General features: G+C 39.9%; 90 protein-coding genes, 1 tRNA gene, 2 rRNA genes and 2 pseudogenes (1 of these 95 only partly in view). 65 read left to right on the top strand and 30 right to left on the bottom strand.

Annotated elements, in window-relative coordinates; genetic code table 11:
• The 4 genes from rrf (ACMUMJ_RS08480) to ACMUMJ_RS08465 form a co-directional block, all read left to right on the top strand.
• A 5S ribosomal RNA gene (rrf, locus tag ACMUMJ_RS08480) occupies window positions 1-99 on the top strand; the annotation flags it as partial.
• A gap of 976 nt (window positions 100-1,075) precedes the next feature.
• Window positions 1,076-1,190, top strand: a 5S ribosomal RNA gene (rrf, locus tag ACMUMJ_RS08475).
• A 105-nt stretch (window positions 1,191-1,295) separates the two neighbouring features.
• Window positions 1,296-2,288, top strand: coding sequence for an oxidoreductase family protein (locus tag ACMUMJ_RS08470; RefSeq protein ID WP_414678385.1), 993 nt, complete (start codon window positions 1,296-1,298; stop codon window positions 2,286-2,288).
• Window positions 2,289-2,355: 67 nt separating this feature from the next.
• Entirely contained in the window at window positions 2,356-2,496 is a 141-nt protein-coding gene (locus tag ACMUMJ_RS08465; RefSeq protein WP_414678384.1) for a hypothetical protein, read from the top strand.
• A gap of 578 nt (window positions 2,497-3,074) precedes the next feature.
• Here the strand turns inward: ACMUMJ_RS08465 and ACMUMJ_RS08460 are convergent.
• Entirely contained in the window at window positions 3,075-4,028 is a 954-nt protein-coding gene (locus tag ACMUMJ_RS08460; protein WP_414678383.1) for a LysR family transcriptional regulator, read from the bottom strand.
• Window positions 4,029-4,144: 116 nt separating this feature from the next.
• Here ACMUMJ_RS08460 and ACMUMJ_RS08455 point away from each other — a divergent pair, with 116 nt between their 5' ends.
• Window positions 4,145-5,020, top strand: a complete 876-nt coding sequence (locus ACMUMJ_RS08455) for a DMT family transporter (RefSeq protein WP_414678382.1) — start codon at window positions 4,145-4,147, stop codon at window positions 5,018-5,020.
• 19 nt (window positions 5,021-5,039) lie between these two features.
• On the opposite strand, the gene ACMUMJ_RS08450 is transcribed toward ACMUMJ_RS08455, so the two are convergent.
• Entirely contained in the window at window positions 5,040-5,663 is a 624-nt protein-coding gene (locus ACMUMJ_RS08450; RefSeq protein ID WP_414678381.1) for a TetR/AcrR family transcriptional regulator, read from the bottom strand.
• Window positions 5,664-5,770: 107 nt separating this feature from the next.
• On the opposite strand from ACMUMJ_RS08450, the gene ACMUMJ_RS08445 reads away from it, so the two are divergent.
• Complete coding sequence (locus ACMUMJ_RS08445) at window positions 5,771-7,792, top strand: oxidoreductase (RefSeq protein ID WP_414678380.1); 2,022 nt, start codon at window positions 5,771-5,773, stop codon at window positions 7,790-7,792.
• Window positions 7,793-7,911: 119 nt separating this feature from the next.
• Here ACMUMJ_RS08445 and ACMUMJ_RS08440 read toward each other — a convergent pair whose 3' ends face one another.
• Complete coding sequence (locus tag ACMUMJ_RS08440; protein WP_414678379.1) at window positions 7,912-8,451, bottom strand: hypothetical protein; 540 nt, start codon at window positions 8,449-8,451, stop codon at window positions 7,912-7,914.
• 379 nt (window positions 8,452-8,830) lie between these two features.
• Here ACMUMJ_RS08440 and iscR point away from each other — a divergent pair, with 379 nt between their 5' ends.
• The 18 genes from iscR (at window position 8,831) to der (ending at window position 26,197) form a co-directional block, all read left to right on the top strand.
• On the top strand, window positions 8,831-9,325 hold the full coding sequence (iscR, locus tag ACMUMJ_RS08435) for a Fe-S cluster assembly transcriptional regulator IscR (protein ID WP_414678378.1): 495 nt from the start codon (window positions 8,831-8,833) through the stop codon (window positions 9,323-9,325).
• A gap of 73 nt (window positions 9,326-9,398) precedes the next feature.
• Window positions 9,399-10,835: a Fe-S cluster assembly protein SufB gene (gene sufB, locus ACMUMJ_RS08430; RefSeq protein WP_414678377.1), complete on the top strand. Its 1,437-nt coding sequence runs from the start codon at window positions 9,399-9,401 to the stop codon at window positions 10,833-10,835.
• A gap of 44 nt (window positions 10,836-10,879) precedes the next feature.
• Complete coding sequence (gene sufC, locus ACMUMJ_RS08425; RefSeq protein ID WP_414678392.1) at window positions 10,880-11,653, top strand: Fe-S cluster assembly ATPase SufC; 774 nt, start codon at window positions 10,880-10,882, stop codon at window positions 11,651-11,653.
• Window positions 11,650-12,912, top strand: coding sequence for a Fe-S cluster assembly protein SufD (sufD, locus tag ACMUMJ_RS08420; protein WP_414678376.1), 1,263 nt, complete (start codon window positions 11,650-11,652; stop codon window positions 12,910-12,912). Before sufC ends, sufD begins: the two co-directional genes overlap by 4 nt.
• A gap of 47 nt (window positions 12,913-12,959) precedes the next feature.
• Window positions 12,960-14,177: an aminotransferase class V-fold PLP-dependent enzyme gene (locus tag ACMUMJ_RS08415; protein ID WP_414678375.1), complete on the top strand. Its 1,218-nt coding sequence runs from the start codon at window positions 12,960-12,962 to the stop codon at window positions 14,175-14,177.
• Window positions 14,178-14,186: 9 nt separating this feature from the next.
• Entirely contained in the window at window positions 14,187-14,549 is a 363-nt protein-coding gene (locus tag ACMUMJ_RS08410; RefSeq protein ID WP_414678374.1) for a HesB/IscA family protein, read from the top strand.
• A 6-nt stretch (window positions 14,550-14,555) separates the two neighbouring features.
• Window positions 14,556-15,086 carry a putative Fe-S cluster assembly protein SufT gene (sufT, locus tag ACMUMJ_RS08405; protein WP_414678373.1) on the top strand — a complete coding sequence of 177 codons (531 nt, stop codon included), beginning with the start codon at window positions 14,556-14,558 and terminating at the stop codon, window positions 15,084-15,086.
• 154 nt (window positions 15,087-15,240) lie between these two features.
• Window positions 15,241-15,654, top strand: coding sequence for a SufE family protein (locus tag ACMUMJ_RS08400; RefSeq protein ID WP_414678372.1), 414 nt, complete (start codon window positions 15,241-15,243; stop codon window positions 15,652-15,654).
• Window positions 15,655-15,674: 20 nt separating this feature from the next.
• Window positions 15,675-16,823, top strand: coding sequence for an IscS subfamily cysteine desulfurase (locus tag ACMUMJ_RS08395; RefSeq protein WP_414678371.1), 1,149 nt, complete (start codon window positions 15,675-15,677; stop codon window positions 16,821-16,823).
• Window positions 16,824-17,056: 233 nt separating this feature from the next.
• Entirely contained in the window at window positions 17,057-17,464 is a 408-nt protein-coding gene (ndk, locus tag ACMUMJ_RS08390) for a nucleoside-diphosphate kinase (RefSeq protein ID WP_269127220.1), read from the top strand.
• 145 nt (window positions 17,465-17,609) lie between these two features.
• Entirely contained in the window at window positions 17,610-18,725 is a 1,116-nt protein-coding gene (gene rlmN / locus ACMUMJ_RS08385) for a dual-specificity RNA methyltransferase RlmN (RefSeq protein ID WP_414678370.1), read from the top strand.
• A 57-nt stretch (window positions 18,726-18,782) separates the two neighbouring features.
• Window positions 18,783-19,499 carry a tetratricopeptide repeat protein gene (locus ACMUMJ_RS08380; RefSeq protein WP_414678369.1) on the top strand — a complete coding sequence of 239 codons (717 nt, stop codon included), beginning with the start codon at window positions 18,783-18,785 and terminating at the stop codon, window positions 19,497-19,499.
• On the top strand, window positions 19,499-20,527 hold the full coding sequence (locus ACMUMJ_RS08375) for a RodZ domain-containing protein (RefSeq protein WP_414678368.1): 1,029 nt from the start codon (window positions 19,499-19,501) through the stop codon (window positions 20,525-20,527). Before ACMUMJ_RS08380 ends, ACMUMJ_RS08375 begins: the two co-directional genes overlap by 1 nt.
• 8 nt (window positions 20,528-20,535) lie before the next feature.
• Window positions 20,536-21,648, top strand: coding sequence for a flavodoxin-dependent (E)-4-hydroxy-3-methylbut-2-enyl-diphosphate synthase (gene ispG / locus ACMUMJ_RS08370; RefSeq protein WP_414678367.1), 1,113 nt, complete (start codon window positions 20,536-20,538; stop codon window positions 21,646-21,648).
• 10 nt (window positions 21,649-21,658) lie between these two features.
• Window positions 21,659-22,939, top strand: coding sequence for a histidine--tRNA ligase (hisS, locus tag ACMUMJ_RS08365; RefSeq protein ID WP_414678366.1), 1,281 nt, complete (start codon window positions 21,659-21,661; stop codon window positions 22,937-22,939).
• Window positions 22,940-22,992: 53 nt separating this feature from the next.
• Window positions 22,993-23,634: a YfgM family protein gene (locus ACMUMJ_RS08360; protein WP_414678365.1), complete on the top strand. Its 642-nt coding sequence runs from the start codon at window positions 22,993-22,995 to the stop codon at window positions 23,632-23,634.
• Window positions 23,634-24,770 carry an outer membrane protein assembly factor BamB gene (gene bamB / locus ACMUMJ_RS08355; RefSeq protein ID WP_414678364.1) on the top strand — a complete coding sequence of 379 codons (1,137 nt, stop codon included), beginning with the start codon at window positions 23,634-23,636 and terminating at the stop codon, window positions 24,768-24,770. The genes ACMUMJ_RS08360 and bamB overlap by 1 nt, the downstream gene beginning before the upstream one ends.
• An 86-nt stretch (window positions 24,771-24,856) precedes the next feature.
• Window positions 24,857-26,197 carry a ribosome biogenesis GTPase Der gene (gene der, locus ACMUMJ_RS08350; RefSeq protein ID WP_414678363.1) on the top strand — a complete coding sequence of 447 codons (1,341 nt, stop codon included), beginning with the start codon at window positions 24,857-24,859 and terminating at the stop codon, window positions 26,195-26,197.
• 63 nt (window positions 26,198-26,260) lie between these two features.
• Here the strand turns inward: der and ACMUMJ_RS08345 are convergent, their stop codons facing one another.
• A complete protein-coding gene (locus ACMUMJ_RS08345) occupies window positions 26,261-26,440 on the bottom strand; it encodes a YbaM family protein (RefSeq protein WP_414678361.1) in 180 nt (59 codons plus the stop codon).
• 219 nt (window positions 26,441-26,659) lie between these two features.
• Complete coding sequence (locus ACMUMJ_RS08340) at window positions 26,660-27,805, bottom strand: iron-containing alcohol dehydrogenase (RefSeq protein ID WP_414678360.1); 1,146 nt, start codon at window positions 27,803-27,805, stop codon at window positions 26,660-26,662.
• A gap of 362 nt (window positions 27,806-28,167) precedes the next feature.
• On the opposite strand from ACMUMJ_RS08340, the gene ACMUMJ_RS08335 reads away from it, so the two are divergent.
• Window positions 28,168-30,444: a YgiQ family radical SAM protein gene (locus tag ACMUMJ_RS08335; RefSeq protein WP_414678359.1), complete on the top strand. Its 2,277-nt coding sequence runs from the start codon at window positions 28,168-28,170 to the stop codon at window positions 30,442-30,444.
• A 292-nt stretch (window positions 30,445-30,736) separates the two neighbouring features.
• On the opposite strand, the gene ACMUMJ_RS08330 is transcribed toward ACMUMJ_RS08335, so the two are convergent.
• A complete protein-coding gene (locus ACMUMJ_RS08330; protein ID WP_414678358.1) occupies window positions 30,737-31,567 on the bottom strand; it encodes a phosphotransferase in 831 nt (276 codons plus the stop codon).
• A 700-nt stretch (window positions 31,568-32,267) separates the two neighbouring features.
• Here ACMUMJ_RS08330 and ACMUMJ_RS08325 point away from each other — a divergent pair.
• The 8 genes from ACMUMJ_RS08325 (at window position 32,268) to ACMUMJ_RS08290 (ending at window position 41,722) form a co-directional block, all read left to right on the top strand.
• Window positions 32,268-32,702 carry a toxin-activating lysine-acyltransferase gene (locus ACMUMJ_RS08325; RefSeq protein WP_414678357.1) on the top strand — a complete coding sequence of 145 codons (435 nt, stop codon included), beginning with the start codon at window positions 32,268-32,270 and terminating at the stop codon, window positions 32,700-32,702.
• A 97-nt stretch (window positions 32,703-32,799) separates the two neighbouring features.
• The gene (locus tag ACMUMJ_RS08320; protein WP_414678356.1) at window positions 32,800-33,432 is read left to right on the top strand and encodes a hypothetical protein; all 633 of its coding nucleotides are present in this window, start codon (window positions 32,800-32,802) and stop codon (window positions 33,430-33,432) included.
• A 13-nt stretch (window positions 33,433-33,445) separates the two neighbouring features.
• On the top strand, window positions 33,446-33,952 hold the full coding sequence (locus ACMUMJ_RS08315) for a hypothetical protein (protein WP_414678355.1): 507 nt from the start codon (window positions 33,446-33,448) through the stop codon (window positions 33,950-33,952).
• A 52-nt stretch (window positions 33,953-34,004) separates the two neighbouring features.
• Window positions 34,005-36,290, top strand: coding sequence for a peptidase domain-containing ABC transporter (locus tag ACMUMJ_RS08310; RefSeq protein ID WP_414678354.1), 2,286 nt, complete (start codon window positions 34,005-34,007; stop codon window positions 36,288-36,290).
• Window positions 36,274-37,629, top strand: a complete 1,356-nt coding sequence (locus tag ACMUMJ_RS08305; RefSeq protein WP_414678353.1) for an HlyD family secretion protein — start codon at window positions 36,274-36,276, stop codon at window positions 37,627-37,629. The genes ACMUMJ_RS08310 and ACMUMJ_RS08305 overlap by 17 nt, the downstream gene beginning before the upstream one ends.
• Entirely contained in the window at window positions 37,626-39,014 is a 1,389-nt protein-coding gene (locus ACMUMJ_RS08300; RefSeq protein WP_414678352.1) for a TolC family protein, read from the top strand. The genes ACMUMJ_RS08305 and ACMUMJ_RS08300 overlap by 4 nt, the downstream gene beginning before the upstream one ends.
• Before the next feature lie 27 nt (window positions 39,015-39,041).
• Window positions 39,042-40,220, top strand: coding sequence for a cupin-like domain-containing protein (locus ACMUMJ_RS08295; RefSeq protein WP_414678351.1), 1,179 nt, complete (start codon window positions 39,042-39,044; stop codon window positions 40,218-40,220).
• A 77-nt stretch (window positions 40,221-40,297) separates the two neighbouring features.
• A complete protein-coding gene (locus ACMUMJ_RS08290; protein ID WP_414678350.1) occupies window positions 40,298-41,722 on the top strand; it encodes a gluzincin family metallopeptidase in 1,425 nt (474 codons plus the stop codon).
• A 15-nt stretch (window positions 41,723-41,737) separates the two neighbouring features.
• Here the strand turns inward: ACMUMJ_RS08290 and ACMUMJ_RS08285 are convergent, their stop codons facing one another.
• Entirely contained in the window at window positions 41,738-42,259 is a 522-nt protein-coding gene (locus ACMUMJ_RS08285; RefSeq protein WP_414678349.1) for a GNAT family N-acetyltransferase, read from the bottom strand.
• 287 nt (window positions 42,260-42,546) lie between these two features.
• On the opposite strand from ACMUMJ_RS08285, the gene ACMUMJ_RS08280 reads away from it, so the two are divergent.
• The gene (locus ACMUMJ_RS08280; RefSeq protein WP_414678390.1) at window positions 42,547-42,852 is read left to right on the top strand and encodes an NIPSNAP family protein; all 306 of its coding nucleotides are present in this window, start codon (window positions 42,547-42,549) and stop codon (window positions 42,850-42,852) included.
• A 68-nt stretch (window positions 42,853-42,920) separates the two neighbouring features.
• On the opposite strand, the gene ACMUMJ_RS08275 is transcribed toward ACMUMJ_RS08280, so the two are convergent.
• Window positions 42,921-43,208 (bottom strand): hypothetical protein, encoded by a 288-nt coding sequence (locus tag ACMUMJ_RS08275; protein WP_414678348.1) that lies wholly within the window; start codon window positions 43,206-43,208, stop codon window positions 42,921-42,923.
• A 591-nt stretch (window positions 43,209-43,799) separates the two neighbouring features.
• Here ACMUMJ_RS08275 and ACMUMJ_RS08270 point away from each other — a divergent pair.
• From ACMUMJ_RS08270 to ACMUMJ_RS08225, 10 genes are all read left to right on the top strand, one after another.
• Window positions 43,800-45,698 carry an ATP-binding protein gene (locus ACMUMJ_RS08270; RefSeq protein ID WP_414678347.1) on the top strand — a complete coding sequence of 633 codons (1,899 nt, stop codon included), beginning with the start codon at window positions 43,800-43,802 and terminating at the stop codon, window positions 45,696-45,698.
• Window positions 45,699-45,701: 3 nt separating this feature from the next.
• The gene (locus tag ACMUMJ_RS08265) at window positions 45,702-47,033 is read left to right on the top strand and encodes a cobyrinic acid a,c-diamide synthase CobB (RefSeq protein ID WP_414678346.1); all 1,332 of its coding nucleotides are present in this window, start codon (window positions 45,702-45,704) and stop codon (window positions 47,031-47,033) included.
• Between the two features lie 18 nt (window positions 47,034-47,051).
• A complete protein-coding gene (locus tag ACMUMJ_RS08260; protein ID WP_414678345.1) occupies window positions 47,052-48,191 on the top strand; it encodes a cobalt-precorrin-5B (C(1))-methyltransferase in 1,140 nt (379 codons plus the stop codon).
• A 1-nt stretch (window position 48,192) separates the two neighbouring features.
• Complete coding sequence (locus ACMUMJ_RS08255) at window positions 48,193-48,333, top strand: maltose acetyltransferase domain-containing protein (protein ID WP_414678343.1); 141 nt, start codon at window positions 48,193-48,195, stop codon at window positions 48,331-48,333.
• Window positions 48,334-48,669, top strand: coding sequence for a DapH/DapD/GlmU-related protein (locus ACMUMJ_RS08250; protein ID WP_414678342.1), 336 nt, complete (start codon window positions 48,334-48,336; stop codon window positions 48,667-48,669).
• Entirely contained in the window at window positions 48,666-49,445 is a 780-nt protein-coding gene (locus tag ACMUMJ_RS08245; protein WP_414678341.1) for a precorrin-6A/cobalt-precorrin-6A reductase, read from the top strand. The genes ACMUMJ_RS08250 and ACMUMJ_RS08245 overlap by 4 nt, the downstream gene beginning before the upstream one ends.
• On the top strand, window positions 49,442-50,083 hold the full coding sequence (locus tag ACMUMJ_RS08240) for a precorrin-8X methylmutase (protein ID WP_414678340.1): 642 nt from the start codon (window positions 49,442-49,444) through the stop codon (window positions 50,081-50,083). Before ACMUMJ_RS08245 ends, ACMUMJ_RS08240 begins: the two co-directional genes overlap by 4 nt.
• Window positions 50,083-51,348: a precorrin-6y C5,15-methyltransferase (decarboxylating) subunit CbiE gene (gene cbiE / locus ACMUMJ_RS08235; RefSeq protein WP_414678339.1), complete on the top strand. Its 1,266-nt coding sequence runs from the start codon at window positions 50,083-50,085 to the stop codon at window positions 51,346-51,348. The genes ACMUMJ_RS08240 and cbiE overlap by 1 nt, the downstream gene beginning before the upstream one ends.
• Window positions 51,349-51,471: 123 nt before the next feature.
• Complete coding sequence (gene cobI, locus ACMUMJ_RS08230; protein ID WP_414678389.1) at window positions 51,472-52,227, top strand: precorrin-2 C(20)-methyltransferase; 756 nt, start codon at window positions 51,472-51,474, stop codon at window positions 52,225-52,227.
• A gap of 8 nt (window positions 52,228-52,235) precedes the next feature.
• Window positions 52,236-53,000 carry a cobalt-precorrin 5A hydrolase gene (locus tag ACMUMJ_RS08225; protein ID WP_414678338.1) on the top strand — a complete coding sequence of 255 codons (765 nt, stop codon included), beginning with the start codon at window positions 52,236-52,238 and terminating at the stop codon, window positions 52,998-53,000.
• A gap of 44 nt (window positions 53,001-53,044) precedes the next feature.
• Here ACMUMJ_RS08225 and ACMUMJ_RS08220 read toward each other — a convergent pair whose 3' ends face one another.
• A complete protein-coding gene (locus ACMUMJ_RS08220; RefSeq protein WP_414678337.1) occupies window positions 53,045-53,911 on the bottom strand; it encodes a DMT family transporter in 867 nt (288 codons plus the stop codon).
• A 110-nt stretch (window positions 53,912-54,021) separates the two neighbouring features.
• Window positions 54,022-54,738: an AraC family transcriptional regulator gene (locus tag ACMUMJ_RS08215; RefSeq protein WP_414678336.1), complete on the bottom strand. Its 717-nt coding sequence runs from the start codon at window positions 54,736-54,738 to the stop codon at window positions 54,022-54,024.
• Window positions 54,739-54,865: 127 nt separating this feature from the next.
• On the opposite strand from ACMUMJ_RS08215, the gene ACMUMJ_RS08210 reads away from it, so the two are divergent.
• Window positions 54,866-55,462 carry a hypothetical protein gene (locus ACMUMJ_RS08210; protein ID WP_414678335.1) on the top strand — a complete coding sequence of 199 codons (597 nt, stop codon included), beginning with the start codon at window positions 54,866-54,868 and terminating at the stop codon, window positions 55,460-55,462.
• Here the strand turns inward: ACMUMJ_RS08210 and ACMUMJ_RS08205 are convergent.
• Window positions 55,449-55,667: a hypothetical protein gene (locus ACMUMJ_RS08205; protein ID WP_414678334.1), complete on the bottom strand. Its 219-nt coding sequence runs from the start codon at window positions 55,665-55,667 to the stop codon at window positions 55,449-55,451. The genes ACMUMJ_RS08210 and ACMUMJ_RS08205 overlap by 14 nt on opposite strands.
• Window positions 55,668-55,856: 189 nt before the next feature.
• Between ACMUMJ_RS08205 and ACMUMJ_RS08200 the strand changes: the two genes are divergently transcribed.
• The 3 genes from ACMUMJ_RS08200 to ACMUMJ_RS08190 are packed head-to-tail and all read left to right on the top strand — an operon-like array spanning window position 55,857 to window position 60,038.
• The gene (locus ACMUMJ_RS08200; protein WP_414678332.1) at window positions 55,857-57,710 is read left to right on the top strand and encodes an ABC transporter ATP-binding protein; all 1,854 of its coding nucleotides are present in this window, start codon (window positions 55,857-55,859) and stop codon (window positions 57,708-57,710) included.
• Window positions 57,703-59,550 (top strand): ABC transporter ATP-binding protein, encoded by a 1,848-nt coding sequence (locus tag ACMUMJ_RS08195; protein WP_414678331.1) that lies wholly within the window; start codon window positions 57,703-57,705, stop codon window positions 59,548-59,550. The genes ACMUMJ_RS08200 and ACMUMJ_RS08195 overlap by 8 nt, the downstream gene beginning before the upstream one ends.
• Window positions 59,551-59,558: 8 nt before the next feature.
• A complete protein-coding gene (locus ACMUMJ_RS08190; protein ID WP_414678330.1) occupies window positions 59,559-60,038 on the top strand; it encodes a GNAT family N-acetyltransferase in 480 nt (159 codons plus the stop codon).
• 36 nt (window positions 60,039-60,074) lie between these two features.
• Here the strand turns inward: ACMUMJ_RS08190 and ACMUMJ_RS08185 are convergent, their stop codons facing one another.
• Entirely contained in the window at window positions 60,075-61,070 is a 996-nt protein-coding gene (locus ACMUMJ_RS08185; RefSeq protein WP_414678329.1) for a LysR family transcriptional regulator, read from the bottom strand.
• Between the two features lie 37 nt (window positions 61,071-61,107).
• Here ACMUMJ_RS08185 and ACMUMJ_RS08180 point away from each other — a divergent pair, with 37 nt between their 5' ends.
• From ACMUMJ_RS08180 to ACMUMJ_RS08150, 8 genes and pseudogenes are all read left to right on the top strand, one after another.
• Window positions 61,108-62,025 carry a DMT family transporter gene (locus tag ACMUMJ_RS08180; RefSeq protein ID WP_414678328.1) on the top strand — a complete coding sequence of 306 codons (918 nt, stop codon included), beginning with the start codon at window positions 61,108-61,110 and terminating at the stop codon, window positions 62,023-62,025.
• Between the two features lie 188 nt (window positions 62,026-62,213).
• A pseudogene (locus ACMUMJ_RS08175) lies at window positions 62,214-63,021 on the top strand (IS982 family transposase).
• 612 nt (window positions 63,022-63,633) lie between these two features.
• Complete coding sequence (locus ACMUMJ_RS08170) at window positions 63,634-64,569, top strand: LysR family transcriptional regulator (protein ID WP_414678327.1); 936 nt, start codon at window positions 63,634-63,636, stop codon at window positions 64,567-64,569.
• Between the two features lie 141 nt (window positions 64,570-64,710).
• Window positions 64,711-65,337: a LysE family translocator gene (locus ACMUMJ_RS08165; RefSeq protein WP_414678326.1), complete on the top strand. Its 627-nt coding sequence runs from the start codon at window positions 64,711-64,713 to the stop codon at window positions 65,335-65,337.
• A 47-nt stretch (window positions 65,338-65,384) separates the two neighbouring features.
• Window positions 65,385-65,581 (top strand): annotated as a pseudogene (locus ACMUMJ_RS16875) (IS30 family transposase); the annotation flags it as partial.
• A gap of 200 nt (window positions 65,582-65,781) precedes the next feature.
• Window positions 65,782-66,411: a LysE family translocator gene (locus ACMUMJ_RS08160; RefSeq protein ID WP_414678325.1), complete on the top strand. Its 630-nt coding sequence runs from the start codon at window positions 65,782-65,784 to the stop codon at window positions 66,409-66,411.
• Window positions 66,412-66,473: 62 nt separating this feature from the next.
• A complete protein-coding gene (locus ACMUMJ_RS08155; RefSeq protein ID WP_414678324.1) occupies window positions 66,474-66,584 on the top strand; it encodes a 4a-hydroxytetrahydrobiopterin dehydratase in 111 nt (36 codons plus the stop codon).
• Window positions 66,585-66,956: 372 nt separating this feature from the next.
• Window positions 66,957-67,031, top strand: coding sequence for a hypothetical protein (locus ACMUMJ_RS08150; RefSeq protein ID WP_414678388.1), 75 nt, complete (start codon window positions 66,957-66,959; stop codon window positions 67,029-67,031).
• 170 nt (window positions 67,032-67,201) lie between these two features.
• On the opposite strand, the gene ACMUMJ_RS08145 is transcribed toward ACMUMJ_RS08150, so the two are convergent.
• The 4 genes from ACMUMJ_RS08145 to ACMUMJ_RS08130 all read right to left on the bottom strand — a co-directional run bounded on the left by ACMUMJ_RS08145 (window position 67,202) and on the right by ACMUMJ_RS08130 (window position 71,653).
• Window positions 67,202-68,740 (bottom strand): SulP family inorganic anion transporter, encoded by a 1,539-nt coding sequence (locus tag ACMUMJ_RS08145; protein WP_414678323.1) that lies wholly within the window; start codon window positions 68,738-68,740, stop codon window positions 67,202-67,204.
• Between the two features lie 210 nt (window positions 68,741-68,950).
• On the bottom strand, window positions 68,951-69,481 hold the full coding sequence (locus ACMUMJ_RS08140; protein WP_414678322.1) for a response regulator transcription factor: 531 nt from the start codon (window positions 69,479-69,481) through the stop codon (window positions 68,951-68,953).
• Window positions 69,482-69,499: 18 nt separating this feature from the next.
• A complete protein-coding gene (locus ACMUMJ_RS08135; protein ID WP_414678321.1) occupies window positions 69,500-70,780 on the bottom strand; it encodes an ATP-binding protein in 1,281 nt (426 codons plus the stop codon).
• A gap of 342 nt (window positions 70,781-71,122) precedes the next feature.
• Window positions 71,123-71,653: a redoxin domain-containing protein gene (locus tag ACMUMJ_RS08130; protein WP_414678320.1), complete on the bottom strand. Its 531-nt coding sequence runs from the start codon at window positions 71,651-71,653 to the stop codon at window positions 71,123-71,125.
• Between the two features lie 212 nt (window positions 71,654-71,865).
• On the opposite strand from ACMUMJ_RS08130, the gene ACMUMJ_RS08125 reads away from it, so the two are divergent.
• The 4 genes from ACMUMJ_RS08125 to ACMUMJ_RS08110 all read left to right on the top strand — a co-directional run bounded on the left by ACMUMJ_RS08125 (window position 71,866) and on the right by ACMUMJ_RS08110 (window position 75,141).
• Entirely contained in the window at window positions 71,866-72,810 is a 945-nt protein-coding gene (locus ACMUMJ_RS08125) for a helix-turn-helix transcriptional regulator (protein ID WP_414678319.1), read from the top strand.
• 70 nt (window positions 72,811-72,880) lie between these two features.
• Window positions 72,881-72,957 (top strand) — tRNA-Ile (locus ACMUMJ_RS08120).
• A gap of 297 nt (window positions 72,958-73,254) precedes the next feature.
• Window positions 73,255-74,412, top strand: coding sequence for a DNA alkylation repair protein (locus ACMUMJ_RS08115; RefSeq protein WP_527195818.1), 1,158 nt, complete (start codon window positions 73,255-73,257; stop codon window positions 74,410-74,412).
• A 186-nt stretch (window positions 74,413-74,598) separates the two neighbouring features.
• A complete protein-coding gene (locus ACMUMJ_RS08110) occupies window positions 74,599-75,141 on the top strand; it encodes an RNA methyltransferase (protein WP_414678317.1) in 543 nt (180 codons plus the stop codon).
• Between the two features lie 48 nt (window positions 75,142-75,189).
• Here ACMUMJ_RS08110 and ACMUMJ_RS08105 read toward each other — a convergent pair whose 3' ends face one another.
• The 4 genes from ACMUMJ_RS08105 to ACMUMJ_RS08090 form a co-directional block, all read right to left on the bottom strand.
• Window positions 75,190-76,089 carry a c-type cytochrome gene (locus tag ACMUMJ_RS08105; RefSeq protein WP_414678316.1) on the bottom strand — a complete coding sequence of 300 codons (900 nt, stop codon included), beginning with the start codon at window positions 76,087-76,089 and terminating at the stop codon, window positions 75,190-75,192.
• Window positions 76,090-76,213: 124 nt separating this feature from the next.
• Entirely contained in the window at window positions 76,214-76,678 is a 465-nt protein-coding gene (locus ACMUMJ_RS08100) for a c-type cytochrome (protein WP_414678315.1), read from the bottom strand.
• A 367-nt stretch (window positions 76,679-77,045) separates the two neighbouring features.
• Window positions 77,046-78,035: a TauD/TfdA family dioxygenase gene (locus tag ACMUMJ_RS08095; RefSeq protein ID WP_414678314.1), complete on the bottom strand. Its 990-nt coding sequence runs from the start codon at window positions 78,033-78,035 to the stop codon at window positions 77,046-77,048.
• A gap of 10 nt (window positions 78,036-78,045) precedes the next feature.
• Entirely contained in the window at window positions 78,046-79,002 is a 957-nt protein-coding gene (locus tag ACMUMJ_RS08090; protein ID WP_414678313.1) for an aldo/keto reductase, read from the bottom strand.
• Between the two features lie 217 nt (window positions 79,003-79,219).
• On the opposite strand from ACMUMJ_RS08090, the gene rarD reads away from it, so the two are divergent.
• Window positions 79,220-80,119 (top strand): EamA family transporter RarD, encoded by a 900-nt coding sequence (gene rarD, locus ACMUMJ_RS08085; RefSeq protein ID WP_414678312.1) that lies wholly within the window; start codon window positions 79,220-79,222, stop codon window positions 80,117-80,119.
• A gap of 12 nt (window positions 80,120-80,131) precedes the next feature.
• Here rarD and ACMUMJ_RS08080 read toward each other — a convergent pair whose 3' ends face one another.
• From ACMUMJ_RS08080 to ACMUMJ_RS08055, 6 genes are all read right to left on the bottom strand, one after another.
• A complete protein-coding gene (locus ACMUMJ_RS08080; protein ID WP_414678311.1) occupies window positions 80,132-81,040 on the bottom strand; it encodes a response regulator in 909 nt (302 codons plus the stop codon).
• A complete protein-coding gene (locus ACMUMJ_RS08075) occupies window positions 81,037-84,531 on the bottom strand; it encodes an ATP-binding protein (RefSeq protein WP_414678310.1) in 3,495 nt (1,164 codons plus the stop codon). The genes ACMUMJ_RS08080 and ACMUMJ_RS08075 overlap by 4 nt, the downstream gene beginning before the upstream one ends.
• A gap of 407 nt (window positions 84,532-84,938) precedes the next feature.
• Window positions 84,939-86,057 carry a molybdenum ABC transporter ATP-binding protein gene (modC, locus tag ACMUMJ_RS08070; protein ID WP_414678309.1) on the bottom strand — a complete coding sequence of 373 codons (1,119 nt, stop codon included), beginning with the start codon at window positions 86,055-86,057 and terminating at the stop codon, window positions 84,939-84,941.
• On the bottom strand, window positions 86,058-86,744 hold the full coding sequence (gene modB / locus ACMUMJ_RS08065) for a molybdate ABC transporter permease subunit (protein WP_414678308.1): 687 nt from the start codon (window positions 86,742-86,744) through the stop codon (window positions 86,058-86,060).
• A gap of 184 nt (window positions 86,745-86,928) precedes the next feature.
• Window positions 86,929-87,690, bottom strand: coding sequence for a molybdate ABC transporter substrate-binding protein (gene modA / locus ACMUMJ_RS08060; protein WP_414678307.1), 762 nt, complete (start codon window positions 87,688-87,690; stop codon window positions 86,929-86,931).
• Window positions 87,678-88,040, bottom strand: a complete 363-nt coding sequence (locus ACMUMJ_RS08055) for a Rieske (2Fe-2S) protein (RefSeq protein WP_414678306.1) — start codon at window positions 88,038-88,040, stop codon at window positions 87,678-87,680. The genes modA and ACMUMJ_RS08055 overlap by 13 nt, the downstream gene beginning before the upstream one ends.
• Before the next feature lie 200 nt (window positions 88,041-88,240).
• Here ACMUMJ_RS08055 and ACMUMJ_RS08050 point away from each other — a divergent pair, with 200 nt between their 5' ends.
• Window positions 88,241-90,649, top strand: coding sequence for a transglycosylase domain-containing protein (locus ACMUMJ_RS08050; protein ID WP_414678305.1), 2,409 nt, complete (start codon window positions 88,241-88,243; stop codon window positions 90,647-90,649).
• 52 nt (window positions 90,650-90,701) lie between these two features.
• Here ACMUMJ_RS08050 and ACMUMJ_RS08045 read toward each other — a convergent pair whose 3' ends face one another.
• Window positions 90,702-91,181 (bottom strand): YHS domain-containing (seleno)protein, encoded by a 480-nt coding sequence (locus tag ACMUMJ_RS08045; RefSeq protein ID WP_414678304.1) that lies wholly within the window; start codon window positions 91,179-91,181, stop codon window positions 90,702-90,704.
• Window positions 91,182-91,326: 145 nt separating this feature from the next.
• Between ACMUMJ_RS08045 and ACMUMJ_RS08040 the strand changes: the two genes are divergently transcribed.
• Window positions 91,327-92,145, top strand: coding sequence for a substrate-binding periplasmic protein (locus ACMUMJ_RS08040; RefSeq protein ID WP_414678303.1), 819 nt, complete (start codon window positions 91,327-91,329; stop codon window positions 92,143-92,145).
• Between the two features lie 88 nt (window positions 92,146-92,233).
• Here ACMUMJ_RS08040 and ACMUMJ_RS08035 read toward each other — a convergent pair whose 3' ends face one another.
• Both ACMUMJ_RS08035 and glgA read right to left on the bottom strand, forming a co-directional pair.
• Complete coding sequence (locus ACMUMJ_RS08035) at window positions 92,234-93,061, bottom strand: HDOD domain-containing protein (RefSeq protein WP_414678302.1); 828 nt, start codon at window positions 93,059-93,061, stop codon at window positions 92,234-92,236.
• Window positions 93,062-93,214: 153 nt separating this feature from the next.
• On the bottom strand, window positions 93,215-94,651 hold the full coding sequence (gene glgA, locus ACMUMJ_RS08030; protein WP_414678301.1) for a glycogen synthase GlgA: 1,437 nt from the start codon (window positions 94,649-94,651) through the stop codon (window positions 93,215-93,217).
• A gap of 108 nt (window positions 94,652-94,759) precedes the next feature.
• Here glgA and glgC point away from each other — a divergent pair, with 108 nt between their 5' ends.
• The gene (gene glgC, locus ACMUMJ_RS08025; RefSeq protein ID WP_414678300.1) at window positions 94,760-96,016 is read left to right on the top strand and encodes a glucose-1-phosphate adenylyltransferase; all 1,257 of its coding nucleotides are present in this window, start codon (window positions 94,760-94,762) and stop codon (window positions 96,014-96,016) included.
• Window positions 96,017-96,099: 83 nt separating this feature from the next.
• On the opposite strand, the gene ACMUMJ_RS08020 is transcribed toward glgC, so the two are convergent.
• Window positions 96,100-97,017 (bottom strand): TraB/GumN family protein, encoded by a 918-nt coding sequence (locus ACMUMJ_RS08020; protein ID WP_414678299.1) that lies wholly within the window; start codon window positions 97,015-97,017, stop codon window positions 96,100-96,102.
• A gap of 200 nt (window positions 97,018-97,217) precedes the next feature.
• On the opposite strand from ACMUMJ_RS08020, the gene ACMUMJ_RS08015 reads away from it, so the two are divergent.
• Window positions 97,218-97,535: the 5' end (the start) of a riboflavin synthase subunit alpha gene (locus ACMUMJ_RS08015; RefSeq protein ID WP_414678298.1), read on the top strand. Its footprint extends 321 nt past the window's final position; the window shows 318 of its 639 coding nt (coding positions 1-318); the start codon lies at window positions 97,218-97,220; its stop codon lies off the right edge, out of view.

The following is a 97,535-nucleotide window of genomic DNA, read 5'->3' as shown; positions in this document are numbered from 1 at the left end:
ACGTTGAACCACCTGATCCCATCCCGAACTCAGAAGTGAAAAGCGTCATCGCCGATGGTAGTGTGGCATTCGCCATGTGAGAGTAGGTCGTCGTCAAGTTTCAATTAGAAAGCCCTGATAGGTTACCCTGTCAGGTTTTTTTTTGGTTCAGAGATTGAAGTTCGGTTGAAATTCAAGACGGTACATCAAGGCCTCCCAGAAATATTGATTCAGCCACTGACAAAATGGTCATCGCCGATGGTAGTGTGGCATTCGCCATGTGGCTCTCTATGAAAGGAACGAGGTCGTCGTCAAGTTTCAATTAGAAAGCCCTGATAGGTTACCCTGTCAGGGTTTTTTTGGTTCAGAGATTGAACTTTAATTGAATTTCAAGACAGTGCATCAAGACCTCCTAGAAATAATGTCGCAGCCATTGACAAAATGGTCATCGCCGATGGTAGTGTGGCATTCGCCATGTGGCTCTTTATGAAGGGAACGAGGTCATCGTCAAGTTTCAATTAGAAAGCCCTGATAGGTGACCCTGTCAGGTTTTTTTTGGTTCGGAGATTGAAGTTCGGTTGAAATTCAAGACAGTGCATCAAGGCCTCCTAGAAATAATCATACCGTCCCATAAAGTGTGTCCAAGAGGGATATAAAAGGCGCCCCTCTTTCGTGAAATTCAGTTTTGCATTGTTGGTAACACAACCCACAATCATCGTAGCTGGGAGTTTGAGTTTTGTTTCCTCTATTTCAGAAATGTATATAGAGCGATTTAACCACATGGTTAGATATGATTGATTAAGTTACTATCTGTGCAAAGATATTAATGTTACCAACAATGCAGAACTGGGCCACTTCAACAATTGAAATCTGATCCAGTTGTATAACTATAGAGTCTTTTGAGAGACTCTATGACAACCGAGGTTAGTGCGGCATTCGTACTTGTTGAAGCGGTATGAAATATAAGTTTAATTAGCTGTTTATTTATATAGATTGATTCAATATATGGTGTTATTATTCCGCCACAAGATTACTGTAGATTCAAGTGTATATTCGCGTGTTTTGATATGTTTTCAGAACGAACGCAAGCTGTTTGCTTGACGATCACAGAGACGTTGAACCACCTGATCCCATCCCGAACTCAGAAGTGAAAAGCGTCATCGCCGATGGTAGTGTGGCATTCGCCATGTGAGAGTAGGTCGTCGTTAAGTTTTAATTATAAAGCCCTGATAGGTTACCCTGTCAGGGTTTTTTTGGGTTCAGAAGTTGTGGTTGAATGAACTAAGACCTTCTAGAAATAATTTTGATAGTGAATTATGACACCTGAAATATTTATAAAACGACAGATGAATGCCATATCAGTGAGGAAATTAGAGGTTGTTCAAAGTTTATGGAGTGGATGTGGCGAAATCGTTAGATACTCTGTTTCTGGTGTAAGCAGTATATCATCCGTTATTCTTAAGCAAATTCAAGTCCCTGCAGAAATGTCCCATCCTAGAGGGTGGAGTTCAAATCATGCAGCGGAACGGAAAATACACTCTTATTTAGTTGAACAAAACTGGTATGAGACATGGTCTAGTCAATGCGATGATGAATGTCGTGTTGCACGTTGTTTCGGTGTTTTTTCATATGCAGAAAAAAATCAAGCCTACATTTTACTTGAAGATCTAGATGACTCAGGGTTTCATGTTAGGCGTAATGAGTTAACTGTGTTTGAGGCTGTTCTTTGTCTGCAATGGCTTGCGTCGTTTCACGCTCGTTTTATTACTCGCTCTCCAAATAAAAATTGGCCAAAGGGATTATGGGAACAAGGCACGTATTGGCATTTAAATACTCGTCAAGATGAATGGAATGCAATGCCTGAAGGCTGCTTAAAATCATCCGCTAGATTGCTTTCTGAGGCATTAGAAAACGCGACTTTCCAGACGTTGGTACACGGTGATGCTAAAGTGGCAAATTTTTGTTTCTCTAAGAAAATGGACAAAGTGTCCGCTGTTGACTTTCAATATGTTGGAAAAGGTATTGGTGTACAGGATGTTGCTTATTTTATAGGGAGTTGTTTGAGTGAAAACGAATTAGAGTTACACCTAGATTATTTATTGGATAATTATTTTAGTGAATTATCACGGTGTCTAATTGACCAAGGTGAGTCTCCTAGTTTATCTGAAGAAGTTGCAAAGGAGTGGCATCTTCTTTTTTCGGTTGCTTGGGCTGATTTTCATCGATTTATTGTCGGGTGGTCTCCTAATCATAAGAAAAACACTTCTTTTAGTCAGAAAATAACGTCTATTGGACTGTCTAGATTTTAGTCTTGAATTTAAGAATGTCTAGTTTACTAATAATTACTGAAATGGTAAGGAATGTTTTGAGTTAGAAGTGGATTTTTCATTTGTTAAGTTTTCAAGGAACGAAACTGACTTTGATTTCTCTTCATTGGTTAATGAGAATGCGTTGATTTTTTTTGATGTTAATGGTGATGCTTTACTTATGCGTGCAGATCTTCCTCCAGCGGCATAATCGTTAATTAAGACTTAATAGCCCCATCGTGCATATAAGGCGTGGTAAGGGCAATGTTTCGTAATGTTGCAGTTCTAAAGCGACCTTTATGTTCTTCTTTTTTGTCTGTTCAAATAGGCCTTGGTTGTTAAGAGGGTATAAACCGTCGTCATTTTTATTATAAAGACCTGTGTTATAGAAAAGAGGTGGCTCTTTTAGTGCGGCTATGAAATGGAGTCATGTCGGGCAACTCATACAATTTAGTCGTTCACTTGAAAACAGTTCGACCCCTTTGATTGCTATCTGAAGATAGGGTGTTCTTTCCTTCATAATAGCATTGATTAAAAAGTGATTGATACGAAATATTGAGTTATCTGAAGGGGCAGTTAGAGGAGGAAGCCCGTTAGGTAGCTTCCAAGTGTATTCGCTTGCTAATACCACCTCAGATGGCACCAGTAATATGATGCAGGATATTGAGGTAGTTACTTTGTTCATCCGTTTCAACAAACCACCCTTAATAAAGTGCCCTCCTATATTCATAGTATTTTGTGCAGCTTGATTAAGTATGGCTACCGTATCATTTTTTCTGCACTCTTGTTTTAATTGCTGTCAGGATCAAATTCAAGACTTTTACTTTGGCGTGTTATCCACTGTTTTAGCTGGCTTATTCCATGTTCGTTTCTACGGCTTGTTTTGTAAACAAAATTAAATTGATCTGCTGTTTTTACAAAGTGTGTGGGCAATGCAATTAAGCTGTCTTTAGGCGTTCGATATTTAAACACAAAGTCATTAATTAACGCGATTCCATGATGGTGCTTAGCAGCTTCATATGCCAATAATAGATGGCTAAATTTTTGAAATTTAATTGATTCTGATAGTTTTGTTCCTTGATCTTCAAACCAAAATCGCCAATCCTCCGTGTATTTTTCATAAATGCTACTGTGGGTAATAAGAGGGTACTTTTCCAAAATTCTAGGGTTTTCTAAAATGTGTTCTTTAATTCTGTGGAAATCTTGGGTACCAAGATCTGCTTGTATTTGTGTGAAAAAAGCGGGACTGCACACAGGAAACAAGCGCTCATCATAAAGTAGATCAGCACTGAAACCTCGCTTAACTTTATCTACGGTAATAAAGCAATCAGCTACTCTATCTGAAAGCTCTGGAGTTGAGTGGGTCATTTCTAGGGAGATATCTATCTGAGGGTGTAACCTTTTAAAGTCATTGAGTCGAGGAATTAACCAAGAGACGGCAAAAGAGCTGTAAACAGCAAGGCGAATACTTGTTTTTTCATGGCCTTTAATTTGGTTACTTGCGTGGCTAATGAGCTCTAAAGAAGACGATATACTGCTGAGATAAATTCTCCCTTCGTCCGTCATTCTTAGATTTCTTCCCTGCCTTATAAATAAGCTTTCACCTAAATAGTTTTCTAATAGCTTGATCTGGTGAGATATAGCACTCTGGGTAAGGTGTAGCTCGTCAGCGGCTTTTGAAAAACTGTTTAACCTTGCTACGGCTTCAAAGATAGGTAAGGATTTGAGTGGAGGTAAAAGCATAGTTTCACTATTCAAAAAATTAATACTAACTCAATTTTTATCATTATAACTAATGTTTTTTTCCATCTAAAATACAGCCTACAGTAGATAGAGTTCATTATTCGGTGGAGGTGTGTATGTCAGGTAAAACAGTAAGCAGTGCGATTGTGTTACTGATTTTGGGTAATTTGATGGCAACTCTATGCGATGCATTTATTAAAATGGCAGGAAAAGACATTCCTGTATTTCAATTCACTTTTATGAGGGTGGTTTGCATGATTTTGTGCTTACTGCCTTTTATTCGCCAAGTTAATTGGGCTCAACCGTTTGAGGGGGCCAAGTTACATTTTTTAAGAGGTGGTATCTGGGTAGTGGCGGGGGTGTTATTGGTCTTTGCATTAGGTGATTTACCCCTTGCTACAGCAAATGCTGTGTTTTATACCGCACCATTATTAATTATTTTTTTAGCTTCTTTATTCTATAAAGAGACGTTATCTTGCTCGGTGATGTTTGCTGCCTTGTTTGGGCTGATTGGAATACTCATTATTTTAAGACCAAGTGAACTGAGTTTGGGAATTATTAATGCGTTATTATTTGCTTTGGCTTTAGCGTTTAATAGCTTGTTAATACGTCAGTTGCCGAAAAAGCAGACGTTGGTTCATGGAATGCTGTTAACATACTTTTTTGCCATGCTTATGGTCGGTGGATTGGCTTTTTTCGAAAACGCTCAATGGGATTGGTCGTTGGTTATCTTTGCATTTGCCTCTTCAGTCTGCTCCATCTTTTATAGCTTTACATGTTTGTTGGCTTATCGTTATGTTGCCTCAAGTGAAGTGGCCAGTGCAGAGTATTCTGGCTTAATAAGCGCAATGGTGGTTGGTTGGCTTTGGTTTAATGAGAGCATGGATGTGTTTGTCGTCATTGGTTCTTTGTTTATTATTATGCCACTGGTTTATATTAGCCACAGAGACAATAGAAGGCGTCGTGACTTAATCGGAAAAGCCTCCATATAGCTTATAGATATTGATAAAACTAAGAAGGTTGAGTGTTGTTTGATGTCAAGGTGAGCAATGTTATTGCTTGCTGAGCCATTTCTTTGATATCTTGTCTATCGAGATAAATACCATCCATAAATAAACGACATATTCCATGTAGCGTTGCCCAAGTGGTTTGGCCTACTATTAATGGTGAACCAATTTGGGAAATTACGTTTTCTTTTTGTAATATTTCAATCCATTGAATCCAAAGTTTGAAGCTCTTTTTAGATGTTTCTTTTAATGATTCAGACACACTATCAGATTTCCAAATATCTCTACCATACATTAAATCGTAAGTTTCACTGTTGTCTTCTGCAAATTGAATATAGGCGAATACGTATTGCTCAAATGAAGATTGAAGAGAGAGGTTTCTCTCATTCTGATAGAAAGCCTCGATAATTTCATTTTGTAGTATAAAGCCTTGTTCTGCGATTGAGCATAGAAGTGCGGTTTTGTCTTTAAAGTGATGATATGGGGCGGTTCGAGAAACACCGACTTGGTCTGCAAGTTTTCTCATTGATATACCGTCAACACCGTGCTCTTTAAGTATGTCGGTTGCTGTGAGGATTAAAGATTGACGAAGATCGCCGTGATGATAGGTTTCTTTTGATGTTGTCATGGTGCTAATGTATCAATCCATCTTGACGATGTCAAAATAAAGTGTTATCTTGACGGTGTCAAGACTTGCGTTTCTGTTGAGTCGATGAATAAAAAGAGATTATCATTATGCCTCATGCTTTGTACCCACACCTTTTTGAACCACTGGACCTTGGTTTTACTCAGTTAAAAAATCGTATTTTAATGGGGTCTATGCACCTTGGTTTAGAAGAGATGAAAGGCGGTTTTGACAGAATGGCCGCTTTTTACGCTGAGCGTGCAAAAGGAGGGGTAGGTTTGATTGTCACAGGGGGGATTGGGCCAAATGCTGAAGGTGCAGTTAATCTTTTTGCTGCGTTAATGGTGTCTTCTAGTGATGTAGAAAATCATAAAAAGATCACTCAAGCTGTTCATAATGAAGATGGTAAAATCTGTATGCAAATCTTGCATACGGGTCGTTATGCTTATAATCCTAAAGCGGTAGCACCTTCTCCAATAAAAGCGCCAATTAATCCATTTGTACCGACTGAACTGACGGAAGACTTGATAGAGAAGCAAATTCAAGACTTTGAAAACAGTGCATTATTGGCTCAACAAGCGGGATATGACGGTGTTGAGGTTATGGGGTCGGAAGGCTATTTACTGAATCAATTTATAGTGCAAAGAACCAATCAAAGAGAAGATGATTGGGGTGGTGACTATAAAAAACGCATTCGCTTTCCTGTGGAAGTGATTAGTAGAATACGAGAAAAAGTGGGTAAACACTTTATCATTATTTATCGCCTTTCTATGTTGGATTTGGTTGAAGGTGGTAGCTCTTTTGAGGAGGTTGTTGAACTGGGGAAAGAGATAGAATCGGCTGGAGCAACAATCATTAATACGGGGATTGGGTGGCATGAAGCCCGTATACCTACTATTGCGACCAGTGTTCCTAGGGCAGCTTTTACTTGGGTCACAGCCAAAATGAGGAAAGAGCTGACCGTTCCTTTAATTACCTCGAACCGAATTAATATGCCGAATGTGGCTGAGGAAGTTTTATCACGCGGTGATGCGGACATGGTCTCTATGGCAAGGCCATTCTTGGCAGACCCCGAATTTGTGGTAAAAGCGCAGGAGCAGCGTGCGGACGAAATTAACACCTGTATTGGTTGTAATCAAGCGTGCTTAGACCATGTCTTTGCGAATAAATTGACTTCTTGTTTGGTGAATCCAAGGGCTTGTCATGAAACTAAAATGATCATAGCGCCAGTGGATAAAAAGAAAAAATTAGCCGTGATTGGCGCAGGTCCAGCAGGGCTTTCTTTTGCTACGACAGCCGCAAAGCGTGGTCATGATGTAACATTGTTTGATGCGTCGAATCAGGTTGGAGGGCAGTTTAATATCGCTAAACGCATACCCGGAAAAGAAGAATTTTATGAAACACTGCGCTATTACTTTCGCCAGATTGAGCTGACAGGAGTGAACTTGTTGCTTAATACTAAGGTATCCACAGAAAGTCTGAATCAAAGCGATTTCGATGAAGTTATTATTGCGACAGGTATTATGCCAAAAATTCCAGATATTGACGGCATAGATCATCCAAAGGTATTGAGTTATTTGGATGTGATGAACGGTGTTGAGGTAGGAAAAAATGTTGCTGTTATTGGTGCTGGTGGTATTGGTTTTGACATTAGTGAGGTTCTGTTAGATCAAGGTGAATCAACAAGTCAAAATATAGATGCCTTTATGTCAAAGTGGGGGATAGATAAAACACTTCAAACACGTGGTGGTGTGATGCAAGTAAACCGATCTGAAAAAGTGCCACTTAGAAATGTTTTTTTACTTCAACGAAAAACAACCAAAGTGGGTGCCAAGCTTGGTAAGACGACAGGATGGATTCATCGTATGGATCTTAAAAGAGAAGGCGTTGAAATGTTATCAGGTTGTGATTATCAAAAAATAAACGACGCTGGTTTACACATTTTAGTCGAGGGTGAACCAAGACTACTAGAGGTTGATCAAGTGGTTATCTGTGCAGGGCAGGATTCTAATAACAGCCTAAAAAACAATTTAACTAAGCCTTACCATTTGATTGGCGGTGCGGATGTTGCAAAAGAACTGGATGCCAAAAGAGCCATTAATCAAGGTACTAAGCTCGCTTTAGATATTTAGATGTTGTATTGATTCGTAAAGGTGGTTTTTTAATTCGGTTGCTTACTTGAATTCAACTAGTCAAAAGAACCACCTTCACGAAACTGTTTCTCTGGGCACAGGGGCGTGCAATATCTGATTTATTGCTGTGATACTGGCTCTCCTGTTTTAAGGATGGATAGAAGCTTCTCTCTTCTTTTGCTTTGCTGAATGGCTTGATTGAGTTGTTCGTCGTAATCTTGTTGCCAATCATCAGACTGCCCTACAATTAAAGATAAATCTCTCATGCTGGCTTTTAATACGATTAAGAAAGACTGGATGTTTTTTTCTTGATCCAGCATGATGTTTTTTATTGAGCTGGCGCTGCTGTGTCTGAGATACGTTTTTAATTGCTCTGTGTTGTCTGCTATTTGTATCAGTGTCGAGTCTTGCTGGGTAATTCTATTTTGTAACTCTGTAATGTCTTTTGTTAATTCTGTCATTTGTTCTATTTGTAAATCCGATACATCATCGCTCTGAGTGAGGTACAGAGTTAGGCCCACTGATCCGCCAATAGATGAAAAAAACGTTAATAGCAGAGCAATAATTAGAAAGAGAGTTTTAAAGCGTTTCAACACGCCTTTTTTAGGCTTTATGTTTAATGATTCATCTTGTTCTTCAATGGTTTTTTTGCTTGTCATTTCTTGCTCCTTTATTGTGTCATGTTTTTGCTTGTCATTTCTTACTCCTTTATTGTGTCATGTTTTTGATTGATGATCGTTAACAAGATAGAGGGGATTTTATTTTAGTATAGACGTTGAAATTTAATACAGTAGATTTTCTGTGTTAGGGCTAGGGAAGTTTTTAGAGGTATTTCAATGATGGTTTTTCTTTGGCCTTTATAGCTATTTTACTTATTTTAAGGGGTTTTGTTTTTTCCTATCACCTCGTAGAATACGGATCAAAAATGAAACCTTGCCTTTTAATTGCATACCTTAGTGTTTTAGTAGGGTATATACTTGACTAAAATAGTGGGTTTTGATTGAATAGTCGACCATTAAATTGCTTAGCGGATGAACTATGCGCCTGACAACAAAAGGTCGATATGCAGTAACTGCAATGCTGGATCTTGCATTGCATACGAATAGTGGTCCCGTTTCTTTATCCGATATATCTCAGCGACAAGGTATTTCTCTTTCTTATTTAGAGCAATTGTTTGCTAAGTTGCGTAAGCAAAGCTTAGTAACCAGTGTTCGAGGCCCTGGCGGAGGTTATCAGCTCAGCCGACCGAATAAAGATATTTTTGTTGCGCAAATTGTTGATGCTGTCAATGAATCTATTGATGCAACAGGTTGTAAGGGGCAAAGTGACTGTCAAGCGGGAGCAACATGTTTGACTCATCATTTATGGTGCGACTTAAGCGAGCAAATTCATGACTTTTTAAGCCATATTAGCTTGGAGCAACTGGTTTTAAGACAAGATGTTCGAACGGTTGCAGATCGCCAAGATAACGAGTATCAACGTGGTATTAAAGAAACAGTAAAAGACAAAATTGATGCAGAAATAGTGAGTTAGCACTCTATTAAAGCGGACAGTGAATGTAGGCAGAGCACCTTTTTGACCTATTTTAAAAAGTGAGTTTTATGTTATGACTGAACAAATTGACAAGGCGCTCGAACGGGAATACGAGGCAGGTTTTGTATCTGATATTGAATCAGACACGTTTGAACCTGGATTAAATGAAGACATTATTCATCGTATCTCAAGCATGAAAAATGAACCTGAATGGATGCTAGAGTGGCGCTTAAAAGCGTTTCGTGTGTGGCAAGAAATGGAAGAGCCTAATTGGGCTCACATTAAGTATTCTAAAATCGATTTCCAAGCTATTTCTTATTATTCTGCGCCAAAAAGCATGAAGGATAAGCCTAAATCACTCGATGAAGTGGATCCTGAATTGATTCGTACCTATGAGAAGCTGGGTATCCCCCTCATTGAGCAACAAATGCTTGCTGGTGTTGCTGTCGATGCTGTTTTCGATTCTGTTTCAGTTGTGACAACATTTCGAGAAAAGCTTGAAAAAGCGGGTGTTATTTTTTGCCCGATTTCAGACGCGGTACATCGCTTTCCGGAGTTGGTTAAAAAGTATCTTGGTAGTGTTGTACCAACAAAAGACAATTATTTTGCGGCATTAAATTGTGCTGTGTTTACGGATGGTTCTTTTGTTTATATTCCCAAAGGTACGCGCTGCCCGATGGAATTATCGACGTATTTTCGAATCAATGAACTGAATACGGGACAGTTTGAACGAACATTGATTATTGCGGATGAAGGCAGCCATGTTAGTTATTTAGAAGGCTGCACAGCACCTCAGCGTGATGAAAACCAATTGCATGCGGCGGTTGTTGAGCTTGTTGCAATGGATAATGCTGAAATCAAATATTCAACGGTACAAAATTGGTATCCTGGCGATGAAAATGGCAAAGGTGGTATTTACAACTTTGTAACGAAACGCGGTATTTGCCATGAAAGTGCAAAAATTTCTTGGACTCAAGTTGAAACGGGTTCAGCGGTTACTTGGAAATATCCAAGCTGTATTTTGAAAGGCGACAACAGTGTTGGAGAGTTTTACTCAGTTGCACTTACTCGTGGTGCACAGCAAGCCGATACTGGAACAAAAATGATCCATATTGGTAAAAATACCAAGTCGACGGTTATCTCGAAAGGCATTTCCGCTGGCCGCAGTAACAACAGTTATCGAGGCTTGGTTCGTATGAATCCAGGTGCTCAAGGTGCGCGTAATTTTACTCAATGTGATTCACTGCTAATCGGTGATCAATGTGGCGCACACACCTTCCCATATGTCGAAAGCCGTAACCCTTCCGCAATTGTAGAGCATGAAGCGACCACATCCAAAGTCAGTGACGAACAAATGTTTTTATGTCGTCAACGTGGAATTGAGCCAGAAAAGGCCGTTTCTATGATTGTTAATGGCTTCTGTAAAGAAGTATTCAAAGAACTCCCAATGGAATTTGCCGTCGAAGCTGGCAAATTACTAGAAATCAGCCTTGAAGGCTCAGTAGGTTGAGGAACCCCAATATGTCTAACACCGCATCATCTAAAGAGAAAAGCATGCTTAAAATTACTGATTTACATGCAAGTGTCGAAGAAAAAAACATCTTGAAGGGCCTAAATCTAGATGTTAAGCCTGGCGAAGTTCATGCAATCATGGGCCCAAATGGCGCTGGCAAAAGTACGACGGGTTATGTTCTATCCGGTCGTGATGGTTATACAGTAGAAAAAGGGTCTGCGCTTTTGGATGGTGTTGAAATCCTTGATATGGAAGCAGAAGAAAGAGCGCGTGCGGGCTTGTTCTTGGCGTTCCAGTACCCTGTAGAAATCCCTGGTGTAAGTAATCTTGAGTTTTTAAAAGCATCGGTTGATGCCCAAAGAGAAGCACGTGGTAATGATGCTTATACATCGGCAGAATTTCTTAAAGTTGCGAAAGAAGCATGTAAACAAGTTAACCTACCGTTAGCGTTTTTAAAGCGTGGTGTGAACGAAGGCTTTTCTGGCGGAGAAAAGAAGCGCAACGAATTAATGCAAATGATTCTATTAAAACCAAAACTTTGCATTTTAGATGAAACCGATTCCGGTTTAGATATCGATGCTATGCAGGTCGTAGCGAACGGTGTAAACAGCCAACGTTCTTCTGATCGTAGCTTTATCATTGTGACCCATTATCAGCGCCTTTTAGACTACATCAAACCTGACTTTGTACATGTATTATCTGACGGTAAAGTTGTGAAAAGTGGTGATGCTTCCCTTGCAAAAGAATTGGAAGCTGAAGGTTATTCTTGGATTCATAATGAACCAGCAGATGAGTTGGGAGGTGATTTCCTATGAGTGTATGGTTAGAAAATGCCATAGCTCGTGCTAATTCGACCAGCGATTGGTTATCTCCTATTAGAGAAGCGTCTTTAGCGACTTTGAAAGAAACGCCTTGGCCAACACGCAAAACAGAAGCGTGGAAGTATACTTCTTTAAAGTCTCTTGAGCGTGTAACGCTTTCAGCGGTTGACATTGAATATCAAGATATGCCAGATGAAATTGATGGTTTTGAAAGCCTAAATCTTGTTTTTCGTAACGGTCAATTTGATATCGATGGTTTAAAAGAGGCGCTGCCTAATGGGCTAACCATTACCTATTTACCTTCTGCTGCGGATTCTGTAAAGAAAGCGAGCGTAGAGGAGCTTTCTCAAATTAAACCAGAGCGTCATGTGTTTGGTTTGATCAATGATGTTCTGGCAGAAGATATTATTCGTATTGAAGTTGCGGAAGGCGTCTCTATTTCTCAAGCGATTCGCATTACCTCTTTGGTAGGATTAAATACAGAGTCACATACTCGTGTTTTTGTAAAACTGAATAAAGGCGCTAGCTTAACGGTTTCTGAGCATTATCAAGGTAATCTAGAGAGCGTAAACACAGGTTTTGTTGAATATGACATTTGTGCTGAAGCAAAACTTGAACATTATCGTTTTGCGTTGCAAACGGATAAGTCGATCAGCATTGGTGGTTGTCACTTTAAATTGGGTGAGCGTGCTGATTTAAATAGCACACTTGTTGGTTTTGGTAGCGACCTGAGCCGTGTTGATACTGACATTATTTATGATGGTGAATTTGCTAACGCTAAATTGAATGCTTTTTATCTATTGGATGGAAAAGAGTTGTTTGATTTGCACGCAACGGTAGAGCATGCGGTTCCAAATTGCACAACATTAGAAAATGTACGTGGGATTGTTGCCGATCACGCAAAAGCGGTGTTTAACGGCCGTATACACATTCATCGTGATGCACAAAAAACATTAGCAGAATTAAACAATCGCAACTTATTATTGTCTGATAAAGCTGAAATTAACACTAAGCCCGAGTTAGAAATTTATGCTGATGATGTACGCTGTGCTCATGGCGCAACGGTTGCTGAGATTGATAAACACGCGTTGTATTACCTTGAGTCTCGCGGCATTTCACGCAGTAAAGCGCAGGTCATGTTGAATTTTGGTTTTATTAACGAATTGATCGATCAAATGCCAAACCAAATATTGGCTGAGTGGGTTCGTCCACAAATTCGTAATCGTTTTGCTCAAATGGAAGTCACTCGATAAATTGTGAGTGACACACGTGTTGTTAATTTAGATTTAGTGAGAAAAATATGAGCTTTGATGTCCAAGCTATTCGTAAAGAGTTCCCTATTTTAACAAGAATGGTTAATGGGAAGCCTTTGGTTTATCTTGATAATGCAGCGACTACTCATAAGCCACAATGCGTTATTGATGCTTTAGTAGATTATTACTCTACTTGTAATTCGAATGTGCATCGTGGTGCTCATAAATTGGCTGATGAAGCAACCCGTCGATTTGAAGGTGCAAGAGACATTATTGCCAGTTTCATCAATGCGCCATCGCGCAATTCAGTCATATGGACAAGTGGCACCACTGAATCCATTAATATTGTTGCAAATGGTTTAGCCCAATTGCTGCAAGAAGGCGATGAAGTGATTGTTACGTCGATGGAGCATCATGCAAACTTAGTTACTTGGCAGCAAGCTTGCGCTAAAAAGGGCGCTAAACTAAATATTGTGCCTATCAATGATAAAGGTGAACTCGATATTGCGGAGTATCGAAAACTATTAACAAGCAACACGAAACTGGTTGCGTTTCCTCATGTCTCAAATGCACTTGGTACGGTTAATCCTATTATTGAACTTACTCGACTTGCAAAGACTGTGGACGCTCTGGTTTTAATTGATGGTGCTCAGGGTATTGCTCATGGAAACGTGGATGTGCAGGCTATCGATTGTGATTTCTATGCTTTTTCTGGGCATAAAATGTATGCACCAATGGGTGTTGGTATTTTATGGGGAAAAGAGTCTGTCTTAGAGTCGTGGCCCGTATGGCAAACGGGTGGAGAAATGATCTCTACTGTGAGTTTTACCGAGGCGACTTGGAATACTCTGCCTTTTCGTTTAGAGGCAGGTACGCCCAATGTCGGTGATGCCATTGCTTTTGGTGAAGCGATTCGTTGGTTTTCTGCTCTTGATTTAGAGGGCATTCAAGCGCATGAAAAAGCCTTGATGGATTATGCCACAGAAAAAGCAAAGGAATTTGAAGGGCTGATGATTGTCGGTGATGCCAGTGACAAAGTTGGTGTTTTAAGTTTTGTTCTAGATGAAGGTCATCCTGCAGATATTGGCTTCTTACTCGATAAGCAAGGTATTGCCATTCGAACGGGTGATCATTGTGCTCAGCCACTAATGAATCGTTTTAATGTTCCGGGTACTGCAAGAGCGTCTTTTGCAATTTATAATACCCTAGAAGAAATTGATGTGTTCTTTAATGCATTACGTAAAGTAAAAGCCATGTTGGCTTAGGAGAAAAATATGTCTGCTACGACATTTGATCCATCTGTTGACCTAGCTCAACCTGTCACGTTAACCCAAGCAGCAGAGCAGTATTTTGCGAAGAAATTGTCTTCTCAAACTGGGAAAATAATTCGAGTAAGTACCAAAGAAAGCGGTTGTACTGGGTTTGCTTATGTTCTGGATATGGTTGATCAAGCGGTAGAGAGTGATCATGTACTGAACTTTGGTGATGTTGTTGTTGCGGTTGATATTGGTGCTGTGAGCATGATTAAAGGTACAGAGATTGATCTTGTGCAAGAAGGTATTAACCATGTTATCAAATTTAATAACCCTAACGTTGTAGCTGAATGTGGCTGTGGCGAAAGCTTTAGTGTGAGTTAATACAGCATGCAAAAAATGGTGGTTACTCAAACCGAATGCCCTGCTCGTCGTGTGCCAAGTGGTATTCCAGCGGTTATCCCTGAAGGCCAATTTATTACGATTAATCAGGCGTTAGGTGGTAATTATACGGTCACTTGGCAGGGAAATATGTTTCGTATTGATGGTTTAGATGCGGCAGCAATTGGTCAGGAGCCTGAAGTATTGAGTTTTACCGAATCGGATTCGGATGATATTGCCGATGAGCAAGTTTGGCAGGCATTGCATTCTATTTACGATCCTGAAATTCCAATAAGCTTGGTTTCATTAGGGTTGATTTACTCTGTAGAAATAGAACAGAGCAGCAAATCAGTGGATGTTAACATGACGTTAACCGCTCCAGGCTGTGGAATGGGGCCTGTACTTGTCAGCGATGTGAAATATCGCGTTGCGAAAGTACCTAATGTAGAGCAAGTCAATGTGGAGTTGGTTTTTGATCCTCCTTGGTCTAGAGAAATGATGAGTGAAGAAGCGCAACTCGAAGCGGGTTTATTTTTCTAACACTTTTTTGATATATCATAAATTGAGTTGTGTGTTTAAGCCTCGCTTGTTTTACAATCGAGGCTTTCCTATTTTTATTAATGGCTTTTTGCTATTTGGAGCATTCTGTGAACGCTTTCATCCACAAAGTCATGATTTTATATATTGAGGTGTTATGCCATTACCAACAACAGAAGAAATCATTGAAGACTTAGCGTTTTTTGATGATTGGGAAGATCGATATAAATACATTATCGATCTTGCAAAAGTATTGCCGTCATTTGATGCGAGTTTACGTACCGACGAGCGATTAGTTCGAGGATGTCAAAGCAGTGTTTGGATAGACTTTACTCAGAAAAAAGGAGTGTTGTCTTTTAATGTTGATAGTGATGCCATTATTGTAAAAGGGTTATTGGCATTGGTTATGGCAGCGTTTGATAAAAAGTCACCCGCTGAAATATTAGCTTTTGATATGGATGGTTTCTTTGTCGAATTGGATCTGGCAAGTCACTTAAGCCCGACACGTGGTAACGGACTAAAAGCGATTGTTTCAAAAATTCAATCTATTGCAAAACATTCTAACGTATAGATATTCGCTCGGAGAGTTTAATGGGAACGCCCATATATTTAGATTATTCAGCTACGACACCAGTGGACCCTCGTGTTGCTAAAAGCATGTCTGATTGTTTAACACTTGATGGTAATTTTGCTAACCCCGCTTCCAGATCTCATGCATTTGGCTGGAGAGCAGAAGAAGCCGTTGAAGACGCACGTCAGCAAGTCGCTGATTTGATTTGTGCAGATGCCCGTGAAATTGTTTGGACATCAGGGGCAACGGAGGCGAATAATTTAGCGCTAAAGGGCGTTGCGTATGCTTATGCGAAACAGGGTAAGCACATTATTACCTCTCAAATTGAGCATAAAGCGGTGCTGGACCCATGTAAGCAATTAGAAAAAGAAGGTTTTGAAGTCACTTATTTAAAACCGGACTCTATGGGAGTTATTGCTTTAGACGATGTTCAGGCGGCATTGAGAGAAGACACTATTTTGGTTTCATTGATGCATGCAAATAATGAAATTGGTGTGATTACTGATATTGAAAAAATAGGTGCGCTAACGCGTAAAAATGGTACGTTTTTTCACGTAGATGCAGCGCAGTCTACAGGCAAGCATCCTATTGATGTTAATAAGATGAATGTTGACTTAATGTCTCTTACGGCCCATAAAACCTATGGACCAAAAGGTATTGGTGCTTTATATGTTCGTCGTTCACCAAAAGTGAAAATCGAAGCGCAAATTCATGGTGGTGGACATGAGCGTGGTATGCGTTCTGGTACATTAGCAACGCATCAAATTGTGGGAATGGGGGAGTCATTTGCTTACGCTAAGGCAGAGATGGAAACCGATTTTGTGAAAATCTCTGCGTTACGAGAACGTCTTTGGAGTCAGTTACAAACATTGTCCGATGTGCATTTGAATGGTCATCCTACACAAAGAGTTGCCGGTGTTTTAAATGTTGGGTTTGGCGGTGTTGAAGGTGAGTTATTATTGATGTCTCTTGGAGACATTGCTGTGTCTTCGGGGTCAGCTTGTACTTCGGCCAGTTTAGAACCGTCTTACGTATTAAGGGCGATGGGATTGTCGAATGAATTGGCCCACAGCTCATTGCGTATCTCTATTGGTCGTTTTACAACCGAAGACGATGTTGACAGCGCAGCTGAACTTATTATTAAAGCGGTTTCTGGATTACGACAATAGGACGAGACTGATATAGAGGTTCTGCGGAATACTCGATTTGATTGCTTCTTATAAAAAAGATATTCGCTTTCGTAGAAGAATCTCATAAAAAGCATACAATTTTAATAAATAGGTGCGTATAATCCACGCGCTTATCTTTTTTTGGTCTAAGTTCGTTTCTTATCGATATTAGTAAATATTACTATTAAATAGATAAAAAGCGGCTTACTTTATATATTATTTTGGAGTTTTACATGGCGTTGGAACGTACTCTTTCAATCATCAAGCCGGATGCAGTTGCTAAAAATGTTATCGGTGAAATCTACTCTCGTTTCGAGCGTTCAGGTCTTAAAATTGTTGAAGCTAAAATGGTTCAACTAGACGACGAACTTGCTGGTGGTTTTTACGCTGAGCACAAAGAACGTCCTTTCTACAAAGACCTAGTTGCATTCATGACTTCTGGTCCTGTTGTTGTTTCTGTTCTTGAAGGCGAAGGCGCTGTTTTGCGTCACCGCGAATTGATGGGGGCTACTAACCCAGCTGAAGCGGCTGCTGGTACTTTGCGTGCAGATTACGCTGCGTCTATCGATGCTAATGCTGTTCACGGTTCTGATTCTGTTGAATCTGCAACGCGTGAGATTGCTTACTTTTTTGGTAAGTAATTGATCTAAACAGATCTTATTGAGTTCTGTCTATAAGAAGTGGGTTTTTACTCACTTCTTATTAGAAGCTTCTGAAAAGAAATGTCTTTTCAGAAGCTTTTTTCGTTTAAACTTAATGCAATTTTAAGCAAGTGACTAATTTATTATGACAGATGCAACTAAGGTAAACTTACTGGGTTTATCACCTAAAAAAATGGTTGAATTTTTTGAATCCATTGGTGAAAAGAAATTTCGTGCTACTCAAGTGCTTAAATGGATACATCAAAAAGGCGCAGAGAATTTCGATGAAATGACAGACGTAAGTAAAAAGTTACGTGCAAAGTTACAAGACATTTCAGAAATAAGAGCGCCTGAAATAGTAAGCCAAAACATTTCTCAAGATGGAACGAGAAAATGGGTTATACGGACGGAAGGTGGCGGCAATAATTGTGTAGAAACCGTTTTGATTCCTGATGGCGATAGAGCAACTCTGTGTGTGTCTTCTCAAGTGGGCTGTTCTTTGGATTGCAGTTTTTGTTCTACGGGTAAGCAAGGTTTTAACCGTAACTTAACTCCCGCTGAAATTATTGGGCAGGTGTGGATTGCGATCAAATCATTTGGTCTCATGGACCCTAATGGCCCTCGTCGTGTGACAAATGTCGTTATGATGGGAATGGGGGAGCCTTTAATGAACTTTGAGCCAGTTGTTGACTCTATGATTCTAATGATGGATGACCATGCTTATGGGTTGTCTAAACGTCGAGTAACACTGAGTACATCAGGTGTGGTGCCTAAAATTTATGAATTGGCAAAAAGAACTGATGTCTCTTTGGCTATTTCTTTACATGCACCCACCAATCCATTGCGTGATGAATTGGTGCCTATTAATAAAAAATACCCAATTGCTGAATTATTAGAAGCATGCCAACATTATTTAGATAGCTTGCCTGATAAGCGTCATATAACGATTGAGTATACTATGATGGCTGGTGTAAACGATCAGGAGCATCAAGCGTATGAATTAGTTGAGCTGTTGAAAAATCTAGAATGTAAAATTAATCTAATACCGTTTAACCCGTTCCCTAATTCTGGTTATGAGAAACCGTCTAATAACCAAACTCGTCGATTCCAAAAAATCTTAGCGGACAATGGTTATACCGTTACAGTGAGAACAACTCGCGGAGACGATATTGATGCGGCTTGTGGTCAATTAGTTGGCGATTTTCATGATAAAACTCGTCGTAGTCAAAAATACATCGAACTTAAAGAAGTGAACTCTTAGAGGTTCTATAAATATTCTGAGCAATAGTTTCTTATAATTATTAGACAAGGATGTCTTATGAAAATGTTCTGTATCGTGTTAGTCGTTTTTCTATCTGCCTGTTCTTTACAGCCTCTGCAAGAGCAAAAACAAAAGGAGCGTGTGTCGCTCTCTTTGGCTCAGGAGTTCGTGTTAACCAATCAATTTCAGAAAGCGAAGTTTTATCTTGATAAAATGGATGTGTCTTTGAAGGACAAAGTTGAATATATTCGAATCAATTCTTTGTATTTACTCAAAACGAATCAGTTGGAAGACGCACATTCTTACTATCAAAAGAGTATTAAACTGTTCCCTAAAGATGGTTTTTTATTAAACAACTTTGGCATTGTTTTAATGCGTCTAGGGAAGTACGAAGAGGCGTGTATTTGGTTTCGAAAAGCGGTTGAATTCAGTGTTGGGCATTCTCAAAGTGCTTTGATAAACCTCTCTCGATGCTTAATAAGTAAAGATGATGTAAAAAAGGCCAGCATACTGATGGCTCAAGCAAAAGAAATGGGAAAATTGCCCTATATAGGTTTGCTGACTGAGCTCAATCTTGTTTTAATACAGGGTAATAATATTAGGGCGAGTCAAATAAACAAAATTATTCAGGTTAACACTAAATATACTCAGCTTATCGAGTATAAAGAGGAATTCGAATGTCTGTCACGGCATGTTGCAGCGCGTGAGTCTGACCTTACTTCAATTACCTCAATCTCGCCTTCTGCCTGTATAGTACCAAGGTACAAAATATAATGAATACTGATTTTTCTTCTGACGCTCTAACAGATGGTGACGGCGCAGATCTGGATATAGGGCATGAACTGCAAACTAGGCGTTTATATCTTAATTTAACTCAAGGACAGATATCGGATCAACTTAAGATATCCCTGCATCAAGTACAAGCGTTAGAAAATAATCGATTCGATTTATTTCGAAGCCCTGTCTTTGCTAGAGGGTATTTGAAACGTTATATCCATGTTCTCCACTTGGATGAAGCGAATTTATTGTTGTATTACGATACTCTTCAAGAAAGTAAAAAAACCGTACTTCAACCTGTCAATAAGGTTAAGAAGCAAGCGCATTTGATGGATCCGATTGTTGTACTTATCTCTGTTGTCTTGGCTTCAGTATTAGTTTTCCTTGCATTTTGGTGGCCGATGATGGAAACCGCCGAGAGTCTTTCTGAATCAGATGTTGTTGCTGAGCTAAGTGTTGATAAAGAGACAGAAGTGGATACATTAACGTTGAATAGCAGTGATGTAACGGATGTGTCTAAAAGCGATTTTGTCTCTGAAACGGATCAAACAGCAACCGAAATAACGCAAATCAAAAACACGCCTTTAACCAGTTCTATCGATAAGAATGATTCTGACATTGTTACTGGGCTGTCTTCTGAGGCAAAGGCACTATTAACTGAATCTGGAGTGAGTATTGATGCTCTAACTCTGGATACAGAAACATTATCTAAGCAGTCAAAGGCGAAAAACTCAGATCAAAACGTGTTGGACTCAGAGACTCCTGCGCCTGCTGAGGTTACTTTTAGTGATGACATTGTGATGCGCTTTGGTAAAGATTGCTGGACTGAGGTACGTAACAAAGCGGGTAGAATTTTATTCTCTGGAATTAAAAAGGCTGGAGAAACGTTAACTTTATCTGGCTCGTCGTCTTATCGTGTTGTACTTGGTTACGCACCGGGTGTAAAAGAATTAATCTTTAAAGGTAAGGCATTTGATTTCACTTCATTTATTCGTAAAGATTTGGCTCGTTTTGAGCTTAAGTAGGAGCCGTCATGCATTTTGAATCGCCTATTAAACGTCGTGTGTCTCGCCAAATTATGGTTGGCGATGTTGCCGTTGGTGGAAATGCACCAATTAGCATTCAGAGTATGACCAATACAGAAACATGTAATGTGGACGAAACGGTTGCTCAGGTTAGAGCCATTGCGGATGCAGGCGCTGATATTGTTCGTATATCTATCCCATCTATGGATGCTGCAGAAGCATTCAAAAAGATTCGTGAGCAAGTTAGCACTCCATTGGTTGCAGATATTCACTTTGATTATAAAATTGCACTAAAAGTTGCCGAATACGGTGTCGATTGTTTACGGATTAACCCTGGAAATATAGGAAATAAGGATCGGGTTCGTAGTGTAGTTGATTGTGCTCGTGACAAAAATATTCCCATACGTATAGGTATCAATGCAGGGTCATTAGAAAAAGATCTACAGAAAAAATACGGTGAGCCAACACCTGATGCATTAGTTGAATCGGCCTTTAGACAAATTGAATATTTTGATGAGTTAGATTTCCAAGAATTTAAATTAAGTTTGAAAGCATCTGACATCTTTATGACGGTCGATGCTTATCGTAAAATCGCCTCTCAAATTGATAACCCATTGCACTTAGGCATTACCGAAGCCGGAGGGTTTCGTTCTGGCACTGTAAAGTCTTCTATAGGCCTTGGATTGCTTTTGATGGATGGTATTGGTGATACGTTACGTGTTTCATTAGCGGCTGATCCGGTACAAGAAGTGAAAGTGGGTTGGGACATGTTACGCAGCTTAAAACTTCGTAGCCGAGGTATTAATTTCATTGCTTGTCCTAGTTGCTCACGACAAAACTTTGATGTGATAAAAACCATGAATCAATTAGAAGAACGTCTTGATGACATTAAAGTCCCTATGGATGTTGCTGTGATCGGTTGCGTTGTAAATGGTCCTGGAGAAGCCAAAGAAGTCGATTTGGGTCTTGCTGGCGGATCACCAAACAATCTTGTTTATTTAGATGGTAAGCCAGAAGTCAAAGTCAAGAATCCAGAACTTGTAGATCAATTAGAAAAAATGATTCGTGAAAAGGCCGCTAAAAAAGAAGCAGACGCAGCGAATTTAATTTTAAAAGTGTAAGGAAATAATTTTGAGTCGTAAAGTGCAAGCCATTCGAGGAATGAACGACATTCTTCCAGGGCAGTCTTCTATTTGGCAGTATCTTGAGCGTACTGTTGCTGATGTTGTTCAAGGATATGGTTATCAACAAATCCGGTTTCCTATTGTTGAAAGTACGGATTTATTTAAACGCGGTGTTGGGGAGTCTACAGACATCGTTGAAAAAGAAATGTACACCTTTAATGATCGTAATGGTGAATCACTAACCTTACGTCCTGAAGGTACGGCAAGTTGCGTTCGTGCAGCAGATCAAGCTGGCTTGTTGTTCAATCAAGTTCAGCGCTTGTGGTATACAGGCCCTATGTTTCGCTACGAAAGACCACAAAAAGGTCGCTATCGTCAATTTCATCAAATTGGCGTTGAGTCATTTGGCATGGCAACACCGGATATTGATGCGGAATTAATTATCTTAACTGCGCGCCTTTGGAAAAGGCTAGGTTTACTTGATCACGTTGAGCTACAACTCAATACCATAGGTTTGGCTGTATCCCGTGATTTATTTAAAGCGGCATTAGTGGCGTATTTGTCTGAATATAAAGATCAGTTGGATGCGGACAGTCAGCGACGTTTAGACACAAATCCGCTGAGAATTTTAGATTCTAAGGATGAAGCGACGCAGCGAATTTTAGAAAACGCGCCAAATTTAGAAGATTTTATAGATGAAGAGTCACAACTGCATTTTGATCGTCTGAAACAAATTTTAACGGAAAATGATGTTCCCTTTACGATTAATCGTGCTCTAGTACGTGGTTTAGATTATTACGGTAAAACAGTATTTGAATGGGTAACGACCCATCTTGGAGCGCAAGCTACTGTGTGTGCTGGAGGCCGTTACGATGGCTTAGTAGAGCAGTTAGGTGGTAAATCTACGCCTGGCGTTGGTTTTGCTATGGGGGTGGAACGACTCATTCTATTATTGGAAGAGTTAAATTTGGTTCCAGAGTCCGCTCAAGCAAAAGTAGATGTGTTTTTAGTGAGCCTTGGTAATCAAGCCGAACTGGCCTCTTTTAAACTCTCCGAAACGTTAAAGGATACTGACAGCTCATGGACGGTATTGCGTCAATGTGGTGGTGGAAGCTTTAAGAATCAGATGAAAAAGGCAGATAAGTCGGGTGCTCGCTTTACTCTTATATTAGGTGAAGATGAGTTAGCGAAAGGCATTTGCCAAGTGAAAAATATGAGCACTGGAGAACAAAACGAATGTGACTTGAATTCATTGCCGAGTTATCTTTCTCAGAAATTTGAACATTAATTTTGATATTAGATAAACGATAAAAGACGTTTATTTTATAAAAGGGGTTAACCGTGTCAGAGTTAAAAACAGAAGAAGAACAAATAGAAGCGTTTAAAACGTGGTGGAAAAAGAATGGAACCTCTTTGGTTCTGGCTGTTTCAATCGGTGTTGCTGGCTACTTTGGAACGCAGGCGTGGACTCAAAGCCAAGAGAACCATGTAAATGAAGCTTCAGCTTTGTATCAAAATATGATGGATGCCGCTGTTGATTTGAGTGTTGAAAGTAACCAAAAAACAGTGGCTTTTATTGCGAATCAATTAACGGATGATTATTCAGATACAGGATATGCTGCATTCAGCCAACTTATTCTAGCTCGCCTAGAGGTTGAAAAGGGTGAGTTCGACAAAGCGATTGATTCATTAAAGCAAGTGCAAGAAAATACAGAAGATGCTTCATTAAAAGCAATTTCTGGTTTAAGAATTGCTCGATTATTGCTTGAAAAACAAGATTTTGATGCAGCATTGGCTCAAGTTAATGCAGTAACTTCTTCTGAATTCACGGTTCAAAAGCAAGAACTAAAGGGAGACATTCTATTGGCTTCCGGCAAAAAAGACGAAGCGAGAGACGCATACGAATCCGCAAACAATGCTTTAACTGGGTCGACTTCTCACCCACTGTTAAACATTAAACTACAGGACTTGGTGAAGAGCTAATGAAGTTGAAAAAACGAATACTCAGTGTGGCTCTTGTCTCTTTGTTTTTACAAGGATGTGCTTTAACACATCCTCCTCTTCCAGACCCAGATCCAATCGAGAATAAACTGGATTTACGTACAGATTGGCGTCGTGGTGTTGACGGTGGTTTTGGTGAATCAAGTGAACGATTTACTATCGTTCCTAAAGGCGAGCACATTTATTTTACTACTCAAACGGGTGTCGTCTATAAATTACGTAAAAATTCCGGCAGCCGAATAGATTCTTTTGATACTGGTTTCGATGTCAGTGCTGGTATTGCGATGAACGAAGAGACAGTCTATCTAGGAACGTACGATGCAGAATTGGTTTCTGTTTCACTGAAAGATGAAAAAGTATTATGGAAAAAACTGCTCACATCTGAAATTTTATCTGAACCAGCCCAAGCCGCTAACAAACTTGCCGTTCAAACTTCCGATGGTTGGTTAAGTTTATTAAATGCCAACACTGGGGATACTCTTTGGCGGATCAAAGAAGACTTACCTGATTTAACAGTAAGAGGAACTAGCTCCCCAGTGATTCAAGCGGGTAAAGTTATTGTTGGATTTTCAAGTGGAAAAATTAAAGCATTTGGTTTACTTAATGGCCAAGAGCAATGGTCATTTGAAGTTGGGAAGCCAACAGGGCGTTATGAAATTGAGCGCTTAAGTGATGTTGATGGTCGTTTAGTGATTGAAAATGGCATAGTGTATGCGACAGCTTATAACGGTACTGTAACGGCAGTAAATTTATCTAATGGCCGATTGTTGTGGCAACGTAGTATTCCAAGTGCGCTAAGTGTCGCGATACAAGATGATACTCTCGTTGTTGTGGATTTAGAAAGTCGTGTTTTTGGCTTGAATGCACTAAATGGATCTGAGTTATGGAACCAAGATTCATTAAAAGGCCGTGACTTAAGCTCCCCTGTTTTTTTGCGTGATCATGTTGCTGTTATTGATCGAGCAGGCTATGTCAGTTTGTTAAATAAGCAAAGTGGTGACGTTGATGCGAGAGAGCTTGCTGATCTTAATCTACCGCCGGGCAGTCGCATGGTGTCGGATGGTCAACAATTGTTTATACTTACACGTAATGAACAAGTAACCGCACTTACTTACTAAAGAGTAGGTAATAATAACGGTATTTTTAAGTGGCTACTGTTTTGTAATAAAGCAGTAGCCACTTTTTATATTTTATAGGTAAAAGAATGATCCCAGTTATTGCATTGGTTGGTAGACCCAATGTTGGCAAGTCAACACTGTTTAATCAAATGACTCGCTCTCGTGATGCTCTAGTAGCAGATTACCCCGGTTTAACTCGTGACCGTAAATACGGTGATGGGAAAGTAGGCGAACATGAATTTATTGTTATAGATACTGGTGGTATCAGTGGTGATGAAGAGGGCATTGATGAAAAAATGGCTCGACAGTCTTTATTGGCAATCGAAGAGGCGGATTCTGTCTTGTTTCTTGTTGATGGCCGCCATGGTCTCAATCCAGCAGATGAAATGATTGCCAATCATCTACGCCGTTCTAATAAACCAATTTATTTAGTGGTTAATAAAACAGACGGTATAAATGAAGCCATTGCGTTGGCTGACTTCTATTCTATGGGCTTTGGAGATTTGCATCCTATTGCAGCATCTCATGGTAAAGGTGTCCATATATTGGTTGATAAAGTAATCGCGCCTTATGCTGAAAGAATAAAAGAGGCACGAGACCAAATTGACATTGAATCGAAAGGCATTCGTATTGGTGTAGTAGGTCGCCCTAACGTGGGTAAATCCACGTTAGTAAACCGCATGCTTGGTGAAGACCGTGTTGTTGTATATGACATGCCGGGAACAACAAGAGACAGTGTGTATATTCCTTATACTCGTTATGATAAAGAATATACGTTAATTGATACTGCGGGTGTTCGTCGCCGTAAACATATTAAAGAAGCGGTGGAAAAGTTCTCTATAGTCAAAACACTAAAAGCGATTCAAGACGCGAACGTAGTGATTGTTGTTATTGATGCTCAAGAAGATTTGGTTGAGCAAGATTTACACATGATTGGTTACGTTTTGGACGCAGGTCGTGGCGTTGTCATTGCCATTAATAAATGGGATGGCATGAAAAAAGACGATAAAGAGCACATCAAAAAAGAAGTTGAACGCCGTTTAGGGTTTATTCCTTACGCAAAAGTGCACTATATATCAGCACTTCATGGAACAGCGGTAGGTGATCTTTATGATACAATTGAAGACACGTACGAATCTTGTTACGCGAAATGGTCAACGAACCGTTTAACAAGAATTTTAGAAGATGCGGTTTCTGAGCATCAACCTCCAATGGTGAGAGGACGTCGTATTAAACTTCGTTATGCTCACCAAGGTGGGTCTAATCCTCCTCGTATCGTTGTTCATGGGAATCAAACAGGGTCATTACCTGGTAGTTACAAGAAGTTCCTAGAGAATAAATTCCGTCAAGTACTGAATATTATGGGAACACCTATCTCGTTCGAATTTAAGTCGTCGGATAATCCGTTCGCTACCAAAAAGCCATAGTTATATGTTGTAGTGAATATAAATGATGAAAGCCACTTACTCAAATGCTAGTCAGTGGCTTTTTTATTGAGGCTTCTTCTCAGCGCTTGTTTCTAAAGCCTTGGTGGCTTGTCGTTTCTTAAAGTCTCTTAAAACAATTTCCAGTGCTTGAATCGCCGTCTCTGAATCAACCTCGTTTGTTTCTAGAATATCAATTAAGTCAACAGCAAGTTTGATGTATTTTGGTGCTTTATCAAGAGACATTATTAACCCTCTGTGTGAAGTGAATAAATTGGAGTTGGTTAGTGTTTTACGTGGTGACTAAACTTTCGTTGAGATTGGTTTTTCAACATAGAATCTACATCCAAAGAATTGATTGATTCTCACGTATTTGTTGGTATGTTTCCTCGTGTTTAGTAGAAACACAAATGCCCTCAAGAGTGACTCTAAGGACATTTATAACAGAACTAGATAATGATGAAACTAAGCCGCACTTTCTAAAATGGCTTTGGTCACATCAAGAGTGATTGCCTGATGTTCGCCTAACGCAACGCCACCGTGTTTTTCAAGAGCGGTTAGAATGGTTGGGATCGCCTCATTTGCTGTGATATCAGCATCTTTTAAAGACGTTGCCATACCAAGTGAATTGTAAAGCGTTTCAATGGCGTCAACAGTGTCTAGCGCTAGGGTGTCTGACGCAGCTAAGCCAAAAACATTCTGCCCCATTTGTTCCAACTTAGCTTTTTTAACAGCAATTTGATTACGTAATAACGACGGTTGAATTAAGGCTAATGTTCTAGCGTGATCGACACCATAAAACGCGGTAAGTTCATGGCCAATCATATGAGTTGCCCAGTCTTGAGGGCCGCCAGTACCGATAAGCCCATTTAGGGATTGATTGGCAGTCCACATTAAATTACTGCGCCATTCTTTTGAGTCTTTTTGATCGTAATCCTTTGCAAGCTTAACAAGATTACGGAGTAGAACTTCCGCATAGCCTTCTTGTACCCACGCATCTGTTTTCACTGTTAGATACTGCTCACAAACATGAACAAACGCATCTACGATGCCATTAATTAATTGCCTTTCTGGTAACGTTTTAATGACGTCTGGATCGAGCACTGCAAATTGAGGCAATACATTGGGATTCATAAATGCCAATTTATCTTGAGTGGTTTTTTTAGTAATAACCGCTGCGGTATTGGATTCTGAACCTGTAGCCGGTAACGTTAAAATTGCCCCCATTGGTATGGCTTGGGTTATTTTATGTTTACCCGTTAATATATTCCAGCCTTCTCCGTCATAGCAGATGGCTGCAGCAACGTATTTACTGCCATCAATAACAGAACCTCCGCCGACAGCTAAAATAAAATCGACGTTTTCTTTACGAGCTAGAACCACTGCTTTATCTAACGTTTCGACTGTGGGATTTGCTTCAACACCAGAAAACTCGATCCAATGGTGTTTTTTTAATCCATTGGTAACTTGCTCGTAGATGCCATTTTTTTTAATAGAGCCACCACCATAAATGACTAAGACTTTTTGATCACGAGGAATCAAATCTTGAATAGTGCTAATGCTGCCTTCACCAAACTGAATAAGGGTTTTATTTGAGTAACTAAAATTCATTAACACGAACTCCTGTAGAAGAGTGGACCATTGCAAAATAAAATGCAGGCAAAGAGAAAAATGTTTCATTAATTAAGAATACGCTTTTAATAAGGGCTTTTCATGGTAATTAAAGCATTAAATCAAGCATAAAATGTGAAAATAGACATTTCACTCCGAGCGTTTATTTTTAGATGAAAGGCTTAATTCAATGATGTGAATGTGGAGAGAGTTTGTTATTTGTCTAACTTATTTTTTGAAGGCTGTATACCTAAGTGTTTTTCTGGGATAATGCCACGTTATACGTGTAATCGAAAAGACAATAGTTTCTAAACTCCGATTGTTATGGTCGTTATTATAACCGGCCCACCAAGAGCAGAATCATGATAAAAAAACACAAAACCGCCCCCAACCTCTTTTCTTACCCGCAATATTGGGCTGAGTGCTACGGTGTATCGTCTTTTTTACCGACGTCAAGAGAGGAAATGGATCTATTAGGCTGGGATAGCTGTGATGTGATTATTGTTACGGGTGATGCGTATGTTGACCATCCTAGTTTTGGGATGGCTGTTATGGGGCGCTTATTAGAGCGTCATGGCTATCGAGTAGGAATTATCGATCAACCTGATTGGCGTAGTGCTGAGGATTTTAAGCGGTTGGGTGAACCAAATCTTTTTTTTGGGGTGACCGCTGGCAATATGGACTCCCTAATTAATCGTTATACCGCGGATTTAAAAGTACGTAATGACGATGCATATACACCTTATGGTGCGGGTGGTAAGCGCCCTGATCGTGCGGTTATTGTTTATTCTCAACGTTGTAAAGAGGCATTTAACAAGGTTCCTGTGATGATCGGTGGTATTGAAGCAAGCTTAAGGCGTATTGCGCAATACGACTACTGGAGTGATGAGGTTCGCCGTTCTGTACTGGTGGATTCAACAGCCGATATTTTACTTTATGGTAATGCCGAGCGTGCCATGGTTGAAGTTACTCATGCGATAGCGAAGGGTAGAAAAATGTCTGAGTTGACAGACATTCGTGGGACAACCATCATTCGTAATACACCTCCGGGTGGTTATACTGAAATTGACTCAACACGAGTGGATTGGCCTGGTCAGGTCGATAAAATCTACAGTCCTTATGAATACATTCCAGAAGGAAAATGTCAGAGCGGTGAAGAAATCGATCCTGATGTCATGCCGATTCGAGTGATTCCTGCGCCATTGCGTCGTGGGAATAAATTAGACCCTGCAAAAACTTATGTGCGTTTACCATCTTTTGAAAAAGTATCTAAAGACCCTGTTTTGTATGCGCATACTTCTCGAATTCTCCACTTAGAATCAAACCCCCATAACGCAAGGGCCTTGATTCAAAAGCATGGTAAAAAAGAAGTTTGGGTAAACCCACCGCCAATTCCTTTAGAAACACCTGAAATGGATGGTGTGTTTGATTTACCTTATGCTCGCATACCGCATCCGAAATACGGAAAAGCGCGTATCCCTGCTTACGACATGATTAAAACATCCATTAATATCATGCGTGGCTGTTTTGGTGGCTGTACTTTCTGTTCCATTACCGAGCATGAAGGCCGAGTGATTCAAAGTCGATCACACGAATCTATTTTGAACGAAATAGAAGAGATAAAACTAAAAGTACCGGGCTTTACGGGTCATATTTCTGATCTTGGTGGCCCAACGTCAAACATGTACACCTTAAACTGTAAAGATGATGAAATTCAAGCATCCTGTCGTAAGCTGTCTTGTGTGTACCCTGTGATTTGTGAAAACTTAAATACGGACCACAGCCCAACAACGGAACTGTACCGTAAAACCAGAGCGGTAGAAGGTGTTCATACTGTGTCGATTGCGTCTGGCTTGCGTTATGACCTTGCTGTTGAAGACCCTGAATACGTTCGCGAGTTGGTGACCCATCATGTGGGTGGTTTGTTAAAAATTGCACCAGAGCACTCCGAAGACGATACATTATCAAAGATGATGAAACCTGGAATGGGAACGTACGATAAATTTAAACGCATGTTCGAAAAATACTCTAAAGAAGCGGGTAAAAAACAGTATTTAATACCTTATTTTATTGCTGCTCATCCGGGCAGTGATGATAAAGACATGATGAATTTGGCTCTATGGCTTAAGAAAAATGACTTTAAGCCTGATCAGGTTCAAACCTTCTATCCATCGCCGATGTCTTTAGCCACTGCGATGTACCACTCAAATAAAAATCCGCTAAAACCGGTTTCGTATAAGAGTGAAATGGTACATAACACCAAAGATGCTGAGCAACGAGTGACGCAAAAAGGTTTTCTACGTTATCACGATGCAAATAATTGGCCTGCATTGCGTAAAACGCTACGTGATATGGGGCGTGATGATTTGATCGGTAACGGAAAAGACAAGTTGGTCCCGGCTGAAGAGGCGGATAACAGACAAGGTCGCCGACCAGTGAAAGCCAAGCCGGGTCAACAAACGGGGGCGTCTCATTCAAGCAACCGCCCCACAAAAGAGAATATAGAAGCGAGAGAAAAGGCGAAAAGAAAACAAGAAACAGAAGCGAGAATAAAAGCCGCGAGCGCAAACAGCAATGGCTCTTCAAACTCGGTTAAAAGAAAGCCTAAATCAAAAGTAAAACGCAGAACGACAGGGTAGGTTTTTTAGAAAAGGTATCTACTTTAAAAACAGCTGGATGGGCGGGTATTGTTATGCCGTTCATCCAGTTTTTTTTATATGTAACGGCCATGTATTTCTGTAATTTTCGTATCCATTTATAGCTTTAATGCTCATCCACATTACTGAAAATAAACCATTCATTATCTGTGATTTATTTCCTCATAAACAAGCACACCTTCAAAAAAAACATTCAAAAATACAGGCCACAACTATTGTATCGAACTTAGGTACGGTAAAGGCGATGCGATGTTTATACAAAGTAAACGAAACTTTAGAACAACTGGTGTCGCTGCATTTCTTTTCGAATGATATTAAGAAGTGTTTTACTTTCCTCTGCATTACAAGAAATAAGTCGAGCTGCGGCGATGGGTAATCGCCAACGTTGGATACTCTCTTTTACTTCATCAATATTAAGGTTTGGGTTAGATTGGCAATAGGCGTCAATAAATTTATGGATAATAAATGGTCTAAACATAGAAATAATGATTTTTAGATAAGTTGGAATCTTGTTTGTCATTGAAGCGACTTGAAATTGGATTATAGCCAGTGTTAGGTCTGCTATTTTTGGTCCACAGGATACGCCTCCCCAATCAATGATTTTTAAACTATCATCTTCAATCATAATATTTCCAAAGTGGAAATCACCATGGCAAAGATCGCAATCATCTTCTAGAGTCGATAAATAGTATTTAATTGAGTCTTGTTCAATCTGATCCAATTGATTTGCTAGGCTAATTCGTTCTGACAGCTGAAATTTAAATGACATTAACCCGGTTGCTTTTAGTTTGTGCACATGAGCAAAGAGCTGAGCAGATTGTTTAACGTATAACATTAATTTAAAAGGCGAATGTGCTACTTCTTCAACTAATGTTGAACCATTTACTTTCTGAAAAACAATGCCTTTTTGTATATCTAGTTGAACTAAATCATAAGCAGCAGGTGTACTTATGCCTAATTTATATATCTTGTTCGATACTTCGAATTCATATTGTGCAATGGATTGATCTACATGTTTATGGAATAGCTTTATGACATGGTCATTGTTGTATTCATACACATTAGCCCAGTGGCCCGAACCGATCATTTTTCCTAGTTTTACCATAGTTATTTTCCTCAATCCTTTGAAGATGATCTTAGTGATTATATTTTATATATGGTTTTATCATTCAATTTAAGTTGTTTTGAAATTTAATATTTTACGAACCTTAAGTCAAATCCCTAATACATAAAACATGAAAATAAAAAAATAATTGACAAGGCTTTTTGTTTTTATTAGTCTTCGACGTATCTTATATTTACAGGACGTAAAGATAATGCATAAGGACATTTATAAGTCTCCATTACCTTCGATTAATGATGTAGAGCAATTAAACTTTTGGCAAGTAATGGGTGTGGCATCAATGTTGTTAATGTCATGTCATTCTCGATATTCAACTATTTCAAATAGCTGAATTTTTCCAATCACTTAAAAAATCCTTTAATGATCAAAGCATTATCATTCTATTTAATAATGAAAATAAGCCGTGCGGTCTAGCAGTTTACTCGTTGAAATCCAGTGAAGTATACCAACACTATGATTACAACAAGGATGACAATTTAGACGTGATTTTTGAAAGCATTGTAGCGCCTTTTTCGTCACCTTTGCCATTTTATCGTTTTCTAAAACAACATTGTATTGCTAATAATATTGCATGTGAGAAAGCTTATCTTAAAGACAGTAATGTCGCGCGGTTAAGACGAATTTGGTGATTACGGTTGTTTTGTAAAACACCCGATAAATTTTATCTGAAGGATTAGATTAAATGAATTTTGAAACCTCATTAGGTGTGTGTATTTGGTTAATGTCTCAGTCTGATTATCATAAGAATTGGACAATGAGAAACGTTGACTTAGAAATTATTGCGCCATTGCTGCATAACCAAGTAAAAATTTATTTTGATGATGATCAGAACCCCGTAGGTTTAGAGTCATGGGCGTGGATTGGTGATGAGCAAAAACAAAGAATCCTCGACGATAAAGGCACGTTAGCATTTAAGGAATGGAATTCTGGAGAACATCTATTATTTCATGACTACATTGCGCCTTGGGGCCATGCAAAGGCCATTCTAAAAGATCTCAAGACCCATGTATTTCCTGATGACATCGCGTTTAGTCTAGGAAGAAACACAGATGGAAGCATTCGAAAAATTTACCACTGGAAGGGTGTAAACGTGAATAATAAAATCTTTCAAAAGTAGTAATTGTTATCGAGTTTTAGAAGAAGATATCTTCTAATTTAGCAGTAACTGGAGTATTTCTAGTTGCAAGTGATTAATATAGTAAGGAGTTCTATTTATGTCACGTATTTATAAAAAATCTCATATCACACATTCTGAATCATTATCTAGTATCGCTTTTGGCGGTGGTGGTGGCGGTGGCGGTGGCGGTGGCGGTGGCGGTGGCGGTGGGAGTCTAGATAATGCTGAAGCATCCTATACTAGAAGTCTTTCAGTATCATCTGGTTCTGATAATAAGCCAAAAAAAGGGGGGCTTTCTGAAGGTTCTGGGAAATTTATAGGGGCTACCTCTCGTTTAGGTGGTGCGCATACAGTTGCTACAAATACTCAAAGATATATTGATGGCGGGAACTCACTTATAGGAGCTACTATTAAAGCTGGGGCTCAACAACTTGATGATGAAATTATATCTGAGGCGGCATCAGGAGTTGTAAAAGTAATATCGGGAACAACTCCTGCGGGTTTGGGAATAAGCTCGGTTTTATCTGCGATGACAGGAGTTGCAACATCTAACGCTTATGAAAACTCATCGTTTGATAAGGCGTGGGACAAACAAGTAGGTAAAGCGGTAGATTATGTAGATAAAGGAGGTCTTAGTAAGGATGTTACTTCTCTATTACAAGAAGCTGAATGGCGCCTATATAGAAAGACTTTAGAGGCTCATCACCCTATTTTGAAAAAACATTATTGATCATGAGGTGTATGTGAAAAATATTTTTATAATTTTTGTGGTTTTTCTTTTAGGATGTACTGAAAAAGTAACAATTGGAGAACGACCATTCTTATGGGAGGTCTCAATTTCCGATGATTGGATTATGGATGATATCTCTGAAAAAAATATTTTGAAAATACATAATGACACGTATGAGGTTATAGCAGGAATAACACTAAACGAAATTTCCACTATAGATCAGCTTGATTATTGGAAGAAAATATTTAAAAGTGAAATTTATCAACAAAGCATTGGAACGATGGATGTTTCTTTTGATGTTGTTGAGGTTCCTGAATCTGATTTCAATGCAATTGATGTGAATTATATTAGAGTCGGTCTCAATGAAATGAGAGTTCCAGCAAATGTAAAGAGTAGATTTTATTACTACTCTGAAGCTATCGAAGATAATCAATATTCAATTACATTTAGTGTTAGGTTGAAAAATAAAAATTCTGATTTTAATTTTAATTTTTCTGATTTTTTCAAAAGAGTTGATTAATTAACATGCATCAATCAATTTTGATTGATGCATGTTTTTTGTGGATATGAAAATGAAATTACCTGTTTTGCTTCAGGAAGACGTATTAAATCAACTGGCTCAATGTTTTTATCATATAGAGTGTACGTCTTTCTCTTTTTTATCGATGTCGAGTAAAGTTATAAATTCTCATATATCAACATCATTGTTATGTGACTGTATTAATGAAAATAAAGAGTTATCATATGATATAACCTCTATTTTTAGTGTTTTTTCTAAAAAAAACAATCAAAATTCATCTGTTATGGCTATGTCTAAAAACGGAAATACATTTTTAATTAAACAAAAAAATAATGAGATCGATTCTAAAGAAGTAATTTTAACAGCATATTTTAATGTTAATGAAGAGATTTTTTTTTATGAAGGAGATTTAATCAATGTCATTAAAAAATTCAACTTAGTTGATCAAGTATTAGTTTTTAAGAAAATTAAAGGCACGAATAAAAAAATTGAAAATAACTACACCTATTCCCACTTCTTTAATCATAAATCGACCATCTGGAGCATCATTGGTTCAGCGGTATTTATGGCGTTATTAGGTGTGGCTACCCCATTGGGGTTCCAAACCTTTACCGATAAAATTTTGCCCTATTCTGCAACAGGCTCCTTGTACGTTGTGGTCATTCTTTTGTTGCTGTCAGCCGTTGCTTCCAGTGTGTTCCAGTGTTTTCATGATTTCCAAGAAAATGTTTTATTGGCGAAATACCAAAACGGTTTAGGGAAGGAGGTTTTTTCACGGCTGCTGGATATGGAGGTGGCGTATTTTGACCAGCATAAAGTAGGTAACCTGACAAAGTTAGTGGACCAAGTAAAAGAAGCGTCTAATTTCTTAATTCGGCAAGCGCTTTCGTCGGTTGTCTCGGTTATTTCTTTGATCATCGTCTTACCCATTTTATTTGTTTATAGCGCTCAACTAACGGGCATTGTGCTTGGCATTGGTGTGTTAATGGCTCTGACGATTGGCGTTGCATTAAAACCTATTCGAAAGCGTGTTATGCAAGCGTATACCTACGATGCAGGGTTTCAATCAACGTTAATAGAAACGTTAAAAGGCATGAAAACCATCAAATCTTTGTCTAATGAGTCGCATTTTCGTAACCGAGCCAATATTTCATTAGAGACCAACTTATACGGTAGTTTTAATGTGGCGCGATTAAACAATGTGGTGAGTGCATTGGTTAACTTTCAAAGCCAGCTTATTAGCATAGCGGTTATCTTTTTTGGAGCGCAGGCGGTCTTTGCGAATGAGTTAACCATTGGGCAATTAATTGCTTTTAATATGTTGGCAAATAATGTGGTGAATCCTCTCGTTTCATTAGTGATGACAGCAAGCGGTTGGGAGAATTTTAAATTAGCGAATAAAAAACTTAATGAGCTGAAACCCACCCAAGATGCTTTTATGTTGACTCATGAAGACATTGATCTAAACGGTGATATCGAATTTGAAGACGTTTGGTTTCGCTATCCTGATATGAGTGATAATAGCAAAGTAGGTAATGATAGTGACGGACAAGATGATAAGAAGTTTGTCTTAAGAGGTGTCAGCTTTACGATTAATCAGGGCGATATAATGGGTATCGTCGGCAGTAGTGGTTCAGGGAAATCCACAGTAGCGGCGTTATTAATGGGATTTTATAAACCAACCAAAGGAAAAATTAAGATCAATGGATATGACATTAGCTTGATGTCTCCTGATATCTTGAGGTCTCGAATTTCCTCGGTACAACAAACCAGCTTTCTATTTAATACTTCAGTGATGGAAAACATACATTTAGGGCGCTTAAGTTCTTCAATAGACGACATTCGAACGGCGCTAACGGATGCGGGTGCAGACCATTTTGTGGATGAAATGTCACATAAAATGTTTACTGAGCTATCAGAAGATGGAGATAATTTGTCTGGTGGGCAACGTCAACGACTTGCCATTGCTAGAGCTCTGGTAAGGAAGTCGGATGTGCTATTGTTCGACGAAGCTACCAGTGCGCTTGATAATCAAACGGAAGATAAAATCAAAGAAACGATCTACCAAGCGTGCCAAGATAAAACAGGGGTCATCATTGCGCATCGTTTAAATACGTTATCGTATTGCGATAAATTGATTGTTATGACTCAAGGGAGAGTTGAGGTAATAGGCACTCATGAGGATCTTATTCAAGCAGAAAACAGTTATCAGAAAATGTGGCTGTCTGTTTCAAGAACCGATGAAATAAAAGGGTCAGTAGACAATAAACAACCTAAACAGAATCGTTTAGGTGATGAACTTATGGAAGAGAATGAACCGGATGCGATACAGCTTTAGAGAAATTCATACCTTAAATATATTGAGTGATGATCCGCTATACAGTCAGCATTTCAATACACCAAAAGATTTAACCATCATGGTAAGGATTATATTCTTGTGCTTTTTCCTTGCTGTGTTAGGCGCCATTTTTTTTAAAGTCGATAAAATTGTTCCGGCTCAAGGCATTATTGATACCAAATCAGAGTTGTTTGAAATTCGTAATACAGAGCCGGGCTTTGTTGAGAAAATGCACATAAGAGAAGGGGATCAAGTTAAAAAAGGCCAGTCCTTGATTCAATTTGAAACCGCTATTATCGATCTGGAAATCAGTGGGTTAAAGCAACAGTTAAAAAACCTAGCTCGAAATGTGTGGAGCGATTTCTATCAAATACAAACGTTGATTGATGACGTCACAGAAACTCAGTTGCAATCGGCTCTTAAAGGTATCCCCAATTCCATAGTTGATTTAGGTTATGGAGAGTATCTGTCTAAACCGTTCGCGAATGCTAAAGACGTCAATGATCAGCAGAAGAACAGCCTAATGGAGCAAACCTTGTCGGGAAAGCGTCAGCAGAGAAATATACAGTCTCGTATTAAGTTACAGCAAATAGAACTTGATAGAATCAGAACTCTGTTTATTGATGGTATTGAAAGCCAAGCAAGTATTGATCAAGCCAATGCAGAGATACTGACTTTAGAGTCTCAATTGGAAAGCAGTCTTGAGGCGGTGCAATCGTTGGAGTCAGAGTTGGCTCGTTTAGATAAGCAACAAAATCAAATGCAGAGTGAGTACGTATTAGAACGTTTGGTTAGAATACATGATCAACTCGATGCCTATCATAGAACGGAATTTGAATTAACGTCCAAAATCAGAACAAAAGCCGATTTGACCGTGACGTCTCCTATTGATGGTATTGTTGATGCCTTGCTAATTCAAGGTGATAAAGAGCGTATTCCTGAAACAACGACATTGTTATCTATTCGACCACGCTATGAGGAAAAAGATTTAGAAATTGACATTCAAATTCCCGCGAGTTACGCCATATGGGTTCGTTCAGGTATGGCTTTTCGAGCCAGCTCTTTAGGCAACAATCCAGAAGATCATGGCTATATCATGGGTGAAATCACCTTTATTTCGTCATCATCACAGGCGGATGAATCGTCAGGGGAACGACTTTATCGGATGAAAGGCAGAATAGTAGAAATCACCTCATTAAGAGAAGAGTCAAGAGACACATTACTCCGTCCAGGAAGTGCATTAAACGTTGATATTAGAGCGGGTGAAAGGCGTTTAATTAACTATATTTTTGACCCTTTCAGTAAATATCTACGTACAGCACTCAGTGAGCCATCATGAAGAGTCTGTATGTTGTTATCTTTCTGCTGGGTTTGAGTATCAATGCTTATGGAAAACAAGCATTAACGTTAAAACACTATCTTGATATTCAGCTTAAGCAAAATTATCAAATAGAGCAGCTTAGCGCCCAACAAAAAGCACAATCATTGGCTCTAAGTATTGGGCGTGAGTATTGGAAACCAACAGTAACAGCCGTTGCGGGATTACAAGAAAGCCGATCCACAGAGCTAGGAGCACGTACTTCGTCTAATCAAATTAATTTTGGTCTTGAAACGACTTGGGTATCCGATATAGGTACTGAAGTGTCGGTAAATATGAATCATATTAATGGTGAAAATTTAGGGGCTGAGCCTCTGTTTGAACGTCAATCATCTCAGCAACTAACCGCGACGATCAGCCAGCCATTGTTAAAAAATAATAGCCGATACTATCGTCAAATTGATAAAACGTTGGCTGAAAAACAATGGCAACAATTTATTAATTCTCAAAATAGAACGTTACTTACCGTCTATAGAAATGCGTTATCTGATTTTGCTGATTATCAACTGGCGTACGAAAATTGGCTGATTCAACAAGAGTTATTAAACAGCATAAAGAAAACCACGTATTTAGTAGAAAAAATGCATGCAGTGGAAAAAGCCACTTTCTACGAATTACAGCAAGCCCGCTTACAGCAGTCGCTTCAAAAAACCGTCGTTGATCAAGCGGTATTGCAAATGAACCTTGCCCAACGTGATGCGCTCTTAGAGGTTCAATCTCAAGAGGTTTCTCAGCTCATTCCATTTTCTTTATCACAGTTAGTGATTTTACTGGAAAAAAGTATCCAATACGTCACGATACTGGAGACACACCCTGACTATTTGGCTCTTTCTTTATCTTATGAATCGTCTCAATTGGAAGCTCAAAAAGAAGAGGACAGCTTAAGACCGGATCTTGATGTGTTTTATCGATATCAAAAAAATCAGTATCAAACTTCCTTAAGCAGTAAAGAGGAGGTTTATGGTATTCGGTTCTCGTATTTACTAACGAATAAGCGACTGCAGCAAGAGCAAGCGGCTTTACAAGCACAAGCGGATAATGACTTTATTGAAAAATCGTTATCGTTAAAAAGGCTAAATACGTTTTATGAACGTGACTTGAAAAACAGTGAATTATTGAAAATTCAGACAGGTGTGTTGAAAGCACAAGTTGAATTAGCAAAGGTAGGGTTGGAACAACAAAGAAAGCGTTATCAAGTGGGGAAAGCGAGCTACTTTTCGCTTGAGGAAGTACAGCAAGAATTTATTGATAAACAAGTTGACTGGATTGATAGTCAAAAAAACTTAGTGGACTCTCTTATTTCTCTGACTTACTACACGCAATTTGACATTAGAAACGTATTATAAAATACATCACTTCAAGGAGGAAAACATATGACAACCACATTAGATATGCAGAACCAAAAAACGAATACAAAAAAGCATAAAAAGACGACTGAGTATCAATCACCAATTGTTTCTGCATTAGCAGAGGAGTTAGCCGCTGGTTTTGAAAATCCTGAAAAAATATCAGGGCGATGTCAATTTGATTTTGTGACAGAAAGCGAAGAAAGCCATTGCTTATCTGTCTGTTTTGATGATGTAAACCTTGTAATGACATCTGACCCCTTAATGGATAAGGATGCCTATATTAGAATGCCTCTGCATGTCGCTGAAAAAATAGTAACAAATGTCGAAGGAGTGGACTATAGAGACCCTGATATTATTGGGCATATGGAGATGTCTGGTAATCTCCATTTGGTGAATCACCTTGCGAAAGCGTTAGTAAAGCCTTCAAAAATGACACAGCATACTTTTCACGATGCAACGAATACATACCGAGAGGCCTATGCATCGAAGGCGATTGTTTATCTTGACTCACCAACAGAGTTGGAAATCCTAGAAACGATTGAACAAAAAATCCCTTTTATTATCCGTAATCCGCCAACTAATACGCCTCATCATGCATGGTCTCTTGATAAATTAAAGGAAAGCTATGGTGATGTTTTATTGCGAGTGCGTTCTACAACGGTGAAAGAAACGGTTGCTGAATTTGTTGATAAAATGTCATTAGTACAAAATCAAAAAGCAGCAGATGTTATTGAAGGGCATACAAAAGTCTATACGGAAGGCTGCAGTTTGCCTTGGCAGATGAGAGAAGACTTTTTACCTCATTACTTCACCACACACGATTTCTCTGCGCCACAAATATGGCTTGGCTGTGTTCCTGTTGATGCACCTGCAAGCAGTTTGCATCGTGATCCATTAGATGGCTTTTTATATCAGCTAATAGGTCGCAAAAAAGTCATTTTATTTTCTCCAGATCAGGCGTCATTGCTATACCCAATGAAAGCCTATAACAATTACCAACCCTGTTGGGTAAAGCCTGAAACGCCAAATTTTAAAGATTTTCCATTGTTTAAAAAAGCAAAATCCTTAGAAGTCGTATTGCATCCCGGAGAAATATTGATTCAACCTGCTGGATGGTTCCATGCTGTTTACTGTCTCGACTCTCCTACTTTTTCTGTGAGTTATTTCTTACAGCATCCGGTAGGTGTTACACCTTTTGATTAATCCCGTTTGAATCATCCGTTAAGTGAAAACTAAACCAAAATATTTAAAAGGAGCCCAAGTGAGAGGCGTAACGGAATATGTTGATTGAAGATAAGTACAAGCAATGGCGTCTTGATGCTTTTGAAATGCCTGCAACTATTGAGGGTGTGATGGATCAAGCTCTTAACATTCAAGAAAAAGCTCAGAAATTGAATGACTCAGAGCTTTCTTTTACGCAACAAATGGAAGCGTATAAAGAATTGGATTTGTTATTTGATGCGTTAGAGTCCTTGTTTTATTTAATGAAAATAACGTGCTCTTGTGATGGTGTGCATGGATTGCAGTGTGTACTTGATAAAACAGCATCGGTGTTAATAGAGGATGCAAAGCCTTTTTTAACAAGGTTGCTGAGTGCCTCATTGAGTGACGTACCTACATGGGCTCAACAGCTGAAAAATGATAGTGATGATTTCAATGAGACTGGTTCTGACTGTATCTCTGCCGCTGCTTTTGTTCCTGCCCCTGTCTCTTCTCATATCTGTGCTGAGAAAGATTCCTCTGCATTGACTACTGAAAACCGTATTTTAGTAGATCGTATAAAATATCGAATTTTGTCCGATCCTTTAGAAAAAAATGGCTTTCCTCGCCTTTTTAACCAGAGAGCGAATCCTAAAAAGGCCTTTATATCCTTGATTCAGGAAATGAATACCGATAACGTCTTTGAAGAATCTAGAGCCTATTTCGATTCTATGATCCCGCCTTCTTTACGAGCTGAAAGCAAAATGGTCTCCTCCGAGAAAAGCCTATCACTAAGTATGCTCCGAGCGATACAAAGGCAAGCTTGGAGTCACTTAACATTTTCAATAGAAGACGCAATTGACTATATCGATAGTCAATTTTCACTCTATGATGAGCGTTTTAGGGGGAAGGTAAAAAGGGCCTTTTCCGAAGGTCGAATTCGTTTTATATCGAATCAGGATGAACCCTCTTTTTGCTTTGATACGCCTAAAGGGTCGTTTATTCAAGTCTACTTTGTAGGGGATCTTGAGTCACTCGCTTTGCTGACGCATGAATGTGGACACCTTCTCCATCAAGAAACAGTAAGAAATCAATTTGTTTTAAAACAAGACATACAGCCGTACCTATCTGAAGCCATTGCACTGTACTTTGAAAACCGTTTGATAAAAACCTTATTGAATGCAGAATATGTTTACTTATCGTGGCGAAATGCTCAGAAAAATGAATGGTTCGATCGACATGTATTATTGGTGAAGTTCGAATTGGCGCTTTATCAACTTGACCGTATTGATTGTGCTTCTATCGCGAAGAGCTGGATGCAATGTAATCGAGAATTCTATCCTCCATATGTCATGTTTGATAATGAGTTTGCTTTCAAAGGTGAAAAGATCGCGCATTTATGCCACGCGCCATTTTATACCTTGGTGTATCCCGCTGCTTATGAGCTATCCCAAACTATAGATGAGACATTATTGAAAAAACTTATCGGTCAGACGAGTGTATAAGAAACAGTAAATAGGTCAATGTTGAGCGCTCTGTGTATTGACGGTTTTTTCAAACAAAGAGACAGAATGATAAGCACCGTTTTTAAACCCCACTTCTTTCATAGTGCCTACGAAATGAAAGCCGTGTTTTTCATGAAGTTTAATTGAGGCAATATTAGGAATGGTAATCGCTGCGTAGAGTTTGTGTATGCTGGTAAGTGCTATTTTATTAAACAATGCATGGTAGAGCTTGGAACCTAGCCCATGGCCTTCAAAACTGGGTTTAACATACACAGTAACTTCAGACGATGTTGAGTAAGCTTGCCTTTCTTTAAATTGGGCATTGTAGGCAAAAGCAACAACCTCACCATCACATGTGGCAACCATTAAATGATAGAGATCAGACGGAGTATTAAACTGATCAAACCATTTAAGGCGACGCTCGTAACCCCAGATCAGAGTATCAAAGGTCGCATTGCTATGAATCACATAATGATTATAGATATCGTTAATCTCAACTAGGTGATTTGAGGTTCCAGTACGGATGGATATGTCCATTTTCATTTTCTCCTAAAGAAATCAATAACGAATGTATTGATAAGGTTTCTGAGCTGCTTCTTTTTGTTTTCATGTTCTGTAAAGGCTTCGCATCAAGTTTATATTAGCTGTGCTATAACATAATGTACATGATGTTATGGCTCAGTTATGTTCGGGAAGAAGGAGGAGGAAGTACGATGCCTTCGATCTGATTGAATGCATGCTGTAGAGAATGTTATAAGAATCTACACACTGGATTGTTAATTTTGTATGATGCATTCAAATCGTATTTTGATGGAGAGTATACCTTGATAACCTGTTATATAAATTATGTAATTGATTCTTATAAAGTTAAAGAGTTTGAGCATTATGCAAAGCTTTGGATTCCTCTTGTTAATAAGTTTGGTGGCCAACACCATGGGTATTTTTTACCATCAGAAGGCGCGAGTAATAAAGCATTAGCATTATTTTCTTTTCCTAGTTTATCTGCTTATGAAGAATACAGAGAAAAATCGATGTTAGATAAAGAGTGCGTTGAAGCCTTTAACTATGCAAAAGACACAAAATGCATCTTGAGTTATGAACGCAGTTTCTTTAGACCTGTTTTTGAGTAATAAAAAAGCCAGATCGCCTTTCGGTAATCTGGCTTAGAAGAACAGGAATTATTTGAATTCAAAAACGATTAGTTTGAAAAATGCGCAGCATTAAAAATGGTTTGCAATTCGTCGTATTTGTCATTGTATGCTTCTGTTTTTTTAGCGAAAGTTGTCGCACCTTGAAGGTTAACATCAGCGTTAAAGTTAATGCCTTTTTTCTCTAGAGTGTTAGACAGTGCTTCTAGGCTTGAAACGCTGCTACGGTATGCTTCGTATTGAGAATCATCACTAGCCGCTTGCGGTGCTGAAAATGCAGAAGTTGCAATAACAGAAGAAGTTAAAAGAGCCAATGTTGCTTTAGTAAATGTGTTCATAATATGTCTCCAGAATATTTAAATTGTCATCAGTTGTGAAGCGCCGTTGCGTTTCGATGGAGTGATTATTAACCAATAAAATGCATAAAAATAGCTTTTCGAACCTGCTTCCGCGGTTGTTACTTCTTTGCGCTTTTATTCATCATATTTGCTAAATAAAAGGATGGAATGTGCAGGAATGGCACTATTTCTTAAAGATTCGAGCGCCTGAACAGTTAAGGAAGGTGCGAATAAGTCTACTAAGACTCGCAGGGCATGGTCTAACAGCCAGTATTCTTTGTTGAGTATCTCGAAAATAGGCCAGCTATTCACATTCGATACTCGCCTCGAATGGCTGGCTTTTATCCACATGCTGAGACAAGAGGACTTATTCGCACCTTCCTTAAGAGAAGCATCTGTCTTTTTAAACTTTGTGGAGCAAATTCCATTAAAACCTTACGCCTATGTATGTTGTACACATCAAGTTACGGAACTGAATGTGAAACAGATTAATTCTTGCTTGAGGAATGTGATTCGGTAATTTCAGTAAGCTCAGGTAAACTGTCCTAGGTAATGATTTGGTTTTCCTATAATGGCTAAAGAAAGCAACGGATGTTGCAGTGTAAAAGGTTAATGATGGTACTTTCTAAACGTAAAGAGTTCCCTTTTTCTGCCGTAGCTGGGCAGGAACAATTTAAATTGGCGCTTATTTTGTCAGCAGTGAATCCACTAATAGGGGGCGTTTTGGTAAGTGGTCCTAGAGGTTCTGCCAAGTCGACTTTAGCAAGAGGTGTGGCGGGGATTTTGCCAAAAGACTCTGTTTTAAAAGATGCTTTGTCACAAGACCCATTACTTGAAGACTACACAGACCAGTCCCCAGCTTTTGTCACTCTTCCTTTAGGTGCCAGCGAAGAACGTTTATTAGGTACATTGGATTTACAGCAAGTGTTGCAAGACAAACACGTGGCGTTTCATCCTGGATTATTAAGTAAAGCCCATGGTGGTGTGTTGTACGTAGATGAAGTGAACCTACTTGCTGATAATCTCGTTGATCAACTTTTGGATGTTGCGGCCAGTGGCGTTAATCGTGTTGAGCGTGATGGCATTAGCCATGAACATGACGCGAAGTTTTTGTTAATCGGCACCATGAACCCTGATGAAGGGGAATTAAGACCTCAGCTGCAAGATCGGTTTGGTTTGATGGTTCAATTAACGAATCATTATACTCTTGAAGAGCGAATTCAAATTGTTCAATTAAGAGAAAAGTTTGATAACAATCCTTCTGAATTCTGTGACGCGTTTCGCTTTAAACAGAAAAACCTGAAGCAAAGCATTCAGGTAGCACGAACTCAACTGTCTAAGGTTATTTGCCAAGATCAAATGCGCATGGAGATTGCTCAGCGTTGTCATTTAGCCAATGTGGATGGTGTGCGTGCAGACATTGTCTGGATACGTGCTGCAATGGCTCATTGTGCTTGGCGTGGTTCGCTCGAAGTTAATTTGCAAGACATCGAAAAAGTAGAAGAGTTAGTGTTGTCTCATCGCCGTCAAGCGCCACCTCCTAGTGCTAATAACTCAAGAAACAATGAGCCAAAAAAGAACACACCCAATAAGCGTCCCCCCGAAAGCAGGCAACCTCCATCCAGCCAGATATCGCAAAAATCAACAGATTCATCACATGAGTTACCAAGTAATTTAAAAGGAGAATCTCTTGATAATAACCAAAATGGAGAAAATGATAATACTCAAAATGAAGGCGATTGGGGGTCAATGTCGCCACACTCTTTTGAAAGCGAGCGAGTTTCTTTGTCTTCTATAGATTTCATTAAAAACAGTAAGCCACCTGTTAATAAGCCTTCTCGTTCTTCTTTCCTGAATGAAAAGCAGTTCGCAGGCAAAAATCAGGGAATGGCCTCAGCAGGTCAAAAGCCAACGGCTAACTATCATGGTAAAGCAATAGATTGGTTTGCGACATTGATTAAAAACAGCCATGAATGGCCACCTAAAAAAATGCAATATCAGCCACGTAAATTAGGTAAAGCCATGTTGCATTTTATTTTATTAGACACATCGGCTTCGACGGTTGGGCAGGCATTTTTGAATCGCGGAAAAGAAGCGATTCTATCCATTGCACAACAAGCGTATTTACGTCGAGAACACATTGCCATTTTGGGTTTTGGTAACAATCAAGTGATCTCGTTGTTACCGAGAATGAGAGCACCTAAAGATCTTTTAAAACAACTACAGTCTATACAAGCGGGTGGCGGTACGCCTTTGCAAGAGGCATTAACCAAAGCCAGTGAGCAACTCAGACAATGGCAATATCAGCAGCCTGATCTACAAAGTCATGTGTATGTTGTGACCGATGGTCGAACTTCCTTGGAGTCTTTGCGTGCAGAACTTCCATCACCCTGTAGTGTGTTAGATACGGAAGTAACTCCTGTAAAACGAGGCCGTGCAGAGCAACTTGCTCAACGTATCGGTGCTCAATACTTTCTATTAGAGGCTTAATGCATGTCTACGGCACCTCCTATTTATTGCCCTGCTCTTTTTCTGACTGCTCCGGCGTCGAATCAAGGTAAAACGACTATTACCGCTGCGCTAGCTCGTTATTTCACGATGCAGGGCAAAGTAGTTCGTGTTTTTAAAACAGGGCCTGATTACTTAGACCCACTGATCTTGGCGCAAGCATCAGGACAACCTGTAGAGCCATTAGACATGTGGATGGCAGGTGAAGAACATTGTCAAAACAGCTTATATGAAGCGGCTAAAACAGCGGATTTAATCCTGGTGGAAGGGGCTATGGGCATGTTTGATGGCGAGCCATCCAGTGCGGATTTAGCCGCCCGATTTGGCATTCCATTAGTGATTGTTATGGATGTAAAAGGCATGGCGCAAACCGCCGCAGCTATTGCTCATGGTTTAGCGACGTATCGATCGGATGTAATGGTTGCAGGGGTGATTGCTAACCGCTGTGGCAGTGAGCGACACGCACAACTCATTCGTGATGCATTACCTAAAACCTTGCCCTTACTGTCGAGTTTAAAGCGTGATGATGAAGTAAGTTTGCCTGAACGCCATTTAGGTTTAGTGCAAGCGGATGAGGTCAAAGAAGAGTTAGAAGTTCGTTTTAATACGGCAACGCAATGGCTGCAAAACACACAAGACATAGGGTTATTAACGCTCCCTGATGCTATTCCTTTTTATCCAGCTGAAACGAAGCCTGAAATCATCGAGCCATTACTTGCAGATAAGGTGATTGGTATTGCCAAAGATGCGGCGTTTAGCTTTATTTATGATACCAATGTGATGGCTTTAGAATCATTAGGGGCTCGTTGTGTCTTCTTTTCTCCGCTGAAAGATGCTCACTTACCTGATGTGGATGGGTTGTGGTTTCCGGGGGGATATCCGGAATTGCATACACAAGCCTTGTCTGAAAACTTGTCTATAATGCAAGATATTAGGCATTTCTATGAGTCTGGAAAACCGATTTTGTCGGAATGTGGCGGATTGCTCTATAGCTTAGACACTCTGACGGACTTAGAAGGCGATACTTTTCCTATGTTGGGCATCTTATCCGGTCAAGGGGCAATGCGAGGAAAGCGTGGTTGCCAAGGGATGCAAACGGCGTGTCTGCCTCAAGGTGAGGTGCGTGCACATGCCCACCATCGTTCTCGGAGTGACAATACACCTGATCCAATCGGGTATGGCAGACGGCAGCGACACCCAGCGCCCGGAGAGCCTATTTTTCAAGAAAAAGGGTTAACCGCCAGTTATTTGCACTTGTACTTTCCATCCAATTTAACCGCGATTGCTAACCTCTTTTCAGCAGCTGCGAAAGTTTGATTTTAAGGCATTATTTGTATGTGGCCTGAAAGTAGCGATACACCAAAAGCATTACGCACAGGCTTGACAACAGGCTGTTGTGCTACTGCGTGTTGTGTGGCGGCTGCGAAGAAATTATTTACTGGTCATTCCTTAAAAAAGGTCGAAGTGCTTCTACCTAAAGGGGCGTTGGTACAGCTAGATATTGACTCTGTGTTGCTTCAAGGGACTGTCGTTAGAGCGGCTACGATTAAAGATGCCGGAGATGACCCTGATGCGACTCATGGCGCGACGGTGTTTGTTGAGTTGGCTTTTATTCAAGAGGCAGGTGTGCATTTTTTAGCCGCTCAAGGTGTTGGGACGGTGACGCGTTCAGGATTGCCATTGGATGTTGGTGAACCTGCAATTAATCCTGTTCCAAGAAAAATGATGCGAGAGCACCTTGAATCACTGGCAAAGCAATATAAATACACTGGTGGTTTTTCGGTCTCTGTTGGCGTGGAAGACGGAGAAAATATTGCACTAAAAACCATGAACCCTCGATTGGGTATTTTAGGCGGGCTGTCAATTTTAGGCACCACCGGAATAGTTCGGCCCTTTTCGTGTGCAGCGTACATAGCATCCATTCATCAAGGTATTGATGTGGCCAAATCCAATGGTATTAAGCACATTGCTGCCACCACGGGCAATGCCAGTGAAGCCGCGATTCAAACGCATTATGATTTGCCTGACATGGCTCTGATCGAAATGGGGGACTTTGTGGGAGCCGTATTGAAGCACGTTAAAAAAGGAGAGGCGCAAGACCCCAAACTGATGAAAATCAGCTTCTGCGGTGGGTTTGGTAAAATGACCAAATTGGCGGCAGGGAATATGGATTTAAACAGCCGAGCATCCAGTATCGATTTACACGTATTGTCAGACATTGCCAAAGCGCAAGGTGCCAACGACGCCCTTGTTGAGCGTATTCGTTTAGCAAACACATCGACTCAAGCCTTATCCCTTTGCCAAGCCGAAAACATCCCTCTAGGAAATACCATTTGTCAGTACGCTCTGGCATTTGCGCGTCACTGGATCCCTGAACATATTGAGTTGGATGTTTTGGCAATTGATCGCAAAGGCAACTTCGTTGGATACGCTAAAAGTGACGCGGCTATTGATAATAAGAAAACAGGAGAGTGAGATGAAAACTGAACAAAAGAAAATGCTCTCAGGTGAGATGTACCTACCTTGGGATGCAAAGTTAACGCAGGACAGAGTGCAGGCAAAAGAACTTTGTTTTCAACTTAATCAAACATCACCCACACAGTCCGATGTTCAATAAATGATTATTAAATCGCTTTTTTATATGACTGAAGACGCTTGGATAGAGTCACCTTTTTATTGTGATTACGGTTATAACATTTTATTTGGAAAAGGTTTTTACATTAATCATGGCTGCACCTTGCTAGACGTGGGCAAGATCACATCTGGTCTAGAGTTCGCTAAGCCCATTAGTGTGGGCAATCATGTTTGGTTTGGTGCCAATGTGACAATCTGTCCCAGCGTCACAATGGGAGATAATGTTGTCATAGGTGCGGGTGGTGTCGTGACAAAAAATCGTCCTTCTAATACCGTGCGTGTTGGATCGCCTGTAAAAGTAATAAGGGAAAATAAATGACCATTTTATTGTTAGGTGGGACGGCCGATGCTCGTTATGCCGCGGATGCGTTACATCAAGCGGGTTTGAAAATTGTGTATAGTATTGCGGGTTTAGTCCGTGTTCCGAGGGTAGACTGTGAGCTTTTGGTTGGTGGGTTCTCAAAAAGAGGTGGCTTGTCACACTACATTCAGCAGAACTCGATTAAAGCCATTGTGGATATAACACACCCTTATGCACAAAATATGAGCAATAAAGCGGTGTTGGTAGCAAAAGAGTTGAATATTCCTTGCTGGCGCATGAATAGACCATTATGGAGTGCCGTATCTGGGGATAATTGGTCTGAGTATCACAGTGATATAGATTTACCTGGTATTTTGAAAGGCTTCCAACGGCCTTTATTGAGTTCGGGTCAAATTGATTCTGAGCGCTTGTGGGACTTGGCGGATTTAGAGAGTATTGAGCGCATCTATTGGCGAACAGCGGTCGCACCAAAGTTTGATATTCCTGGCAACGTCACTTGGTTAAAAGCAATTGGACCATTTCAATACGAGGACGAAGCGGATTTGATAGAGCAATATCAAATTGATGTCATTGTGAGTAAAAATAGCGGTGGAAAATCAACTTCTGCTAAATTAGACGTTGCAAGAGATAAGGGGTTGCCAGTGTATTTGCAACGTCGTCCGACATTGTTAATAGCCGAACGTGAGTTTCATGATGTTGATCGTTGTGTGTCTGCTTGTATAGAGGCATTTTCGCAGAAAAATAACCAAATGATTGGAGCCGCCCAACAGTGAGCTTTTCTTATGAAATTAACCCCCAAACCATTGAAGTAGACAGTTTTCGACAGATACGCAATCTGACGGACTTATCTTCTTTTTCAAAAGACGAACAGCAAGTTGTGATGCGAATTGTTCACAGTATGGGGTTGCCAGAGGTCGCCGATTCTGTGCGGTTTAGTCGTAACGCTTGCCAGTTTGGTCGGGATGCACTGGCTAATCATTGCGATATTTTATGTGATGTTGAAATGGTCAAACAAGGCATTACCAAACGCATGATTGAAAAAGAGCCTTTATGTTTTTTGAATGACTCAAGAACCCCCGAGTTGGCAAAAGCACGAGGGGAAACTCGCTCTATGGCGGCATTAAGGCTTTGGGAGTCTTCTCTTGAAGGTAGCATTGTTGTGATAGGCAATGCCCCAACCGCACTGTTTCGATTATTAGAAATGATTCAGCAAGGGACCGCTAAACCTGCTCTTATTATTGGTATGCCTGTAGGGTTTGTGGGAGCCGTAGAGTCAAAAGAGGCTCTTTGGCAAGCGCATGAAACATTAGGTATTGAGTGCATCACTTTATTGGGACGTTGGGGTGGCAGTGCGGTGACCTCAGCAAGTTGCAATGCGTTACTGCGCTGTAATCGTGGGGAATATTATTAATGAGCTCTCTATTGGCTGTCCACATTATCGGTTTGGGGGTTCAGCAAGAAGCGGTTATTGATTCCACAGCGCAAATGGCGCTATTGAATGCAGACTGTATTATGGGCTCCGAGCGTCAATTGGATGTTGTGTCACGCTTCACAGCCGATGCTCAAATTCGTCTCTTACCCGGTTTAAAAAACTTGCTTCAAGTCATAACGGAACTTGAAGAGGCGAGTGTGCAGAATTTGGTTGTATTAGCATCTGGAGACCCTTTGTATTTTGGCATTGGTCGTTGGTTTCGCCAACGGTTTGATTTTTCTGTATTGCATTTTTACCCTGCGGTATCCAGTGTGCAAGCGGCTTGTCATGCATTGGGTTTGTCGTTACAGGACGTCACTGTGGTCAGTTTACATGGTCGACCGTTAACAAACTTAAGACGTTACCTTCAACCGAATAGAGCCTTGGTTTTGTTAACGGATACGATAAGTTCACCACAAGCGATTGCTCAAGAATGTGTTTTGGCTGGGTTGGATCAATCTGCGTTAACAGTATGTGAAAATTTAGGGTATGAGAACCAGACCATCAGTTCGTTTGAAGCGGGTTCTCTTGCTGATTCTCAAACGGGTTTTTCGGCTTTAAATGTGGTTGTTTTAGAGACATCATCCCAAGTGAGTTTTTATCCATCGTCAATTGGTATTCAAGATGAGCACTTTTTGACGGATAAAGCGGAAGGCAAAGGCATGCTCACCAAGCGTGATATTCGTATCGCCATTTTGTCTTATATGCAAATTGATCCTGAAGATACCGTCTGGGATATTGGAGCCGGTTGTGGAGGCGTGTCTATTGAAATGAGCTACTGGCACGCAACAGCGAAAGTGTACTCTATTGAGCATCATGATGAGCGTTTAACCTGTTTGCATGCTAATAAAACCCGCTTTGGCGTCTCTAATATGACAATTGTGCCTGAGAGTGCGCCTGAAAGCTTGTTTGAACTGCCAAATCCCAATAGAGTGTTTGTTGGTGGAAGTGATGGGCGTCTAAATGAAGTTTTGTCTATTGCGTGGCAACGGTTGCCTCTTGGGGGAATATTGGTCGCGACGTCTGTAACAGAGGACTCAAAGCGTACTTTACTGGATTTTTCCGAGCAGGTGTCTTCAAAGGAGAAAACCCGTGCAGAATCAACATCACTACAGCTGTCTGTGGCTAAAGAAAGTGTATTAGCGAATCAAAGAGTGTATCGTCCCACACTCCCTGTTACCCTGTTTCAATTTAGAAAGCGATAAGGAGCTGTTGTGCCAGAGTTGAGTCTATCTGAGTTAAGCCCTACTGATATTACTGCATTGCAATTGAGTTTAGGTGTTGGTGAAACCGAGCATGGGGAAGGGGATCTGCCTCTATCTGATGCAATTGGTCAATCGACTAAACAGAATTCTGTGAAAGGTCGGTTTATTGGCGTGGGTGTAGGCCCTGGTGATCCAGAACTGCTGACATTAAAAGCATTTCGTTTGATTCAATCTGCGAAAGTGGTGAGCTATCTAACGAATCCAGACGGCGTATCTCAGGCAAAACACATTGCCGCCGAAGCCTTTGAATCCATTGATCACGATCAAGAACAAATTGGTATTTTGATGCCTATGTCGATGGACAGAAATGCCGCAAATTTAGCGTATGATGCAGGATCATTCGCGATTCGAAAAGAGTTAGATAAAGGGTTCGATGTGGTGTTTTTATGCGAAGGTGACCCGCTCTTTTTCGGTTCTTTTTCCTATTTAATGGAACGCCTTGGATCGACCTATGAATGTGAGGTGGTGCCGGGAGTATCTTCCATACACGCAGCCGCATCGGCGTTAAAACACCCACTAACCATGTTGAAAGAATCCTTTTCGGTGGTAAGTGGAAGACATACAGACAGCCAAATTGAGCAAGCATTATCTCAACACGACTCGGTTGTGATTATGAAAGCTGGACGTGAACGTCCTCGTATTTTATCTTTGTTGGCCTCTACACAACGTCTTGGTGATGCTCAATATCTTGAGTACATTGGTCGAGAGAATGAATACATTTGTACGGATGTATCTGAATTGGCGAATGAAGCTGGCCCATACTTTTCTTTGTTTGTTGTCACTCGTACAGCAAGTAAACGTAAAGATTTGTCTGAATAGACGATAAGATGATTCGAATTATTGCGTTAACCGAGCAAGGTTTAGAGCTCGCTGAGCGCTTAGCACTTTCGTTAAGCAACGCTTCTGTGTGGTTCAAACCTCGGCCTTTTGCGCAAAAAATACAAGAGGCGTTTCTAGCAAAAGAGAGGCTTATTTTTATTTGTGCAACGGGAATCGTTGTGCGGACATTGGCTCCGGTTTTACAAAGTAAATTTCAAGATCCACCGGTACTGGTGATGGATGAAATGGGGGCGTTTGTTATTCCTTTATTGTCTGGTCATGAGGGAGGCGCAAATGATTGGGCAAAAGAAATCAGCCAATTACTTTCAGCGACTTGTGTTATCACAACCGCCAAACCGTATGTAAACCCTGTGTACGCGGTTGGCATGGGATGTGAACGGAATTGTCCTCTAGACTATCTGGAAAATTTATTATCCGACTGTTTATTGCAAGCAAATTTAACACTTGATCAAGTGGATAGCATTCACAGTATTTCCATTAAATCAGACGAAGTGAATTTGATTCGTTTGTGTGAAAAATTGAAAAAGCCTTTTGTGACTTGGGATGCTGAAGCGTTAAGTAAAATGGAACCTTTGCTAAACAGCCGATCCGATTATGTGTATCAAGTCACAGGTGTGTATGGTGTTGCGGAGTCTGCGGCGCTCTATGGTGTGCAACAAATTCATGGAACAACACCCGAACTGGTATTGCAAAAACAGAAAAACCCAAAGGCAACCTGTGCGATTGCTCGGAGCTTTTCTGCTACTCGATAAATAAATACTAAAGAGGGTACATCGAGAATAACTGGATTTGGCCTTTATTGAGTAAGTCGTAGTTGTAAAAAACCGAATAAATTTTTGTTGGCAATGACAGCACCCACCGCAATCAATGTCATCGCCACCACAATATTGTATGACCAAAGGTTCAGCCCTGCCGCAGATAAGATAAAAGAGGACAGCACTGGCGTACTAAAGCTGAGAGAGGCAAGCAGCGCTTTATTGCCGTACTTTAGCCCGATATCCCATAGATAGAATGCGCCACCAACAGGCCCTAACCCCAGCAGAATTACCCCTACCCACTGTTGCCATGTTAACTCCCAGTAGCCTGTTTCAAAGTGCAGGTGTGATGCAAAAGCCAAAGCTGATACCGCTAAAGAAAGCCAGCCTACGTCTTCCACATCGTTTTTTGATCCTGTTAAAAACCATGAGTAGCTTGACCAGATACAAGCACACGCCATAGAGAGTAAATAACCCCAGACGTATTTCTGATCAAAGCCGATTTGATTGTCTTTTAGCACGATAAATGCAATGCCTAAAAAACCTAATAAGCCACCAATCAGTGCGCTAAGACGAGTCTGTCGTGTTGAAACAAATAGGGTTAACAATAATGGCCATGAATACACAATGAGGCTAACTTCTATCGCTGACGCAAATTTTAACGCCATAAAATAACAAAAATGAAAGCCGAATAACCCAGCTACACCAAGGATCCATTGTGTTCTTGTTAAGCTTGGGCGAGTAAACAAAGGCTTTCTTTGATAGGCTCTTTTTAACACCATGATAAGTGCGGAAATAAAAAAGCACATAGACAACAGCTGGAATGCGGGTATCTCTATGGTTAGGGTTCCTAATAATGCCAGTAGCCCCCAAAGCAGTAATGCGACAATACCTAGGTAAGTTGACATGAGAATGCTCCTCTATTGGGTTCAACAAAAATGAATAGAACCATTCTAATTTGCGACAATTTTCAAAATAGGCCAAAAAGCCGATTTTAGTTCACGTAAAGCCGTAATGATTAGGTATGAGATTTTGCATACGTAAGAGGAGGCTGACCAAAATAGTGAGCAAAGCGTTTACCAAATGTAGAGGCATCGTTATAACCGACTTGCTCTGCAATAATAGCAAGCGGAGTGTCCGTATGAACTAATAGCGCATGCGCTTTTTCCATACGAACTTTGATTAGATATTGCATAGGAGGCATTTTCATATTGTGCTGAAAAACAGACTTGAATTGACTCAAACTTAAACAAGCGATGTCTGCTAATTGAGCCAGTGTCCATTTTTTGTTTAATTCTTTATGAATTTCATGGAGCACTTTTTCGATGCGTTTGTCTTTTTGATGATCTAGATTTTGATTTTCTAGCAAACGTTTGAATAAGGCCAAGCAATGGTTCTCTAATTCTTTGTTTGCCAAATGTTGAAGTTGAGTATCGAGAAAATACAAATAAGATTTTAGAGGTGGCGAAATAGAAAAGAGCGCTATGTCTTGATGTGCAAAATTTAGAGGCAACTCATCTAAATCTGCAACAATAAAGCGAGATTTTTCATCCGCTTGAAAAGAGTGCGTTTGATTCTTACTAATGACACAACATTCTCCTATTCTAACGTTTAAAGGGTTGTTATCTAACGTAATCTCGATAAACCCTTGTAACGGCAGCACCAATTGGTGATAAGCATGTTTATGCTGGCGAATGGCTTTTGAATAAGAGCGTACGGATAATAGGTCGCGCATAATAAGTTTTTGTAAACATCCAGAAAAAAGGCGTTTTGGTCTTTTCATTAACCGTGATTAACGTTAAATTTAACTAATCGGGACATGAATCTCAATCGTAGTTTCTAGGGAATAACAAGGACGACAAATGAATAAGATAATTTTAGTAATCAGCGGTGTATTAATTAACAGTGCATTGATTGGATGTATATCTATGAATTCTCCCAAAGTGTTTCAAGACTTCGAGGTTACTTCGGTTTCTATTTCTGACGCTCTTAAGCAGGATCTACAAACGATTCCGTGGGTTGCAGGGGAGTTTAGACAATACACACAGCAAAACGGTCATAAAGCATTTGCTACCTATCGAAAACAAGGGAAAATAAAAGCGACCGGTTTTTCAGATGAAAAATTAACTCGATCACTGGCGATATCAGAAGCATTAAGGCTATGTCATGCCTATGCAAATGTTCGTACTGGTTGTGAAATTGAATTGATTGAAGGCACTCAAGCTGAGGTTGTTGATCTAAGTAAGTATCCAAAAGAAGTCATTGGTTATCCTGACGTCGCGCACTATGATTATTATCAAAAGCAAAAAGGCCATAAAGCTTTAGCAGGCAACCTTTCAGGTATCTTGGGCGGTGCAATGGCTAAGACCGAGCTAAAAGCGCAAAAGAAAGCCATTGAATTATGCCGTATTAATGCTCACTTTTCTGCTAACCGCTGTTATATCATTACATCTGAGTAAAATAAAAATCGACCAATATATTGTTGGTACCTAGGGAAGGTGCGAATAAGTCCTCTTGTCTTAGCATGTGGATAAAAGCCTGAGTCTTAGTAGACTTATTCGCACCTTCCCTAAGGATTAATAGCGGTTTTTGGTTGCCGTTATTAATTAGCTCTTTTCTGTGTGACATGCCGAAAGCGGTAACCTTATTCAGAATAAAGCGCATTAAGAGCACCTCGATTACCTATCTCTTCTTTTTCTTCGAAGAGTCAAAAAATGCCTCTTGTCTAGATCAAAACCCTTCCACCTTATTTATATTTAATTACATCAAAATTATTATTTGATTCATCTTTCTCATACTGAGAGTGTGTATACTCATGTGCTTTCTGTTTTTTACAATGCTGGTTGTATTATTTTGAACGAATTACGCTTATTTCTTTCTTATGCGCTGCAACATAAGTACTCCTATTTATTGGGTGTTGTGTGCCTTTTTATAACCAACTTGTTGGCGGTAACCATCCCTGTTTATCTGGGAGAAAGCATTGATTTACTTGGCGAATCGGGTGATGGAGATTATGAACAGCTTATTGAGAAAATTTACTGGGTTATTGCGTTCGCATTGTGTGTGTTGTTAACCCGTACGGCTTCTCGAATGTTGTTCTTTAATCCTGGTCGGCTGGTGGAAAAAGACTTTAAAAACGATGCTTTTAAAATACTGACTCAATCCCAGCAACGATTTTACCGTTCAAACCCTGTAGGTGGATTAATATCGATTGTGAACAACGACATTAATGGAATACGTGCCATGGCGGGAGTCGGCATGATGAACGTATTTAACATCTTTTTCACACTTTCAATGACGCCAATAAAGATGTGGCAAATTTCTCCCAGTTTGATGTTGTATTGTCTTGCTCCTGTGTTGGTGGCGTTTTTAATTGTGAACTATGCCATTGCGACCATGCGCAAGTTGATGTCACAAAGAATGCGTCACCTGCAGGTGTTATCCTCTCAAACTGTAAACTTTTTAAACGGCGTTGAAGTGATAAAAAGCAGTGGTATTCAATCTTGGGCGTTGAAGCGGTTTGATCAAAGTAACGAAGATATCTTAGATGTTTCATTGCAGCAGTTGCGTATTCGCACCTTTATTATGCCTGTTTTAGAGTTTACCGAATCGGTGCTAAAAATTATTATTTTAGGTGTCGGAGGCTGGTATTTGGTTCAATCAGAGCTTTCTTTAGGAGACATTACTGCTTTCCTTGCTTATGCAACGTTATTGGCGATGCCATTCATGTCATTAGGCCGTTTAATTTCTACCGTTCAAATGGGTATGGTTAGCTTAAAAAGCATGGGCCGTATTTTGAATCAAACTATAGTAGATGAAAACACGTTGTCAGAATCCGAAAAAGCATCGTTTAAGCAAGAGCTACTTTTCTCGAAGGGCTTACAAATTAGGAATTTGAATTTTAGTTACCCAAAAACAACGGAATCTACGAATCAAAAGGACTTACATAATGGTGTGGTTAAAAATGATGTTGTTCAAAACGATATGGTTAAAAGTGAATTTGCTTTAAAAAACATCTCCTTTGACATCAAACCCGGTGAAAAAGTGGCTATTTTAGGCCGTGTTGGTAGTGGTAAGTCTACATTGGTTAATTGTCTAAATCGTTTTTATGATGTGCCTGAAAACAGTATTTTTATTGATGGTTTTGACGTAACCAAATTGTCTCGTCATGAACTTCGTTCTGCCGTAAGGACGATTACACAAGAACCTTTTTTATTCTCTGATACATTAAAAAACAATATCGAATTTGGCTCTAGTCAATCTGAAACATCTCTCTCTATGCAGGAAGTATTGCAACAAAGCGCGATGGAAAAAGAAGTAAAAACCTTCCCAGAAGGCATTCAAACATTAGTGGGAGAGAAGGGGATTTTGTTATCAGGAGGGCAGAAACAACGTATTAGCTTAGCGAGAGGCATGTATACACCCGCAAAATTGATGGTGCTAGACAATGTTCTTTCTGCTGTGGATAACGAAACGGAACGGTTTTTATTGGATCAAATCTTTAATCATACTCAAGCTGACAGTTGTTTGATTGTCTCGCATCGTCAGGCGGTATTAGAGCGAGTGGATAAAATTCTATTATTGGAAGACGGTGAAATTACCGCATCAGGTAGCCATGACGAATTACTAATGTCTTCGGATTTATATCGTGAAACGTGGCAATTTCTTCAAACGGGAACATCAGGAGAGGAAGAAAAAAATGCCTAAAGTAAAGAGTACCTCCTCGTTGAGTAATAACCTAGATTCTACCTCTGGCAGCACGCCTATTGCTGAGCCTCAAGATAAAAAACTGACGTTAAAAGAATATTGGCAGCAGTTCTTGCCTTTTATGGCTCCGTATAAAAAGCTGTACTTTTTGGGGCTATTGCCGATTCCAATTTCAATTTTTTGTAGTATCGCGTTTCCTTGGCTGATTATTCAAATCGTTGATAAACAACTGACGGAGCAAAAATGGGAAGGAATGCCTCTTTGGCTGTTGTTGATTTCTCTTGTGCTGGTGGCAAACTACATTGCCAGTTCGAGCTACTCTTACTTTATTCAAAAAGCTGCGCTTTACACAATGCGCGATATGCGAATAAACATGTTTAATCGAGTGTTGAATTTTCCCCGTAGTTATTTTGATAAGACCCCAATGGGTTCGGTGTTAACGCGCCTAACCAGTGATTTAGAAGCCATCAATGAATCGCTTGCTTCGGGTTTATTAGCCATGGTTCGAGATGTGTTGATTACTACAGCGTTGTTGATTTTCCTTGCAACCATTAGTTGGCAGCTCACGCTTGTCACTTTAATTATTGCCCCGCCTATTTATTGGATTACCTCCGTTTTAAGGAAGCTATTACATGACTCTCAGCTTGAGTCGCGTAAAGTGCTTTCTCAGAGTACGGGTTACTTGCAAGAAAGTTTACAGGGGATTAAAACCGTACAACTTTACAATGCTGAAAAAGAGTCCCAGTCTCGTTTTGCTACTTTTACCAATGCTTTTTTTCGCTTTCAATCACGATCCAATTTAATAGATGCGAGTTTGTTTTCAATTATCGAAGGCATCACGACCATTAGTATGGGTTTGATTATCTGGTACGGTGCCCATGAAATTTTAGCCGCTGCATTATCTGTTGGTGTGTTAATTGGTTTTATTCAAACGTTGGATAAAATTTTTGTGCCTGTGAGGGACTTTACATCGCAAATTGCTTCTATTCAACGAGCGTTAGCGGCGTTGAGTAATATTCAAACGCTTTATAATCAACCATTAGAAACCGATAATGATGAGGCGCACTTATCGTCATCTCAAATCAAGTTCATGAATGAACAGCTCAAATCGTTTGTTTCTTTGGAGTTTGATCAGGTTCGCTTTCGATACAGCCCGACGGGGCCTTATGTTTTAAAAGGGGTGACCTTTTCATTAAATAAAGGCGATAAAATAGCCTTAGTTGGCAGCACAGGCTCTGGAAAATCAACCATTTTACGATTGCTAACAAAAACTTATAATGATTACGAAGGTAGCATTAAGCTAAATGGTCTTGAGCTCAGAGAGATTCCTAAAAAATGGGTAAATAACTTCTTTTCGTTAATGCAACAAGAGGTGTATTTATTCAATGAAAGTTTGGCTTTTAATATTGGTTTACAACGGGAAGGCATAAGCGAGGAAGCTATAAAAGCTGCCGCTAAATACGTCTATGCCGATGAATTTATTGAAAAGCTGCCCAATGGGTATCAATTTGTATTAGCAGAAAACGGCAGTAATTTATCCGCAGGGCAAGCACAGTTAGTTGCTTTTGCCCGTGCGATGGCCAGCGGCAGCGATCTTGTGTTGCTGGATGAAGCCACCAGCTCCGTAGACTCTGTGACGGAGAATATGATCCAACGGGCGATTGATCATGTGTTTGCTGAAAAAACGGTCATCGCCATCGCCCATAGACTCAGTACGATTCAACATTCAGATCAGATTATCGTACTGGATCAAGGCGAGATTATTGAAAAAGGAACACATGACTCGCTGGTTTTACAGGGAGGATTTTACGCCAACCTTGTGGAAAGTACGGACGAGTAGGAAATTTTATGGATATTAAATTTGAACCGATTGATGTTGACGTGAATTTCTCACGTTGTTTAGCCTTTCGACGTGATGCTCATTTTTGCAGTTTTAATACTTATGTTGGTTATGAAGCGTCTATTAATGGCTATGAAACGCAAATGCGTCAACGAATAAATGAGAGTAATTGGCATTACATTCATATGTTGTGTGGGAATGAAATTATAGGGCAGTTGGAATTTAGATCATTTTCAGATTTGCCTGAAATGGGTTACGTTCATTTAGTGTATATTGTGCCTAAATACCGAGGTCTAGGGATAGCAGGACTCGCTCAGAGCTTTATTATTCAAACGTTAATTTCTAATGGTTGTAAAAGTGCGATGCTATTGGTTAGCCGAACAAATAAACGGGCAATCAATCATTATAAACGCTTTGGTTGGGAATACGTAAAGCCTAATGCTAAAGATGACATAACGGATTTTTATAAGTGTCAGTTTTGCCTATAAAAAGCACTTCACCGAACTATAACGTATTACCTTATTCTATAGCCCCTTAATCCATTGGGTTTTTGCGTAGTATTTCAGGAGCTTAATGAATTCTTTTTCAATGATTCTTTGTTTTTTGTCCAAGAGTTGAATGATATTAATGTGATTTGGTTCACCTCTAGAATGAGGTGTAATTTCGATGAATTCTCCTTGATTGACGTAGTTTTGCGTCACAATACTTCCAGAAACAAACAGCCCTAAATCCCTATGAGCGCATTCTAAAATTGTGAGTCCGTGTGCCGTCGTGAGTTTCTTTTTTAAAGAGAGAGGAGTCTTGTTGAATTGATAATGAAACCAGCTCTTGATGTCCATGGAATCCTTTCTTAAAGAAAGAAAATCTTGTTTGGATAAGCACTCAAAGGATACGTCACCTTTTATATGTTCGTGGTAATAATTTGCAGAGCACAGCATGACAATGTATTCGTCTATTAATGGCTCTCTATGACAAAACGCATGAAATTCTCTTTGTAAGCTGACACCGCCAAATACGTCAATAATGGCTAGATCCAGTTTTCCTGATAAGACAAGCTCACTCAAGGAGTGTGAATCGGCTAGCGTGAGATTTATCTCTACATTTGGATTGATTTTGTTGTAGGCCTCAATGATCTTTGGCATGTGGAATGCCCCAGATGCAGGCGGTGCACCTATATTCAGCATCCCAGCATTGATAGACTGATTGGATTTGATGCTGTTTACGGTTTCTGTAATCTCATTTAACAGTGGTGACAAGGAATCAGCCAATTCATGAGCAATGGAGGTTGGGTTTAATCCTTTTGGTGTTCGAGTAAACAAACTCGCGCCTAGCTCAGATTCCAATTTTGTTAAATTCTGGCTGATTGCTGAGCGGGTAACGTGCAGAGATTCCGCTGCTTTGGCGGTGCTGCCACATTCATAAAGTGATTTAAAAACATGCAATCGATTTAAAATCATAGAGGGTAAGTAAAACTTAACAAGTTGATTAAAAAGTGTTGTTTTGATTGTTGCTTTGTTCATGGCATATTGTCAACATTGAAAACGTGAGAGGTGTTGCATGAACAGAACAAGGTTAATTGGCCTTGCTGCCGGACTGGGTGTTACCTTAACTTGGGCAAGCTGGTCTATTGCTACTAAAGTTGGACTGAAAGCGGATATGGAAGTACTGGATTTAATGGCTTTAAGGTTGTTGGTTGGAGGGCTTCTAGTTGCGCCTTTCCTGATCTACTTTAACGCATGGAAAGGACTCTCTTGGAAACAATATTTGATACTGGGATTCTTTGGTGGTGTGCCGCATAGTTTGTTAGCCTATGGAGGGCTTGAGCGTACATCGATCACGCATTTTAGTGTATTTGTTTATGGTATGGCACCTGTGATGACCGCGTTGGTTGGGTATGTATTGTTATCGAAAAAAATCAATAAAAATCAATTGATTGGTGCTAGTTTTATCATATTAGGTATTGCGGCTATTGGCTATGAAGACATTATGAAGGGGCTGAATATGACCGCTTGGACAGGTAACATGATGGCTCTTGGCGGGATTACATCTTTTGTTGTGTATATGATTTTTGCGGATAAGTGGAAGATTACAGTCACCCAAAGTTTAATGGCGTGTACCTTTCTTAATGGCTTGGTTTTTGTGCCTTACTGGTGGGCATTTACAGACACGTCATTGTGGCAACTCAGTGCCAATGATTTGATCTTTCATGGTACTTTTCAAGGGATTGTTCCCGGTGTGCTTGCAATCTTTATGACAGCCGTAGCGACTCGCAATATCGGTGCAGATCTAGCGTCATTATTTTTTGCATTGATTCCCATTGTTGCTTCACTTTTTGCCGTCTTGCTATTAGGCGAGGTGATGACATTAGCGATTGTTGCTGGTCTATTTTTTGCCGCGATTGGTGTATTGATATGTTCGGTTAAGTTTGATTTTTTACCTGATTCAAAAAGAACAGCAGAGCGGTTAATTTCATAGTCAACTTGTGGTTAACAAATCGCAGAGTTATTGAAAATACGCCCGAGAACAACGTCTAACTAACCAGAGAAAGGCTCTCTATAAAGATACCTATTACCCGTGGTGCATTTGGAAAATAAGGTGAAAGGAGTAAGTTACTCACCCTCAATAAGAGATTATCATTAATTATCTAGAAAAATGGTAATACGATGAGTAACTTACAGACTGTTTATAACAAAATTTTAACTTTACTGCACTCCCTTGAGCCGATTGACAATTTTTTGAATCAAATCAGGTTGCCAAAACTCACCGATAAAGAGCTGTTGGCCTTAAGTTTAGCGGCAGAATGTTTGGGTATTGATTCTGAACATTTTCTTTTTAAACAGTTGCCTCCAGAAGTCATTGGACGTATTGAACGCTCCGTTTATAACAGAAGAGTTCGAAAACTTAGCTTTAAATTGGAAGAACTTAGGCAAAGTATTGTTCACGAAATTTGCCCTGAAAGTGATCTTTATATTGTGGACAGTATGCCACTAGAAGTGTGTCGACTAAGTCGAGCGAATCGAAGTAAAGTTACTGCGCAGCCCAAGAAAAACGGTATTTTGGGTACAAACTTCATGCCGTTTGTACGCCTGATGGAATTCTAAAAATATTCGATATATCAAAGTCTTCACTGCATGACATTCATTATTTGAACGACATTCAAGAGGGGCTGAAGAACTGTGTTTTAGTGGGTGATAAAGGGTATTTAAGTCAGCAATAGCAACATTATTTGTTTGAGCACTCTTTGATTAATTTAAAAACACCCATGCGCAAAAACAGCTCAATTTTAAAGCGTTTCCTAGCCATTATCGTAAGGCTAGAAAACGGATTGAAACGTTGTTTTTTCAATTATGTGATCAGTTTATGATTCACCGTAACTACGCTAAATCGTTTGGAGGAATCAGTCGAAGAATGCTCACTAAAATAGCCTCACTGACTATTATTCAATGGTTGAATCATTTAGGAACATTGTAATCTAATAAATGCATCACGGGTTTAATAGGTTATTTTTTATAGGCATTTTATGGTGCGGATAAGGCTTTAATCCCACAGGAATTCTATTTTACTACGAATCAAAGCAATAAAATTGCCCAAAATCATGCTTTTATTCAAAGCAGCTGAAGTCGTGTAATTACGGATATTTTCGACTTTAAAGCATGGACTAATTTGAGATTGTAATGGTTTAATGATTTTGTAGGGGTCTATAGCCTACAATTTATCTAAATATAGGAATCAGATCCTGACGATTAAAACCCGAAAAGAACGACAAAGTTACATACCCAAACAAAAGTGTGAATATGCTAGGGAAGGTGCGAATAAGTCTACTAAGACTCAGTCTTTCAGAGAAACCGTCAAATAAGGATAGAAGAACACTATTCCAATCAGAAAATTATGGATATATCAGGCGTTGGATCGACCTCCGAGCCATATATGAACACTCCGGGGTAGTCCATATATGTCTTTGATTACCTCAGGGTTATTTGGCCATTACATGGTTTTTGATAGAAAAACATGAATATCAATAAATTAAATCCTGATATAAAGTAGAGTACACGGATAAAATTTCATTAGTATTAGGGTGTTATTTTGAACAACTATAAATTATTACCTGCTTTAGTTTCAATACTCAAAACTCTTAATTTGACTGAATCGGCTAATCAACTAAATGTAACTCAGTCGGCTATGAGTAAAACACTAGGTCAGCTTAGAATTGCATTTAATGATAAAATTATTGTGAGAGAAGCGAACCAATTTATATTGACACCGAAAGGTGAAAAGCTTAGACAAAATCTACCTATGCTTATTCAGCAGATTGACAATTTATATGCTCCTGAGTCAATGGTTATGAATGAATGCAGCCGTAAATTTATATTCTCCTCAAGTGATTATGTCGCTCAAGCGTTACTCCCTTTAATTTTCAATAGTATGGAAGCGGAAGCACCAAATGTAAGTGTGGAATTTCTTTTATGGCAGAAAGATAGTTTAACAAGTTTTACTGATCATAATATAGATTTAGTGACAACTATCGCTGATGCAGTTCCTGAAAATTTATACGGTAAAAGAATGGCCGAAGATAAGTTAGTAGTTGTATGTAGAAAGGAACATCCTGCATTTCAAAATAATATGGATCTTAATGATTATATCAACAGCCGACATATCTTAATTAGTGGAGGAGGGGATAAAAATAGCCCTGTTGATAATGCATTAGCTGATAAGGGTTTAAGTCGAAAAATTGTTGTTAGCGCGCCCTTTTTTCAAGCCGCAATTGAGCTATTGTTGGAAACAGATTCTTTATTAACCATTCCATTGCATATAGCTGCTGATTTCTCTCAACGATGTGATTTAAGCATTAAAGCATTACCATTGGATATTGCACCTCATCATTATTACTTATTATGGCACGCTAAACACAACGATGACCCCGAGCATATTTGGTTTAGGGAAGTGTGTTTTCCTATTATTAAAAATCATTTAAGTAATACTATTTCCTTAGGTATGAAACTAGCTCATGCTTACAAGTAGTTTTTGCACATTGAATTTATTTTTTATCACATTATTATGTATGCTTCTTTATTGTTTATTAAAGTTTTGAGGGTAGAGATAATACCTTTTACCCCCAACTTTAAAAAGCACGCTTTATTATCAATATAAGGGAACATAGTAGTGCTAAATTTAACCTATTTAAGTGGTTTTTTACTTGCTACAGCAGTTATAGTTTTAACACCAGGGTCTACAGTTGCATTGGCATCAAGCCAAGCTGTGAGATACGGACCAAAAGCGGCTGTTCTTGTTGTTATTGGTGACGCTGTAGGGACATTCTTGCAAATACTGATAGCAACAGCAGGTTTGAAATTGCTACTTGAATATGCGTTATCTTATCTACCACATTTGCAAATTATGGGCGGTGGCTATATCCTTTATTTAAGTTATATAGCCTTCCGTGCCCCGACTATAGTAACTGATGCAAGTTTAGCTCCTACAGGCTTCTTTCCTGCGATATCTAGTGGTTTTGTAGCTTGTGTGACAAATCCAAAATCTATAATATTTTTTATTGCATTATTCCCTAGCTTTATTGATCCCACTTTAAATATAGCCATTCAATCAACTGTATATGGTTTTATTTTTATTTTATTAGATGCCTTTTTCATTATGCTTTATGCACTCCTTGCTTTTTATATTTTCAATAGAGACTCAACTCAAAGAATAAATATAAATATGGTTAGTGGTTGTGGATTTTTGTTTATTGCTTCTTTACTTATATTCAGAGGTATCAATGAGTATATGATTTAGTGTGCTACCAGATAAATTAATGCCTAAATCTTACTAAAAACACGCTCTCAAGCCCAAAACGTGGAACGAATGAAAATAGCAACGGCCTTCTGAGGCAATATGTGTCCAAAGGTACGAATTTAAGACGTGTTACAGAGGAGAGAATAGACTTCACGATAAGACGAATAAAAAATCGTCCAAGGAAGTGTTTAGGGCTCAAGCAACAACCAGCCGTAATTTTTAGAACATTTGCTTAGTTGCTTGAAGTGAAAAGTGTCGCACTTCGGACTTGAATTCAGGTGCTACCAAACGTTTATTTTAACATTAGTGGCTTTGAGAAAATAACTGAAATAACGGAAGAGAAAATTAAAATTGACATAGAAAAGGCAAAAAAACAAGGTGATTTTAGATCGTTATATCCTCAACAAGAGTCTAATAAAAATGCGTAACTAAGTGGAGTCGATGATGTCACCAGAAATTATAATTACGTTTATTATGATCTCAACTCTATTATGTTTTTCTCCTGGACCAGATAATATATTGATTTTAAGCCAATCCGCGATAAACGGTCGAAAAGTAGGTGTCTATATTACTCTTGGGCTCTGTATTGGGTTACTTATCCATACCTTATTAGTTTTTTTTGGGATTTCAGCTTTAATAAAAGCGAGCCCTATTGCCATTGAAATAATTCGGCTATTTGGCGCCAGTTACTTAACTTATCTCGCATGGGGGGCATTTAATACGAAGTCTGAATCGTTACCTAATTTAAAAAGTGAAGTGATAAAGGCAAATAAACTAATTCAAAAGGGAGCGATAATGAATCTATCAAACCCCAAAGTTATTATTTTCTTTTTAGCGTTTTTACCTCAATTTACTAGTACCTATGAAGGTGCTCTATCTGTCTCTTTACAGTTTTTATACCTAGGGTTGATTTTTACGATTGTTGCCTTTACTTCATTTAGTCTAATAGCTTATTTATCTGGCTTTTTAAGTGCTGTAATCTCTACCAAACCTAGCATTCAAACTATTTTAAATAAAATTTCAAGTGTCGTTTTTTTAGCTTTAGCAATTAACTTATTAATTAGTAATTTTTAAGGACCGTGATGAGCAATACAAAATTAACAAAGGTTGGTTTAAATAATCATCATCCTGAATGATTGAATGTTTACAGTAAAGTATTCGTGCAATTAACGACTCATGATGAATGGGGGATTAGCAAGAAAGATTTTGCCTTGGCTGCGTATATGGATGAAGTTAGTAATAGTTAAATCTTCTATGGTATTAAGTAAGTGTCTGTAGTGGTCAACCTTTTTTGGTCGGTCAATTAGAGGTCTTCCAATAAAATGTTTCTTTTTTATTCAGGGACAATCCAAGGTTATGGCTGTGGAGTCTTATCGAGTTTTAACATTTATAAATGTAATCTTGTATACAATCATTCGCTACAATCTCATTCTTAGATATGTTCTCAGTATTCGATCTTTATAGGTCATACAGTTAACTTATATATTTCAATAGGTTAGAATAAATGGTATAGAGCGATTCAGGTCAACCATGTGATTGTTTAATAATTTCGAGGTGCGTTTAAATGTCGATAACGCGTCTGCGAGTAATACGAAAGATTAGTATAATCAACGGCTAACATTGATAATAACCGAGCCGAGAGAGCCATCAATCCCTTCGTCATTGGGCGTGAGACGTCGCAACAGTGCTTTTAAAAAAAGGAATGTAACAGAACGGATTGAAACTGAGCGCTCTAAAAGTCGTATGTTAAACAGAGCAAAAAAAGACCGACTAATCAACTTAGTCGGTCTTTTTGCTATCTTAAATTCAGACTTAAAGCCAAGCGCCGAATGAATGGGCTATTGGTAATAGCCCATTTGAACAATTAGTCTAGTTTGTCTGTTGCTACTTGGTAGTCAGGGTCTTCTAGATAGTTCACTTCGACTAATGAACCTGCTTGCTTAAGAAGAGTATGACATTCGCGGCTTAAATGGCGAATGTGCAATCTTTTGCCTTCTTTTTCATAGCGTTCTGCAAGTGCGTCGATGGCTTCTAAACCAGAATGATCGACAACGCGGGCGTTTTTGAATTCAACAACCACGTCAGATGGGTCATTTTTTTGATCGAAAATTTCTAGGAAGTGGCTGACAGAGCCGAAGAAAAGCGGGCCGTTAAGGTCATATACTTTCCAGCCATTCTCATCAATACGTGTATTGGCTTGAATGTGTTTCGCATGTTCCCAAGCGAAAACCAGAGCCGACACGATAACACCTACAAAAACCGCAATGGCCAAGTCAGTAAACACGGTTACCGTGGACACTAAGATTAATACGAAGGCATCGTGCTTGGGGACTTTTTTGATGATACGGAAGCTTGACCATTCAAACGTGCCAATCACCACCATAAACATGACCCCCACCAGCGCAGCCAGTGGAATTTGTTCAATTAGGAAAGCACCGAATAGAATAAACAGCATCAGTGCAACCGCTGCGGAAATGCCGGATAAACGGCCACGGCCACCCGAGTTAATATTGATCATGCTCTGGCCGATCATTGCACAACCGCCCATGCCACCGAAGAAGCCTGTGACGATGTTCGCTGTACCTTGTGCCACACATTCTTTGTTACTTTGGCCATGGGTCTGTGTCATTTCATCAATTAGACGCAATGTTAACAATGATTCGATCAAACCAATTGCTGCCAGAATGAAGGAGTATGGTGCAATAATGCGCAATGTTTCCCAAGTTAAAGGCACCATAGGAATAGAGAAGCTTGGTAACCCAGCGGCAATAGACGCCTCAACATCACCTGTCATTGACGCTAAGAAATCGACAACAGTACGAGTAGGAAGGTCTAAAAGTGTTACCAAAAGCGTTACTACAACAATGGCCGCCAAAGAGGATGGAATGGCTTTGGTTAACTTGGGTAGGAAATGGATGATTGCCATTGTCAGGCCAACTAAGCCCAACATAGTGAATAAGTCCGATCCAGTTAACCAAGATAAACTACCATCCGCATTCGGTATTTTAAATTGGCCCAGCTGAGCAAGGAATATAACGATAGCGAGTCCGTTCACAAAACCAAGCATAACAGGGTAAGGAACAATACGGATAAACTTCCCTAGTTTGAAAACACCCGCAACAATCTGGATGAGACCCATTAATACAACGGCGGCAAACAGATATTCGACTCCATGTTGAGCAACCAAAGACACCATTACAACGGCTAATGCCCCTGTTGCTCCTGAAATCATTCCAGGTCGCCCCCCGATTGCAGAAGTAATAAAGCCTACGATAGCAGCAGCATACAGACCTACCAAAGGTGCAACACCTGCCACAAAGGCAAAAGCGACAGCTTCTGGCACTAAGGCTAGAGCAACGGTAAGACCCGATAACAAATCGTTCTTAATATTCGATTTAGACATTCCGTCAGAATCCTAGTTGAGTTTATGAGTTCAAAAGAAGGGCGATCTACATTTATGTGCATGCCGAGCTTTAGGCGCACATGCTGCTTTTATATAAGCGAAAAGGATAATATCCAAGTGAGATCGCGCTACAGTATACCAGATAAGCGATGACGATCCAATGACACATAAGTACTGTTTACGTGTCATTGGATCGTCAAAAAAGGCGGTTTAACTGTTATCTAAAGGGTGCTTTTGCAGCTTTCTTTGAAGTGTGCGACGGTGCATTCCCAGCGCGCGTGCTGTCGCTGAAATGTTTCCATCCTGCTCAGCCATGACACGTTGAATGTGCTCCCATTCAACTCGATCAACAGACAGTGGTTTTGATGCAATTTCTACTTCCGACGTTTTATTACCTGTTAATGCCGCAAAAATATCATCACCAGAAGCGGGCTTGCAAAGGTAGTCTTGAGCGCCGCGCTTAATTGCTTCAACTGTACTGGGGATGCTGGCGTATCCTGTTAATACGACAATTTTTAAAGTAGGTTGGATGGCGAGAATCTGCTCAATGACAGTCAGCCCTGATTCTTTTTCCAGTTTTAAGTCCAGAGTGGCAAAGTCATGTTTTTCTTGTTGTAAATGCTTAATGGCAGCGCTGCTATTGAGCGCGGTATTGACGGTTAAACCTCGCCTTTCCATGGCTCTTTTCAGTGTAGAGATTAGTACTGCATCGTCATCTATAATTAATAGCTTTTGATTCATGCTGCTTAGGTCAATGTGTTAAACAATGGGTAAGGTTACTTCCGTTATGGTGCCACCTTCTTCAACGGGATACAACGCGACGGTGCCACCACGGCGTGAAACAGACGCATTTGAAAGAAAGAAACCAATACCCATACCATCTTTTGTCGTGGTTAATTGTTGGCCTAACCGTTTTAACACCTCTGTGGATATTCCCGGCCCTTTGTCTTTAATGGTTAAGGTAAAAACACTTTTGTTCCAGTGAGAGAAGATCTCTATGTTTTTAGGGTTGGCGTCTCCAGCATTGTTTAACAAATTGATGAGAGCTTGGTTTAATGTTGTATCAACTTGAATGTTCGGTGATACAGTGTCCATAAAGGTAATTGTTGCCTCTACTTCTGGTCTAAGGATGCGCCATTTTTCGATAATGTCTTCAATGTATTCTTTCGCTTCAATGCTTTCATTGTGCCAGTCATCCGTGATTTGGGCTTCTTCACTTAATTTACGCAATATTTTACTGCAAAGGTCTATTTGATCTTTAAGTTGTTGGGCATCTTCCAAGGTTCGTTGGCTGGTTTCTATTATTTCTTCTTTATTGATACTTTGCAGGATAAGGTTTGCATTGGCATCGACAATCAATTCTTCCACAATGAGTTTCATGCTGTTTAAAGGCGTGCCTAACTCATGGGCTGTGCCTGCTGCGTGAGTGGCAATGGCTAATACTTGCTCATCTTGTAGTAATTGTTCTCTATTATCAGAAAGCCACATTTGTTTGCGTTTCATGTGGTTCACTATATGGCTTAAAAAAGTCGAAATAAAGACCGCACTCAGTGTGAAGTTAAACCACATTCCCCATTCTGAAAGGGTGATATTCATGTGGGTTTCATCGAATTCAGGTAGCGGGTGAGAGAAATTCATCAATAGACTAAACGCTAGGACACAAAATGCAGATAAGGTGAGCACGTAACGCAAGGGTAATACAACGGCAGCAATGCTAATTGGCACAAGGAAATAGAAAATAAAAGGGTTAGTTGTCCCACCACTGAAATAAAACATGATGGATAATTCCAGAACATCGAGCCATAACTGCAAAAAGTAAGATAGGTTTCCCGGTAAGTCGGGGTTACGCAGTTGTATCCATAAAATACTATTAATAATGGCATATACCGCAATCACGGCTCCCATAATGGAGACATTTGTATAGTCATCAAAAAACAAGAACAGGAACAGTATGGCGGCGGCTTGCCCCACCACAGTGATGGATCGCAGTTGCAGTAATATTCTCCAATTATGACTCGGCTCCAGCGCTGGATTCATCATCACTCACCCCTTATCTTATGTTGGCTCATTTACATTATAGCGAAAGTCTAGAATGACCGTTGTTTATTCTCCATGTTTACGGAAAGGGCTTGTGTTTCTTTGTATTCGATTAAGAGAGATGGCAGTAGAATATTGGGCTAATGAGAGGCAATTGAATAGCAGCCAGTGACTTAAAGCAAAGAGCGTCGCTAACAAACTGAATTTCAGCTTGCTAACGACGAGTAAGAGTGACATGCCGATTGTTCTTTAATAACCAAAATTAAGGTTAATGACAGACAACTCTGTTCTGGGTTTAAATTGAGCTGTTGGTTACATTGCTTTGTACAGCCCCCTACAATCAGATTAGACTAATTCGCCACGAGCAGGGTAGTTTTTATCAATAACAAAATTAACCGCACCTAGTACTTCCTTGAAATGGGGGCGAGCAAACGGCATTGTGCTGATGTTGCTCCAGTATAGCGTGCCATCTGGTTTAACAAGGAACAGGCCCGGTTCAGTAAACTCAGCAGGCTCTTCAATACCAATGCTCGTTAAGCCGCGACCTGCTGAACGATGTAAGCCCCATGCTTGGGACTGTTCAGGTGTTAGACCATAGCCCAATGTTAGGTTTGGTAATTTCCATTCGTCCATTGCTGTTTGAGCGCGTTCTTGACTGTCGCTGCTTAGTACAACAACGGATACGCCTGCTTCAGCGAAGTCATTGCTCATACGATTCAATTCTGCAAGATAGGTTTTGCACAAAGGGCAATGTAAGCCACGATACACAACAATCATGGTGAAATTCGTCGGTGTTTGATCCACTAGAGACCAAAGTCCGGTTAATGTACTCACGGTTAATTCAGGTGTGGACTGTCTTGTTTTTAACACGGTCATGGTGTTTTCTCCAATTCTGAGATAATAAAAAGCAGATGTAAAAAGAGTGAAGGCTGATTGCGTTATGCCTTGTTGTTTTTAATGATCTTATCTGTGAAGCATTCAGAATAATGGATGCCTTTGAATTTATCTGCGTCATATTGTGTATTTTTTGTAGCAGATAGTGCAATATTGATTGGCTTATTCTCGCTTTTTAGGTTTTTGGTGTGCTTATGGATCGTCTTTCTTCTGTCTTAAATCGGTTTCGTCCTAAAATAAAACACGTGCAAAGGATGCAATTTACCGAATGTGAAACGTCAGTTTCTTTTGATCCGAAGCATGCTTATCTCATCTATGTATGCAGTGATGACGTTGTAATAGAGGGTGCGGAAGAATTAACTTCACCCGTACAAAATGACTCTTTAGTCCAGTTATTAGATGCTTTGTCGTTAAACACCTTTCCTAAAGGCAGTCTTATTTGGCTGGCATCAGGGGATACTCTGCGTCTGATTGGCGACCATGTGTCTATCATTGTTTGTGAGTACGACTTTGGCAATGTGGCGTTAAACCCTTTTTTAGACACAGGATCGCGTATTCTCGTATTAAGAGGGGAGGACAGCATAGCAAAAACACTGACGGCTATTTTTACTTTGCTAATGGTCGAGATTGATCAACATAAATGTGGCTATCAAGTGGTGTCAGAACGCTTATCGGAAGCCATATTAGTGCAACTCCTACGTTTATTAATGCAGCAAAAACGGTTGAATTTTGGTGTATTAGCCGCTTTATCCGACGATAAACTGGCACGAGCGCTGGTGGCCATTCACGAAAGCCCCGATCAACCATGGACAGTGGGCCGACTCGCTATGACGGCAGGCATGTCCAGAAGTGCGTTTAATACGCTCTTTCGTCAAAAAGTAGGCTCGCCGCCAATGGAATACTTAACCCTATGGCGAATGCGGCTGGCGTACCAAGAATTGCAGAATGGTACGAAGACAGCCGAACTGAGCTCCCAGTTAGGTTATCAGAGTGAAACCGCATTTCGACGAGCCTTTAAAAAAGTGGTCGGTAAATCCCCCGGTGAAATTCAAAAAGGCGCATTGAACGTATGGCAAACAGCGATACCAGAAAATCACATTACAACGAAGCATTTTGAAATACATGCGCCAACAGAATGAATTAAATGAAAAAAATGCAAATTAGTACTTGGCAGTTATCATTTTAATGGATAAAATGCACTCCGTTTTAGGGCCTGTAGCTCAGTTGGTTAGAGCATCCGACTCATAATCGGCAGGTCCCGTGTTCGAGTCACGGCAGGCCCACCATATTAGAAGCCCAGTTGTTAGTTTGACTAATCACTGGGTTTTTTTATGCTTAAGATTTCACTACTCTTTGTTGTTAAATAGAAAACTTATCAGGTGAAGAGTGGTGGCTGAAATAGCATTGTGAGTATCGCTTTGATCGAGTCTGGCGTCTACGACCAATGAATGGATCATTGGAATAGCAAATATCATCATTCGAGCTTGCTCTTTTGTGAATGTTTACAATGGCAACTGGTGGCGGCTTCTTACCCCTTTCACTATAAACTCGTTACATTTAAAAGGTGATCTCCTGTGGAATTAATGAAGAACGGTTTGTCCGCGCCTGCGTTTTCTCGGTTGGCGTGTGCGTTAGACAGTGTATTGGTGGATTTTGATAAGATTGCTTTTTTGAATGAGTGCGCAGATGGGGTTGAGTCTCTGGAGTTAAAAGAGCGCGTTGCTTACATTATTTCTATATTGCATCGGCATTTACCGAGTGACTTTCCAGAGGCGGCGGCTGTATTGTCGAACATTGTACCGATTTGGGATTTTGGTGAAGAGGGCGATGCGTTACGGAGTTTTGCGGCGTGGCCCTTGATTGATTACATTGCGGAGCATGGTCTATCTCACCCAGATGTTGCGTTGCCTCTGATGAAAACCTTAACGCCGTTGTTTTCCGCTGAGTTTGCTATTCGCCCCTTTATTTTGGCGTATCCTGATGTGTGCCATGGGTATTTTTTGCAGTGGTGTGATGACACGGATGAGCACGTAAGGCGCTTGGCTTCTGAAGGTACAAGACCACGATTACCATGGGGTATTCAGCTAAAACCCTTTGTTCTTGATCCGACACCAACGTTGGTTTACTTAAATGCATTGAAAGCGGACAGCAGTTTGTATGTGCGTCGATCTGTGGCGAATCACTTAAATGATATTGCAAAAGACCACCCAGATGTGGTGATTGATCTTTGTAATAGTTGGCAGCAAGAATTCAAAGGTAAGGTGCCCGATGACGTTCAATGGGTGATTAACCACGCAACTCGTACTTTGGTGAAGCAAGGTCATCCAGCGGTGTTTGCGTTATTGGGTTATACGGATAAGCCCATGGTGGTAAGTACGTTAGTTGTGACGGAAGCTTTAATAAAATTGGGTGAAAGTCTCAACTTTGAACTGTCTTTAACGGATTCTTCTTTGCTTAATGAGACTTTGTCTGATTTATCTTCGGCAAGTGTGTCTACTAATACGCAGACATTTGTTGTGGATTATGCCATCCACTTCGTAAAAGCAAACGGTGCTAGCAGTGCGAAAGTTTTTAAACTAAAAAATGTAACATTGAAGCAAGGTCAAACGCTGTTAATTAATAAAGCTCATGGGATTAAACCCATAACAACTCGAAAATATTATCCGGGTGAACATAAGGTGGAAATTCTAATTAATGGGTTGTCTGTAGCCAGCCAATCATTCCATTTACATATTGAATAACCTAAGAATGAGTGTTGCGTTTATTACTTGAATTCCAAGGTGAATAAAAGACAGTGCGTCAGTTAAAGTGAGTTTTATCTTGTAGAAAGGCCCAAAAGAATATAAAACGACTCTAATTTGAATGTGTCTGTAGTAGGATGACTCAATTAAGAGATGTTTTTTGTATTTTAGAAAATAAAATTTTATATGAAGAATGAATTTGTAAGTATTGGTTTAACAAACCCGAAAAGCACCTCCAATGTTGGTTCTGTTATGCGTGCTGCTGGGTGTTATGGTGTTGATCAAGTGTTATATACGGGGCATCGTTATGATCGGGCTGCGAAGTTAACTACGGATACTAAAAAGGCACGAGTATCGATTCCTCTTATGAATATTCAATTATTGGGTGCGGATAATCTAATTGATGCTGTGGACAAAGAGGTGAAAATTGTTTGTGTGGATTTAATTCAAGGGGCAACGTCTTTACCTGCTTTTGAGCATCCTGAAAAAGCCTTGTACATATTTGGCCCAGAAGACAACACCATTGGGCAAGATATTGTCGATAGAGCCGATTATGTGGTGTTTGTACCCACAATAGGCTGTATGAATCTTGCTGCATCTGTAAATGTCTTGTTGTATGACAGGTTGGCTAAATCCTCGAGAGCAGATGCTGGGGATGAATTAATTTGTCAGAGTAAGGACATTAATAACAATGTTAAGGTGAAAAACAAAGAAACAATTCGATCTTAAAAGGCTAGATCGATTTAAAATACCCTCTACATTATGTGCCGCAATAGGTTATGGTAAAGCTTTCAGGTACGCTGCAATAGCATCTCGATCTGACTCAGGTAGCTTGCTGGTGTTTTCAATTACCTCTGTCATATCACCGCCTGCGGAATCGTATTCTGGTGTGAAACCAGATGCTAGATATTCAGCAATGTCTTCTTGGCTCCATTCTGAAATGCCTGAATCATGGGGGCTAATACTAGGGATTCTGCCTTTTCCGTCCGGGCTACTTGCTCCCATTAACCAGTTACTATAATCCAACCCACCAATTTGATTTCGCGGGCTGTGGCATTCACCACAATGGCCTGGGCCTTCTACTAGATATTGACCGCGTAGAACTGTTGGATCTGCTGTGTTAAGTGTGACTACAGCGCTGTCGTCTAAGTGCAATTGTTTCCAAAGTCCTAGACCACGACGGATGGTAAAAGGGAATGACAGATCATGTTCTGCGTTTTGCTGAACAATAGCTGGCAGAGTATCCATATATGCTTTTAAATTAACAACGTCTTGCAATGCCATGCGAGCGTAAGAAGTATAAGGAAAGGCAGGGTAGTAGTGCTCGTTGCTAGGTGACACGCCGTGAATCATTGCATTGGCAAATTGAGCGGTCGTCCAATTACCAATACCTGTTTCCTTATCGGGAGTAATATTTGGCGCAATGAAGGTGCCAAATTCTGTTTTAAACCGTTTTCCTCCTGCTAGTCTGATCATATCTCCTTGTTCTTCCGACAGTTTGGATACGTGACAAGAGACACATCCGCCTATATTAAATATATTTTTTCCTTGATCTACGTTCGTGGTTAGTTGAGATACTTGCTCATTGGTAATAGGAGCATTTGGGTCTGTTAATATCCAGAAGGCAGTGGCGCCTGTAATAAAAGAGGCCGTGACAATATTGATCCAAGTAGACATGATAGGGCACCTATAAAATAGCTATGCTAATAATGCATCTAGCATACAGGGCCGATTTTATTCAGCCTTATTAGTCAGTTCAATGTACGCAGTTTCGTTTATTTAATAAGATGCATTCGCCAAATTATTTTTTAGTACGGTAACCTTGATGACAGCCGCCACACGACCCGCCCAATTCTTTCATGCCTACTCGTAAATTGTTTAAGCCTTTATCGGCTAAGTTGACTAAATTTTGTGCGCTGTTTGCAAAGTTTGTGTGTTTTGTGGCAAAGCCTTCAGCATCACTCCAGATTTTTTCTTTGGCGCGAGTATGATTATAATCGGTGTTGCTTGATCCTTCCGGCCACATAGACTGATAATTTATCTTAGAAAGTAAGTCTAAATTGTTTGCTGCTTGTAAAGCGACAGTAGAGTCGTATTCTGTTTTCCCTTTTGCCATACTACCTACAATACCGACATTAAAAGCGATCAGTTGCATATAGGATTGGCGCATTTCAATACTTTTATCTACGTCGGCTGCACTCAAAGATCCAGCACTTAGAGCAAGCGCTGCTAGGGTAATCGATAATACGTTGAGCCTTTTATTCATAATAAACTCCATATGATAAGTAAGGGTAATAAAATCAACATAGCAGATATTCTACTTAGGGTTAAGGCTTTATTCATGAGAAGTAACGAGAAATAACGATAAGTAACGAAGTTAGGGTAGTTGCTAACCCTATTTAATAGAGAAAAAGAAAGGCGGAGAGGTTAGTGATGTAAAGGAAGAGTAGGAAGATCCATTGATCTTATGGGCATACTATTGGCGTTATAGAGAATATTATTGATCGTTGACTATTTTAATAACGGCCTAGAAATTCATTGTAGTGGTAAACCTCCGATGCCTTTTTGGATCTTACCTATAAAAAATAAAGATCGATAAAATAGCATCGAAGGTTTGTAGAGCAGATATAAGGTTAGTCGTTTTTGCCTAAGGCAACTAAAACTTGTCGTTTGCTTTCACCACTGTAAGGGCGGCGACCGTGCATGGCCATGTGATTATCCACTAATGCCATATCTGCTGCTTGCCAATCTACGTCGAAGGTAAATTCACCAGACAGACTGTTTATGAGTTCCAAATCTTCGGCACTGATCAAGCTGTTGTCACCGTACGTGATGGCTTTCGATGGGTTCTCACGAACGCCTTTCCAACCCATATATGCTGCGATCAGTTGGTTATAGAAAACTTTGATGCCGTTTTCTAATTCTACTACCGCAGGTAATATTGGTGTGGTTGCTTTGAGCCCGCCATCAGAAAGCCATTCCCATGAGTAACCCAGTTGACTTAGCTTTTCTTCTGCATCGGCAATACTCGTGCAGTCTAGAGTGCTTTTCCAGCTACGGCCTTGACCGGAGTTCTCATCGTTTTCACCGGGCATGGTTGTGGTGTATTTTAAGCCTTTCTTTTCCATTGCTTGTGCTAGCTCAGGTGCCACGTCTTGCATCTTTTGAAAAAGACGGTCAGAGCGACAAACTGGCGTTGCACCGCCTTGATCTGCTGGCGACAAGCAGAAGAAGAAAAGCTTATCTGGTGAAATTGGTGTTTGTGCCATTTCATGATGCAAGAAAATCTCGACATCTTTAGGAGCTTCATTGGCGGTAAACACACGTTCCGTAAAGTTAATGCGAACGGCATTGGATAAAGACTCTTTATAAGTAAAGGGTTCAAAGCCAAATGCAGCCGAAAATTTGTCAAAATCTTCAGCGCTGTGAAGAGGGAAGCCCCTAAATAGCACCACACCTGATTGAGCCAATTCTTTTTTTAATTGAGCCAAATTAGCGGTTACCCAATCACACGCAAGATCAACAGATTCAATCTGATCTTGATTGGTAACAATTCTAGGAAAATCCAGTCCATCATATTGGTGCTGAGTTTCTACTTGAGCAAAATGGATAGTCGTAGACATATTTTACTCCTTAGTCATAAATTGGGTAGAAAGTATTGAACGCTTCTTCACAGAAATTGCCTGGATCGTTAAATCGACGGTTGCTGTTTAATGCTGAAATAGCCGTCATTTCTTCTTCGCTTAATTCAAAATCAAACAAAGATAGGTTTTCGATCATACGTTCTGGCTTGCTTGTTTTAGGAATGATAGATGTGCCACGTTGAACGCCCCAACGTAAGACCACTTGAGCAGGTGTACGGCCAACACGTTCAGCCGCAGCTTTTACAACCGCTTGTTCCAGAACGGATTCTTGTGCACCAGCCATGTCTAATTCAAGATAAGACAAAGCCCCTAAAGGAGAGAAAGCAGTCACTTCTAAGTTGTAGTGTTTTGCCAAGCGAATTAAACGTTCTTGTGTTAGGTAAGGATGTGACTCAATTTGCAGAACAGACGGTTTGATTTTAGCGTAGTTCATCAAATCATGCAGTAGACCAGACGTATAGTTGCACACACCGATTTGCTTCGTTAAGCCTTTTTCGATCGTTACCTCCATACCAGCCCATGTTTCGCTTAATGGTACAGGTGCCAGTTTTATTTCTGGATTTTGTGCTTTAGGATCAAAGAACCATTCTGCTGGGTAACGGGTTTCAAAAGGAACGAATTCTTGCGCAATAGGGAAATGGATTAAGAAAAGGTCCACGTACTCTAATTGCAATTCTTTAAGTGAGAACTCTAGAGCTGGGACAACGTTTTCTTGGTTGTGGTAAGTGTTCCAAAGTTTAGTCGTAATCCAAAGCTCTTCACGTGTACAAATGCCATCTTCAATTGCTCGCTTGATGCCTTCGCCCGTTTCTTTTTCATTGCCATAATCACTGGCACTGTCAATGTGCCGATAGCCTGTTTTGATTGCTTGATAAACTGTTTCAGCACACACTTCGTTGGGTACTTTCCAAAGGCCAAAGCCGACAGCTGGGATAGTAGATGACATTATTGTTTTCCTTTTAGGGATTTGAGGTGAAGTAGGCGACACATGTTGCTTACCAATTTATGTCTTATATAAGACTAAAGACTGCCAAGAAATAATGAATGCTTATAGCCTTCTTGTCAATGGATGCGAGTGTTGTTTTTACGGATAGCTTTACGGTAATCTTGCATGCTTATCTCTCTTCCTTTGCTGTTCTTCAACTTTATAAAAGGTGTTATGGATGACTTCATCTCCGAAAGCGGGCGTTGTTTTTGCGATATTATCGTTTTTATTATGGGGAGTAACCCCTGTTTATTTTAAATTTCTTACCGATGAAAACCCTTTAGATGTGGTGGCTAACCGCATTCTATGGTCAGTCATTCTTCTAGGCATTATTATTGGCATTATGGGGAAGTGGTCAAAAGTAAAGGCCGTTTTTTTATCTCGCAGGGTGCTGTTAACCCTATTAGCCACGACGTTTCTGATCGGAGTTAATTGGTCGGTATTTATTTACGCTGTCAGTATAGACCGTATGCTAGATGCGAGTTTGGGCTATTACATTAACCCGTTGATGACGGTATTGATTGGCATATGCTTTTTAAAAGAAAGGCCCAGCATTTTACAGTATATTGCGATGGGGTTCGCTGTGATTGGGGTGGGTATTCAAATCTTTATTTTAGGGTATCTTCCTTGGATATCCATTGCTCTACCTCTGTCTTTTAGTATATATGGATACTTGCATAAGAAAACACCAACAGACAGTTTTACATCCCTTTTTTTAGAAACGGCCATGCTGTTGCCATTCGCATTTTTGGTTATGGGGTATCTCTATCAAAGTGGGGAAGAAGGAGGCCGTCATTTGGCTCATAGAGAGTGGTCTACTTGGTTTGTTTTAATGCTGGCAGGTCCCGTAACAACATTGCCTCTTTTACTATTCTCTGCCGCAGCGAAAAAGGTGCCATTAAGTACATTAGGCTTTTTACAGTATATTTCTCCAAGTATGGTTTTTTGCCTAGCAATTATGGTATACGACGAGCCACTACACTTTGAAACAGGGCTAACTTTTGTCTTTATCTGGTTTGGGCTGCTGATTTTTTCTTTTGATTCTCTTAAACGCAATAAAAAGACGCAAAAAAAATAAAGACTCTGAGTGTTAATGAGTTGCCATAATTTTGAGGGCAACGGCCGCTGCAGCCGTTCGATTTTCAACTCCAAGCTTAGGAAATATTTGTTCCAGATGTTTGTTTACCGTACGGGGGCTCATTTCTAATATTAAGGCAATATCTCGGTTACTCTTGCCGCTGGCAACCCAGTTTAATACTTCAGATTCTCTTTCTGTTAATTCTAATTGTTCTTTGAGTAAGCTTGCGCCTGTTGGTTTGAGCCCATCTTCCAGTCTAATTAATTGATCTCCGTTTGATTTACGACTGACCCATGTCACTTTAAGAGGATAAGTGATGTTTGTTAAGGTTAACTGATGGCCTGCTTTTGGGTGGTGGGTTAGCCATTGTTGTATTTGCTTGGAGAAATGGGTGTTTTGCCACCGTTTTGATGCATTAGCCTTGGCGAAAAGGGCGTAGGTTTGCGGTGTTGCCCATTGAATTGAACCGTTTTCTAGTACAGTAATCAGGTGTTGTCCCGTACTGTCTAATGCAGACTGAGCGCTATTGGTGAGGCGTGCATTGGTTAGATGAACTTTCATTCTAGCTAATAATTCGTTGGGAGTAATGGGTTTGGTTAGATAATCGACACCTCCCGATTCTAAGCCTTTTACGATGCTGTCTGTGTCTGTTAGGCCAGTCATAAAGATAACGGGAATTGACGCCAATTCTGAATCATTTTTAAGTGCTTGGCAGGTTTCAAAACCATCCATGGTAGGCATGATTGCATCCAATAAAATGATATCAGGCCTGATTCTTCTTGCAATGGTCAGGGCTTGCTTCCCTTCTAAGGCAACGAGAACATCCATGTCAGCATCTTCAAGCGTGTCGTTGATCAGGCTTAATGCATCAGCTGAATCGTCAACAACTAAAACAATGTCACGACGAGTAATGGGATTCATTTTGATGGGGTTTCCTTTTTTGATTTTTGTTTAGATTGAGATTGAGCGCTACTGTAATGGTTTATAAAAATCACAAGCTGTTCGAATTCAAATTTTTGATCAAGGTCGTGCAACTTTTGTAAGGTTAACGCGTTTAATAATTGATTAGACTCTATGGATTTCAGGGCTTTTTTAACCCCTCGTCGATAGCCCATTTCAGCGTAGGCTTTTAACTCTCGTATCAGAGGATCGTCTGGAATCATCACGGTGAGTTCCGGTCCTGTTGAGGGCGATTTTGTACCATCAAGGGGGGGCGATATAAGATTTATTTTAGTTTTTATTGGGCTTACACTGGGAGCATCTTCTTGATATACCCAATTTAATGAAAGGACATCGGCAATTTTATTCAGAAGTTTCAAGTTGCTAATGGGTTTGACCAGATAATCGTCGTAATTTTTCTTCGTGTGTTTCAATTTATGATTTTCTTGGGCATCGGCGGACAACATAATAATCGGCTTATCAATATTTTGATGTCGGAGGGCGTCGGCCAGTTCTAAACCAGACATTCCTGGCATAGAGATGTCTAATAAGAATAGATCTGGTAAGGTTTTTTCAATGATGGACAAGCAGGTGTCTGCATTGTGTGCTTCTAATACGGTGAAACCAAGAGGGGCAAATAAGTCGGATAATAGCCCTCTTAGAATAGGATCATCGTCTACTACACACAATGTTTGTTGATATCCTTCATAGCCGACAATGTGTTTTTTAGGGTTGCTTAGGTGGGTTTCTACAGCGACCCATGGCAGCATTAAACTGACTTTAAAACAACTCCCGCTGGTGAGTTGGCTGTCTACGTTTAAGTCCCCACCCATGATCTCGGTTAGTAGTTTTACAATGGTTAACCCCAGCCCAGTGCCCGGTAGATTGGCTGTATTTTCATCGCGCACTCGCTCAAACGGGTCAAAGATTCGATTAAGTAAATGTTGTTGAATGCCCGGGCCTGTGTCTTGAATGCTAAACTCAGCCACTTGATTACGATAACTCACATTAAAATGCACTTGGCCTTCTTTGGTGTATTTTATGGCATTGGACAGAAGGTTGATTAAAATCTGTCGCAAACGTTTTTCATCTGTGATGACAAATTGTGGTAACGGAGAGACAACCTTGTGGTGGAATTGAATGCCTTTGCTGGTGGCTTGGATTGAGAACATGTTTGCCAATTGCTCAATTAATTCGGGTAGGTTCACTTGATTTCGATAGAGCTCTAAGCGACCTGCTTCTATCTTAGATATGTCCAGTAGCCCTTCAATTAAATCTGTTAAATACTCGCCACTGCGTTGAATGGTGGACAGCCCATGTTGGTGTTGTTTGGGGGTCTCAGACTTTTGTGACAACAACTGAGCGTAACCAATAATGGATTGCAACGGTGTACGTAATTCATGGCTTATTCCGGTTAAATAACGGCTTTTGGCGGCATTGGCACTTTCGGCTGTTTCTTTGGCTCTTTGCAATTCCTTGTCGGTTTTCTCATGAGCTTCAATTTCTTTGATTAATTTTCGTGTTTGTTTATTGGATTCTTTTTGGGCAACCACACGACTTTCATGGGCCAATAAAAACAGCCAGGATAAAACACCAGAAACAATCAATAGAGTAAAGAACAAAGCCCACATGGTTTCTTGTAACAGGAGTTTTTCTGTCCAGCTGTCCGGCTGCATGTGGTGATAAATAAGCGACATGAGGGCGGCATTAATAAGGTTGACCGTACACAACAAACTGACAAAGCGGCCTAATCGAGAATTAACGAGTCTGACGAATCGGTAAGGCATAAACAAATGCATAAATTGTATTGTTTGCTGGGATACCCGAGCTTGAGGTTTACAGTGATCCAAGCAACGAACGTCGAGGGAACAGCATAAAGAACATATGGGCTGCATATATGCGGTGCAAAAACTCATGTCTTCTTGCTCAAATTGGTTTTCACAGACACCGCAAGTGATCACTTTATATTGGGTGTTTTGACTTTCAGGTTCGATATAAGGGATAAGCTCTGGCGATTGTCGTGCTAGGTAGTATTTGCCTTTTGTAAACCAAGCAATAAGTGGCACACAAATAAAACAGGTTAATAAGCTCACAAAGTGACATAAACTTTTTGCAACGTCTCCAAAAGCGCCTAGATAGCAAATGAGCCCAAGCCCTGTCGCTATCAGCATAGAGCCTGTACCGACTGGGTTTATATCGTATAAATGTGCACGTTTAAACTCTACGTAAGAGGGGCTTAATTTTAACGGCTTGTTGATTAACAAGTCAGCAGACAAAGACGCAAGCCAGCTTACTGCGCTGATGGCAAACACACTTAAAACGGCTTCCAATGCTTGATAAATGCCCAGCTCCATTAACAGTAATGAAATGGTAACGTTAAAAACGAGCCATACCACTCTACCTGGATGGCTGTGTGTCAGACGAGAGAAGAAGTTTGACCAAGCGATAGAGCCTGCATACGCGTTGGTGACATTGATTTTCATCTGAGAGATAAACACCATGGTCGCGGCTAAAATCAGGGCTAACTGCGGGGAGTTGGTTAAAAATTGAAACACTCTTTGATACATGTGTGTTGGGTCTGATGCCTCCGCAATGGACATGCCTTGTTGTATGGCAAGATAGGCTAGAAAAGAGCCAAGCAACATTTTAATGGCACCAATGGTGACCCATCCCGGACCTGACAATATGAGCCAGAACCACCAAGATTTTTTGTTCTTTTCAGTTCTAACGGGCATGAATCGTAAATAGTCTACTTGTTCCCCGATCTGTGCGACTAATGCAAACAGTACTGACGCAGCTGAGCCAAAAAGCAATACGTCAAAGTGTTGGCTGTTTTCAACGCCTTGAACGGAAAAATTGCTCCAATCTTCAATTTTATCGTATTCAAAAAAAAGCACGGTGAATAGGGCAGAGCATTGTAAAACCAACCATAAACCTTGAGTGCCTATTTGAAATTTACTGATGGTTTTTATGCCATGGGTAACAATAGGAATAACAAAAACCGCGCACAATAAATAACCAATTGCTAAAGGGATGCCAAATAAAACATGCAATGCGGAGGCTAGAATAGCGGCTTCAATGGCAAAAAATATGAAAGTAAAAGAAGCGTAGATAAGTGAAGTTATGGTTGATCCAAGGTAACCAAAGCCGGCGCCACGGGTCAATAAGTCAATGTCTAATCCATGCTTGGCGGAATAATAGGCGATGGGGAAACCTGTGATAAAAAAGACCAACAAAACCGTCAAGATAGCGGTAATCGCATTGGTAAAACCGTAGCTTAAGGTGACCGCTGCAGCCAGACCTTCCAACGCCAAAAACGCCGTTGCACCCAGAGCGGTTTTAGCAACTCGGCTGATACTCATATGACGACCAGACTGCGCCGTATACCTTAATGAATAGTCCTCCAACGTTTGATCTGCAACCCAGCGGTTATAATAACGTCGAACTTTGAATATTTTTTGTGAAGCTGCCATCTCGTGCCGTTTTAACGTAAAAAGGTTGTTGTCAGTTAAGATACAAAATAGCGCGCTTAAGATTTTGTCTGCACTGACGTTGAGCGTAAAGCATATAAAAGTCGTGTTTTAACGGGTTTTAGATGTTTCTTTTGCACTGTTTTTCTATCAGTTGTTAGTTTGCATGCACCATGCCAAGCATGTGTCGCTAAATGGATAAGCTCGATTACAGATGGAATAGAAAAAGATGGAGACTGTGTATAGAGACTTCTTTCGGCAGCCCGAAAAAACGCATAAACTCCGTTTTTTCGTCCGTTTTTTCGTCCGTTTTTTCGTCTGTTTTTGCCTCGTTTTATCGTCGATCATGACTTCGTGCAAAGGTCATAATATCGTGCTTATTTGAAAAAATAGTTTATGGGGCAGTGTATTTACGCAATTAATGCGACGGATTTAATTTGCGCCCAAACAGCCATTCCTATTTTTAATTTCAGGTGGTTTGCTGAGCGCTGGGTTATTTTGGTAAATAGAATCGCGTTATCAACATTGAGCTCTATCAGCATCATCTCTTGAACATCTTTTTGAATAGAGAGAATTGAACAGGGAAGGATGTTGTTAATACTGGAGTCGTTAGGCTTAGACAGAACAATACTGACGTCCTTAGCAAATATTTGTACACGTAGTGTATCTCCAATTCTTGCTGTACTGTCGTTGATCCATAATTCAGCGCTGGGTGTATCTTTGCAAAAAGAGACTTTTTGTAGTGACCACTTTTTGTCTTTTTCAATAACGCAAGTGGAAAAAATAACGCTGACGTCTTTTTGCAAATAACTGGGTAAGTCGGTTTGTGTCAGAACCTGATTAATGTCTCCATTGGCTTTCACTTTACCGTTTTCTAGTACGACAAGGTAATCCGCTAATCTGGCTAATTCAGCAGAGGAATGGCTTACATAAATGATAGGGATCTGAAGTTCGTTTTTGAGTTTATCTAAGTATGCTAAAACTTCTTGTTTTCGGGAATAATCAAGTGCAGATAAAGGTTCATCCATCAACAGAATACTGGGGTTAATCATTAGTGCTCTTGCTATGGCCACCCTTTGTCTCTCTCCACCTGAAAGGTGATGAGGCTGTTTATTGAGCAATGGCTCTATATTTAATATGTGATAAATGTCACTTCTATTTAACGACGCGTTTTTGAGGGTATTTTGTTTTTCTTCCCACGCTCGTTTTTCTGCAAATTGCAGGTTTTGTTTGATACTTAGATGGGAAAACAGGCTCGCTTCTTGAAAAACATAGCCGATTGGACGTTTGTGCACAGGAAGGTGGAATGTATCTTGTTGCCAAACCGTGTTATTAAAACAAATGTATCCATTATCAATGGGTTGCAAACCGCTGATTACTCTAAGCAAGGTGGTTTTCCCCGATCCAGATTCACCAAGTACACCGATAACTCCTTTATTTGGCAGATCCAAATTTATCGAAAAAGCGTTGTTTGACAGAGATAATTCAAACTGAACATTAAATGAAGGGTTCGCTGTTTTGTCGATCATTTATGCTCCGTATCGCATCGAACTGCTTTTGGGTAAGCTGTATAAAATGAATAACACAATAAAAGAGAAGAGCATCATAATGCCTGAAAGGTAATGTGCTTGGGCGTAGTCTAAGGCTTCTACATGATCGTATATCTGGAGTGAAATGACTTTTGTTTCTTCAGGAATATTGCCTCCGATCATTAAGACAATACCAAATTCTCCCACAGTATGAGCAAATCCTAAAACAGCGGCGGTTATTATGCCGGGCTTGGCCAATGGTAAAGCGACATAGAAAAAACGTTCCCATGGTGCTGCTCTTAATGTCGCTGCGACTTCAACTGGGCGAGGTCCGATGGACTCAAATGCATTTTGAATAGGTTGAACGACGAAAGGCAAAGAATAAAAAAGGGACGCGATAACCAAGCCTTCAAAAGTGAATGGCAGTAATCCTAAACCTAGCCATTGCATAAACTCTCCAACAGGGCCATTGGGACCAAGAAGTAATAAAAGGTAAAAGCCGATCACTGTTGGAGGCAAAATAAGAGGCAATGCAACCAAGGCACTCACAACGCCTTTGAATTTGGATGTGGTTTTCGCTAACCACCAGGCGATAGGTATACCGATTATGAGTAATAGCAAAGTGACAATGCTGGCGAGGTGAAGGGTTAAGGTGATTGTGGACCAATCTGCCTCGGTTAACATCATGTTATACATTCCGCCTGTGTTGTAGATTTATATTGAGACCTTTGCACGACCACTACGTTTGTTAATACTTTGTTAAAAACAGACGCAAAATGCGCATTTATAACTCATAAACTCCGCTTTTTTGTCTCGTCTTATCGCCGCTCATGACTTCTTGCAAAGATCCCATATTAATAATGCGAGTCAGTCATTGTGTATGGTAACCGTAGCTCTGAATCAATTTTTGAGTTTTTGGCAAATTCAAATACTTCAGGAAGGCGCTAACAGCCGCATTATCTTTTCCTTTGTTTAATACTACTAAGTCTTGTTTAATAGGGGAATAAAGATGATCAGGTACTTCCCAAACAGAACCATTAATCGGCTGTTGGTTGTTGTGAACTTGAGATAGCGCCACAAAGCCAAGGTTGGCATTGCCTGTGCGCACAAATTGATAAGTTTGACCGATATTTTCACCTTGAACCCATGAAGGCTTAGTAGATGCATATACATTAAGGTTTTTTAATACTTCAATGGCGGCGAACCCGTATGGAGCAAGTTTGGGATTGGCTAAAGCCAATTTATTCATCTTGCTTGAGTGTAAAACATCGCCTTTTGCGTCCACCACTGTTGGGTCGGATGACCACAGAGCCAATTTGCCAACCGCATAGGTCATTTGAGTTGTCGGCACTGCATTACCTTCTCCTAGTAATTTTTGAGGGATAACTTGATCTGCGGAAAGAAGTAGATCAAACGGTGCGCCATTTTTAATCTGAGCGTAGAGTTTGCCAGATGATGCAAAAGACACTCGTAAAGTGTGAGGTGTGTCTGCATGAAATCGTGCAATCAGTGCTTTCATAGTGAGTGTGAAATTGGATGCGACAGCAATAAGAGCACTGTCTGCTTGAGCTTGGTAAGGTAAAAGAGATAACCAAATAAATAATGTGTATTTTAGCCAATTCAATCCTCGCATGAAAACCCTCTCTCTGGATCACAATAGATTGTGTCATCTTCTATAAAAATAGGCACTTTTTCCAATGATTGAAATTGACATGGGCCAGCAATGCATTCTCCTGTTTTTGGTAAGAATAAAGCACCATGGGTAAAGCAATGTAAGAATGAACCCGATTCATCAAAAAATTCGTCTTTGTTCCATTCAAGTTGAATGTTTCTATGAGGACATTTATTTAAGTAAGCGTAAAAATGCTCTTGTTGCTTTAAAACAATAATATGGATGTCGTCAGCGTGCTCTTGAGTCAGTGTTACGCCTTTAGCCTGAGTTTTATTTAAATCAGAGGTAGAGCATAAATATTGCTTGTTCATAGTGTGGTACAGGCACTTTTTATTATGACTGAATGAGTCTGTTTAAATTAGAATATAGAGCCAATCTACCATAGAAACGGTGAATGACTCACCCATTTTCTGGCTTAGATTACAGATCGTTTTAGTTAAATCAGATAAAGAAATGCCTTATAAAGCAAGAGAGATTGCCAAGTCTGGACTGCCTCTTTATACTGCCAGCCATGACAACCCAAAAGCCTTCTACCACACGTCGAACAACGACAAAAAAAATCACGAATCAAGCGCAGCCTGCTCGAAAAAAAGCCACACCTAATAAAAAAGACCTTAAAAAAACGGCACCTAAAAAACGAGCGCCTAGGAAAAAAGCGACGTCTAAAAAGAAGTCTAAAGGTTTTTCTGCTTTGTTAAAACGTCTTACCGTTCGAGCAATTAAATGGTGTTTTTTGATTGGGTTGTTGGCATCGATTCCATTTTGTTTGTGGGTTTGGTGGCTTGATCATGAAGTGGTTGAAACCTTTGCTGGTCAGAAGTGGCAAGTACCGTCTGAAGTTTACAGTGCACCTATTGTTTTGCGCTCGGGTGATCCGTGGGTAAAGAAAGACTTAGAGGTCTTGTTGTCTGAATCAGGCTATCGCTTTGGCAGAAACAGTCAAGAAATTGGCTGGGCGGCTCGTAGTAAGACTAAAATTAGTGCTCATCTACGACCTTATAGAGATCATACTGGTGAACATGGCAGTGCCCGACGAATATTTTCTTTTCAAAATGGTCGACTAAACATCCAAACGGTATCTGGTGATCCTATATCGCAAGCGACATTAGAACCTCAGTTAATTGGGCATTTGTTTGGTGGTAATACAGAAGGACGTGAAATACTGACTCATAATCAGCTACCACAAACGCTAATTACAACATTGATAGCCATCGAAGATAGAGACTTTTATCAGCATTTTGGTATTTCTATAACGGGCATTGCTCGGGCTGTTTGGGTTAATTTTGTTGAGGGGGAGCGTCGTCAGGGAGGCAGCACACTGACTCAACAGCTGGTAAAAAACATGTATCTTTCAGCAGAAAGGACTTACACACGTAAGCTTACGGAAGTCATTATGGCGATTCTGCTGGAGTATCATTTTTCAAAAGAAGACATATTAACGGCTTACATGAATGAAGTGTATTTGGCTCAATTTGGAAATAAAGCCATTCATGGATTTGCGGCAGCGAGTAAGCACTTTTTTGGTCGACCTCTTAATGAACTTAATGTTGCCGAGTACGCATTGTTGGTTGGCATGGTAAAAGGCCCTTCTTTATATAATCCTAATCGTAACCCTGAAAGGGCGAAAAAACGCCGAGATACAGTATTAAAGGTACTTTATGAGCAAGGCTTATTAAGTGAAAAACTGTATAGCGATGCCAAAAGCTTATCGTTAGAAACGGTGAATGAGCGTAAAGCTAGGACATTGTTTGCTGATTATTTGGATTTGGTTTCATTTCAATTGGCAAAAGATTTTGAGAAACAAATTTTAGCAACAGAAAATTTGAAAGTGTATACAGGACTCAGTATTAGAGCGCAAGAAGCGGCTGTAAAAGCCATAAGACGGCAAGTTGCGTTACTTGAAAAGGGTGATAAACACTTAAAGGGATTGCAAGGTGCTGTTGTTGTTACTGATTCTGTAAACGGTCAAGTAAAGGCTATTGTGGGTTCCAGCAGCTCCGTTTACTCTGGTTTTAATCGGGCATTGGGCGCGGTGAGACCTATCGGTTCATTAGTAAAGCCGCCATTGTACATGATGGCCATAGCAACGGGAGAGTTCACTTGGCTTTCTCAATTAAATGATGAGAAAAAGCGGTATAAAATAGGCAATGAGATTTGGCAACCAGAGAACTATGATCGAAAAGTTCATGGGGCTGTGCCTATGTATTATGCTTTGGCGAAATCCTATAACCTAGCCACATTAGATTTAGCTGAAAAGCTTGGTTTTGACCGTTTAGGAGATGGATTAAGGAAACTTGGAGTAAAGCGTCCATTTACCATGAGGCCTGCTGTTGCTTTGGGAGCATTGGAGTTGTCTCCATTTGAAGTCGCCCGAGTTTATCAGCCTATTGCCTCAATGGGGCAGTCGTCACAACTGGGCATTGTTGCGGGTGTATTGAATTCTCAAGGAAAAGTATTAAAGCAGTTTGCCTCCAAAAGTAATGTGCCCTTTACTGATGCTGTGTTGGCGTCAACGCTCGATAGTATGACGAAAGTCGCAAGCGTGGGAACCGCAAGAAGAGCTCAGGAAGAATTACCTAACTTGAGGTTCGCGGCAAAAACAGGCACAACAAATGAACAAAGAGACAGTTGGTTTGTCGGAATTACAGGCGATTACTCAACGACGGTATGGCTTGGGGCAGATAATAACAAACCACTAAGCATAACTGGAGGGACGGGGGCACAAAGAGTGTGGATTGATTTGATGAAGCAACTTAATCCCAAATCACTTGTTTCCACCTTGCCGGAAGGAGTAAAACGTTTCCAAATAAACCCAGATGAATACGCTATTGCAGCAGACCGCTGTGAAAATAAAGAGACATTGAGCTTTTTAGAAGGGACAGAGCCACAAACAACAACGTCTTGTTTGTGGCCGTTTTAGCATGGTGTTTTTAACAAAGTATTAGCAAGCGTAGTAATCATGCAAAGGTCTCTTATAGTTTGGACCATTGAATGTCTGCATTTTTTACTAGTAGCGCTTCGGAATCTTTGTTTGCTTTCTCATTCCATTTTTCTTTAGTATCACCCCAAAAGCCGTTGTAAAAAACATAATTTTTACCATCGATAATTTTATAGCTTAGTGGATCTATTTTTACTTTCTCTCCATCAAGCATTGCCCAAGCGCACCATCCACCATATGCTGGCGCATACTTTGTAGGTTGTTGTATAAATGCTTGGCGATTTTCTTCGTTTTCAAATTGGTAGGTTGATCCTTCAAAAGTGTACTTGAGTGCTGGGTATCCCTTCATCGGTGCATCCATAAAATAACTGACCGGATCGTAACCAGATAATGCGATACCTTCTTTGTTTATATTTGGCTCTGCGCTGGCATAGGCTTGAAAGGTAAATAAGCATAAGAATGCGAATACAAACGTTTTCCACGCTGTAAATGTCTTTAATGCGATAGTTGTCATTGTTAGTCTCCTTTATAAAGTTAAAAGATTGGATAATAATTACTATGTAAAGTTCACTCTTTTTCAACTTTTTTGTTGAATGTGTACTTTTTTCAATGTTGAAATATAATGAATATGTGACAAAACTAATTGCTTTGAGATGTTTATGCGCTTTTTTCCGAGTCATAATGTAAAAGTTGGCATGTTTTTATGCTGTATTTTTCCATTTTTCGCACACGTTCAAGCAGAAACAGGGGCGAGTTGCACTTCGATGACAGCAACAGGTAATTCTGAGTATCCTCCTTTCCTTTGGATAGAAGGGGAGAATTCAAATGATTTACTTGGCGCTAATCGCTTAATAATTGATGAAATATCGAGACGTTTAGGTATTCCAATTAAGTTAATGCATACAGGGCCATGGTCAAGGGCTCAGCTAGAAGTGAAATCTGGTCGAGTAGACTTAATGGCAGGTGCATTTTATACCAATGCCCGCAGTGATTATATGGACTATTTATGGCCTGCATTTCTACGTACCAGTAGCGTTGTTTGGAAGCGCACAGGGCAAAAGCTAAAGTATAAAAAGAAAGAAGATCTGATTGATAAGCGTGGAGTAACGGTTATCAATAACAGTTTCGGTCAAAAATTTGACGACTTTGCTGAAAAAAATCTTGATATTATTTTTGTTTCGGGGCTAGAGCAAGCGTTTAAAATGCTCATTGCTAGGCGAGTGGATTACGCTATCTACGAGAAGTCTCCTGGTATTGCTTACCTTAATTTATTAGACATGAGTGCGGATGTTGTATCATTATCCCCCATTAGTAGTGAAGGTCTTTACCTTACTCTTTCAAAAGGTTCTTCTTGTAATACACCATTAATGAGACAAAATCTTAATAATGTATTAAAAGAAATGAGTCGTGATGGTTTTAATGATAAAGCGTTAGAGCAAAGCTTAGTAGATTGGAACGCTTTCTCCAAAAATGCATAAGTAATTGCTAAAAGATGTGAAATTAGAAGTATGGGTTATTCAATCCGTCTGATTTCTTGTCTGTTATTTTATTAAAGCAGGCTTTTATTTAAGCCACTAAACCGTCTAAACCAGATTCTAAGCAAAGCGCTTCATCCAAATTTTCAATGATTGAGCTATCTATGCCTGCAAGCTCTAACACCTTCTTTGGGATAAACTCTTTAACGACTTCTGGCTCTCTGTCTTCTCTGATTGATGCATTTAAATAGCAGGCTAAATTCAATACTGCGCTTAGAGGTGAGGCTGGATTAAATGCTAAGGGTTTTTTATATTGGTATACGGCATCAGAAAGTTCTTGAGGAAATTTCCACATTTCTAGTAACGCTTTTCCTGCTTCTTGCGATGTGAATCCAAGCATCTCTAATTCTGCTGCCGTGCGACTAACTTTGGCTTCTTTAATGAGTGTTTGTATTGCTTTTGCTCTATTTGGCTCAGCTACATGCAACAGTAACCGCCCAATGTTATAAATGATACCTGCAGTAAATGCGTTGTCTGCGTCGATTTTGTCGGTTCTTAATGACAACCACTTTGCTAATGACGCTATTTGAAATGAGTCACTCCAAAAAGATTTAATATCGATTCCTTCAAGGTTAGACACAGACCCTGCAAAACCCGATGCAATAACTAAGATTTTTAATTTATCCATGCCTAGGATAACAATGGCTTCATCAATAGATGCAACTTTTCTAGACAGGCCAAACTGAGCGGAATTAACTAAACGTAATACTTTTAGGGAAATTGTTTGGTCTTTTGCCACTTTTGTTGCAATATCACTGTAATCCGCATTATCAGAATTTAATGTTTGGATGAGTTCTCGGACGACTTCAGGAACATTTGGAAGTTTTGATGTTTGATTTAATAAATCTTGTATTTCCATGCTTTGTCGCCTTTTTATTTTTAATTCACTATTTAGAATAGGCGATAAAATTAAACTAGCGCAAGATGAAAGTTTGTCAAATGCTTGCTCTAAATCATGTTTAAACGCATTAAAAAGGTTTCAATACGTTTAAACATGCAAGGCAAAGCTGTTTTATTGTTTTATTAAACTTGAGTATAAGTTTAGCCAGTGATTTGTTGTTTTTTCCCAGCTAAAATCGTAACGCATTGCATTTTCTTGCATTTCTTTCCATACGTTTGAGTTGTGGTATGTTTTGATGCATCGATTCATAACGTCCGTTAATGCGTAGCGATTGGCATGATCAAAGACAAAACCGTTTGGATCAGCTCCTTCTTCAAAAACGGTATCAGCAAGCCCCCCTGTTTTTCTGACTACTGGTAAGGTTCCGTACTTCAGTGCGTATAGTTGTGTTAAGCCGCAAGGTTCAAACCGAGACGGTATTAACAGCGCATCTACTCCCGCTTGAAGTTGATGCGAATAGGATTCGTCATAACCAATACGTACACCTACTTGCTGAGGATATTGCTCTTGTAAGGCGAGGAAAGCGTGTTCCAGTTCTTTGTCCCCAGAGCCGAGCAGAACAAGTTTTGCACCTTGTTCTAGGGCGTTTGGTATTGCTTCAAGCACAATGTCTAAGCCTTTTTGTTCTGTCAGGCGACTTACAACGCCAAAAACGGGCTGGCTAAGATTTTCATCAAGTTGATTTTCTTGTAATAACGCCTGCTTATTTTTTTGCTTTAAGTGGAGGGTGTTGATGTCATAGTTTTGGATGATTTCAGCGTCGTTTTTAGGAGACCATTGCTCATAATCAACACCATTTAAGATTCCGTGTAGCTTATGTTGATGAGCTCTTAGTGTTCCATCCAGACCATCACCGTATTCTTCGGTTAATATTTCTCTTGCGTAGGTAGGGCTGACGGTTGTAATGGCATCCGAATAGACTAAAGCGGATTTTAGTGTAGAAAATTGACCGTAGAACTCAATTCCATGATGAGAGAGAAGCTCGTTTGAAAGCTTAATATCCTCAAATTTTTCAAGAGGAAAGCTGCCGTTGTATCTAAGATTGTGCACAGTAGTAACAATAGGTATGTGATTCACCTTCCAGCTTTTAAGATAAGCAGCACTTAAACCTGCTTGCCAGTCATGGATGTGAAGGATATTGGCTTGCCATCCCATTAAGCCTCCATGTGCCGACAAAACTGCCGCAGCCCAAGATAATGCAGCGAAGCGAAGGTGATTGTCTTCAAAGTCTTTGCCTTCTGGGTTGAGGTAAGGGCCACCTTCTCTCTCAAATAGGCTTTTGCATTGCAACAACCAAATAGGCGTGCCGTTCTCAATAATTTGGGTTTCTAGTAGGATGAGATCCCCAACATTAAATGGATTTCCCAAATTTATTTGGTTTTGAATTGGAGCGACTTTTTCCAAAATCCCCAAATAAGCAGGCATTAAAAGTCGAACATCATGCCCTTTTTTTCGTAATGCAATAGGTAAAGCTCCTGCCACATCAGCAAGACCGCCAGTTTTTACAAGGGGATAAATTTCGGACGCGACAAAAAGAATGTTCATCATATTGTTATCTTGTTGATTTAGTTTATTTATCGGAGTATACCTAAATATAACCTGTAATCGAGTAAGCAACGCTAATATAAAATTATAACAAAAGTCAAAAGGTGAAATATGGATCTTAATACTGCATGTATGAAAACGATAGCAATCATCCTAGCAGGAGGGAGAGGGTCTCGGTTAAAGCAGCTGACAGATTATCGTTCAAAGCCTGCTGTGCCTATCGCTGGAAAATATAAAATTATTGATTTTCCTTTATCAAATTGTGTTAACTCTGGGGTGCGCAGAATTGCTGTATTGACTCAGTATCGCTCTCATACGTTAAATCAACATGTTCAAAGAGGTTGGAATTTTTTACGTTCAGATTTTAATGAATTTATTGAATTATGGCCTGCTCAGCAGCAAACAGGGGAGGAGTGGTATCAAGGTACGGCTGATGCCGTTTTTCAAAATCTGAAAATGATTGATGAGCTTGAAAGTGAGTACATACTTATTCTGGCGGGAGACCATGTTTATAAGCAAGATTACAGTCTAATGCTTAAAGAGCATATGGAGACCGGCGCAGATGTTACTGTTGCGTGTATTGAAGTGCCCATTGCTGAAGCGGATCAATTTGGAATAATGCATGTCGATAATGATGATAATATTATCTCATTCGAAGAAAAGCCTAAAAATCCACCGACTATGCCAGGCAACCCTGATATTTCTTTGGCAAGCATGGGAATTTACATTTTTAGTACTAAATTTTTAACTGAACATTTAAGGTCTGATGCGCTAGATACTGAATCAAGCCATGATTTTGGTAAGGATTTAATTCCATTTTTTGTTGGTCGAAGCAATATTAAAGCGCATCATTTTGGTAACAGCTGTATAAAAAATGAAAGCTATCCAAACACGCCTTATTGGAGAGACGTTGGTACATTGACTGCTTACTGGGAATCAAATATGGATTTAACGCGTTTATTACCTGAGTTAGATTTATATGATAATGATTGGCCAATTCGAACGACACAATATCAGCGCCCTGCAGCTAAGTTTAATTATAATTATGAAGAGCGTATTGGTACTGCATTGAATTCCGTCGTGTCTGCTGGTTGTATTGTTTCTGGCTCTACGGTTGAGAAAACGATTTTATTTAACAATGTTCGGGTAAACTCATTTTCGCACGTGAATAAATGTGTGGTGTTACCTAGGGTGGATATCGGTAGGCATTGTCGGCTAACCAAAGTCGTTGTTGATTCTGATTGTACTATACCAGAAGGTATGGTTATTGGTGAGGATGCTGAATTAGACGCACAACGATTTTACAGAAATGAAGATGGAATAACTCTGGTAACTCAAGAGATGATTGAAAAAATAGCGGTCGATTAACGACTTACATATTTTTCGTAAACTGCAAAAGCCATAAATACCAATGTGTTTATGGCTTTTTTTATAGATCTATAAAAAGTAACCTAGTTGATAGGGGTGAACATGGGCTGGACAAAGTAACCTTTGTTTTTCAGGTGAGTTTGTATGCTATTAGGGCCGGAAAAGTGTAATGCTCCGACAATAACAAAGTAACTGTTTCTATTGCTGATCGGTTGATTGAGATACAACGTAATGACATCAGACATTGTTTTATTTCTCTTATCGAGTAAGTTATTCATCATTGGCGCTAGTTTTGGGTGACTGATTACGTCTTGATATACAAAATCATACAGCCCCTGAGGATCGGCAGACCGCCAAAAATGAATCATTTTGTTTAAGTATTCTTTATCCTCTAACTGCTCTAATGATACTTCTAACGCCTCTAATTGAGATTCAAATGGACTGTGTGCGATTGCGCTAATTTGCTGTTCTAGAGTTTCTAATTCAAGAATGGGCTTATTGTCTTTTTTAGCTAACTGTAAAAAATATTGATCTACACCAAGTTCTGCTTTAAGAGATGTTTGTTTTAATTGATAGCCCGTTAACTGTTCGATAACCATCCACGGCCGCATTTGTATTAAACGTGTGTACTCTGTTTGGTTTTTTATACTGAAGGTTTTCAATGACGTTAGCGCATCTTTGGATAAATGACTTTCCAAAGATTGATTGCGTGGTAACCACATTTTTGATTGAACGAGTGCTTGTGAGTAGATAGGGTTGAGGGCATTAACATTGAGTTCGACGACTAGGTTTTGTGAGTTATTATAGGCATCTATATATGCTTGTGATAATGGGTAATGGCTTTCATTTAATGCATGAATTGATCCTGCTAAATACACGGTTATGTGACGATTTTGCACTTTCCATAAAAAGGCTTGATCGTTCTCTTTTGTATGTCCTAATGTCGATAAAATTAGGAAAAACATGCTTATAAACTTAAAATGATTGATAATGGGTTTCATAAGTTTTTTGTCCTGATTATTGAGAGAGGTTATCCCCTCAAGTTGTGGATAACCCTATTGGAGACCGTGTGATAACTGCCTAAAGGACGCGTATTACCTGAGCTTCAATTAAGATGTTTAATTCTTCTCCAATCGTTCGAAATAATTAGAGAGCTCACTGTTTTCCATTCTAGAATCGTTTAAGTTTATGAGGAGTCATTATGTTTACGGGTATTGTTCAGGGTATGGCGCATGTGCTTGAGTGTCAAACATTAGGTCGTAATAAACGATTAAAAATTCAGTTTCCTGATGCATCTATGCAAGGACAGCAATTAGGTGCCAGTGTTGCTATAAATGGAGTGTGTCTGACGGTTGTGGAAATCGAACGAGATGCTGTGAGTTTTGATGTCATTGATACAACATTGCTGTTAACAAATATTGGGTCATTAACAAATGGTTCTATTGTTAATTACGAACGTGCTGCGCGTATGGGAGATGAGGTTGGTGGACATGTGATGTCGGGTCATATTATGACGTGT

It is taken from the genome of Marinomonas phycocola (genome assembly GCF_047525455.1).
Lineage (GTDB): Bacteria > Pseudomonadota > Gammaproteobacteria > Pseudomonadales > Marinomonadaceae > Marinomonas.
The sequence above is the reverse complement of the archived record's forward strand: the minus strand, read 5'-3'. Positions and strand labels throughout refer to the sequence as shown.

Excerpts from the sequence above, each read along its gene's own strand:
- ACMUMJ_RS08145 (WP_414678323.1), bottom strand. The coding sequence starts at position 68,740 with ATGTCTAAATCGAATATTAAGAACGATTTGTTATCGGGTCTTACCGTT.
- ispG (WP_414678367.1), top strand. The coding sequence starts at position 20,536 with ATGCATTTTGAATCGCCTATTAAACGTCGTGTGTCTCGCCAAATTATG.
- ACMUMJ_RS08195 (WP_414678331.1), top strand. The coding sequence starts at position 57,703 with ATGCCTAAAGTAAAGAGTACCTCCTCGTTGAGTAATAACCTAGATTCT.
- sufC (WP_414678392.1), top strand. The coding sequence starts at position 10,880 with ATGCTTAAAATTACTGATTTACATGCAAGTGTCGAAGAAAAAAACATC.
- iscR (WP_414678378.1), top strand. The coding sequence starts at position 8,831 with ATGCGCCTGACAACAAAAGGTCGATATGCAGTAACTGCAATGCTGGAT.
- ACMUMJ_RS08310 (WP_414678354.1), top strand. The coding sequence starts at position 34,005 with ATGAAATTACCTGTTTTGCTTCAGGAAGACGTATTAAATCAACTGGCT.
- ACMUMJ_RS08320 (WP_414678356.1), top strand. The coding sequence starts at position 32,800 with ATGTCACGTATTTATAAAAAATCTCATATCACACATTCTGAATCATTA.
- ACMUMJ_RS08140 (WP_414678322.1), bottom strand. The coding sequence starts at position 69,481 with ATGAATCAAAAGCTATTAATTATAGATGACGATGCAGTACTAATCTCT.
- ACMUMJ_RS08345 (WP_414678361.1), bottom strand. The coding sequence starts at position 26,440 with ATGTCTCTTGATAAAGCACCAAAATACATCAAACTTGCTGTTGACTTA.
- der (WP_414678363.1), top strand. The coding sequence starts at position 24,857 with ATGATCCCAGTTATTGCATTGGTTGGTAGACCCAATGTTGGCAAGTCA.
- ACMUMJ_RS08045 (WP_414678304.1), bottom strand. The coding sequence starts at position 91,181 with ATGACAACTATCGCATTAAAGACATTTACAGCGTGGAAAACGTTTGTA.
- bamB (WP_414678364.1), top strand. The coding sequence starts at position 23,634 with ATGAAGTTGAAAAAACGAATACTCAGTGTGGCTCTTGTCTCTTTGTTT.
- ACMUMJ_RS08380 (WP_414678369.1), top strand. The coding sequence starts at position 18,783 with ATGAAAATGTTCTGTATCGTGTTAGTCGTTTTTCTATCTGCCTGTTCT.
- ACMUMJ_RS08180 (WP_414678328.1), top strand. The coding sequence starts at position 61,108 with ATGAACAGAACAAGGTTAATTGGCCTTGCTGCCGGACTGGGTGTTACC.
- ACMUMJ_RS08250 (WP_414678342.1), top strand. The coding sequence starts at position 48,334 with ATGATTATTAAATCGCTTTTTTATATGACTGAAGACGCTTGGATAGAG.
- ACMUMJ_RS08190 (WP_414678330.1), top strand. The coding sequence starts at position 59,559 with ATGGATATTAAATTTGAACCGATTGATGTTGACGTGAATTTCTCACGT.
- rarD (WP_414678312.1), top strand. The coding sequence starts at position 79,220 with ATGACTTCATCTCCGAAAGCGGGCGTTGTTTTTGCGATATTATCGTTT.
- ACMUMJ_RS08330 (WP_414678358.1), bottom strand. The coding sequence starts at position 31,567 with ATGGTAAAACTAGGAAAAATGATCGGTTCGGGCCACTGGGCTAATGTG.
- ACMUMJ_RS08255 (WP_414678343.1), top strand. The coding sequence starts at position 48,193 with ATGAAAACTGAACAAAAGAAAATGCTCTCAGGTGAGATGTACCTACCT.
- ACMUMJ_RS08260 (WP_414678345.1), top strand. The coding sequence starts at position 47,052 with ATGTGGCCTGAAAGTAGCGATACACCAAAAGCATTACGCACAGGCTTG.
- ACMUMJ_RS08020 (WP_414678299.1), bottom strand. The coding sequence starts at position 97,017 with ATGAAACCCATTATCAATCATTTTAAGTTTATAAGCATGTTTTTCCTA.
- sufB (WP_414678377.1), top strand. The coding sequence starts at position 9,399 with ATGACTGAACAAATTGACAAGGCGCTCGAACGGGAATACGAGGCAGGT.
- ACMUMJ_RS08035 (WP_414678302.1), bottom strand. The coding sequence starts at position 93,061 with ATGGAAATACAAGATTTATTAAATCAAACATCAAAACTTCCAAATGTT.
- ACMUMJ_RS08135 (WP_414678321.1), bottom strand. The coding sequence starts at position 70,780 with ATGATGAATCCAGCGCTGGAGCCGAGTCATAATTGGAGAATATTACTG.
- cbiE (WP_414678339.1), top strand. The coding sequence starts at position 50,083 with ATGAGCTCTCTATTGGCTGTCCACATTATCGGTTTGGGGGTTCAGCAA.
- ACMUMJ_RS08265 (WP_414678346.1), top strand. The coding sequence starts at position 45,702 with ATGTCTACGGCACCTCCTATTTATTGCCCTGCTCTTTTTCTGACTGCT.
- ACMUMJ_RS08115 (WP_527195818.1), top strand. The coding sequence starts at position 73,255 with ATGAAGAACGGTTTGTCCGCGCCTGCGTTTTCTCGGTTGGCGTGTGCG.
- ACMUMJ_RS08295 (WP_414678351.1), top strand. The coding sequence starts at position 39,042 with ATGACAACCACATTAGATATGCAGAACCAAAAAACGAATACAAAAAAG.
- glgA (WP_414678301.1), bottom strand. The coding sequence starts at position 94,651 with ATGATGAACATTCTTTTTGTCGCGTCCGAAATTTATCCCCTTGTAAAA.
- ACMUMJ_RS08100 (WP_414678315.1), bottom strand. The coding sequence starts at position 76,678 with ATGAATAAAAGGCTCAACGTATTATCGATTACCCTAGCAGCGCTTGCT.
- glgC (WP_414678300.1), top strand. The coding sequence starts at position 94,760 with ATGGATCTTAATACTGCATGTATGAAAACGATAGCAATCATCCTAGCA.
- ACMUMJ_RS08270 (WP_414678347.1), top strand. The coding sequence starts at position 43,800 with ATGTTGCAGTGTAAAAGGTTAATGATGGTACTTTCTAAACGTAAAGAG.
- ACMUMJ_RS08080 (WP_414678311.1), bottom strand. The coding sequence starts at position 81,040 with ATGAATCCCATTACTCGTCGTGACATTGTTTTAGTTGTTGACGATTCA.
- ACMUMJ_RS08160 (WP_414678325.1), top strand. The coding sequence starts at position 65,782 with ATGTCACCAGAAATTATAATTACGTTTATTATGATCTCAACTCTATTA.
- rlmN (WP_414678370.1), top strand. The coding sequence starts at position 17,610 with ATGACAGATGCAACTAAGGTAAACTTACTGGGTTTATCACCTAAAAAA.
- sufD (WP_414678376.1), top strand. The coding sequence starts at position 11,650 with ATGAGTGTATGGTTAGAAAATGCCATAGCTCGTGCTAATTCGACCAGC.
- ACMUMJ_RS08445 (WP_414678380.1), top strand. The coding sequence starts at position 5,771 with ATGCCTCATGCTTTGTACCCACACCTTTTTGAACCACTGGACCTTGGT.
- modB (WP_414678308.1), bottom strand. The coding sequence starts at position 86,744 with ATGATGTTAACCGAGGCAGATTGGTCCACAATCACCTTAACCCTTCAC.
- ACMUMJ_RS08470 (WP_414678385.1), top strand. The coding sequence starts at position 1,296 with ATGACACCTGAAATATTTATAAAACGACAGATGAATGCCATATCAGTG.
- ACMUMJ_RS08075 (WP_414678310.1), bottom strand. The coding sequence starts at position 84,531 with ATGGCAGCTTCACAAAAAATATTCAAAGTTCGACGTTATTATAACCGC.
- ACMUMJ_RS08440 (WP_414678379.1), bottom strand. The coding sequence starts at position 8,451 with ATGACAAGCAAAAAAACCATTGAAGAACAAGATGAATCATTAAACATA.
- ACMUMJ_RS08090 (WP_414678313.1), bottom strand. The coding sequence starts at position 79,002 with ATGTCATCTACTATCCCAGCTGTCGGCTTTGGCCTTTGGAAAGTACCC.
- ACMUMJ_RS08300 (WP_414678352.1), top strand. The coding sequence starts at position 37,626 with ATGAAGAGTCTGTATGTTGTTATCTTTCTGCTGGGTTTGAGTATCAAT.
- ACMUMJ_RS08450 (WP_414678381.1), bottom strand. The coding sequence starts at position 5,663 with ATGACAACATCAAAAGAAACCTATCATCACGGCGATCTTCGTCAATCT.
- modC (WP_414678309.1), bottom strand. The coding sequence starts at position 86,057 with ATGATCGACAAAACAGCGAACCCTTCATTTAATGTTCAGTTTGAATTA.
- ACMUMJ_RS08095 (WP_414678314.1), bottom strand. The coding sequence starts at position 78,035 with ATGTCTACGACTATCCATTTTGCTCAAGTAGAAACTCAGCACCAATAT.
- ACMUMJ_RS08285 (WP_414678349.1), bottom strand. The coding sequence starts at position 42,259 with ATGGACATATCCATCCGTACTGGAACCTCAAATCACCTAGTTGAGATT.
- ACMUMJ_RS08410 (WP_414678374.1), top strand. The coding sequence starts at position 14,187 with ATGTCTGCTACGACATTTGATCCATCTGTTGACCTAGCTCAACCTGTC.
- ACMUMJ_RS08245 (WP_414678341.1), top strand. The coding sequence starts at position 48,666 with ATGACCATTTTATTGTTAGGTGGGACGGCCGATGCTCGTTATGCCGCG.
- ACMUMJ_RS08460 (WP_414678383.1), bottom strand. The coding sequence starts at position 4,028 with ATGCTTTTACCTCCACTCAAATCCTTACCTATCTTTGAAGCCGTAGCA.
- ACMUMJ_RS08375 (WP_414678368.1), top strand. The coding sequence starts at position 19,499 with ATGAATACTGATTTTTCTTCTGACGCTCTAACAGATGGTGACGGCGCA.
- ACMUMJ_RS08110 (WP_414678317.1), top strand. The coding sequence starts at position 74,599 with ATGAAGAATGAATTTGTAAGTATTGGTTTAACAAACCCGAAAAGCACC.
- ACMUMJ_RS08290 (WP_414678350.1), top strand. The coding sequence starts at position 40,298 with ATGTTGATTGAAGATAAGTACAAGCAATGGCGTCTTGATGCTTTTGAA.
- sufT (WP_414678373.1), top strand. The coding sequence starts at position 14,556 with ATGCAAAAAATGGTGGTTACTCAAACCGAATGCCCTGCTCGTCGTGTG.
- ACMUMJ_RS08215 (WP_414678336.1), bottom strand. The coding sequence starts at position 54,738 with ATGCGCGACCTATTATCCGTACGCTCTTATTCAAAAGCCATTCGCCAG.
- ACMUMJ_RS08125 (WP_414678319.1), top strand. The coding sequence starts at position 71,866 with ATGGATCGTCTTTCTTCTGTCTTAAATCGGTTTCGTCCTAAAATAAAA.
- ACMUMJ_RS08055 (WP_414678306.1), bottom strand. The coding sequence starts at position 88,040 with ATGAACAAGCAATATTTATGCTCTACCTCTGATTTAAATAAAACTCAG.
- ACMUMJ_RS08335 (WP_414678359.1), top strand. The coding sequence starts at position 28,168 with ATGATAAAAAAACACAAAACCGCCCCCAACCTCTTTTCTTACCCGCAA.
- ACMUMJ_RS08325 (WP_414678357.1), top strand. The coding sequence starts at position 32,268 with ATGAATTTTGAAACCTCATTAGGTGTGTGTATTTGGTTAATGTCTCAG.
- ACMUMJ_RS08275 (WP_414678348.1), bottom strand. The coding sequence starts at position 43,208 with ATGAACACATTTACTAAAGCAACATTGGCTCTTTTAACTTCTTCTGTT.
- modA (WP_414678307.1), bottom strand. The coding sequence starts at position 87,690 with ATGCGAGGATTGAATTGGCTAAAATACACATTATTTATTTGGTTATCT.
- ACMUMJ_RS08210 (WP_414678335.1), top strand. The coding sequence starts at position 54,866 with ATGAATAAGATAATTTTAGTAATCAGCGGTGTATTAATTAACAGTGCA.
- ACMUMJ_RS08050 (WP_414678305.1), top strand. The coding sequence starts at position 88,241 with ATGACAACCCAAAAGCCTTCTACCACACGTCGAACAACGACAAAAAAA.
- ACMUMJ_RS08455 (WP_414678382.1), top strand. The coding sequence starts at position 4,145 with ATGTCAGGTAAAACAGTAAGCAGTGCGATTGTGTTACTGATTTTGGGT.
- ACMUMJ_RS08225 (WP_414678338.1), top strand. The coding sequence starts at position 52,236 with ATGATTCGAATTATTGCGTTAACCGAGCAAGGTTTAGAGCTCGCTGAG.
- ACMUMJ_RS08340 (WP_414678360.1), bottom strand. The coding sequence starts at position 27,805 with ATGAATTTTAGTTACTCAAATAAAACCCTTATTCAGTTTGGTGAAGGC.
- ACMUMJ_RS08040 (WP_414678303.1), top strand. The coding sequence starts at position 91,327 with ATGCGCTTTTTTCCGAGTCATAATGTAAAAGTTGGCATGTTTTTATGC.
- ACMUMJ_RS08305 (WP_414678353.1), top strand. The coding sequence starts at position 36,274 with ATGCGATACAGCTTTAGAGAAATTCATACCTTAAATATATTGAGTGAT.
- ACMUMJ_RS08395 (WP_414678371.1), top strand. The coding sequence starts at position 15,675 with ATGGGAACGCCCATATATTTAGATTATTCAGCTACGACACCAGTGGAC.
- ACMUMJ_RS08415 (WP_414678375.1), top strand. The coding sequence starts at position 12,960 with ATGAGCTTTGATGTCCAAGCTATTCGTAAAGAGTTCCCTATTTTAACA.
- ACMUMJ_RS08185 (WP_414678329.1), bottom strand. The coding sequence starts at position 61,070 with ATGAACAAAGCAACAATCAAAACAACACTTTTTAATCAACTTGTTAAG.
- ACMUMJ_RS08220 (WP_414678337.1), bottom strand. The coding sequence starts at position 53,911 with ATGTCAACTTACCTAGGTATTGTCGCATTACTGCTTTGGGGGCTACTG.
- ACMUMJ_RS08105 (WP_414678316.1), bottom strand. The coding sequence starts at position 76,089 with ATGTCTACTTGGATCAATATTGTCACGGCCTCTTTTATTACAGGCGCC.
- ACMUMJ_RS08205 (WP_414678334.1), bottom strand. The coding sequence starts at position 55,667 with ATGCGCTTTATTCTGAATAAGGTTACCGCTTTCGGCATGTCACACAGA.
- ACMUMJ_RS08130 (WP_414678320.1), bottom strand. The coding sequence starts at position 71,653 with ATGACCGTGTTAAAAACAAGACAGTCCACACCTGAATTAACCGTGAGT.
- ACMUMJ_RS08400 (WP_414678372.1), top strand. The coding sequence starts at position 15,241 with ATGCCATTACCAACAACAGAAGAAATCATTGAAGACTTAGCGTTTTTT.
- ndk (WP_269127220.1), top strand. The coding sequence starts at position 17,057 with ATGGCGTTGGAACGTACTCTTTCAATCATCAAGCCGGATGCAGTTGCT.